105 protein-coding genes, 5 tRNA genes and 3 rRNA genes (2 of these 113 only partly in view) are annotated in these 115,343 nt (G+C 52.2%); 81 read left to right on the top strand and 32 right to left on the bottom strand.

Features of this window, described 5'->3' with window-relative positions:
- A protein-coding gene (gene nadE, locus HMF8227_RS11005; RefSeq protein WP_109340216.1) for an ammonia-dependent NAD(+) synthetase crosses the window boundary here: on the top strand, positions 1–644 show its 3' portion. It extends 193 nt beyond the left edge of the window; only the last 644 of its 837 coding nucleotides appear in the window; the start codon falls outside the window, past its left edge; the stop codon is at positions 642–644.
- A gap of 12 nt (positions 645–656) precedes the next feature.
- Positions 657–995 carry a P-II family nitrogen regulator gene (locus HMF8227_RS11000; RefSeq protein WP_109340215.1) on the top strand — a complete coding sequence of 113 codons (339 nt, stop codon included), beginning with the start codon at positions 657–659 and terminating at the stop codon, positions 993–995.
- A gap of 50 nt (positions 996–1,045) precedes the next feature.
- On the opposite strand, the gene HMF8227_RS10995 is transcribed toward HMF8227_RS11000, so the two are convergent.
- Genes HMF8227_RS10995 through HMF8227_RS10960 form a run of 8 tightly spaced genes read right to left on the bottom strand, consistent with a single transcriptional unit; the run spans position 1,046 to position 6,976 of the window.
- Entirely contained in the window at positions 1,046–1,588 is a 543-nt protein-coding gene (locus HMF8227_RS10995; RefSeq protein ID WP_204101050.1) for a DUF3833 domain-containing protein, read from the bottom strand.
- Positions 1,585–2,097 (bottom strand): chalcone isomerase family protein, encoded by a 513-nt coding sequence (locus tag HMF8227_RS10990; RefSeq protein ID WP_239421287.1) that lies wholly within the window; start codon positions 2,095–2,097, stop codon positions 1,585–1,587. The genes HMF8227_RS10995 and HMF8227_RS10990 overlap by 4 nt, the downstream gene beginning before the upstream one ends.
- Positions 2,078–2,620 (bottom strand): DUF2878 domain-containing protein, encoded by a 543-nt coding sequence (locus HMF8227_RS10985; protein WP_109340214.1) that lies wholly within the window; start codon positions 2,618–2,620, stop codon positions 2,078–2,080. The genes HMF8227_RS10990 and HMF8227_RS10985 overlap by 20 nt, the downstream gene beginning before the upstream one ends.
- A complete protein-coding gene (locus HMF8227_RS10980) occupies positions 2,601–3,857 on the bottom strand; it encodes an SAM-dependent methyltransferase (RefSeq protein ID WP_109340213.1) in 1,257 nt (418 codons plus the stop codon). The genes HMF8227_RS10985 and HMF8227_RS10980 overlap by 20 nt, the downstream gene beginning before the upstream one ends.
- A gap of 2 nt (positions 3,858–3,859) precedes the next feature.
- On the bottom strand, positions 3,860–4,582 hold the full coding sequence (locus HMF8227_RS10975) for a DUF1365 domain-containing protein (protein ID WP_109340212.1): 723 nt from the start codon (positions 4,580–4,582) through the stop codon (positions 3,860–3,862).
- Positions 4,579–5,844 carry an NAD(P)/FAD-dependent oxidoreductase gene (locus HMF8227_RS10970; protein WP_109340211.1) on the bottom strand — a complete coding sequence of 422 codons (1,266 nt, stop codon included), beginning with the start codon at positions 5,842–5,844 and terminating at the stop codon, positions 4,579–4,581. Before HMF8227_RS10970 ends, HMF8227_RS10975 begins: the two co-directional genes overlap by 4 nt.
- Positions 5,844–6,557 carry an SDR family NAD(P)-dependent oxidoreductase gene (locus HMF8227_RS10965; protein WP_109340210.1) on the bottom strand — a complete coding sequence of 238 codons (714 nt, stop codon included), beginning with the start codon at positions 6,555–6,557 and terminating at the stop codon, positions 5,844–5,846. Before HMF8227_RS10965 ends, HMF8227_RS10970 begins: the two co-directional genes overlap by 1 nt.
- Positions 6,554–6,976: a nuclear transport factor 2 family protein gene (locus HMF8227_RS10960; RefSeq protein WP_109340209.1), complete on the bottom strand. Its 423-nt coding sequence runs from the start codon at positions 6,974–6,976 to the stop codon at positions 6,554–6,556. The genes HMF8227_RS10965 and HMF8227_RS10960 overlap by 4 nt, the downstream gene beginning before the upstream one ends.
- Before the next feature lie 142 nt (positions 6,977–7,118).
- Between HMF8227_RS10960 and HMF8227_RS10955 the strand changes: the two genes are divergently transcribed.
- The 3 genes from HMF8227_RS10955 to HMF8227_RS10945 are packed head-to-tail and all read left to right on the top strand — an operon-like array spanning position 7,119 to position 9,050.
- Entirely contained in the window at positions 7,119–7,700 is a 582-nt protein-coding gene (locus tag HMF8227_RS10955) for an LON peptidase substrate-binding domain-containing protein (RefSeq protein ID WP_109340208.1), read from the top strand.
- A 59-nt stretch (positions 7,701–7,759) separates the two neighbouring features.
- Positions 7,760–8,374 (top strand): sigma-70 family RNA polymerase sigma factor, encoded by a 615-nt coding sequence (locus tag HMF8227_RS10950; RefSeq protein ID WP_109340207.1) that lies wholly within the window; start codon positions 7,760–7,762, stop codon positions 8,372–8,374.
- Complete coding sequence (locus tag HMF8227_RS10945; RefSeq protein ID WP_109340206.1) at positions 8,367–9,050, top strand: ChrR family anti-sigma-E factor; 684 nt, start codon at positions 8,367–8,369, stop codon at positions 9,048–9,050. The genes HMF8227_RS10950 and HMF8227_RS10945 overlap by 8 nt, the downstream gene beginning before the upstream one ends.
- A 96-nt stretch (positions 9,051–9,146) precedes the next feature.
- Here HMF8227_RS10945 and HMF8227_RS10940 read toward each other — a convergent pair whose 3' ends face one another.
- Positions 9,147–9,911, bottom strand: coding sequence for an outer membrane protein assembly factor BamD (locus HMF8227_RS10940; RefSeq protein WP_109340205.1), 765 nt, complete (start codon positions 9,909–9,911; stop codon positions 9,147–9,149).
- Positions 9,912–10,057: 146 nt separating this feature from the next.
- On the opposite strand from HMF8227_RS10940, the gene rluD reads away from it, so the two are divergent.
- The 14 genes from rluD to rplI all read left to right on the top strand — a co-directional run bounded on the left by rluD (position 10,058) and on the right by rplI (position 24,515).
- Positions 10,058–11,029 (top strand): 23S rRNA pseudouridine(1911/1915/1917) synthase RluD, encoded by a 972-nt coding sequence (gene rluD, locus HMF8227_RS10935; protein ID WP_109340204.1) that lies wholly within the window; start codon positions 10,058–10,060, stop codon positions 11,027–11,029.
- Positions 11,029–11,733, top strand: a complete 705-nt coding sequence (pgeF, locus tag HMF8227_RS10930; protein ID WP_109340203.1) for a peptidoglycan editing factor PgeF — start codon at positions 11,029–11,031, stop codon at positions 11,731–11,733. The genes rluD and pgeF overlap by 1 nt, the downstream gene beginning before the upstream one ends.
- Before the next feature lie 102 nt (positions 11,734–11,835).
- Positions 11,836–14,406 (top strand): ATP-dependent chaperone ClpB, encoded by a 2,571-nt coding sequence (clpB, locus tag HMF8227_RS10925; RefSeq protein WP_109340202.1) that lies wholly within the window; start codon positions 11,836–11,838, stop codon positions 14,404–14,406.
- Positions 14,407–14,531: 125 nt separating this feature from the next.
- Entirely contained in the window at positions 14,532–15,329 is a 798-nt protein-coding gene (gene pssA, locus HMF8227_RS10920; protein ID WP_109340201.1) for a CDP-diacylglycerol--serine O-phosphatidyltransferase, read from the top strand.
- Between the two features lie 461 nt (positions 15,330–15,790).
- Positions 15,791–17,323: ribosomal RNA gene (locus HMF8227_RS10915) — 16S ribosomal RNA — on the top strand.
- A gap of 70 nt (positions 17,324–17,393) precedes the next feature.
- A tRNA-Ala gene (locus HMF8227_RS10910) sits at positions 17,394–17,469 on the top strand.
- 1 nt (position 17,470) lies between these two features.
- Positions 17,471–17,547: transfer RNA gene (locus tag HMF8227_RS10905), tRNA-Ile, on the top strand.
- A 287-nt stretch (positions 17,548–17,834) separates the two neighbouring features.
- Positions 17,835–20,716, top strand: a 23S ribosomal RNA gene (locus HMF8227_RS10900).
- A gap of 108 nt (positions 20,717–20,824) precedes the next feature.
- A 5S ribosomal RNA gene (gene rrf, locus HMF8227_RS10895) occupies positions 20,825–20,940 on the top strand.
- Together the 16S, 23S and 5S rRNA genes with 2 tRNA genes alongside form the textbook arrangement of a ribosomal RNA operon.
- Positions 20,941–21,768: 828 nt before the next feature.
- On the top strand, positions 21,769–22,347 hold the full coding sequence (locus HMF8227_RS10890) for an NADPH-dependent FMN reductase (protein WP_109340200.1): 579 nt from the start codon (positions 21,769–21,771) through the stop codon (positions 22,345–22,347).
- Positions 22,348–22,403: 56 nt separating this feature from the next.
- A complete protein-coding gene (locus tag HMF8227_RS10885) occupies positions 22,404–23,285 on the top strand; it encodes a DMT family transporter (RefSeq protein WP_338056569.1) in 882 nt (293 codons plus the stop codon).
- A 145-nt stretch (positions 23,286–23,430) separates the two neighbouring features.
- Positions 23,431–23,790, top strand: coding sequence for a 30S ribosomal protein S6 (gene rpsF, locus HMF8227_RS10880; RefSeq protein ID WP_109340199.1), 360 nt, complete (start codon positions 23,431–23,433; stop codon positions 23,788–23,790).
- A 17-nt stretch (positions 23,791–23,807) separates the two neighbouring features.
- Positions 23,808–24,035: a 30S ribosomal protein S18 gene (rpsR, locus tag HMF8227_RS10875; protein WP_109340198.1), complete on the top strand. Its 228-nt coding sequence runs from the start codon at positions 23,808–23,810 to the stop codon at positions 24,033–24,035.
- A gap of 27 nt (positions 24,036–24,062) precedes the next feature.
- Entirely contained in the window at positions 24,063–24,515 is a 453-nt protein-coding gene (rplI, locus tag HMF8227_RS10870) for a 50S ribosomal protein L9 (protein WP_109340197.1), read from the top strand.
- Between the two features lie 70 nt (positions 24,516–24,585).
- Here the strand turns inward: rplI and HMF8227_RS10865 are convergent, their stop codons facing one another.
- A complete protein-coding gene (locus HMF8227_RS10865) occupies positions 24,586–25,113 on the bottom strand; it encodes a DUF2244 domain-containing protein (RefSeq protein ID WP_109340196.1) in 528 nt (175 codons plus the stop codon).
- A gap of 78 nt (positions 25,114–25,191) precedes the next feature.
- Between HMF8227_RS10865 and HMF8227_RS10860 the strand changes: the two genes are divergently transcribed.
- Positions 25,192–25,605, top strand: coding sequence for an ACT domain-containing protein (locus tag HMF8227_RS10860; protein WP_109340195.1), 414 nt, complete (start codon positions 25,192–25,194; stop codon positions 25,603–25,605).
- A 139-nt stretch (positions 25,606–25,744) separates the two neighbouring features.
- Positions 25,745–26,506: a substrate-binding periplasmic protein gene (locus HMF8227_RS10855; protein ID WP_109340194.1), complete on the top strand. Its 762-nt coding sequence runs from the start codon at positions 25,745–25,747 to the stop codon at positions 26,504–26,506.
- A 27-nt stretch (positions 26,507–26,533) separates the two neighbouring features.
- On the opposite strand, the gene HMF8227_RS10850 is transcribed toward HMF8227_RS10855, so the two are convergent.
- Positions 26,534–28,228, bottom strand: coding sequence for an NAD-dependent malic enzyme (locus HMF8227_RS10850; RefSeq protein WP_109340193.1), 1,695 nt, complete (start codon positions 28,226–28,228; stop codon positions 26,534–26,536).
- Between the two features lie 182 nt (positions 28,229–28,410).
- Here HMF8227_RS10850 and HMF8227_RS10845 point away from each other — a divergent pair, with 182 nt between their 5' ends.
- From HMF8227_RS10845 to HMF8227_RS10825, 5 genes are all read left to right on the top strand, one after another.
- Positions 28,411–28,977, top strand: a complete 567-nt coding sequence (locus HMF8227_RS10845; RefSeq protein ID WP_239421286.1) for an RNA polymerase sigma factor — start codon at positions 28,411–28,413, stop codon at positions 28,975–28,977.
- A complete protein-coding gene (locus HMF8227_RS10840; protein WP_109340192.1) occupies positions 28,970–29,449 on the top strand; it encodes a hypothetical protein in 480 nt (159 codons plus the stop codon). The genes HMF8227_RS10845 and HMF8227_RS10840 overlap by 8 nt, the downstream gene beginning before the upstream one ends.
- An 8-nt stretch (positions 29,450–29,457) precedes the next feature.
- The gene (locus tag HMF8227_RS10835; RefSeq protein ID WP_162558577.1) at positions 29,458–30,417 is read left to right on the top strand and encodes a DUF4097 family beta strand repeat-containing protein; all 960 of its coding nucleotides are present in this window, start codon (positions 29,458–29,460) and stop codon (positions 30,415–30,417) included.
- A gap of 94 nt (positions 30,418–30,511) precedes the next feature.
- Entirely contained in the window at positions 30,512–31,903 is a 1,392-nt protein-coding gene (gene dnaB, locus HMF8227_RS10830) for a replicative DNA helicase (protein WP_109340190.1), read from the top strand.
- 1,072 nt (positions 31,904–32,975) lie between these two features.
- On the top strand, positions 32,976–34,187 hold the full coding sequence (locus HMF8227_RS10825; protein WP_109340189.1) for a DUF429 domain-containing protein: 1,212 nt from the start codon (positions 32,976–32,978) through the stop codon (positions 34,185–34,187).
- 77 nt (positions 34,188–34,264) lie between these two features.
- Here the strand turns inward: HMF8227_RS10825 and HMF8227_RS10820 are convergent, their stop codons facing one another.
- The 6 genes from HMF8227_RS10820 to queF form a co-directional block, all read right to left on the bottom strand.
- Positions 34,265–35,269 carry an isocitrate dehydrogenase gene (locus HMF8227_RS10820; RefSeq protein WP_109340188.1) on the bottom strand — a complete coding sequence of 335 codons (1,005 nt, stop codon included), beginning with the start codon at positions 35,267–35,269 and terminating at the stop codon, positions 34,265–34,267.
- Between the two features lie 126 nt (positions 35,270–35,395).
- Positions 35,396–37,045, bottom strand: a complete 1,650-nt coding sequence (locus tag HMF8227_RS10815) for an HDOD domain-containing protein (protein WP_109340187.1) — start codon at positions 37,043–37,045, stop codon at positions 35,396–35,398.
- Entirely contained in the window at positions 37,042–37,416 is a 375-nt protein-coding gene (locus HMF8227_RS10810) for a DUF3192 domain-containing protein (protein WP_109340186.1), read from the bottom strand. The genes HMF8227_RS10815 and HMF8227_RS10810 overlap by 4 nt, the downstream gene beginning before the upstream one ends.
- Positions 37,417–37,478: 62 nt before the next feature.
- A complete protein-coding gene (ppnN, locus tag HMF8227_RS10805; RefSeq protein ID WP_109340185.1) occupies positions 37,479–38,840 on the bottom strand; it encodes a nucleotide 5'-monophosphate nucleosidase PpnN in 1,362 nt (453 codons plus the stop codon).
- Positions 38,837–40,363, bottom strand: coding sequence for a GGDEF domain-containing protein (locus HMF8227_RS10800; protein ID WP_109340184.1), 1,527 nt, complete (start codon positions 40,361–40,363; stop codon positions 38,837–38,839). Before HMF8227_RS10800 ends, ppnN begins: the two co-directional genes overlap by 4 nt.
- Positions 40,364–40,702: 339 nt before the next feature.
- Entirely contained in the window at positions 40,703–41,536 is an 834-nt protein-coding gene (gene queF / locus HMF8227_RS10795; protein ID WP_109340183.1) for an NADPH-dependent 7-cyano-7-deazaguanine reductase QueF, read from the bottom strand.
- 53 nt (positions 41,537–41,589) lie between these two features.
- Between queF and syd the strand changes: the two genes are divergently transcribed.
- The gene (syd, locus tag HMF8227_RS10790) at positions 41,590–42,144 is read left to right on the top strand and encodes a SecY-interacting protein (RefSeq protein WP_109340182.1); all 555 of its coding nucleotides are present in this window, start codon (positions 41,590–41,592) and stop codon (positions 42,142–42,144) included.
- On the opposite strand, the gene HMF8227_RS10785 is transcribed toward syd, so the two are convergent.
- Positions 42,095–42,427 (bottom strand): hypothetical protein, encoded by a 333-nt coding sequence (locus HMF8227_RS10785; protein ID WP_109340181.1) that lies wholly within the window; start codon positions 42,425–42,427, stop codon positions 42,095–42,097. The two genes, syd and HMF8227_RS10785, sit on opposite strands and share 50 nt — an antisense overlap.
- Before the next feature lie 161 nt (positions 42,428–42,588).
- Here HMF8227_RS10785 and HMF8227_RS10780 point away from each other — a divergent pair, with 161 nt between their 5' ends.
- The 3 genes from HMF8227_RS10780 to HMF8227_RS10770 all read left to right on the top strand — a co-directional run bounded on the left by HMF8227_RS10780 (position 42,589) and on the right by HMF8227_RS10770 (position 44,056).
- Positions 42,589–42,963 carry a DUF3192 domain-containing protein gene (locus tag HMF8227_RS10780; protein WP_109340180.1) on the top strand — a complete coding sequence of 125 codons (375 nt, stop codon included), beginning with the start codon at positions 42,589–42,591 and terminating at the stop codon, positions 42,961–42,963.
- 77 nt (positions 42,964–43,040) lie between these two features.
- Complete coding sequence (locus HMF8227_RS10775) at positions 43,041–43,697, top strand: GNAT family N-acetyltransferase (protein WP_109340179.1); 657 nt, start codon at positions 43,041–43,043, stop codon at positions 43,695–43,697.
- Positions 43,694–44,056, top strand: a complete 363-nt coding sequence (locus HMF8227_RS10770; protein WP_109340178.1) for an Mpo1-like protein — start codon at positions 43,694–43,696, stop codon at positions 44,054–44,056. Before HMF8227_RS10775 ends, HMF8227_RS10770 begins: the two co-directional genes overlap by 4 nt.
- Positions 44,057–44,851: 795 nt before the next feature.
- On the opposite strand, the gene HMF8227_RS10765 is transcribed toward HMF8227_RS10770, so the two are convergent.
- Together HMF8227_RS10765 and HMF8227_RS10760 are read right to left on the bottom strand one after the other, a co-directional pair.
- Positions 44,852–45,166, bottom strand: coding sequence for a DUF3301 domain-containing protein (locus tag HMF8227_RS10765; protein ID WP_109340177.1), 315 nt, complete (start codon positions 45,164–45,166; stop codon positions 44,852–44,854).
- The gene (locus HMF8227_RS10760) at positions 45,163–46,176 is read right to left on the bottom strand and encodes a DUF3549 family protein (protein ID WP_109340176.1); all 1,014 of its coding nucleotides are present in this window, start codon (positions 46,174–46,176) and stop codon (positions 45,163–45,165) included. The genes HMF8227_RS10765 and HMF8227_RS10760 overlap by 4 nt, the downstream gene beginning before the upstream one ends.
- Before the next feature lie 197 nt (positions 46,177–46,373).
- Between HMF8227_RS10760 and HMF8227_RS10755 the strand changes: the two genes are divergently transcribed.
- The 3 genes from HMF8227_RS10755 to HMF8227_RS10745 are packed head-to-tail and all read left to right on the top strand — an operon-like array spanning position 46,374 to position 47,885.
- Positions 46,374–46,700 carry a YqcC family protein gene (locus HMF8227_RS10755; RefSeq protein WP_109340175.1) on the top strand — a complete coding sequence of 109 codons (327 nt, stop codon included), beginning with the start codon at positions 46,374–46,376 and terminating at the stop codon, positions 46,698–46,700.
- Positions 46,697–47,437, top strand: a complete 741-nt coding sequence (gene truC, locus HMF8227_RS10750) for a tRNA pseudouridine(65) synthase TruC (protein WP_204101095.1) — start codon at positions 46,697–46,699, stop codon at positions 47,435–47,437. Before HMF8227_RS10755 ends, truC begins: the two co-directional genes overlap by 4 nt.
- Before the next feature lie 10 nt (positions 47,438–47,447).
- Entirely contained in the window at positions 47,448–47,885 is a 438-nt protein-coding gene (locus HMF8227_RS10745) for a flavodoxin domain-containing protein (protein WP_109340173.1), read from the top strand.
- Here the strand turns inward: HMF8227_RS10745 and HMF8227_RS10740 are convergent.
- The 4 genes from HMF8227_RS10740 to map all read right to left on the bottom strand — a co-directional run bounded on the left by HMF8227_RS10740 (position 47,879) and on the right by map (position 53,014).
- Positions 47,879–48,667 carry a substrate-binding periplasmic protein gene (locus HMF8227_RS10740; RefSeq protein ID WP_109340172.1) on the bottom strand — a complete coding sequence of 263 codons (789 nt, stop codon included), beginning with the start codon at positions 48,665–48,667 and terminating at the stop codon, positions 47,879–47,881. The two genes, HMF8227_RS10745 and HMF8227_RS10740, sit on opposite strands and share 7 nt — an antisense overlap.
- Before the next feature lie 93 nt (positions 48,668–48,760).
- On the bottom strand, positions 48,761–49,585 hold the full coding sequence (gene dapD, locus HMF8227_RS10735; protein ID WP_109340171.1) for a 2,3,4,5-tetrahydropyridine-2,6-dicarboxylate N-succinyltransferase: 825 nt from the start codon (positions 49,583–49,585) through the stop codon (positions 48,761–48,763).
- Positions 49,573–52,215: a [protein-PII] uridylyltransferase gene (gene glnD / locus HMF8227_RS10730; protein WP_109340170.1), complete on the bottom strand. Its 2,643-nt coding sequence runs from the start codon at positions 52,213–52,215 to the stop codon at positions 49,573–49,575. The genes dapD and glnD overlap by 13 nt, the downstream gene beginning before the upstream one ends.
- A 10-nt stretch (positions 52,216–52,225) precedes the next feature.
- Positions 52,226–53,014 (bottom strand): type I methionyl aminopeptidase, encoded by a 789-nt coding sequence (gene map / locus HMF8227_RS10725; protein WP_109340169.1) that lies wholly within the window; start codon positions 53,012–53,014, stop codon positions 52,226–52,228.
- Positions 53,015–53,303: 289 nt separating this feature from the next.
- On the opposite strand from map, the gene rpsB reads away from it, so the two are divergent.
- The 18 genes from rpsB (at position 53,304) to tilS (ending at position 73,769) form a co-directional block, all read left to right on the top strand.
- On the top strand, positions 53,304–54,035 hold the full coding sequence (rpsB, locus tag HMF8227_RS10720) for a 30S ribosomal protein S2 (RefSeq protein WP_109340168.1): 732 nt from the start codon (positions 53,304–53,306) through the stop codon (positions 54,033–54,035).
- 109 nt (positions 54,036–54,144) lie between these two features.
- Positions 54,145–55,017, top strand: coding sequence for a translation elongation factor Ts (tsf, locus tag HMF8227_RS10715; RefSeq protein WP_109340167.1), 873 nt, complete (start codon positions 54,145–54,147; stop codon positions 55,015–55,017).
- Between the two features lie 262 nt (positions 55,018–55,279).
- Positions 55,280–56,020 (top strand): UMP kinase, encoded by a 741-nt coding sequence (gene pyrH / locus HMF8227_RS10710; protein ID WP_109340166.1) that lies wholly within the window; start codon positions 55,280–55,282, stop codon positions 56,018–56,020.
- Between the two features lie 27 nt (positions 56,021–56,047).
- Positions 56,048–56,605 carry a ribosome recycling factor gene (frr, locus tag HMF8227_RS10705; protein WP_109340165.1) on the top strand — a complete coding sequence of 186 codons (558 nt, stop codon included), beginning with the start codon at positions 56,048–56,050 and terminating at the stop codon, positions 56,603–56,605.
- Between the two features lie 19 nt (positions 56,606–56,624).
- Complete coding sequence (gene uppS / locus HMF8227_RS10700; protein WP_109340164.1) at positions 56,625–57,356, top strand: polyprenyl diphosphate synthase; 732 nt, start codon at positions 56,625–56,627, stop codon at positions 57,354–57,356.
- 15 nt (positions 57,357–57,371) lie between these two features.
- Positions 57,372–58,235, top strand: a complete 864-nt coding sequence (locus HMF8227_RS10695) for a phosphatidate cytidylyltransferase (protein ID WP_109340163.1) — start codon at positions 57,372–57,374, stop codon at positions 58,233–58,235.
- A complete protein-coding gene (gene ispC, locus HMF8227_RS10690) occupies positions 58,235–59,422 on the top strand; it encodes a 1-deoxy-D-xylulose-5-phosphate reductoisomerase (protein WP_109340162.1) in 1,188 nt (395 codons plus the stop codon). The genes HMF8227_RS10695 and ispC overlap by 1 nt, the downstream gene beginning before the upstream one ends.
- Before the next feature lies 1 nt (position 59,423).
- A complete protein-coding gene (gene rseP, locus HMF8227_RS10685) occupies positions 59,424–60,770 on the top strand; it encodes a sigma E protease regulator RseP (protein ID WP_109340161.1) in 1,347 nt (448 codons plus the stop codon).
- 60 nt (positions 60,771–60,830) lie between these two features.
- On the top strand, positions 60,831–63,305 hold the full coding sequence (bamA, locus tag HMF8227_RS10680) for an outer membrane protein assembly factor BamA (protein WP_109341086.1): 2,475 nt from the start codon (positions 60,831–60,833) through the stop codon (positions 63,303–63,305).
- 28 nt (positions 63,306–63,333) lie between these two features.
- Entirely contained in the window at positions 63,334–63,852 is a 519-nt protein-coding gene (locus tag HMF8227_RS10675) for an OmpH/Skp family outer membrane protein (RefSeq protein WP_420820528.1), read from the top strand.
- Between the two features lie 9 nt (positions 63,853–63,861).
- Positions 63,862–64,887 carry a UDP-3-O-(3-hydroxymyristoyl)glucosamine N-acyltransferase gene (lpxD, locus tag HMF8227_RS10670; protein WP_109340159.1) on the top strand — a complete coding sequence of 342 codons (1,026 nt, stop codon included), beginning with the start codon at positions 63,862–63,864 and terminating at the stop codon, positions 64,885–64,887.
- 20 nt (positions 64,888–64,907) lie between these two features.
- A complete protein-coding gene (fabZ, locus tag HMF8227_RS10665) occupies positions 64,908–65,354 on the top strand; it encodes a 3-hydroxyacyl-ACP dehydratase FabZ (RefSeq protein ID WP_109340158.1) in 447 nt (148 codons plus the stop codon).
- Positions 65,355–65,357: 3 nt separating this feature from the next.
- Complete coding sequence (lpxA, locus tag HMF8227_RS10660) at positions 65,358–66,128, top strand: acyl-ACP--UDP-N-acetylglucosamine O-acyltransferase (RefSeq protein ID WP_109340157.1); 771 nt, start codon at positions 65,358–65,360, stop codon at positions 66,126–66,128.
- A gap of 2 nt (positions 66,129–66,130) precedes the next feature.
- Positions 66,131–67,276, top strand: a complete 1,146-nt coding sequence (gene lpxB, locus HMF8227_RS10655) for a lipid-A-disaccharide synthase (RefSeq protein WP_109340156.1) — start codon at positions 66,131–66,133, stop codon at positions 67,274–67,276.
- Positions 67,273–67,875 carry a ribonuclease HII gene (gene rnhB / locus HMF8227_RS10650; RefSeq protein ID WP_109340155.1) on the top strand — a complete coding sequence of 201 codons (603 nt, stop codon included), beginning with the start codon at positions 67,273–67,275 and terminating at the stop codon, positions 67,873–67,875. Before lpxB ends, rnhB begins: the two co-directional genes overlap by 4 nt.
- Positions 67,868–71,332, top strand: a complete 3,465-nt coding sequence (gene dnaE, locus HMF8227_RS10645; RefSeq protein ID WP_109340154.1) for a DNA polymerase III subunit alpha — start codon at positions 67,868–67,870, stop codon at positions 71,330–71,332. The genes rnhB and dnaE overlap by 8 nt, the downstream gene beginning before the upstream one ends.
- A gap of 46 nt (positions 71,333–71,378) precedes the next feature.
- Positions 71,379–72,335 (top strand): acetyl-CoA carboxylase carboxyl transferase subunit alpha, encoded by a 957-nt coding sequence (gene accA / locus HMF8227_RS10640; RefSeq protein WP_109340153.1) that lies wholly within the window; start codon positions 71,379–71,381, stop codon positions 72,333–72,335.
- Between the two features lie 90 nt (positions 72,336–72,425).
- Positions 72,426–73,769 carry a tRNA lysidine(34) synthetase TilS gene (tilS, locus tag HMF8227_RS10635; RefSeq protein WP_109340152.1) on the top strand — a complete coding sequence of 448 codons (1,344 nt, stop codon included), beginning with the start codon at positions 72,426–72,428 and terminating at the stop codon, positions 73,767–73,769.
- Between the two features lie 27 nt (positions 73,770–73,796).
- Here tilS and HMF8227_RS10630 read toward each other — a convergent pair whose 3' ends face one another.
- Positions 73,797–74,663 (bottom strand): GGDEF domain-containing protein, encoded by an 867-nt coding sequence (locus HMF8227_RS10630; RefSeq protein WP_109340151.1) that lies wholly within the window; start codon positions 74,661–74,663, stop codon positions 73,797–73,799.
- A gap of 107 nt (positions 74,664–74,770) precedes the next feature.
- On the opposite strand from HMF8227_RS10630, the gene HMF8227_RS10625 reads away from it, so the two are divergent.
- Entirely contained in the window at positions 74,771–76,735 is a 1,965-nt protein-coding gene (locus HMF8227_RS10625) for a monovalent cation:proton antiporter family protein (protein WP_109340150.1), read from the top strand.
- Positions 76,736–76,756: 21 nt separating this feature from the next.
- Here HMF8227_RS10625 and HMF8227_RS10620 read toward each other — a convergent pair whose 3' ends face one another.
- The 4 genes from HMF8227_RS10620 to tsaA form a co-directional block, all read right to left on the bottom strand.
- Positions 76,757–77,881 (bottom strand): patatin-like phospholipase family protein, encoded by a 1,125-nt coding sequence (locus HMF8227_RS10620; protein ID WP_109340149.1) that lies wholly within the window; start codon positions 77,879–77,881, stop codon positions 76,757–76,759.
- Positions 77,878–78,732 carry an MBL fold metallo-hydrolase gene (locus HMF8227_RS10615; protein ID WP_109340148.1) on the bottom strand — a complete coding sequence of 285 codons (855 nt, stop codon included), beginning with the start codon at positions 78,730–78,732 and terminating at the stop codon, positions 77,878–77,880. Before HMF8227_RS10615 ends, HMF8227_RS10620 begins: the two co-directional genes overlap by 4 nt.
- Positions 78,733–78,937: 205 nt before the next feature.
- On the bottom strand, positions 78,938–80,647 hold the full coding sequence (locus HMF8227_RS10610) for a proline--tRNA ligase (protein ID WP_109341085.1): 1,710 nt from the start codon (positions 80,645–80,647) through the stop codon (positions 78,938–78,940).
- 144 nt (positions 80,648–80,791) lie between these two features.
- Positions 80,792–81,517 carry a tRNA (N6-threonylcarbamoyladenosine(37)-N6)-methyltransferase TrmO gene (tsaA, locus tag HMF8227_RS10605; RefSeq protein ID WP_239421285.1) on the bottom strand — a complete coding sequence of 242 codons (726 nt, stop codon included), beginning with the start codon at positions 81,515–81,517 and terminating at the stop codon, positions 80,792–80,794.
- 199 nt (positions 81,518–81,716) lie between these two features.
- Between tsaA and HMF8227_RS10600 the strand changes: the two genes are divergently transcribed.
- Genes HMF8227_RS10600 through HMF8227_RS10585 form a run of 4 tightly spaced genes read left to right on the top strand, consistent with a single transcriptional unit; the run spans position 81,717 to position 86,231 of the window.
- Complete coding sequence (locus HMF8227_RS10600; protein WP_109340147.1) at positions 81,717–82,640, top strand: ABC transporter ATP-binding protein; 924 nt, start codon at positions 81,717–81,719, stop codon at positions 82,638–82,640.
- Entirely contained in the window at positions 82,640–83,374 is a 735-nt protein-coding gene (locus tag HMF8227_RS10595; RefSeq protein WP_109340146.1) for an ABC transporter permease subunit, read from the top strand. Before HMF8227_RS10600 ends, HMF8227_RS10595 begins: the two co-directional genes overlap by 1 nt.
- Positions 83,375–83,379: 5 nt before the next feature.
- Positions 83,380–85,212 (top strand): GldG family protein, encoded by a 1,833-nt coding sequence (locus HMF8227_RS10590; protein ID WP_109340145.1) that lies wholly within the window; start codon positions 83,380–83,382, stop codon positions 85,210–85,212.
- Positions 85,209–86,231 (top strand): DUF4340 domain-containing protein, encoded by a 1,023-nt coding sequence (locus tag HMF8227_RS10585; protein ID WP_162558575.1) that lies wholly within the window; start codon positions 85,209–85,211, stop codon positions 86,229–86,231. The genes HMF8227_RS10590 and HMF8227_RS10585 overlap by 4 nt, the downstream gene beginning before the upstream one ends.
- 4 nt (positions 86,232–86,235) lie before the next feature.
- Here the strand turns inward: HMF8227_RS10585 and HMF8227_RS10580 are convergent, their stop codons facing one another.
- Positions 86,236–86,790: a DUF1415 domain-containing protein gene (locus HMF8227_RS10580; protein WP_109340143.1), complete on the bottom strand. Its 555-nt coding sequence runs from the start codon at positions 86,788–86,790 to the stop codon at positions 86,236–86,238.
- Positions 86,787–87,653 (bottom strand): bifunctional methylenetetrahydrofolate dehydrogenase/methenyltetrahydrofolate cyclohydrolase FolD, encoded by an 867-nt coding sequence (gene folD / locus HMF8227_RS10575; protein WP_109340142.1) that lies wholly within the window; start codon positions 87,651–87,653, stop codon positions 86,787–86,789. Before folD ends, HMF8227_RS10580 begins: the two co-directional genes overlap by 4 nt.
- Before the next feature lie 281 nt (positions 87,654–87,934).
- On the opposite strand from folD, the gene HMF8227_RS10570 reads away from it, so the two are divergent.
- The 17 genes from HMF8227_RS10570 to HMF8227_RS10490 all read left to right on the top strand — a co-directional run bounded on the left by HMF8227_RS10570 (position 87,935) and on the right by HMF8227_RS10490 (position 105,693).
- Positions 87,935–88,011: transfer RNA gene (locus HMF8227_RS10570), tRNA-Pro, on the top strand.
- Positions 88,012–88,045: 34 nt separating this feature from the next.
- Positions 88,046–88,122, top strand: a tRNA-Arg gene (locus tag HMF8227_RS10565).
- A 31-nt stretch (positions 88,123–88,153) separates the two neighbouring features.
- Positions 88,154–88,229, top strand: a tRNA-His gene (locus HMF8227_RS10560).
- Positions 88,230–88,443: 214 nt separating this feature from the next.
- The gene (gene tig / locus HMF8227_RS10555; protein ID WP_109340141.1) at positions 88,444–89,742 is read left to right on the top strand and encodes a trigger factor; all 1,299 of its coding nucleotides are present in this window, start codon (positions 88,444–88,446) and stop codon (positions 89,740–89,742) included.
- A gap of 90 nt (positions 89,743–89,832) precedes the next feature.
- Positions 89,833–90,462: an ATP-dependent Clp endopeptidase proteolytic subunit ClpP gene (gene clpP / locus HMF8227_RS10550; protein WP_109340140.1), complete on the top strand. Its 630-nt coding sequence runs from the start codon at positions 89,833–89,835 to the stop codon at positions 90,460–90,462.
- Between the two features lie 64 nt (positions 90,463–90,526).
- A complete protein-coding gene (gene clpX / locus HMF8227_RS10545; protein WP_109340139.1) occupies positions 90,527–91,804 on the top strand; it encodes an ATP-dependent protease ATP-binding subunit ClpX in 1,278 nt (425 codons plus the stop codon).
- A 121-nt stretch (positions 91,805–91,925) separates the two neighbouring features.
- Entirely contained in the window at positions 91,926–94,304 is a 2,379-nt protein-coding gene (lon, locus tag HMF8227_RS10540; RefSeq protein WP_109340138.1) for an endopeptidase La, read from the top strand.
- A 232-nt stretch (positions 94,305–94,536) separates the two neighbouring features.
- Positions 94,537–94,809 (top strand): nucleoid-associated protein HU-beta, encoded by a 273-nt coding sequence (hupB, locus tag HMF8227_RS10535; protein WP_109341083.1) that lies wholly within the window; start codon positions 94,537–94,539, stop codon positions 94,807–94,809.
- 164 nt (positions 94,810–94,973) lie between these two features.
- Complete coding sequence (locus HMF8227_RS10530) at positions 94,974–96,863, top strand: SurA N-terminal domain-containing protein (protein ID WP_109340137.1); 1,890 nt, start codon at positions 94,974–94,976, stop codon at positions 96,861–96,863.
- 152 nt (positions 96,864–97,015) lie between these two features.
- Complete coding sequence (gene flgF, locus HMF8227_RS10525; RefSeq protein ID WP_109340136.1) at positions 97,016–97,759, top strand: flagellar basal-body rod protein FlgF; 744 nt, start codon at positions 97,016–97,018, stop codon at positions 97,757–97,759.
- Positions 97,760–97,788: 29 nt separating this feature from the next.
- Positions 97,789–98,577, top strand: coding sequence for a flagellar basal-body rod protein FlgG (gene flgG, locus HMF8227_RS10520; protein ID WP_109340135.1), 789 nt, complete (start codon positions 97,789–97,791; stop codon positions 98,575–98,577).
- Between the two features lie 17 nt (positions 98,578–98,594).
- A complete protein-coding gene (gene flgH, locus HMF8227_RS10515) occupies positions 98,595–99,272 on the top strand; it encodes a flagellar basal body L-ring protein FlgH (RefSeq protein WP_109341082.1) in 678 nt (225 codons plus the stop codon).
- Positions 99,273–99,281: 9 nt separating this feature from the next.
- Positions 99,282–100,397 carry a flagellar basal body P-ring protein FlgI gene (locus tag HMF8227_RS10510; RefSeq protein WP_109340134.1) on the top strand — a complete coding sequence of 372 codons (1,116 nt, stop codon included), beginning with the start codon at positions 99,282–99,284 and terminating at the stop codon, positions 100,395–100,397.
- A 10-nt stretch (positions 100,398–100,407) separates the two neighbouring features.
- Positions 100,408–101,397 (top strand): flagellar assembly peptidoglycan hydrolase FlgJ, encoded by a 990-nt coding sequence (gene flgJ, locus HMF8227_RS10505; protein ID WP_109340133.1) that lies wholly within the window; start codon positions 100,408–100,410, stop codon positions 101,395–101,397.
- Positions 101,398–101,415: 18 nt separating this feature from the next.
- Positions 101,416–103,551, top strand: a complete 2,136-nt coding sequence (gene flgK, locus HMF8227_RS10500) for a flagellar hook-associated protein FlgK (protein WP_109340132.1) — start codon at positions 101,416–101,418, stop codon at positions 103,549–103,551.
- Between the two features lie 12 nt (positions 103,552–103,563).
- Entirely contained in the window at positions 103,564–104,778 is a 1,215-nt protein-coding gene (gene flgL, locus HMF8227_RS10495) for a flagellar hook-associated protein FlgL (RefSeq protein WP_109340131.1), read from the top strand.
- A gap of 114 nt (positions 104,779–104,892) precedes the next feature.
- A complete protein-coding gene (locus HMF8227_RS10490; protein ID WP_109340130.1) occupies positions 104,893–105,693 on the top strand; it encodes a flagellin N-terminal helical domain-containing protein in 801 nt (266 codons plus the stop codon).
- Positions 105,694–105,741: 48 nt separating this feature from the next.
- Here HMF8227_RS10490 and HMF8227_RS10485 read toward each other — a convergent pair whose 3' ends face one another.
- A complete protein-coding gene (locus HMF8227_RS10485; RefSeq protein WP_239421284.1) occupies positions 105,742–106,671 on the bottom strand; it encodes a KpsF/GutQ family sugar-phosphate isomerase in 930 nt (309 codons plus the stop codon).
- Positions 106,672–106,874: 203 nt separating this feature from the next.
- Between HMF8227_RS10485 and HMF8227_RS10480 the strand changes: the two genes are divergently transcribed.
- The 8 genes from HMF8227_RS10480 to fliI form a co-directional block, all read left to right on the top strand.
- A complete protein-coding gene (locus tag HMF8227_RS10480; RefSeq protein ID WP_109340129.1) occupies positions 106,875–108,326 on the top strand; it encodes a sigma-54 dependent transcriptional regulator in 1,452 nt (483 codons plus the stop codon).
- A gap of 96 nt (positions 108,327–108,422) precedes the next feature.
- Entirely contained in the window at positions 108,423–109,538 is a 1,116-nt protein-coding gene (locus tag HMF8227_RS10475) for a sensor histidine kinase (RefSeq protein WP_109340128.1), read from the top strand.
- Positions 109,539–109,548: 10 nt separating this feature from the next.
- Positions 109,549–110,907, top strand: a complete 1,359-nt coding sequence (locus tag HMF8227_RS10470) for a sigma-54-dependent transcriptional regulator (protein WP_109340127.1) — start codon at positions 109,549–109,551, stop codon at positions 110,905–110,907.
- 181 nt (positions 110,908–111,088) lie between these two features.
- The gene (fliE, locus tag HMF8227_RS10465) at positions 111,089–111,418 is read left to right on the top strand and encodes a flagellar hook-basal body complex protein FliE (RefSeq protein WP_109340126.1); all 330 of its coding nucleotides are present in this window, start codon (positions 111,089–111,091) and stop codon (positions 111,416–111,418) included.
- Between the two features lie 18 nt (positions 111,419–111,436).
- Entirely contained in the window at positions 111,437–113,140 is a 1,704-nt protein-coding gene (gene fliF, locus HMF8227_RS10460) for a flagellar basal-body MS-ring/collar protein FliF (protein WP_109340125.1), read from the top strand.
- Positions 113,141–113,142: 2 nt separating this feature from the next.
- Complete coding sequence (fliG, locus tag HMF8227_RS10455; RefSeq protein WP_109340124.1) at positions 113,143–114,186, top strand: flagellar motor switch protein FliG; 1,044 nt, start codon at positions 113,143–113,145, stop codon at positions 114,184–114,186.
- Positions 114,187–114,195: 9 nt separating this feature from the next.
- Positions 114,196–114,993 carry a flagellar assembly protein FliH gene (gene fliH / locus HMF8227_RS10450; protein ID WP_109340123.1) on the top strand — a complete coding sequence of 266 codons (798 nt, stop codon included), beginning with the start codon at positions 114,196–114,198 and terminating at the stop codon, positions 114,991–114,993.
- Positions 114,993–115,343 carry the start of a flagellar protein export ATPase FliI gene (fliI, locus tag HMF8227_RS10445; RefSeq protein ID WP_109340122.1) on the top strand. The gene runs 987 nt beyond the window's last position, so the window shows 351 of its 1,338 coding nt (coding positions 1–351); it begins with the start codon at positions 114,993–114,995; its stop codon lies off the right edge, out of view. The genes fliH and fliI overlap by 1 nt, the downstream gene beginning before the upstream one ends.

Raw genomic sequence — 115,343 nt, 5'->3', positions numbered from 1 at the left:
TGAATGCCGAGCACCATGAAGAGCATCGCTTTATCGCCGTGCGTTTGCCTTATTCATCCCAGGCCGATGAAGACGATGCCCAGGCCGCCATTGATTTTATTCAGCCCTCTAAGAGCGTTACCGTCAATGTGCAGTCGGGGGCCGATGCGGTTCACGACGAAACCGCCACAGCGTTAGCTAAGCAGAGCCTCTTGCCTGATGACGAGGACAAGCAGGATTTTGTCAAAGGCAATGTAAAGGCACGGACGCGTATGGTCATTCAGTATGAAATCGCCGGCATGGTCGACGGTTTGGTTCTGGGGACCGATCACTCGGCAGAAAATATTACCGGTTTTTACACCAAATTTGGTGACGGAGCCTGCGATTTGGCGCCTCTGTTTGGCCTGAATAAACGTCAGGTGCGCCAACTGGCCGATGAGTTGGGCGCACCACGTCATATAATTGATAAGGCTCCCACCGCCGATCTGGAGAGCAATAATCCGCAGAAAACCGATGAGGCTGCGCTGGGCTTAAGTTATGACCAGATTGATGACTTTTTGGAAGGGAAAGCGGTTGCTCCCGAGGTGTCGGAGAAGCTAGTCTATATTTATCAGCGCACGCAACATAAGCGCCGTCCGATACCGACGATATACGACGACGAATAACGAGGTCAGCACATGAAAAAGATCGAGGCCATCATTAAGCCTTTTAAAATGGATGATGTCAGAGAAGCGCTGGCGGAGATTGGCATTACCGGTATGACGATCACCGAAGTTAAGGGGTTTGGCCGCCAGAAAGGCCATACCGAGCTGTATCGCGGGGCAGAATATCAGGTGGACTTTCTGCCTAAGATTAAAATCGATCTGGTATTGGGTGACGAGCAGGCCGAACGAGCCATTGAAGCCATTATGAATACGGCTCAAACCGGCAAGATCGGTGACGGTAAAATCTTTGTTTATGATGTGGAACGTGTCGTTCGCATCCGCACTGGAGAAGAAAACGAAGACGCGGTTTAATCTGTGTTTTTAGTGGGTCAGGAAGCCAGCGTTGCGCTGGCTTTTTTATTTTAGCCGGACTGGCAAGGCGCTAGTGTCTTATCAAAATAAATGGAGATTTCAGCAACTGTTACGCCAAATTTTTTCATGTAAGAGCGGTTCATAATGCGTTGTTTGTCCAACTGATACATCCAGTCGTCGATAGCAAATTCGTAGCGGGTATCATCCATGGGGACCTCAAGAGTATAGTGCCAGTTAAATGCCTGGCCTTGTGAACGCCCTGAGGCGGTGCCCACCACATCACCGGCAGTACCGGTGACCACGCCATTATCGGCGATGTTCAACTTCCAAATGCGTTTTTGTATCTCTCCGTCGTTGAAGTAAAAAGTTTCGTCCAGCTCGCCCCGATTGCCGTCCCAGGAACCGATAATATCCACGCAGAAATGTCGCACCAGCTTGCCGCTGTAATCCTCGATCATGCCGCGAGCGGTGACCCGACCGTCGAAATAGCTCTTTAATTCGAAGTTGGGCTGGGTTTGCCGGTAGTCCTCCAGTGAGGCTGAACAGCCACTGAGGAAGGCGGCAAACATAAGCATTAGAGTAGTCAGTTTCATGGCTGAGCTCCGATCAGTTTATTGCGAACTTTGGGGTAGCTGGCATTTTCCGATAGCCAAATGGCGGCAAAGTGATGACCAAACTCGGCCTCCGCAATACGACCGATAAATTGGCCGTTGTAATAGAAGTGACTGACTTGGTCGGCATCCAGATGCAGAATGAGCTGATCCCCCTCTTTTAAATCTGGCCAAATCCGGCCGACCTGTTGCAGCCAGGTCTCCTGAAGAGGATGAGAAAGCCCGAGCTTCTGCCATTGCTCTTGGGTGGACTCCACCAGTTCCTGACTATCGATGTCACGCAGATAATCAATTTTTAGTGCTAAAGGGCCTCTAATATCCGTGAAGGTGCCGCTTGGGGTATAGAGACTCGACCAGTATACGTCCCAGAACAATACTTCCAGTTTGGCTTTGCCGACTTGCTGCATGTTCTCAATGGGACTGGCAAGGCTTAAGGAAGCCAGACCCATCCAGACAACAGCAATGACAATTTTAATTAGTTGCCAGTTCATAATCGCTCCTTTGTGCCATATAACGCATGACGGCAATTAAAGCGGGCATCAAGGCCGCCCAGACCACGGCCAAAATGAAAAAGGTGACCGTGAGGCCGTAGGGAAATTCCACAGCTTGAAAGCGCCACCCGGTGATATAACTCAGTGGTGCCGATATGGCTGCACAGCCAGCGGCTATAAGGGGGCGCCGATAAAAATAATTGAGGCTGTGAGGCAAGGTGGCGGTGAACACCACCCATAAACCTATCAGCCACAGTGGAATGGGTAGTAGAGCTTGCTCAAAGACAAATACGCCGCAGAGGGTTAAGGCGATATCTACCGCAATCCCGAGCAAGGCTGCGGCGCCCACGCATACCAGTTCCCGCAACGGCTGGCGTAGCAAGACAAAATGAAGGACTAATAATGTCAACAGGCCAGGCAGCCAGGGGGTCTGACCCAACACGGCTACCAACCAGGCGACCTGAAACCACACCAGGTTACCCCAGAAGGCATAATGGGGCAGTCTAAATACGCTGGATGTCATCGCGATAGCCTGGTTTACTCATCAACATCTGTACGGTACTGATGGTTCTCTCCCAGAAGCCGCCTTCACAGTAGCTGAAGTAAAAACGCCACAGGCGGGCAAAATGCGGGTCATAGCCGAGGCCCGCCAGTTCATCCTGTTTGGCCACAAAACGACGCTGCCAGTCTTTGAGAGTGCGGGCATAGTCATAGCCAATATCATGACAGTCCCGGACTACCAGAGCCGTATTGTCTTTCAGGCATTGTTGAATGACGCTCTGGCAGGGCAGAAAACCACCGGGGAAAATGTATTTCTGAATAAAGTCCATCCCTTTGCTGTAACTGTCGTAGCGCTGCTCGTTGATAGTGATGGACTGCAGCAGCATGAGACCGTCCTCGGTGAGTAAGGTATTACATTTAGCAAAAAACTCTCTTAGAAAGTCTTTTCCCACCGCTTCGATCATCTCAATGGACACCAGTTTGTTATAGCGACCTTCAAGCCGTCGATAGTCTTGTTTCAACAAGGTGATCTGGTCGGTCAACCCTTCTGCTTCAACCCGTTCACCGGCGAGCTTATATTGCTCCTCGGAAATGGTTGTGGTGGTGACCTGACAGCCATAATGCTTAGCCGCATGAATGGCCAGTGCGCCCCAGCCAGTGCCGATTTCCATAAGATGGTCATGCGGCTTCAGGTCCAGCTTGCGACAAATAATATCCAGCTTATTTTGCTGGGCCTGGGCTAAGTCCGCCTCTGGAGACGGGTAGATGGCCGCCGAGTACATCATACTGTCATCCAGAAAGCGGCGGTACAGGGTATTACCCAGATCATAGTGCGCGGCAATGTTTTTCTTGGCCTGCACGGTCGAATTGCGGCGGCGCCATTGAGTGCACCAGTTTACTGGGGCCATTAACCAGCTTAACTGGCTTTCCAGATGGTCTAGCAGGGTCATATTGCGTGCGAACAGACGAATAACGGCCGTCAGATCCGGTGTATCCCAGAGTTCGTCGGCAAAGGTCTCGCCAGCGCCGATACTTCCTCCCAGCAACAGTCTTGGATAAAACTCGGCGCTCAGCACATTGATTTCGGCTCGAAGGGTATCTGCCGAAGAGCCAAAGCGCTCTACCTCAGTGCCTTCCTCGGCCAGCACCAGATAGCCTTGCGGCAGCCGTTGCAGAACCTTCAGTAATGTGGCGCGACACAGTTTTTGCCAGGCCGTCATGGATTGTGGTCGACTCAGCGTCCTGTCACTGCTTTGCATACTTACTCCTTACCACTAACTGGGTGGGAATACACCGGGGCGCCCTTGCCAAAAAGTTTCAGGGCCTGCCAGTAGATTCCGGTTATCGTTTTTAAACTCATCGTGCTTAACATTACGCGCCAGAGTTGTTTTGGGTTCATTGGCAGCCTCGACAGGTCAATGCCGGCGCTGAAGTGTGACGTTTCCCGGCGCAAGTCGATGCTCAGGCGCAGCTTTTCGTCAGGTTCAGGTACCTGCCAGTGATAGGTCATGTCCATGGGGTTAAATGGCGATACATGGAACGCCTTGCTGGTAGGTTGAGGGTTGGTTAGATCCACCACATATCGATGACGTTCATTCCAGGGGGTGTTGCTGACCTCGGCCAGCATATGGGTGAACTGGCCCTGCTCATTTTGCCGGTAGTAAAAGTTGACCGGGCTGAACAGCACGCCAAAAAACCGTAACTGACCCAGCAGGAACACTTTACCGCTAAGTTGTTCACCATCGCAGGTCGTCATGGCCTCCAGCGCCACCTCCTTGAGGGAGCGTTCTGGCTGGTCAAGGTAGTCGCTACGGCGAAAACGCACCGGGGCCCAGCGCCGGTAGCCCAGATATTTGTGCTGATCCAGTGACTCGAGTTGATCCAAGTCCAGCCAAAACAGATGAATCTTATACTCAAAGCTGTGTTGTACCGGCCGGTGACGACGATGCCAGGTGAGTCCCGAGTAGATGGCATGGTTGGTCATAGGCTCGCTCCAAAACGAGCACACACATCCAGACCACTTCTCACGCCATCTTCATGAAAACCGTTGTACCAGTATGCGCCACAAAAATGCAGGCCGTCGATGCCGCAAATTTGCTGGCGTTGCTGTTGGGCCTGAATGCCGGCATCGGAGAATTGCGGGTGGCTGTAATGAAAGCGGCGTAGAACTTTATCAGGATCGATGTCGTCGCTGTTGTTCAAGGTGACGCAAAACGTCGTTTTGGTGTTGAGTCGCTGTAGAATGTTCATATTGTAAGTGACTGACGCCGGGCGCTCTCGTTCACCAGACTCGCCTTTAATCAAATAATTCCAGCTGGCCCAGGCCAAAGGCCGTTTGGGGAGCAGGCGAGTATCTGTGTGCAAAACGACTTCATTATCGGAGTAAGGCAGTGCACCTAAAATACGTTGTTGCTCTTCTGTGGGTCTTTCCAGCAATGATAGCGCCTGATCGCTATGGCAGGCCAAGATTACATGATCGAACTGCTCGGTTGGACGGTCTGAAAAGCTCAGTTCCCACCCTTGGTCGGTTTGACGACAGCCCCTTACCGGGCAACTCAGATGAATACGGTCTTTAAAATGTTTACATAGGGGCTCAATGTACGATCGTGAGCCCCCAACAAGGGTGTACCATTGAGGCCGGTTTTGAACGTTCAGCAGGCCATGGTTGTTAAAAAAACGCAGAAAAAATGGCAGTGGGAAGGCCTTAACATCCTCTAAGGATGCGGACCAGATAGCGGCACACATGGGCAAAATGTAATTACCGGCAAAGTAGTCGCTAAATTCCTGGCGCTCTAGCAGCTGTCCCAGGGTGTCGTGTTCGGTGAAACTCTGCCGTTCCAACTCCTCTTTACAGAGTCTGTTGAAGCGCAATATTTCGCCGATGAAGCGATAAAACCCAGGTCTCAGCAGATTGCGTCTTTGGGCAAACAGGGTGTTGAGCGTATGGCCGTTGTATTCAAGATTCTGGGCGCTGTTTTTCACGCTGAAACTCATTTCGGTGGGCTGACGCTTTACCCCCAACTTATCCATCAACTGGATAAAGTTCGGATAGGTCCAATCGTTGAAAACAATAAAGCCGGTATCAATGGCATGAGCTTCACCATTTACTGTCACATCTACCGTATGAGTATGACCTCCGATGTAGTCATTAGCCTCAAACACCTGAACATCATGTTCTTTACTCAGCAGGTGAGCGCAAACTAATCCGGAAATGCCCGTGCCAACGATAGCGATACGTTGAGTCATTACTTCATTCCTTTACTCAATGCCACCTGCAAGGCGGTGGGAAGTTTAGCAAATAGTCGCATTAGCCAGGCGAACAGAGTCGGGAAGTAAATACTGCTCGAGCGACGCTCTATACCGGTTAAGAATTGTTTTGCCGCGCGTTCAGCGGAAATTCGCATCGGCATGTCGAAGTCGTTCTGCTCCGTCAGCGGGGTCTTCACAAATCCGGGCGAAACACTTTGTACGATGATCCCCCGACCCGCTAAGTCCACCGCCAGGCTCTTAGTAAGGTAATGGGCCGCAGCCTTACTGGCTCCATAGGCCTGACTGCGGGTAAATGGCAAGCACCGGGCCAGGCTGTCTACTATGACCAGTTGATTGCCAGATTTCAGCTTGGGTAGTATGGGATCCAGGGTGTTTACAAGGCCGAAAAAGTTCGGCTCAAATACTCGTCGAAACAAATCGGTGTCCCAGTTATCTACATCCACATACTCGCAAGTCCCCGCATTCAGAACATAAACATCCGCATTCACGTTCTCTAGTGCTTGTTTACATTGTTGGTTATCCGAGACATCGAAGCTCAGGGGGGTAATGTTAGGCTCTTGCCCGGTTAGTGCTTCAAGGCGCTCCTCGTTACGACCGCATGCGATAACCTGCCAGCCCTGGGACGCTGCTCGCACCGCCAAGGCTTTGCCGATGCCTGAACTTGCGCCTGTTATGAGTATGGTTTTCATTGCGTCATCCTGCGTTTCACCCAGCGGATTGCGGTGCCCAGTATTGGAAGATGCTCGTACAACATCGCACCGAGATCATAGTAGTCGGTTTGCTTAGCTATACGACCTTCGCGGATAAGCAGTTCACTGAGCCCGTCGAGCTGGATCGGTCTGTTGCCGTTTATTCTTGGGTGGCGATACTGCATGGTCCAGCGCACATAGGCGTGCTCCGGATCATCGGAAATGTGATGAATGGTAAAGTCGCATTGAGTGCAGTTTTTCACCAACTCCGCGAAGTAACGTTTTACCGCCACGATGCCCCTGTGCCGGCCTACTGGATCGATGAACAATACGTCGTCGGCATAAATGCGTTCCAGTTGTCCGATAGCGTCGAGGTTAAGGTGTTGATACAGATGGCGGAATTGTTCCATCAGAGTCATGGATAATGTCCTTACGAGTGGTCCATAAAAGCACGTTTACTATAAACGGGCGAGGTCGTTTTGGATCATTTTGTGGTGCCAACGATCCAATCCTTTAATCGTTTAGTAATAGGAGTATAGGTAAAACCGAGCTAAGTCAGCTATGAGCGAGAAATCTATCAGCATTCCACTGTTTCCCCTTTCCTCGCACGTGTTGCCCGGAGGCCGTTTGTCTTTGCGGATCTTCGAGCCCCGCTACCTGAGGATGGTAAAAGAGGCCTGCCGTCAGAACTCAGGCTTTGGCATATGTATGCTGAAGCAGGGGCTGACCGGTAGCGAGCGCTGTCCGATTCTACCTATTGGCACCTACGTTAACGTGGTGGACTTTGACATGCTTAGAGACGGGATGTTGGGGATTACCGTGGAGGGTCAGCGGTTATTTCATATGGAGCAGTTCACGACTCAGTCAGACGGGCTGCGCATCGGCCAATGCCATTGGTTGGATATGTGGCAAGCGAACTTGCCAGAAGAGTCTATTAATCCCCTGGTGAAAAAGCTTAAACAGACATTCTCTCGCTACCGGGAGTTAGCTGAACTCTACGAGCAGCCCAGGTTTGACGACCCTCAATGGGTCGTATCTCGCTGGCTGGAGCTGTTGCCTGTCGACGCAGAGCAAAAACAGTGGTTATTAGGGCAACAAGATAGCGGAAAAGTCGTCGATTTTCTGACACAATTAACCCACTGATCCATTTTCTGTTTACTTGGGTATAAGTTGCATCTTAATAATTACACAGGTGACAGAGCATGCTCGTTGGGATTCAATTGCAAAGCACCAAGTCACAACCACAGGACAGTGGTGATTTAAAAGCGGATATGGCGGCAATGTTGCAGAAAGTGGCAGATGAGCGTTGTAAGGCATCATTTGCCCGGCTGTTTAATCATTTCGCACCACGCATTCGCTCCTACGCCTTAAAGCAGTTTGGAAACGAGGCGCAGGCCATGGAATTAGTTCAGGACACTCTGTCTAACGTGTGGCAGAAAGCGCACTTGTTCAACGCCAGCAAAGGAGCGCCTTCGACCTGGATATTTACCATTGCGCGTAACATTCGCTTCGATATGCTGCGCAAGCAGCAGAACCGCAAAGAGGATATTTGTTCTGATGATTTGTGGCCGGTGCTGTGTGAGCAAACCGCAGAACCCAACGAAGTCGACATGGATGAACAAATGACTTTGCATCAGGTGGGCGAGATGTTTTCGTCGCTGCCCGAAAAGCAGCGACTGGTCATAGAAGCAATTTATGTTGAGGGTAAGTCCCAGCAAGAGGTTGCCGACCAGTTATCCATTCCATTGGGGACCGTTAAATCACGGACCCGTCTGGCGCTACAACGTTTAAAAGAGATGTTAGATCACGATGAGTAACTTTCACCCCACATACCAACAGCTAATACAGTATGTCGCTGGAGAGGCATCTCCACAGTTGGCTTTGATGGTGGCAGCGCATGTGGATATGTGTCCGCTGTGCCAGATGAAAGTCGCCTGTGAAGAAGAAGCGCTTGCAGAGCAGCAGATAGATCAGGCTCAGGTTCAGGCTGAGTCAGCCGACTCGCAGATGCAGCGAATGCTCAGCGACATTATTCAGCAACCACAATCTGAAGGCATTGCCCTGCCGCACCAAAAACATCGTTCCAAGGCCCTGGAACTGGATGGAAGGGAGTTTGAGGTGCCTCGTTGTCTACAGCGCTATGCGGAAAAAGTAACCGGTTGGAACCGCATGGTGGGCAAGCTTTGGCAGGCCAGAGTGGATCTGGGCGGCGAGGGTCGGGCCGACTTTATATTTATGGAAAAAGGCGGTTCGGTGCCAGAACATACACACAATGGTCAGGAAATGACGCTGGTATTAGATGGCGAGTTCGTCGATGAATATGGTCATTATCAGGATGGCGACTTTCTGTTGATGGACGGTCAGCGGCGTCATAGTCCCAGAGCCGAAGTGGACGAAGGCTGTTTGGTGTTCTCCATTGTGGATAAGCCGTTGCATTTTACTTCAGGCTTGTCTCGGTTGCTGAACCCTTTTAGTCACTTATTCTTCAAGTGATGCTCTGCCTGACTTAACAGGCATAAAAAAGCCATCTTTACAGACTCATTATCGACGTCTGTTTAGATGGCTTTCTGCATAGGGTAACTGGATGTATTAACCGACCAGATCAGACTCCGGGTAGTTGAGCTTTAACACCTTAAGGGTATTTTGCTTTAATTCTTCCAGTCCCAGCTGTTCATAACACTCTATCATCAACTCTAATGCGCTTTGCACATGAGGTGTGTCGGGGAAATACTCCAGTACGTATTTGCCACGATTGGCGGCGGCAACATAAGCCTGACGTTTCATATAATAGCTGGCGATAGCGAGCTCATAACGAGCCAGACGGTCTTTGATATGCAGCATACGCTGCTTGGCATCGGCCACATACTTGCTGTCCGGGTGCTTTTCCAGCAAAGTGCGAAAGTCTTTAAATGCCTGGCGTGATTTACTGGGATCGCGGTCAGCCCTGTCAATGCCCACCAGATCCTGGAATAAATTCGCCTCGGCGTCCATATTGACTAAGCCCCGCATATAATGGACGTAATCGGCGTTGGCATGGTTGGGGTTTAATCGCAGAAAACGGTCAATGGTAGCCAGGGCTTTATCCACGTCCTTTGTTTTGTAATAGGCGTAGATGAGATCCAGTTGTACCTGATCGGAGAAAGGACCAAAAGGGTACTTGGAATCCAGGGCACTCAGTGTTTGAGTGGCACCATTAAAATTACCATTTTCAAGGTTTTCCTTGGCCTTGGCATACAAAGCCTGCGGGCCTTGGTTGGCCAGTTCGATATCTTCTTCTTCCGGAGATGTGGAGCAAGCTGACAGACCTAAAACGGCGGTCAGCAGGAATACGTGAGTCAGGCGTGGTTGCTGCATAAAAATCTTATCTGCCTCTGCAATTCGTCATGGTGCAAAAATCCGTTAGAATGGGCACCGTTTTTATATTCATCGATGGATGTCGCTGCATTCTACCGCAGTGATCGAGGCGATGCACACGATAATCAAAGGGCTCGTTACCACTAATGCAAGAATCCATTTCCCTAACCGGCAATATTCCCGAACAGGATGCCGGAAAACGTTTAGATCAGTCATTGGCCAGTTTGTTCCCGGACTACTCCCGTTCCCGGATTAAAGAATGGATTTTAGAGGGGGGCGTAACCATCGATGGTACCGTAGTGGATAAGCCCAGAGACAAGGTGCTGGGCGGTGAACAGGTGACCATTGAGGCACAAATCGAAGTTCAGGGCCAACATCAACCTGAGGCCATCGCGTTGGATATCGTCTATGAAGATGACGATATTCTGGTGATAAATAAGCCAGCCGGATTGGTGGTGCACCCAGGAGCGGGCAACCAGTCCGGCACCCTATTGAATGCGTTGCTGAACCACTGCCCGGAGATTGAGTCGGTGCCCAGAGCCGGAATCATTCATCGGCTGGATAAAGATACAACCGGCTTAATGGTGGTGGCCAAGACCATACCGGCTCAAACGCATTTAGTTGCACAGCTGCAGGCACGGGAAATTAGCCGTGAGTATGAAGCCCTGGTCAACGGCATTATTGTAGCTGGGGGAACAGTGGATGAGCCCATTGGCCGTCATGATACCAAGCGCACCAGCATGGCGGTCCGCGCCATGGGCAAACCAGCGGTGACTCATTACCGGGTGATGGAAAAATTCCGCGCCCATACTCACCTGCGCCTGAAGCTGGAAACGGGGCGCACTCATCAGATACGGGTGCACATGGCCCATTTACAACATCCTATCGTGGGGGACCCGCTATACGGTGGACGTCCCAAGCCGCCCAAAGACGCCAGTGAGACCTTCCGACAAGGACTCAGGGAGTTTAAACGTCAGGCCTTACATGCGGCTCAGCTGGAACTGGCTCACCCTGTCAGTGGTGAGTGGATGAGCTGGCAGGCACCGCTGCCGCAGGATATGGTAGCGATGCTGGAACTGATGCAGCAGGATAAACGAGATAATCCGGAAGATTGGTGATGATCACCCCAAACTGGCCGGCGCCAACGAATGTTCAAACATTTTGTACCGTCCGTCAGGGCGGTTACAGTGCGCCACCTTATGACAGCTTAAACATTGCGGGTCATGTGGGCGATGATCCGACTCGGGTGGCTAAGAATCGCCACCTGCTGCCCAACTACCAGAATCTGGTTTGGTTAGAGCAGGTACATGGCAACCATGCAGTGGAACTTAAAGCCGGACAGACGGTGGATGAGCCGGCTGATGCCAGTATCTCCCGTACTCCCGGTGTCGGCTGTGTGGTGATGACCGCCGATTGTCTGCCGATGCTGGTCTGCGACGAGAGAGGCTCGGTAGTGGCGGCCGTACACGGTGGTTGGCGTGGCTTAGCGGCTGGCGTTATCGCCAATACCATTAAAAAAATGGCGGTGCCCGGTGAGCAATTGATGGTTTGGCTCGGGCCGGCCATCGGGCCGGACGCCTTCGAAGTCGGTGAAGAAGTGCTCGATCACTTTATTGACTGTAAAACGGCTTTCAGAAAAACCGCGAAGCCGGGCAAATATCTGGCGGATATTTATCAGATCGCCCGCCATCAGTTACAGGCTTTGGGCGTGCAGCGCTGTTACGGCGGTAATGACTGCACCTTTTCAGACGCCAGTCGTTTCTTTTCCTATCGTCGTGATGGGCAGACCGGTCGTATGGCGTCGGCCATTTGGCTCACCTGATTGATCCAGCGCAAGCCGACACTTGCTCAAAGACTTGATTCATTATTCATCAGTACCCATAAATAACCACAAGTAAGATTTTTACCAGAAGGTACTGACATCATGAGACTGGATAAAATGACCAGTAAGTTTCAAATGGCGATCTCCGATGCCCAATCCTTGGCGTTGGGACGGGATCATCAATACATTGAACCCGCTCACCTGATGCTGGCATTAATGAATCAGGAAGGCGGCTCCATCAAGCCACTGATGGATACCGCGGGAGTGAATACTAACTCGCTGCGTTCCTCTTTATCTCAGATTATCGAGCAGCTACCGCGCGTGGAGGGCGTGGGTGGTGATGTGCAACTGAGTAAGGAGTTGGCGGTACTGCTGAACCTGTGTGACAAAATTGCCCAGCAGCGTAAAGACGATTACATCACCTCGGAAATCTATGTGCTGGCAGCCCTGGAAGACAAGGGCAAGTTGGGTCAAACCCTGAAGAGCCTGGGGGCGGATAAAGCCAAGATCGAGCAAGCTATTGAAAAGCTCCGTGGCGGTCAGAAAGTGACCGACCCTAACGCCGAAGACGTACGTCAGGCTCTCGAAAAATACACTACCGATCTCACCGAGCGGGCCGAGCAGGGTAAGCTGGATCCGGTTATCGGCCGGGATGAAGAGATCCGCCGCACGGTGCAGGTACTGCAGCGCCGTACCAAGAATAACCCGGTGCTTATCGGTGAACCTGGTGTAGGTAAGACCGCTATCGTGGAGGGGCTGGCCCAGCGAATCGTGAACGGAGAGGTGCCAGAAGGCCTGAAAAGTAAGCGCGTACTGTCGCTGGATATGGGGGCTCTGGTGGCCGGAGCCAAGTACCGGGGCGAATTCGAGGAGCGCTTAAAAGCGGTACTTAATGAGCTGGCCAAGGAAGAAGGCAATGTCATTTTGTTTATCGACGAGCTGCATATCATGGTGGGCGCGGGTAAGACCGATGGCGCCATGGACGCCAGCAATATGTTAAAGCCAGCCCTGGCGCGTGGTGAGTTACACTGTGTGGGTGCCACAACGCTGGATGAGTACCGCCAGTATATTGAAAAAGATGCCGCCCTGGAGCGTCGCTTCCAGAAGGTGCTGGTGGATGAGCCGAGTGTGGAAGATACCATCGCGATTTTGCGGGGATTGAAAGAGCGCTACGAGTTGCACCACTCGGTAAATATTACCGACCCGGCGATTGTGGCGGCAGCATCACTATCCCATCGGTATATCAGCGATCGGCAGCTGCCCGATAAGGCCATTGACCTTATTGACGAAGCCGCGTCCAGCATCCGCATGCAGATCGACTCCAAACCAGAAGAGATGGATCGTCTCGAGCGTCGGGTGATCCAGTTGAAACTGGAAGAACAGGCCTTGGCTAAGGAAACGGATGAAGCCAGCCATAAACGCCTTGAAGCCATTGAACTGGAGCGCGAGCAGTTGGAGAGTAAATACAAGGAACTCGAGACGGTCTGGTTATCTGAGAAACAGGCCATGCAAGGTGCCCAGCATATCAAAGCAGAGCTGGAACAGGCGAAGCTGGATCTGGAGATTGCTCGTCGGGCGGGGGATCTGAACCGGATGTCCGAACTGCAATACGGCCGTATTCCTGAGCTGGAACAGCAACTGGAAAAAGCCGAAGCCTCAGAAGGGCAAGACACCAAGCTGGTGAAAAACAAGGTTTCCGATGTGGAGATCGCCGACGTGCTGTCCCGGTGGACGGGTATTCCGGTGAGTAAGATGCTGGAAGGCGAGCGTGAAAAACTGCTGCGCATGGAAGACTCTCTGCACAATCGGGTCATTGGGCAGGACGAAGCGGTCAATGCGGTGGCGAATGCCATTCGTCGTTCCCGTTCGGGCCTGGCCGACCCCAATCGGCCCATAGGTTCATTCCTGTTCCTGGGGCCAACGGGGGTGGGTAAGACCGAGCTGTGTAAGTCGCTGGCCGAATACCTGTTCGACACGCAGGAGGCCATGGTGCGAATCGATATGTCCGAGTTCATGGAAAAACACTCAGTGGCTCGGTTAGTAGGCGCGCCTCCCGGTTATGTGGGCTATGAAGAAGGGGGCTATCTCACCGAAGCCGTGCGCCGTAAACCCTATTCGGTGATATTGCTGGATGAGGTAGAGAAGGCCCACCCGGATGTGTTTAATATTCTGCTGCAGGTACTGGATGATGGTCGCCTGACCGATGGCCAGGGCCGTACCGTGGACTTTAAAAATGCCGTTGTCATTATGACTTCGAATCTGGGCTCGGACATTATCCAAGACCTACACAACGACAGTCAGTATCAGGAGATGAAAGATCGGGTGATGACCGTGGTGGCGCAGAACTTCCGCCCGGAGTTTATTAACCGTATCGACGACACAGTGGTGTTCCATCCGTTGGCTCATGAGCAGATCAAGGCCATTGCCGAGATCCAGCTGGCGTCCCTCAGAAAACGTCTCGCCGAGCAGGATTACGATCTTGAGTTAACCCAAGCTGCTCTGGATAAGTTGGCCGATGCTGGGTTTGATCCCGTGTTTGGCGCTCGTCCTTTGAAGCGGGCCATCCAGCAGCAGATTGAGAACCCTCTGGCACAGAAGTTGTTAGCAGGCGAATTGCTCCCCGGCAGCAAGCTGCATATTGACGCTGACGAGCAGGGCTTTGTGTTTCACTAAATCTGCCACTCGGTAAGAACCAGAAAGCCGCCTGCGGGCGGCTTTTTTATTTTCGGTGAATGCCCCCAGACTATAAGGAGTCGGCATAAATGTGTTATCTTAGCCCTCGTTTTAAGGAGGGATGAATGCCAGACAGTAAACATAAGGGGATATATCTCCTGCCTAACCTGCTGACCACTGCAGGACTTTTTTCCGGATTCTACGCCGTGGTATCTGCCATGAACGGGCACTTCGAAGCGGCAGCCATAGCGATTTTTGTGGCGATGATATTTGATGGTCTGGATGGCCGTGTGGCCAGAATGACCAATACCCAGAGTGACTTCGGTGCCGAGTATGACTCAATGGCTGATATGATCTCCTTTGGCATCGCCCCGGCACTGGTGGCCTACTCATGGGGATTAACGGATATGGGTAAGCTGGGCTGGTTAGCTTCCTTTGTCTATGTCGCCGGTGCCGCTCTGCGTCTGGCTCGTTTTAATACTCAACTGTCCGTTGCCGACAAGCGCTTCTTCCAGGGGCTAGCCAGTCCAGCGTCGGCGGCTTTGGTAGCAGGCCTGGTTTGGGTCGGTGTCGAGTATGACATCAAGGGTACCGACTATGGGCCGATCGTTGCGTTTATAACCGCGGCGGCGGGCTTACTGATGGTCAGCAACTTCAAATATAACTCTTTTAAAGAAGTGAACTGGCATGGCAAAGTGCCTTTTGTGGCCTTGTTAGTGGTCATGCTGGTGTTTGTGATCGTCGCGACCCAGCCATCTCTCGTCCTCTTTATTGTATTTGCGCTTTACGCCATCGCCGGGCCTATCAATACCTTCCGCAGTGTGGATAAAGTCGAGCTTAAGCACGTGGTGGGGGATGCGGATGACGATGACGAAGACTTCCGCGCTGACGCTGAGCAAGAGCACAAAGACAAAGCAGACTGAACCCGTAGTGGTTTGGATACAATCAAAGGGCAGCGATAAGCTGCCCTTTTTCGTATCAAGACGGAAAATCAGTACTTAACTGGCGTTAAGGCCATGTTAGCATTTGTGATTGCTTCGTAACTTATTGAAAATTAAATACTAGTTATCCAGTTGTCGTAATTCTGAGCGAATGGATATGTTTTTTCAAAAAGCCCTTGCGAGGGCAATAACTTTGCGTATAATGCGCCTCTCTTTCGCGGCAACAGTACGTGAGCCGGGAAAGAGAAAGTTTTAATGTCAGGTTTTATAAATTAATTTGAAATTAATTGTTGACATTAAAAAGGGAAAGCGTAGAATGCGCATCCCGCTTCAGGGCAAGCCAAGCTTGGATTTGAAGCGAAATGTTCTTTAACAATTTGCAACGAGACAATCTGTGTGGGCACTCGTTAAAAGAGTGTCAGCCAAAGATATTCATGATTATTTAATTGAAGAGTTTGATCATGGCTCAGATTGAACGCTGGCGGCAGGCCTAACACATGCAAGTCGAGCGGTAACAGAGAGAAGCTTGCTTCTCTGCTGACGAGCGGCGGACGGGTGAGTAATGCTTGGGGATCTGCCCGGTAGAGGGGGACAACCACTGGAAACGGTGGCTAATACCGCATAACGTCTACGGACCAAAGAGGGCTTAGGCTCTCGCTACCGGATGAACCCAAGTGAGATTAGCTAGATGGTGAGGTAAGAGCTCACCATGGCGACGATCTCTAGCTGTTTTGAGAGGAAGGACAGCCACACTGGGACTGAGACACGGCCCAGACTCCTACGGGAGGCAGCAGTGGGGAATATTGGACAATGGGGGCAACCCTGATCCAGCCATGCCGCGTGTGTGAAGAAGGCCTTCGGGTTGTAAAGCACTTTCAGTGATGAGGAAGGATGTGTAGTTAATACCTGCACATATTGACGTTAGTCACAGAAGAAGCACCGGCTAACTCCGTGCCAGCAGCCGCGGTAATACGGAGGGTGCGAGCGTTAATCGGAATTACTGGGCGTAAAGCGCACGCAGGCGGTTTGTTAAGCTAGATGTGAAAGCCCCGGGCTCAACCTGGGAGGGTCATTTAGAACTGGCAGACTAGAGTCTTGGAGAGGGGAGTGGAATTCCAGGTGTAGCGGTGAAATGCGTAGAGATCTGGAGGAACATCAGTGGCGAAGGCGACTCCCTGGCCAAAGACTGACGCTCAGGTGCGAAAGCGTGGGTAGCGAACAGGATTAGATACCCTGGTAGTCCACGCCGTAAACGCTGTCTACTAGCTGTTTGCGACTATAGGTTGTGAGTAGCGAAGCTAACGCGCTAAGTAGACCGCCTGGGGAGTACGGCCGCAAGGTTAAAACTCAAATGAATTGACGGGGGCCCGCACAAGCGGTGGAGCATGTGGTTTAATTCGATGCAACGCGAAGAACCTTACCTACACTTGACATGCAGAGAACTTTCCAGAGATGGATTGGTGCCTTCGGGAACTCTGACACAGGTGCTGCATGGCTGTCGTCAGCTCGTGTCGTGAGATGTTGGGTTAAGTCCCGCAACGAGCGCAACCCTTGTCCTTAGTTGCCAGCATTAAGTTGGGCACTCTAAGGAGACTGCCGGTGACAAACCGGAGGAAGGTGGGGACGACGTCAAGTCATCATGGCCCTTACGTGTAGGGCTACACACGTGCTACAATGGTTGGTACAGAGGGAAGCGAGAGCGCGAGCTGGAGCGGATCCCTTAAAGCCAATCGTAGTCCGGATTGGAGTCTGCAACTCGACTCCATGAAGTCGGAATCGCTAGTAATCGCAGGTCAGAATACTGCGGTGAATACGTTCCCGGGCCTTGTACACACCGCCCGTCACACCATGGGAGTGGGATGCAAAAGAAGTGGTTAGCCTAACTTCGGAGGGCGATCACCACTTTGTGTTCCATGACTGGGGTGAAGTCGTAACAAGGTAACCGTAGGGGAACCTGCGGTTGGATCACCTCCTTACGAAATGCTGACATCTTTTGATGCAGTGCCTACACAGATTGTTTTGTTGCAAAGAGAAAGAGTATAGCGAGGGGCTATAGCTCAGCTGGGAGAGCGCCTGCCTTGCACGCAGGAGGTCAGCAGTTCGATCCTGCTTAGCTCCACCATAGGCTTGTAGCTCAGCTGGTTAGAGCGCACCCCTGATAAGGGTGAGGTCGGCAGTTCAAGTCTGCCCAAGCCTACCACATATTCGCTATTCTGCGTTGTCGCACAGCTCACGTACTGATTGTACGCTACGCTGCACGACGCCTTGACTAGCAAATATGTCCGCGAATCGCTATACAGAAATACTTATGAATACTGACTGACAGTCATTATTGATAAGTGTTTCGACACTTAATGTTCTTTAACAATTTGGCAAGCTGATATTTAAATCAATCAAGCGAAGTAATCTAGACGTCGTCTGGTATTGCTTTATCTGATGATTAGCGCGTTACTGACTGTACGATTCTGACGTTATTTGGGGTTGTATGGTTAAGTGACAAAGCGTATACGGTGGATGCCTAGGCAGTTAGAGGCGATGAAGGACGTGTAAGTCTGCGAAAAGCTGTGGTGAGCTGACAAAATGCATTATTAGCCACAGATGTCCGAATGGGGAAACCCACCTCTTTAGAGGTATCTCATGTTGAATCTATAGGCATGAGAGGCGAACCGGGAGAACTGAAACATCTAAGTACCCCGAGGAAAAGAAATCAACCGAGATTCCCTTAGTAGCGGCGAGCGAACGGGGATTAGCCCTTAAGTTATCAGTGCGTTAGTGGAAGGCTCTGGAAAGTGCCGCGATACAGGGTGACAGCCCCGTACACTAAAACAATCTGATAGTGAAATCGAGTAGGTCGGGACACGTGTTATCTTGACTGAATATGGGGGGACCATCCTCCAAGGCTAAATACTCCTAACTGACCGATAGTGAACCAGTACCGTGAGGGAAAGGCGAAAAGAACCCCAGTGAGGGGAGTGAAATAGAACCTGAAACCGTATACGTACAATCAGTGGGAGCCTACTTGTTAGGTGACTGCGTACCTTTTGTATAATGGGTCAGCGACTTATATTTGGTAGCAAGGTTAACCGTTTAGGGGAGCCGTAGCGAAAGCGAGTGTTAACTGCGCGTCTAGTTGCCAGGTATAGACCCGAAACCCGGTGATCTAGCCATGAGCAGGTTGAAGGTTGAGTAACATCAACTGGAGGACCGAACCCACATCTGTTGAAAAAGATGGGGATGACTTGTGGCTGGGGGTGAAAGGCCAATCAAACCGGGAGATAGCTGGTTCTCCCCGAAAGCTATTTAGGTAGCGCCTCGGATGAATACCTACGGGGGTAGAGCACTGTTTGGGCTAGGGGGTCATCCCGACTTACCAACCCCATGCAAACTCCGAATACCGTAGAGTACTATCCGGGAGACACACGGCGGGTGCTAACGTCCGTCGTGGAGAGGGAAACAACCCAGACCGCCAGCTAAGGTCCCCAAGTACTAGTTAAGTGGGAAACGATGTGGGAAGGCACAGACAGCTAGGAGGTTGGCTTAGAAGCAGCCACCCTTTAAAGAAAGCGTAATAGCTCACTAGTCGAGTCGGCCTGCGCGGAAGATGTAACGGGGCTAAAACTAGTCACCGAAGCTGCGGCAGCATGTTTACATGCTGGGTAGGGGAGCGTTGTGTAAGTGGCTGAAGGTGCATCGAGAGGTGTGCTGGACATATCACAAGTGCGAATGCTGACATGAGTAACGATAATGGGGGTGAAAAACCCCCACGCCGGAAGACCAAGGTTTCCTGTCCCATGCTAATCAGGGCAGGGTAAGTCGGCCCCTAAGGCGAGGCAGAAATGCGTAGTCGATGGGAAACGGGTTAATATTCCCGTACTTGTATTATCAGCGAAGGGGGGACGGAGAAGGCTATGTGAGCATGGCGTTGGTTGTCCATGTGAAAGTGCGTAGGCTGGAATCTTAGGCAAATCCGGGATTCTAAGGCCGAGACACGAGACGAGACTCCAAGGAGTTGAAGTCACAGATGCCCCGCTTCCAGGAAAAGCCTCTAAGCATATGATAATACGAACCGTACCCCAAACCGACACAGGTGGTCAGGTAGAGAATACTAAGGCGCTTGAGAGAACTCGGGTGAAGGAACTCGGCAAAATAGTACCGTAACTTCGGGAGAAGGTACGCCGCTGTTTGTGATGGGACTTGCTCCCTAAGCAGATGGCGGTCGCAGTGACCAGGTGGCTGGGACTGTTTATTAAAAACACAGTACTGTGCTAACGCGTAAGCGGACGTATACGGTATGACACCTGCCCGGTGCCGGAAGGTTAATTGATGGGGTTAGCGTATGCGAAGCTCTTGATCGAAGCCCCGGTAAACGGCGGCCGTAACTATAACGGTCCTAAGGTAGCGAAATTCCTTGTCGGGTAAGTTCCGACCTGCACGAATGGTGTAACCATGGCCACGCTGTCTCCACCCGAGACTCAGTGAAATTGAAATCGCCGTGAAGATGCGGTGTACCCGCGGCTAGACGGAAAGACCCCGTGAACCTTTACTACAGCTTGGCACTGAACATTGAACCTACATGTGTAGGATAGGTGGGAGGCTTTGAAGCATTGTCGCCAGATGATGTGGAGCCAACCTTGAAATACCACCCTTGTATGTTTGATGTTCTAACGTTGGTCCCTTATCGGGATTGCGGACAGTGTCTGGTGGGTAGTTTGACTGGGGCGGTCTCCTCCCAAAGAGTAACGGAGGAGCACGAAGGTTGGCTAATCCTGGTCGGACATCAGGAGGTTAGTGTAATGGCATAAGCCAGCTTAACTGCGAGACAGACACGTCGAGCAGGTACGAAAGTAGGTCATAGTGATCCGGTGGTTCTGTATGGAAGGGCCATCGCTCAACGGATAAAAGGTACTCCGGGGATAACAGGCTGATACCGCCCAAGAGTTCATATCGACGGCGGTGTTTGGCACCTCGATGTCGGCTCATCACATCCTGGGGCTGAAGTCGGTCCCAAGGGTATGGCTGTTCGCCATTTAAAGTGGTACGCGAGCTGGGTTTAGAACGTCGTGAGACAGTTCGGTCCCTATCTGCCGTGGGCGCTGGATGATTGAGAGGGGCTGCTCCTAGTACGAGAGGACCGGAGTGGACGAACCGCTGGTGTTCGGGTTGTCATGCCAATGGCACTGCCCGGTAGCTACGTTCGGAATCGATAACCGCTGAAAGCATCTAAGCGGGAAGCGAGCCTCGAGATGAGTCATCCCTAGAGCTTAAGCTCTCTAAAGGGTCGTTCAAGACCAGGACGTTGATAGGCGGGATGTGTAAGCGTTGTAAGGCGTTGAGCTAACCCGTACTAATTGCCCGTGAGGCTTAACCATACAACGCCCAAGTGACGTTAAAACAGTAAGTAACGCGCATCAGAGCAATACCAAGACAGACAGATTACCGATTTAAAGACAGCTTGCTCAAATTGTTCACAGTTTATGCCTGGCGGCAATAGCAATACGGAACCACCTGATTCCATTCCGAACTCAGAAGTGAAACGTATTAGCGGCGATGGTAGTGTGGGGTCTCCCCATGTGAGAGTAGCACACCGCCAGGCTTCTAATTCAAATAGAAAAGCCCTTCTCGAAAGAGAGGGGCTTTTTTATTTGCATCAATAGTATTCGGGTGTGCACTCGAACATGGAATGTGACAAATTCGTCGGGAACGAATTTGAACGTCGGAGCTACGCGACGACGGCCCGAAGGGCGTAGCGCAGGATTGCGCGGAGTAAAGTAGCACACCGCCAGGCTTCTAATTAAAGCAAAACCCCGAGTCGAAAGGCTCGGGGTTTTGTGCTTTAAGCAGCACTGACGTGCTGCCTTATGGAAGACCCAACCCATCGCACTGGCAAGGGTATCGTATTCCAACGGCCAGCAGTCATCTGTCATTCGTCCATGAAGCAGCCTCGCATCACGACAACTGCTCCTGCGTTGTTCTAATGACCTACATCCATGTAGGCCTCCATGCTCGTCGCTCCACAAGCTGCGTTATGCCACCGGCATAACGGTCTTGCTCCGCCCCCATGTGAGAGGTGAATACCTCTGCAGTAGAACACTCGTCATGCTGACGAAGGCCACATCTCTATCGGGTGAGTCAAAGGCTAGAGGGGGGCTGGCCTGGATAAAGTAACCAATGACATCCCTGTAGCTGGGTTCCAGCCGAATCATCCATGATTCGTCGTTCATCGCTCTCGGGGTTTTGAAGTTGGGCTGAATTCTTCTCGGCTTCACTGAAGAATCATCTGCATTATTACCAGTGATCGTATTGCGTGGTTCGTTTGTAGAGAATAGTGCTGTTAAATTTATTACGCTATTCCTGCAATATTGTTGTGTGCTCTTTCAACACCTATGCTTGAGCTTCGACATCGTTATTTAAGAGGGAAAACATGATCAAGATACTTGCGTTCTCAGGCAGTGCCCGAAAAGAGTCGTTTAATCATAAGCTGGTAAAAATTGCGGCGGCTGCCGCAGAGCGAGCCGGAGCCGACGTTCAGGTTATTAATTTAGGGTCTTATCCGATGCCGCTGATGAACCAGGATCTGGAGCAGGAGAGCGGTGTGCCGGAGGCGGCCAAAGAGCTTAAGGCACTGATTACCGAGGCCGATGGGCTGTTGATCGCGTCACCAGAGTACAACAGCGCCTTCTCGCCGTTGTTAAAGAACTGCATCGACTGGGTGTCGCGCCCGACCTATGACAATGAGCCTATGCTGTCGGCCTATCGCGGCAAGTATGCCGGGATTATGTCGGCTTCCCCTGGCGGGTTAGGGGGTATGCGTGGCTTAGTGTTCTTACGTATGTTGCTGCAAAATATTGGGGTGACTGTTTTACCTCAACAACACGCGGTAAGTGGCGCTGGCTCAGCGTTTACTGACAATGGACAGTTATCCGATAGTCAGCAACAGCAGACCATCGAAGATATCGGTAAAGCCCTGGTCACAACACTGCAAAAACTAAAAGCAGACTAACGCTGGTTTTTTGTCTCGATTCTCATTAGTCTACGCGCCTCATTAAGGAGGCGCTTGTGATTGGTGAATTAACCGCGTTATTCACCGCCTGTTGTTGGGCGGTAGCTGCACGTCTGTTCAGACAATTAGGAGCCAGTTTTTCCCCGCTTGCACTGAACCTGTGGAAAGGCTTGGTAGCCATTGTGGTGTTGGTTCCCATCTGTCTATGGGTGTATCCGAACAGCCCACTACAAACCTCCCATATTATCTGGCTGCTAATCAGTGGTGTGATCGGTATTGGCCTTGGTGATACTTTTTTCTTCCAGGCGCTGAATCGTATTGGTGACAGCCAAACCATCTTGTTTGCCGAGAGTCTGGCGCCCATATTTACCGCGTTACTGGCCATGGCCTGGATTGCTGAGTGGCTTACGTGGCAACAGTGGTGTGGCATTGCGGTGGTAATTCTGGCCGTGGATATGGTGATTAAGCTGAATAAGCGTGACACCAGTCAGGTGTTTGAATTGTCAGGCTTTGTGTATGCGGCCTTGGCTGCACTTTGTCAGGCGCTTGGTGCGGTGGTTAGCCGCGATGTGCTGACCAGCACTGGTGTGGACGCGGCTAACGCCAGCTTGATGCGTCTGTTGGGCGGCTTGGCGATCATCATCCTGTTATTGATTGTTAAGCGCCAGCGTTGGCTGCCGAAATCCGATAATCCGAAACGAACCTGGCTGATGTTTGCGGCGGCGACTTTAGTGGGAACATTTGCTGCGCTTTACTTGCAGATGGTGGCTTTTACCTATGCCAAGGCCGCCGTGGTACAAACGCTATTTGCCACCAGTGTCATATTGTCGCTATTGGTCGCGAAGATTATGGGAGACCGAGTGAACCGACAGTCTCTGGTTTGGTCTTTGGTGGCCCTGGCGGGCGTGGGGCTATTGGTGACGGGAGAACATTGGTGATAGTTGGGGATAACGTCGGTTATTGCTTGTGCTGCCGGGGTTGATCGGGTAGAATCCGCGCTCTTAAATCAGCCCAATTTCTGTTTCGTTCCTTGTCTCTGCAGTTTGGCTGTGCTGAAAGAGGCTACAACCGTAAGGAGCAACCATGCGTCATTACGAAATCGTGTTTATGGTTCACCCTGACCAGAGTGAACAAGTACCGGGTATGATCGAGCGTTATACCGGTATTCTGACTCAGAACGGCGGTCAAATCCATCGTCTGGAAGACTGGGGCCGCCGCCAACTGGCTTACCCCATCGAGAAGCTGCACAAAGCGCACTATGTGCTGGTCAACGCCGAAACTTCTGCTGAAGCCATCGAAGAGCTGGAAAACGCTTTCCGCTTCAACGATCTGGTTCTGCGTAACATGATCATGCGCACTAAGCATGCGGACACTGAGCCATCACCAATGGCGAAAGAAGACCGTAAGCGTGAAGAAAAGCCAGCTGAACAAGCTGCCAGCTAACCGATAGGAGAGATATTATGGCTCGTTTTTTCAGACGTCGTAAGTTCTGCCGTTTTACCGCAGAAGGCATTGAGCAGATCGATTATAAAGATGTGAATCTGCTGAAAAACTACATCACTGAAAGTGGCAAAATCGTACCTAGCCGTATTACAGGTACCAGCGCCAAATATCAGCGTCAGTTGTCAACAGCTATCAAGCGTGCGCGCTTCCTGGCTCTGTTGCCGTACACTGACGGTCATAAATAATTGGTTGGCGAATAAGAGGTAGCAAAGATGGAAATCATTCTACTAGATAAGATCGCCAACTTAGGCGGTTTGGGTGATCAGGTTAGTGTTAAATCTGGTTTTGCTCGTAACTTCCTGTTCCCTCAGGGCAAGGCTGTGCCTGCGACTAAGGGTAACATTGAGAAATTTGAACAGCGTCGTGCCGAGTACGAAGCGAAGATCGCTGAAGAGCTTGCAGCCGCGGAAGCGCGTGCCGAGAAGATTACTGAGTTGGGCTCTGTGACTATCGAAGCCCCAGCTGGCGACGAAGGCAAGCTGTTCGGTTCTGTGGGTACTCGTGACATTGCTGATGCACTGACCGCCGCAGGCGTTGAAGTGGCTAAAGCCGAAGTGAAGATGCCCCACGGCACGTTGCGTGAAGTGGGTGAGTTCGACATCGACTTGCAGTTGCACTCCGATGTGGCGACCACGGTTAAAGTCAATATCGTTGCTGAAGCCTAATTCGGTAGCCGATGTAAAAAACCGCCTTCGGGCGGTTTTTTTGTGTCTGGTGCTTTTACCTCGCTGAACCCTAAGGCTCTGGAGGGAAGGGGTTTAAGGCGACCCGCTGCACCTTGTTTTGCAATACGCAGGGCAAGGCATGCTCCTTTAACGTGGCGGCCAGGGTAGCAATATCATCCCGATTCAGCCACTCACCAATGGGTAAGGAAAACCCATCCTGAAATAAAACCAGTTTGTCGCTGCTGAGAGAATGGCGTGGTTTAAAGATTAATACACTGGTTTGGGGGCGAGAGAGAATGTAGCGTCGCTGGCGTTTACCCAGTCGATAGGTAAAATCCAGAGAATAGTTGGTGATGGTGAGTTGTTGTCGGCCATAAGTGAAATGGCAGGTGCGATAGCCCAGGTAAAGCAGCAAGAGTATCTCCAGGCCGGCAAAAGGCAGTATTATCCAAAATCCCAGCGCTGCCCAGGCAATAGCAATCGTCAGGCTGACCATAGCAATAGCAACCAGTAAGTATTGGGTCTGTCGCCAACTAGCAGAGCGGTTAGGCTGCATATCAATGGTGGTGATAGCACCACGGCGATACACTCGTATCATCGCTATTTATTTGTTATGACCAGAGATAAGTTTCATTGTAGCTACTCGTTACCATAACGCTTAATTTTTAGGAGTTCTATGACATCCTCTAAAGGAGAAACGTGCTTAGCCCGGTTGCTAGAACAGATGCAGCCAGTGTTGCAGGAGCCGGTGTATGTATTTGTGACCTTACCGGAGCCTGCGAACGTCGCCGCCGGAATCGAACCATTAATGCTGTTCAGGGAGGCGGAAGGGGTGACGCTGATCATACCTAAAGAACAAGCTGAGCAGCAAGGCTGGGACTATGAGTTCGTCAGTAGGATGATTACGCTCAATATTCATTCGTCGTTAGAGGCCGTCGGCTTTTTAGCGGCCGTTACCAATAGGCTGGCGGAAGCGGGAATGGGAGTGAATCCTGTGTCTGCATTTTACCATGACCATCTCTTTGTACCAGAAGACAGAGCGCTTGAGGCAATGAAAATACTGCAAAACGTTGGGAACATCAGGTTATAATTAGGGGACTATGAAGCCTCCGGGGCGAACGAGTCTTAGATCAAGGAATGGCTTACTACTGACCGATAGAAGCTGGATTTATATTTTTCATGATGATTTCAGGTCGATAAACTGTCGTTAAGTAGTAAGAGAAGTGTTTATGAAATTCATCCCCTTATCTTTGATTGCCTGCTCGCTCTGTTTAGGTTGGCTCTTTGGTGAAAAAGCGCAGGCCAGCGTTACAGTGTCAGCGCCCATCCTCCCCGGGGTGTTGGACAGAGCTCACGGTGAGCCCGGCCCCTATAATATTTTACTCAATCGAATTATTTCCACTTCTGAGCAGCGAGTGGAGGTGCTCTTTTCGCCTTCCAGCCGAGCCAGCAAGTATTTTCTTGAAGGGCAGGCTCAATGCTTACTGCCTGCCAGTCATCAGCATCTGCCCGATGCCGACGCCAGCGTCGTTAGTGAGCCTTTCAATAAAGCGAATATCTATATTTTTAGTGCAGAGGGTGCGCAGGGCTACAAGACGCTATCGGAGCTTGCAGGATTGCGTGTTTCTATGCGCAGAGGATACCTGCTGAATAAGGCGGGAGTGGCAATACCTGATTCTGTCTACTTTGTGAGGGTCAATAGCATTGAGCAAAGCATCGGGCTGATGGACCACCGACGCATCGATGCTTTTATTGCCTATACGCCAGATGCATTTGCGGTTTTCAAGCAGTCAGGAAGGACCGAATTTGTCTACCATCCCGGCACTCCTTTGACGCAACAGTCTGAACACGTCGTTTGCCATGACACCCCTGCCAATCGTAAGTTTATTGAAGACGTGAATCAGGTCATACAGCAAGTGCTTGCCGAGAAACAGTTCGCAAAGGCTCTGGCCGAGTTGGAGCAAGGTGCGGCTGTGAGCCGGTCCGAATAATACAGACCCCTCACAGCGCTCCGGTTTTTACAGGCTGACGCGCCGATACTGGCGGTACTCTGGTTTCCAGAAGTTTTTATCTATCTTCTCTCTTAGCATTTGGTCGGTCATTTCCAGGCATAACTCCTGCTGCTGAGCAACCTTGCCCACGTTGAAGGCGATTTGCTTGGAGAGCTCTGACAGGTCGGTCAATGGTGGCAATAGGGCGCCTTTGCCGGTATTCGCCAGCGGAGAGGCTTTAGCAAGAGTTTCACTGGCGGCCATTAGCATTTCGTCGGTGATTAGGCGCGCCTTGGTCGCAATCACGCCCAGGCCGACGCCGGGGAAGATATAGCTGTTATTACACTGTGCAATGTCATACTCTTTGCCACTGTACTCCACCGACTTAAAGGGGCTGCCTGTGGCAACGACGGCCTTACCGTCTGTCCACTCAATCACTTGTTGAGGGTGAGCTTCTACCTGACGAGAAGGGTTACTCAGAGGGAAAATGATGGGAGTGTCGGTATGCTGCACCATGGCGCGGATTACCTGCTCGGTAAACAGACCGGCCTGACCGGATACGCCGATTAGGATATTCGGCTTGGCGCAGTTGATCACATCCAGCAGTGAGGCATAGTCACCGCTGTACTGCCAGTCTTCAAGGTTCGCCTTACCCTGGCAAAGCGCCTGCTGGAAGTCACGTAGCCCTTCCATTCCGTCGGTGAGCAGACCAAAGCGGTCCACCATGTAGATCTGGCTGCGCGCCTGTTGCTCGGAAATACCCTCGGCGGTCATTTGTTGGATTACCTGCTCGGCAATACCACAACCTGCGGAACCTGCACCCACAAAGGCCACTCGCTGCTCTGACAGTTTCACGCCCTGAGTCCGGCACGCTGCCAGTAACGTGCCGACGGTTACAGCTGCAGTGCCCTGGATATCATCGTTAAAACAGCACACCTCGTCGCGATAGCGATTTAACAGTGGCATGGCATTGGGCTGGGCGAAATCCTCGAACTGGATCATGGCATCGGGCCAGCGGCGCTGTACCGCCTGCATGAAGGTATCCACAAAGTCGTAGTATTCATCGCCCTCGATGCGTTTGTGACGCGCACCCATGTACATAGGGTCGTTCAGTAGCTTTTCGTTGTTGGTGCCTACGTCCAGCATTACCGGCAGCGTATAGGCCGGGCTGATGCCACCGCAAGCAGTGTACAGGGACAGCTTACCGATGGGGATGCCCATGCCGCCGATGCCCTGATCGCCCAGGCCCAGAATGCGCTCGCCGTCGGTGACGACGATCACCTTCACCTTTTGCTTGGTGGCATTGTGCAGAATGTCGTCGATGTGCTCCCGTTCGCTGTAAGACACAAACAAGCCTCGGGAACTGCGATAGATGTCAGAAAATTGCTCACAGGCATCACCCACCGTTGGCGTGTAGATAATGGGCATCATCTCTTCCAGATGCTCTTGTACCAGCCGGTAGAACAGCGTCTCGTTGTTATCCTGAATGGCCCGAAGATAGATGTGCTTATTAATCGGCTCATCAAAACTGGAATACTGCATATAGGCCCGACTGACCTGCTCTTCGATGCTCTCATAGCGAGGTGGTAGCAGGCCTGTCAGGTTAAAGGAGTTACGCTCTTCGGCGGAAAACGCACTGCCTTTGTTTAGTAGCGGCGTTTCCAGTAGCGAAGGACCCGCATAGGGGATATACAAAGGACGTTTATTGCTCTTTTGGGGCATGTGTTGGTTCCATCGCAGGGTTGTTCTCTGTGTTGATCCCGGATCATCCTTGAAAGCGCGTTAAATTTCCACCGTGACAGGATTTTTTGTCAGTGAAAAAACAAATTTTGCTACCGATTTAAACCTGGCTTGGCTAGGCTGCGACTTAACCTACACATCACAACCAAAATGGATATCGAACATTGCAGCAGGGGGCAGAGGTTATTCAGGCTCAAAACAGCTTTGTCGACAAAACCGAGCAGGCTCTGATTAAGGCCTGTATCGATGGGGATATGTCGGCTTACCAGCAACTGTACGAGCGTCATGTTGGGAAGGTTCACGCCTTATGTTGGCGGCTGACCGGCGATAAAGGTATGGCGGAAGACGCCACTCAGGAAGTGTTTATTCAGATATGGCGCAAGCTGGGCAATTTTCAGGGGCAGAGCCGTTTTAGCACCTGGCTGCATTCGGTGACGTCCAATGTGTGCATCTCCTATATGCGCAAGCAGAAGGGCTGGCTGGGGCGGATTTTCAACATTGAGGATACCGATGCGGCTAATGAACCGGCACCGGCACAGACTCATGAGATTGATCTGGATGCCCTGGTGAGTCGCCTACCGGAGCGGGCGCGGGTGGTATTTGTACTGCATGCCATCGAAGGATACCGGCATGAAGAAGTGGCAAAAATGACCGGAATGGCCGTGGGGTCCAGTAAGGCCCAGTTCCACCGGGCGAAACAAATGTTAAAGGAGTGGGTGAACGATGAGTAACTCCGATTTTGAGCAAAAATTACAGCGTCAGATTGACGAACTGCCTAGAGAGAAACACCCGGAACGGGACCTCTGGACGGGCATCGAGCGCGGTATCCAGCATAAGGCCGAGCAACGGATTGTCTCGCCACTGTGGCGGAATGCAGCAGCTGTGGCCTTTGTGGGCGTACTGGGTTTTGGCGCTATGGAGTTTTCGGGTCTGCGTGTCACCACCGACAGTCCAATGCAGCAGCTCACCCAGCAGCATCAGTCACAAAAGCGGTTTCTGCTGGCCAGTCTGGATAACCAACCAGCCCTGACGGACAACTGGCAGCAGCAACTGGCGGAACTGGAAGCAGCGGCAGAGGCTATCAAGCAGGCGCTGGAAGAAGATCCCAATAATGTGGCGCTGCTGAAGATGCTTCAGCAAGTTTACCAACAGCAAATTGATTTAATTGAAAAAGTCCACGCGCCGAAATGGCGTCAGGTGTAAGAGAGGTCATGATGAGAACATTAATTGGTTTAACCGCCCTAGCGGTATTGTGTAGCCCTTTGGCCCTAGCCGGAGAAAAAGTTGATAAAAGCCTGTCTGTGGCCAACCCCGGCGGTGTCAGAGTGATCGTGGAACACATGAATGGTGAAGCGGACATTCGCGGCTGGGACAAGGCTGAGGTGAAAGTCACCGGTGAGCTGAGTGACAGGGCCGAGGAGTTTATCTTCGAACAGCGCGGTAACGAGGTGCTGATCAAGGTGGAGATGCCAAGAAAAAGCTATTCGGATTGGGACAAAGACGAGGGCGACGATCTGGAAATCTGGCTGCCTCGTCAGGGACAGCTGGATTATGAATCCATTAACGCCGATGTACTGATTGAAAAAGTCAGTGGGGATGTGGATGTCACCACGGTGAACGGTGATATTCGGCTGTTGCACCTGCCCGGGCGCCTGCGGGTGGACTCAGTGAATGGCGAGGTAGAAGCTCGCGGCCTGAGTGGCGATATTCGCATCGAGACGGTGAATGGGGATATCGAAGAGTCAGGCAACACCGCTGAGGAAATTCGTTATACCGTAGTCAATGGTGATATGGAGCTGGAAACCACCGCTCGCCGGGTTCATGTTTCATCGGTCAATGGTGACATGGAGCTGAACCTGCAACAGGTAGACAGCCTGACTATCGACACCGTGGGAGGGGATGTGGATGCGACCCTGGCGCTGAGTGAACGCGCTCGGGTGGAAGGCTCCACCGTCAGCGGCGACATTCGCCTGACACTGCCGAAAGACACCCAGGCCAGCTTCTCTCTGGAAGGGCATGCCGGCGGGGACCTGCGCAATAACCTCAGTGCTGACAAGGTGAAACGGGATAAATACGGTCCCGGCCGCCGGCTGGAATTTACCACCGGCTCGGGCGCCGCTCGGGTGGAAATGTCCACCATCAGCGGGCGACTGGGACTGGAAAAGCAGTAACGTAAAGGGGCGGCCAAAGGGCCGCCTTTTTGGTTTAATCTTGGCGGTGAATAACGCATAATATCGCTCTTGTTTTTCCAGCAGTGGTGGGTGTGTGAAAGTCGTTTCCAACCAAGATCGCGACAGCAAAATCGAAAAGCTGAAAGTGCCCCCGCACTCCATGGAGGCCGAACAGTCGGTGCTTGGCAGCATGCTGATTGCCCCGGACTGCTGGGATAAGGTGGCCGAGATCCTGATCGAGCAGGATTTTTATAATCGCGCCCACCAGACCATTTATCGCGCCATCAGTCGGCTGTTGTCGGCCAACCAACCCATCGACCTGATTACCGTTTCCGACGAACTGGAGCGCATCGAAGAGCTGGAAGTGGCCGGTGGTTTCGCTTACTTAGGTGAGCTTGCCAAGAATACTCCCAGCGCCGCCAATGTGGTGGCCTACGCCGAGATCATCAAAGAGCGCGCCGTGATGCGTGAGTTGATTGGTGTGGCCCATGAGATCGCCGATACCGGCTATAACCCCGAGGGACGCAACTCCAGCGAAGTGCTGGATATGGCCGAAAGCCGGGTGTTTGAAATTGCCGAGAAGCGCACCGGCAACAACGAAGGTCCGCAGGGCATGGACTCGGTGCTGACCAAGACGGTGGAACGTCTGGATGCACTGGTCAAAGACGGCCGGGAAGTCACCGGGGTGTCCAGCGGCTTTAAGGACCTGGATAAGATGACCAGTGGTCTGCAGCCTTCTGACCTGGTGATTGTCGCCGCTCGTCCTTCCATGGGGAAAACCACCTTCGCCATGAACCTGGCCGAAAACGCCATGATGCTGGAAGACAAGCCGGTACTGGTGTTCAGCCTGGAGATGCCCGCCGAACAGATTATGATGCGGATGCTGGCATCCCTTAGTCGGGTGGATCAGACCCGTATTCGTACCGCGCAACTGGAAGATGAAGACTGGGCGCGCATCTCCAACACCATGGCGATGCTCAAGGATAAGAATAACCTGTTTATCGACGACTCCTCCGGCCTGACGCCGATGGAAGTGCGTACCCGTGCCCGTAAGCTGGCGAGGGAGCATAACGGCCTGTCGATGATCATGGTGGATTACCTGCAGCTGATGCAGGTGCCGGGGCTAAGCGAGAACCGGACGTTGGAGATCGCCGAGATCTCCCGCTCTCTTAAGGCGCTGGCCAAAGAGCTGAATATTCCGGTGGTGGCGCTGTCGCAGCTTAACCGGAGTCTGGAACAACGCTCCGACAAACGCCCCGTCAACTCGGATCTGCGGGAATCCGGCTCCATCGAGCAGGACGCGGATTTGATCATGTTTATCTACCGCGACGAGGTTTACCACGAAAACAGCGAAGAAAAGGGCGTGGCTGAAATCATAATCGGTAAGCAGCGGAACGGTCCCATCGGCACCGCCCGGCTGACTTTCCAGGGCCACTTCTCCCGCTTCGACAACTACGCTGGCCCAGCCGTCGCCGACGAATACTAGGCGGCAGGCCTGCCGCCAACAACTGTCACCCCGGGCTTGACCCGGAGTCCATTGTGAATATTGGCTTCCCTGCCGGATCTGCAGTCATAGTCTCGCTTAGGCCTCCCTGCCAGATATGACGCCTCATCCATGAGGCGCCAGCCCCTTTTAGAAAGACCTAAAAGGGGCGAAAAGGTCTTTGGTCGCTGCTGACTTTCCGGGAACCTTGCCGAACCAAGGCTCTGACAGCATCGAACCGGCTCAAGGTAGCGTCCTGCAAGGCTATCGCCTCGCGAAATCGTCCAGGATTTCGCGTTCGATTGAGCCTTGCTTCGCCAAGGGAAAGTCAAAGCGACAGGAAGTAAAACCAACCCTCTCAGTCACCCCGCATCTTGATGCGGGGTCCACTGTTAATAGTGGCCTCCCTGCTGGATATGGCACGCCATCCATGGCGCACCAGCCCCTTTTAGAAAGACCTAAAAGGGGCGAAAAGGTCTTTAGTCGCTGCTGACTTTCCGGGAACCTTGCCGAACCAAGGCTCTGACAGCATCGAAGCGGCTCAAGGTAGCGTCCTGCAAGGCTATCACCTCGCGAAATCGTCCAGGATTTCGCGTTCGATTGAGCCTTGTTTCGCCAAGGGAAAGTCAAAGCGACAGGAAGTAAAACCAACCCTCTCAGTCACCCTGAGCTAGTCTCAGGGTCTCCAGCATGAAGCACAAACGCCTGAATCCCGCACCCATGGCCCGTTAAAACACCCTGTGGCGGGCAGGCGCCGGAAAAAGTGGGGCGATTTTCAGGGACGAAAATCGAGCGAAGACGAACAGGGAGTGAGTGTGAGCGACCGACTTTTTGCAAGGCTGACCGGCACGTTTAGGGTGTCCACGGGCCACTAGGTCTTTTTCGCCGGTTTTGTGAGCCGACAAAACCGGCTGGCTCGCCACGGATGGCGAGTTATATCCAGCAGGGAAAGCCCTACTCACGTATTTACAGTTAGTGTAAAGGGACAATTGGCTGAAAAGTTGATAACTTGATGAAAGTTATGCGGGGGAGTTAATGTTTTGGAAAAGCTTTTTACTACTTGGACCAGACTATAATGATTCTTGCGGGCTTAGATTTAGCGTGGACTGACCATAAGCCAACAGGTATAGCTTATGGAAAGTTAGAAGGTGATACTCTTACTGTGACTGATATGGCGCATGATATTATGCGGCCGTCTAAAATTTGCTCTGGTTTAATCAATAATGGTGTGGTCGGAGTCGCCATTGATGCGCCACTTATCGTTAATAATCTAAGTGGAATGCGGGAGTGTGAGAAGTTAATAGGTATTGAGTTCGGTTCTCGTAAAGCATCCTGCATGCCAAGCAATTTAAACAAATATCCAGAACATCCGGCTGTTGAGCTTGCAAGTCGGTTAGAAGCTAAAGGTTTCTGTCATTCTAATCTCGGGAATAAATGGCAAGTGGAATGTTATCCTCACCCCGCAATTATCAATATCTTTGGGTTACCTGAGCGACTTAAGTATAAAAGGAAGAGGGGAATGATGGTTGCTGATCAGCAGTATGGACAGCACCGACTGGGAGTTCTTTTAAGAAGCTTGATATCATCTAAGGTTCTTAAGTTGGAAATACCCAATGATGTTCAAATTAATCATTTAAAGTTTGACCAAGAGCACTACTTGTCCGGTTACAATCTGAAAGCTAATGAGGACAAGCTTGATGCAATAATTTGTTTATATGTAGCTGCTTTACATGCATTAAAGAAGACTGATTTTTATGGTTCGATAGATGATGGATATATTGTTGTTCCAATGGAGAAGCAATACTCATTCTCTGAGCCTCGGATTGATGATTGGGTAATGGCGGCTTGGGCTGTGGAAACCGCTTATAATTACTACATGGCGGCAGAAGCAACATGGCAAGTTAGCAGTATAGTCAGCATGACAAATGCGGCTTTATCAATTGAAATTTTGCTTAAGAGCTACAGGTTAAAGCCAACTCACAATATTGGGGCGATAAACGAGCGATATTCGTGGCAGGGGAATAAAAGTGATGGACATGATTTATCCAAACTTTTTGATGAGTTGCCAGTTTCGGTTCAACGCAAACTGTGTACATCATTTGACCGAGAAATGCTCTATAAGTATCGGAATTTTTTTAGAGACTCAAAGTATGGTTATGAGAGAAACGCAACTAATAGGTGTAGCCAAACATTACAAAAAATTGCTGGTGAGATGATTCGTAAGACGGTGGAGATTTATCGGGACCACGGCAGCAAGGATCCTTTTATTCAAAGCTACCCCAATTGACGTAAAGTCTTAAGGTAACAAAAAAGCCGGTTCAAAAACCGGCTTTTTGCTATTCAAAGCTTTGTAAGCGCTAGCGCTTACAAACGCTCCAGTACCGCTTGGGTAAAGTCGGTCGTCCCGTGCTCACCGCCCAGGTCGCGGGTAGTGCGATCACCGCTTTCGATCACATCGCGCAGGGCGGTCAGGATCTTCTCGGCCTTGTCGCTCATATTCAGGTATTCCAGCATCTGTACTGAGGCCAGAATTACCGAGGTGGGGTTGGCCAGGTTCTTACCAGCGATGTCCGGCGCTGAGCCGTGTACCGCTTCGAAGATGGCGCAGTTTTCACCAATGTTGGCACCCGGTGCCATACCCAGACCGCCTACCAGACCGGCACACAGATCGGAGATGATGTCGCCGAACAGGTTGGTGGTGACGATGACGTCGAACTGATGCGGGTTCATCACCAGCTGCATACAGGTGTTATCCACGATCATCTCGGTAGACTCGATTTCGGGGTAGCGCTCACCCACTTCGCGGGCCACCTTCAAAAACAGGCCAGAGGTGGATTTGAGGATGTTGGCCTTGTGTACCGCGGTGACTTTCTTGCGGCCTTCGCGTTTCGCCAGTTCGTAGGCAAAGGTGACGATGCGCTCGGCGCCTTCGCGGGTGATCTTACTCATGGCTTCGGCTTCGCTGCCATCCTCGGAGACTTTCTGTCCCAGGCCGGAATACATGCCTTCGGTGTTTTCACGGATGGTTACGATGTCGATGTCTTCGTAGCGGGCCTTGGTGCCTTTGAAGGATTTTACCGGACGCAGGTTGGCGTAAAGCTTAAACTGCTTACGCAGGCTGACGTTGATGGAGGTAAAGCCTTCGCCCACGGGGGTCGTCAGAGGGCCTTTGAGGGTTACGCCGTTTTTCTCGATCAGATCCAGCGTTTGCTTGGGCAGCAGTTCACCGTGCTGTTCCAGAGCCGTCAGGCCCGCATCGGCATAGTCGTATTCAAAATCGCAACCGACTTTGTCTAAGATTTGAATGGCAGAGTCGATAATGTCCGGGCCGATACCGTCGCCACGGAGCACCGTAATACGCTGAGTCATGAGTTATTCCTATGTCTGTCGTTAGGCTGGTTGAAGCCGTTGCCGACTCCAAGTTTCACGGGCGCGATTTATAGCATCAAAGCGGGGCTTTTTCCAGCAAAAGGCCGTTGTAAAGCGACCTGAAAGCTAACAGGGGCAATAACACCCGGCCTGGGCTAACGCCTGTTGTTGCAGTGTTGCCAGGCGCGATGGAGTGAGCTCGAGTTGGTTGCAGGCCTGGTCGATGTACTGCTGAGTGAGCGAGGCCGGGGCCCGGTCAAAGTAGGCACCGTGGCTTAGGGCCAGTGCCAGGCCTAACAGGGAGGCGTGCTGGCTGGTGGCGTTATTCGAGCGGGACTCGGGTAGCTCTGCATGTTGTTCGATGGCACCGACAAAGCTTTTCTCCAGCCCCCAGCTGCGGGCGAGCCTGATGCTATGCTGGACAAATTCATTGCCCGGCAGCGCAATCAGCTGATCCAGCCTGTGCCCTTGCTCACCGGATGGCGGCAATCGGGTCAGCCGTTTAAAGCGACTGCAGGTGAATAAGCCGCCACAGGCGAAGTAGCCGAGGCTGGTCGCCTCTTCGGGAAGCAGGCGGCCCGTTTGCTGCGCTAACAGACTCAGCATTTCGGCTACCAGGATCGTCAGTTGCAGCAGGTTATCCTGAAGTGGATAAAAATGCTGGTTTAAGCGGCTGATCAGCGCCTGTTGGAGCAACAGTTGACGGGTGCGCTCGAAACCTTCAAACAACAAGGCGTGTTTAACTTCCCTCACTTCAAGGCGCATTCGGGAGTTGCGACTGGCCCGGTATCTGAGCTGATGGGCTAAAAAGCCCTCGCTGGCAATATGCTCGGCCACAGTAGCGACATCGACCTGCGGGCGATCCAAAAGCTTCTGGATGGCCATCAGCTTGGCCGGAGGACGGCTGACCGGGTAACTGCTTTGCTGTGGCGGATGGCAAAGGGACTTTCCCTCACAGTCCTCTTGCCATTGCTGTTGCCAAAGGGCCTGATACGCCTGTGGCTCAATATTCGGAGCCTGCACCACAGACTGTAGCCGATGTTGCTCAAGCCAACGGCCCTTGTCTTCAGCGACGCTCTGGCCACCGGCTTTTAACGGGATCAGCAGGCGTTCGCTCAGAGTGAGAGAAAGTACCAGGTAAGGTTGGTCTTCGTTATCGTGGACCCATTGCCCGGGGGGCATGTTTGAGGGATAAGTCAGCCACTGCGCTAATAATGGATAGAAGGCAGTCGGTAGGCGCCGGGCCAGATTATTCAGTCCGTGCTCGAGGGGCTGCTTAGGGTTGAGTTGCGCCAGGGTAATTAGGCTGGCCAACATGAGTAATGCGCCTGGTGATGTAAGCTTGTTCAGAGCAGGCCAGAAGCCTTGCTTCTGACGGTGAGGTAACAATCGGCTCACCGCTTTCAGGCTGGTAAACCAGAGCGGCTGAGAAAGCTGTTGTAATAATGCAAACAGACCCTTGGGGCTGCCCTTGGGCGTCAGACAAAAGGCGGCACACACCAGCTGGTTGGCGGCCACCTTGTTCCAGCGTTGATGCTGACAAAGCAGAGCGCAGTTTAATGCACTGAGTAAGGAAAAGGCCTGAGCTGGGGGCCAGTGGTAGGCGGTCAGTCTGAGCGTGCCCTGAGTATAATCAGGATGGTCTTCGAGCTGTTCCAGTAGCAGCCCGGCCATATCCTGGAGCCGCTGCAAATCATGGGCGTTGGGCTGCTGTGGCAACTGACTCAGCAGAGACTGCCATTGCTTAAGCGTATGGGGAGATAATCCCTGGCTCACGGACTCAGAAACTGTTGGTAGCTGCCTTCACCCCAGGCCACCAGTTTGTCGTCAACGAACAGTAGGGGCGTGCATTCGTTCATGGTGGTGATGCCATCGGATTCCATGTGCTGGGTGCGATAGAACATTATTTGGTAGGTTTGTCCGGCCAGCTTCTTGGCTTCACTGATATCCGGCGAGCCCATCAGATCCAAAATAGCCTGACGAGTCTGGCCAAGAGTCAGCTTACCGATCTGTACTTTGTTGTATTGCTCTCTGTCTTCCCAGTCCATGTCTTCCGGGCTGTCCGGGTAATAGAGTACAACTGCGGCCATGGCCAGCCCGTAGATCAGCAGCCCGAGGACGATACGGGTAAAAATCTTAGTGTTCATGTCGATTAGCTTGTGTCGGTTAATAGCCTGTTTGGCCGTGCCTCAGGCACGGCCAGCCTGGATTAACGCACCACCTCATAGCAGGGGTGATACTCGGAGCCGGGCAGCTTCATGCGTTGCTGAACCACAAACGAACGCAGCAGCTCATCCAGCATCTCCATCAGTTCAGGAGCGCCATGAATTTGGAACGGCCCCTTCTGTTTGATTTGCTCAATGCCCTGAGCCTTAACGTTACCGGCCACGATACCCGAAAATGCGCGACGCAGTGCAGCGGCAAGCTCGGCTTTGGGTTGATCCAGATGCAGGTTCAATCCTGCCATGGAGTCGTGGGTCGGGATGAAGGGTGTTTGGAACTCCGGTTCGATTTTCAGTGACCAGTTAAAGTGGTAAGAGTCGCCTGTCTGACGGCGATACTCACGGACATCGGGCTGGTGGGAGGTCATGTAACGGGCCACTTCAGGGGCGTCGTCGACAATGATTTCATACAGGCTCTGCGCCTGAGGGCCCAAAGTGGCACCGATAAAACGATCCAGGCTAAAGAAGTATTCTTCGCACTCTTTGGGGCCGGTCAGCACAATGGGAATATGCTGCTTCTGATTGTCTTCATGTAACATGATGCCAAGCAGATACAGCAGCTCTTCGGCAGTACCGACGCCTCCGGGGAAGATGACGATACCGTGGGCGGTGCGCACAAAGGCTTCCAGACGCTTTTCGATGTCGGGCATGATCACCAGTTCATTGACGATCGGGTTTGGCGGCTCAGCGGCGATGATGCTCGGTTCTGAGATGCCCAGGTAACGGCCGCTCAGGTAACGCTGTTTTGCGTGGCCGATGGTGGCACCTTTCATGGGACCTTTCATGGCTCCAGGACCACAGCCCGTACACACATTCATATTACGCAGGCCCAGTTGGTAGCCCACCTCTTTGGTGTATTTGTATTCCACTTCACCGATGGAGTGTCCCCCCCAGCACACGACCATATTCGGGTCGCCGGTGGGGTCGATAACCTCGGCGTTACGCAGCATATCGAACACCATATTGGTGATATTGGCCGAGTCATCCTGGCTGCTGACATCGGTGCTCTGATAACGGGCCCCCATGTGTAACAAATCGCGCAATACGGCAAATAGATGCTCGTGCACCCCCTGGATCAACTGGTCATCGACAAACGCCAGCTCGGGCGGATTAATCAGCTCGATCTTGACGCCTCGTTCGCGTCTGAGCAGGTTGATTTCAAAATCCTGATAGGGGTCAAATAAACTATGGTAATCGTCTTCTTCGGCGCCGCTGTTCAATACGGCCAGGCTGCAATTGCGGAAAAGTTGGTAAAGTTCAGAAGAGGTGGACTTTTTTAGCTGATCCACTTCCAGCTGAGACAGCAGGCTCATGGGCCCAATAGGGTTGAGTTGTACGGTTCGTTTCATTGTGGTCCTTCTATAACAACGTTCTGGTTGCGCCCATCACGCTTGGCCTGATACAGAGCCTGGTCGGCGCGTTCGAAGGCCGACTCAATACTATCGCCCTGAACAAACTGGGTCGCGCCGATAGATACGGTAATGGTGACCTGCTGATTTTTGAACTTAAATGGAATCCGTTCAACCCTTTGGCGGATTTTTTCTAGTGGTGTCTGTAATTGTTCGAGATCAGTATCCGGCAACAGCACAACAAACTCCTCTCCCCCCCAGCGGGCCATAAAGTCTTCGTGGCGCAGGCATTTGGTGATTTGCTGGGCCAGTACCTGCAGGGTTTTATCGCCTGCGGTGTGACCATAGTTATCATTAATGCTCTTGAAATGATCCACATCTACCAGTGCTAAACTCAAGGGCTTGCCTTCTTTTTGCCAATGAGCCAGCTCTTTTCTGACTTTAGTGTCATAGGCGTTACGGTTTGGGAGGCGGGTCAGGGCATCGCATTGGTTCTGGTTGCGGATGCTTTCCAGACGCTGGCGGTATTGACTGGTTTCCTTTTCTAACTGAATCAATTGCTGGCGCATCTCGCCTAGCAACTTGACCAGAATAGCCTGATCCTGCTGGTCGTATTGCTCCCGAGCATTCATTGACTGAGCCATCTTGTCCAGACATACCTGCGACTTGGCTTTCAATTGCTCCAGGTCGTTGGACTGGGCGAGCATGCCTTCCATGTCTTCCATACAGGCACGCATGTCGGCATTGTTCTTGAGTTTTTGTTGGTACTGTTGTTCGTTGTCTTTCAGCGACTGCTCAAGATTGGTGCTAACCGTGGTCAGACTCTGATGCAGGGTGTCGACAAACTCTTCGGCGTGGGCGCGTTCCTGATAAATATTCTGAAACAAATGCTTGAGCAACATCAGACAACATTCGACCAGTTGTCGCTCGCTCATGGGCTCGGCCAACTGACGTTCTATATCCTGGAGTTGCTGTTGCTTATCGCTGTGCTGGGTCACTTGGGCGACGAGGTGTTTCAGCTCATTTAACAAACGGCTTTTGAGTCGGCTGTCTTCTCCCGGGTCGTTGCTGACTGAAACGCTGCCCGGTTGTGCCTCTAATGCACGCTGCTGCATGTTAAGCAGACGCTGAAACAATGGCAGACTGTCGGTAAAATGAATTGCGGTGCCCGCTAACTCTCGGCGCAGCTGCTCGGCTTCGTCGCTCAGGTCAGCGGGCAGTGTGGGCTGTGATTGTAAATGGCGAAGTACTTCCCGTATCAGGTGTTCGGCCTGTTGGTCCATTTGCCGGAACAGATCGGTTTGCTCCAGCATCAGTCCCGTAATGGCTCGCATAGAGGCTTCCGCCTCATTAAACGCCAGTTTGCCGCCCATATGACGTCGCAGCATCTGAAGTTCTTCATCTAAGGCTGGCCGGGCCCCCTGGAAAAAGGCGCTCAGTCGAACAATAAATTGTGCCAGAGTGTCGATCTGGTATTTAAAACTACGAAGCGCCCTCCGTTGCGCGGTTACGCTGCTGTCCATCCAATACTCCTTCAAACTCGGTAAGGCTGGGCGTGGAGCTCAAGCTCGAACAGACCATTATACGAGCATCACTACCCTGATAATAGGCCAACTCCGCATAAAAGAGGGCTTTTGGTCAGATCATTGATCGGGATCTAAAAAGGCGACCGAAGTCGCCTTTGATGTTGTCTTAATCCTCGCTCAGCGGTTGCCTGACGAGGTAGTAGGGTAAGTAATTATCATTATTTGCTAGAGGCATGATGTTTCCAAGGTTGTTCTGTTAAATCACTGCACTAGGCGGGCGCATCATACCTTAGCTAATGTTTTTTTGAAAGTTGCTCTGTAAGTTTTCTTTGTTTGTTACTGTCTTGTCAGGCGCTGGTTATCCGGTTCTGACTCGAAGTTGCTCCGGAACGGATTGATGTCAAGCCCGCCACGACGGGTATATCTCGCATAAACGGTCAGTTTTTCAGGTTTACAGTGGCGCATGATATCGCAGTATATACGCTCCACACATTGTTCGTGGAATTCGTTGTGTTGTCTGAAAGTGATCAGGTAGGTCAACAGATTTTCTCGTTTGATCCTGGAGCCCTGATACCGAATCATTACGCTGCCCCAGTCGGGCTGGTTAGTGATCAGACAGTTGGATTTTAACAGGTGACTGATAAGGGTTTCCGATACCTTGTCATCCGAACAGGTCAGCAGACTGGGATCGTATTGATAGTCATCCATGCTGATATCCAGATCGTCCAGACAGTCGCCCTGCCAGGAACTGACCTGATATTGCGGGGCGTTCAATGGATGAATGCGGGCAGTCACCGGGGCCTGTGCGCAGGCCGAAAGATCACGCTCCAGATGTTGCTGCAATGCTTCTGTCGAGGGAAGACGGTACTGGTTCAGGCTGTTCAGGTATAGCTTAAAGGACTTGGACTCGATCAAGTTGGGGCTGTTAAAGGGAACCCTGGCTTCCAGAATACCAACGCAAGGCTTGCCCTTGGTGTTGAGCCAGGAGAGCTCATAGCCATTCCAGATATCCACGCCTTTGAATGGCATAACGCCTGTCAGGCCGATATCCTCGCGGTTGAGACGGCGGGGAACGGCCTGCAGCAGCTCGGGATCATAGCCGCTGTTATAATTGGTCTCTTGGCCCAAAGACAAGTGTTTGAGCGCGTCCGGGTGTTGGTCTTGTGTCATCGTGTCTGATTGCCGGTTACAATGGCGCCATTATATCAGCTTTGAGGCCCGCTATGAGTGAAACCAATCTGGAAATGGCGCTGGATGATTTTATACGTCGTTATCGGGAATACGCCGATGCCCACGAAGGCTTGGTGACTGACTACGATCCGCAATGGACGTCGCCCTGCCTGCAGGGGGAGCCAGACGCCAATGGCAGAGTTTGTTGGCAGCCGGTAAGGCAATCGCCGCCTTTGGGCTTTAGCGATTGTGAGGCGGCGTTAGAACTGAGCTTTCACCCCGATATCAAGACCTTCTACGGACGGTATTGGTCACAAGGTCTCAATGCCGTGACCGATCGTGGACCGCTGCAGCTGTTACAGCTTTGGAATGAAGACGATGGCACGCACTTGCAGCAAAACCTGATCGGTCACGTACTGATGAAGCGGCGTCTGCGCCAGCCGGAAACGCTGTTTATTGCCGTTACCGACGATGACGATATGATGATCAGCATCGATAACCAATCCGGCGCCGTGATGTTAGAGCCGGTCGGGATTGAGCCTCGAGAGCAGCTGGCGCCTAGTCTGGCTGAGTTTTTGTATCAGTTGCAGCCGGGGCCGGCGTTTTAATTCGTGCCAGCTCGCTTTGCAGGGCAAGGACCTGTGCTTCCAATTGCTCTACACGCTGCTCCAGTGTCAGGTCGGGTTGATCAGACGAGGCCGTTGGCTGCGGCTCTGAAGGCCCTTTTTGGCGCTCGCCAGGAGGCAGACTACGCCACTGCTTAAGACCCGCGATGGCTTCTTGCAGGCTGATTGGTTGGTGGGCGTGAGCCCGGACCAGGGCGACCGATGGGGTTTTGCCCTGTTGAGTTAAGCGCTGACAGCATTCGAATACGGTAGAAAACGTCGTCATGGGTCAGTGAATTCCGCTAAATAGTAGCAGTTTATCTCACTTTTTGGTTTTTCGCCATTCACGCTTTGTTTATAAAATCATTTAATATCAGCATGTTATAGCTTTGGTCCGATTGTTGCCTTGTGAGTCATTCCTAAGAACACTCATAACAAGGAAACATCATGAAAATGAAAACCTCGGCAGCTGCCCTGACCATTCTGAGCGCGTCTTTACTGCTATCCGGTTGCATCATCTCGGTAGATGGAGAGGGTATAGAGCGTCAGTACAGCTCCTGGCAGAAACAGGAAAAAGAGAACCGCCAACAAATAGCAAAGCTTGAGCCAGGAATGACTCTGGATAAGGTGGTCGCGCGCATGGGCGAGCCGGACTTCAGCGAGGCGGTAGAAAGGGATGGAAAGACCCTTCGCGTGCTCTATTACCGCACTCACAGGCAGCACGAAGATGGCATGACGACCAAGGAAGAGTGTACGCCGTTGATATTCAGTGGCGAGGTGTTGTCAGGCTGGGGGGACGCCGCATACCGAAGTACCTTCTGAATCAATTTTAACAGGGTGTTAACAAATGGGGTAGGGTGCGCTAGTCTGTGAACACAGACAGCCGTTTTGGAACTCGAATGACCAGTGCCACCAGTACTCTCGCTTCACCCGACGTTCAAACCGTAAAGCCGGTATTTTTGGCCGCCGACGATTTGAAATCGGCGGCCTCGATTCTGTATAAAGCCTACCATGACGATCCTCTGTTTATGGATATTTTCCGGGCCGACGATGAGGGCTATGGCTCTCGACTGAGAGCGGCTATTCGGGAAGAAATCAGTGCGTTCTGGGAGGCGAAACAACCCATGATTGGCCTGTTTGATGAGGGGCGTCTACTGGCGGTGGCCTGCATTATACAGCCGGATGCCAGTATCGGTCCGAATCGCTTTTGGCACTGGCGGCTGAAGATGCTGCTGACCGCTGGCTATATCGGTACTCGACAGATGGTGGAAAAGGAACAACGCGTGCGGGCTCACATTCCTTATCAGCGCTATCACATGTTGTCGTTCATCGGTGTGCATCCGGATCATCAGCACCATGGTCTGGGCCACTTATTGATGGGAGCCATTGATTCAGTAGTGGAGGAGGATCAGAGTAGCGAAGGCGTGGCTGTCTATGTGACTTTGCCTAAGTGTCTGTCATTTTTTGAACATGACCGCTACCAGATGTTAACCGAGCTGACAGTGAGTCGTATTCAGGGACACATTATGTTTCGCAGCAGACAGGACAGCGCATGAGCTTTAAGTCATTCGCTGATTTCTATCCCTACTACCTTCAGGAGCACAGCGACAAACGCTGCCGGGCCCTGCATTATATTGGCAGTACACTGGTGCTGGGGATTCTGGTCTACAGCCTCTGGAATCGCTGGTGGTGGGGATTATTACTGATGCCTGTGGTCGGCTATGGATTTGCCTGGATTGGTCACTTTCTCTTTGAACACAATCGGCCTGCAACCTTCCGACATCCGTGGTACAGCTTATTAGGCGATTGGGTCATGTATAAGGATGCCGGGTTGGGCCTGTTGGGTGTGGATTCCCAATTACAGCGCATGAAACAGCAACAGTCCTCTTCTGAAAATTCTGCGACGGGTGATTAACCTTGTAAGACATCTCTTACAAGGAATGTAAGACAATTCGGAAAGTGAAACCATATCGTCGAAGTGAGTTTTTCTATCTTTTTGTTTTATAAGGTTTATTTTATTATTGTTGGATTGGGAACAGAAATGGTGTCTTAATCACCACCGGAAAGGTTCGAATCCCGCTATAGTTCATTTGTCACATGGAAACACCAACACGGTGTCAGGGATGAATCAGGACCCTTTCAGGAAGGAAGTTATATTCAGGAGAATATAAACAGGGAAGCATAAGGATAGCAGGAAGCGGTAACAGGGAATTTAAGGCAGGATGCAGGCAAGGAAGCCGAAAAGGACAGACTAAAAGGAGTTATCCATCTGAAAAAGGCGCAACTGACGGTTGCGCTTTTTTTTTGCGACAACTGCTTTGTAAGAGATCGCTGACAAGGCCTGTAAGAGAACTCGGAAAAATCTGTCGGTCTTTATCTGTAGCTGTAGATTAGCTATTGATTTTAAAGGAATTTATTTTTAGATGGGGAATGAGTCAAAAATAATTCAGGGTGTGCGCCACCGGCTGAAGCCAGTATTGCTATAGTTTTAGTCAGCCACACGGAAATGGATGCCAAGGAGTATAGGATGCCGGCGAGCGTGGCAATGTAACGGAATGCGATGGGAGTCAGGGTCAGGGATAATGGATTGACGGAATGGCTCAGGAGCGAGCGTAATAGGGACACCTCAAGGACAGAGTGCATGGATGGCATTCAAAGGACTGAGGTTTTTGAAGGCACAGCTTCGGCTGTGCCTTCGATCATTCTGAAGTCACTCGTTGTGATGGTAGCGGTGCACGGGCAATTCGGTGGCAACCACATACTTGCCTTTCATCTTTACCCACCCCTGGTAAACATCTTCCCCATTGGTAGAAAAATCAAACTGGAACTCGCACTGCCAGTCGGGCTTGCCCTTAACACTGGTTAAACGCGTTCGTTTGCGGGCAAAAGAGACCAGCTGCAACCCCTGTTGCTGACAATAACTCCGCAAATAGTCCCCCGCGGCTTCACTAATCGCCCGGATCCGCCAAAATTGCAAAGCAATGGCGACCACCAGAGCCAGCAGCAATATATTTAGCAGCATCATGAAGGCATGGCCCGAAACAGGTGCTCGATGGCCTGGCTCAATTGGGGACTGCGGTCGGGCCTGCGCAGCTGAGCCAGGGCTTTATCCCTGATACTGGGCAGGCGCACGATATCGGCAAATACGGCCACAAAAATATTACTTTCAAGCTTTGCCAGACGCTCCATAAAGTCATACAGGCGCTCTTCGTCCTCCAGGTAATCCCAGTGCCGACCCGAAATCACGATCAAACAATCGGACTTAGCGCCCATAGGGGAGTCAAGCAGGCGGGCGATATGTTGATGTACCAACCCCCGAGCCTGAGACTGGGTCAGCGCCCTTAATAGTGCCACATGCACCGCGGTATTGTCCGGCTGACGCTGAATCCAGTCCAGCAACGTCTCGGTCAGAGACACGCCCAGTGGTTGGTTTTCCATGGAGTTAAGCAGGCTGTGCTGTACGGTGTCATTTAAGCTTTCAAACTGCTCGCACAAAAGCTCACTGGTCTCCTCAAGACGGGCGATGACATCGGCCAGTCCCTGCAATGGTAACTGCTGCCAGTCGTGCGCTTGTGGGTCTCGAATGTAATCACAGGCTTGCTCATAGAATGAGGAGGGCGGCATGGACAAAGCCTTACGTACCATGCTGTTAAAGTCCGCCATCTGCTGCTGGCCGGGAGTAAAGGTATAAGGGTTCTCGGGGATAGAATCGGCCTTGGTGACTTCCATCTGTGCACCAAGCGCCTCGACGACAATATTTAAAAACTGGTTGCGTGCAGCGCTGGACAGCAGTCCTTGTTCATCCAGCGGCAACTTGAGAAACCAGATGTATTGTTGGTCGGACAGCTGCTTATTCCAGAATACAATACCAAACCAAGCCAGTCCCAAACGGGGGTATGGGTGCGGTACCTTGTTGGCTTCAATGTCCATGAACTCTTGCGCCTTGAGCTTGCGAATGCCCCGGCCCAAATCAAACACGCGGTATTGGCAGCCTGACTGAAGCAGAAATTCACTAATGGTACTGATCTCTGACATGGTATCCTTAAGCGGTTAACGGCCTCTTTTTACAGGCCCGGAACAGAAAAGCGTTAAATTATACTAGGGCCGGTTTATCTTGCATAGACGAGCTCTGCCAGAGGTGATTTTTGCTCAGCAGGACCGGGCTGGTTTAGCCCGGAGGGTAAGCAATATCCGGTCGTTTGATTCAAATACTATGTTCGTAGAGTTAACTTATGTCTAACCCCATCGCCGCAGAAGGTTTGCATTTGCTGCAAGAGCTGGAGGCCGCCATGCGCTCACGTGGGCTCTGGAGCCAGACGCCGCCGGGCGCCGAAGCACTCTCCAGCCAGGCTCCTTTTGCCTGTGACACCCTGACCTTTGAACAGTGGTTACAGTTTATTTTTGTGCCCAAACTGACCGCGTTAATTGAAGCCAATGAGCCTTTGCCCGGGGCGATGAAAATATTGCCGATGGCGCAACAAAGCTGGCGGGATACCCCTGATACACAGAGGGTAGAACGAGTTCTGGCTAGGTTCGACGCGCTTTATGAGGAAGCCTGATGTTACCGCTACTGTATCAGGATGAGTATATGGTGGCGGTGCACAAGCCCGCCGGATTACTGGTGCACCGCAGCCTGATCGATCGCCACGAAACTGAGTTTGCGATGCAGCAGGTCCGCGACCAAATAGGCCAACGGGTATTTACCGTGCACCGGCTGGATAAACCCACCTCCGGGGTATTATTAATGGGACTCAGTTCCGAGGCCGCACGACGTTTAACCGAACTCTTTACCTCCGGTCAGGTGGATAAGACCTACCGCGCAATGGTGCGCGGTTTTGCCCCGGCTGAGGGGCTGATTGACCGGCCATTAAAGGAAAAGCTGGATAAGCTGGCCGATAAAAAGGCCAGACAGGACAAGCCGCCTCAGGAGGCTCGTACGCGTTATCGTACTCTGTACCAGTTTGAATTGCCGTTTGCCGTCGATCGCTATGCAACTGCCCGCTATTCGTATTTGGAACTTTACCCCGAAACCGGGCGTAAACATCAGTTACGTCGTCATCTGTCCCATATCAACCATCCCATTGTGGGGGATGTGAATCATGGTGATAATAAGCAAAATCGCTTTTTACGGGAGCAATTTGGATTTCAGGGGTTGGCACTGACCGCCACTCGGTTAAGTCTGCCGCACCCTTTTACCGGCGACAAACTGACACTGGAGTCCGACTACGACGGGCGTATCGACAAATTGCTGGCACAATGGCACTCTTACCGCCATTCACAAGACCCATCGGCATAGAGGAGTTTAGATGGCGCAACAAATCAGTGTGTTTTACGGCAGTGTTTATGGCAATGCTCAACAAGTGGCCGAAGAAGCGGCCGATACTCTGACTGCACTGGGCTATCGGGTCGACTTGCTGGATGACCCTCAGGTCAGTGACTTCCAGGAAGCGCAAGAGGTGCTGTTTATCAGCTCCACTACCGGTCAGGGAGACATCCCGCCCAACCTGGAGCCCTTTATTCTGGATCTTGAGTCCCGCTTTCCGCTATTGGACGGGCGAAAGTTTGCTGTGGTGGCCTTAGGCGATAGCAGCTATGGAGAGACCTATTGCGGCGCCGGGCGACGTATTTACGAGTTAATGGAGGAGCTGATGGGCACCCCTCGTACTCAGCTACTGGAAGTGGATGCCATAGAAACATTAGAGCCTACCGAAGAGGTTCTGCCCTGGATAAAGCAATATTATTGAGTCTGACGGCCGGCTTCTATCGGTTGAGAATAAAAGCCGGTCACCAATTGCTCCTCCAGTTCACTCATCCTGCCATTTTCGATCAACTCGTTAAGCCCTTTGTTAAAGCTATTAAGCAGTGAACGGCTGACGGCTTTGGCCTTAGGGAATAACACGTGACCTTCCACTACGTTGAGCGGTCGGGGAAGGGTCTCCAGACGGCGAGCCTGCTCCGGAGCCAGATATGATTCTGCCAGGTGCCACCCGGTAATTTCGTCCACCGGAAAGAGATCGATGCGTCCCAACGCCAGCATTGTCAGGTTCTGCCTGTCTGTATTAACCACTGAAAACCGCTCTGGCGAGCGCTCCGCCAAGGCCCATAGCTCTTTGGTATAGGTATATCCTCGGGTCAGGCCGATACGCAGGTCCTTAAAGTCATCTAGGTTTTGCCATAGCTGCGGGCCATCGGACTGACGGCGGAAAAACACCAGCCGCTCGGAAATGACCGGCTGGCTATAGTGAAAATCTTTCTCGCGCCATTGGCTGTTGTACCAGTAAGACGTAGCATCGAACCGGCCTGACAGCGCTTCTTCATAGGCCCGCGCCCACGGCAGGTAAACAAAACTTACGGTATAGCCCTGGCTGGCGAAGGCCTCGCGGACGACATGATTGACATAGCCTTGTTCCGGCAGTTTGGGGGAAGTGTAGGGTGCCGTAATACCAGAGGCGATGGTAATCGTGCGAGCTTGAACGGTATGGCAGGCTAAAAGCAGAAGACTAAGGCTTATAAGCATTAAACGCATGAGACGGTGGCCTTCCCTGATTATACACAGAGTTAATCCTAGCTCAGCTTTTAGTGCCCGGCCAGTCAGTTACTGGCCGGGATTAGAGGCCAATTACTCGGCGTTTCTTAACAGGGCATTGATGCCTACCTTGGCGCGGGTTTTAGCGTCGACCTTCTTGACAATAATGGCGGCATACAGACTGCATTTGCCATCTTTAGAGGGCAGAGTGCCTGGCACAACGACAGAACCGGCAGGAACCCGACCATAGTGAACTTCACCTGTTTCGCGATCAAAAATGCGCGTGCTTTGACCGATATAAACGCCCATGGAAATCACTGCGCCTTCCTCAACGATGACGCCCTCGACGATTTCTGAGCGAGCGCCAATAAAGCAGTTGTCTTCGATAATGGTGGGGTTGGCCTGCAGTGGCTCAAGTACCCCACCAATGCCTACGCCACCGGACAGGTGCACGTTATTGCCGATCTGGGCGCATGAGCCGACAGTCGCCCAGGTATCGACCATAGCGCCTTCGCCCACATAGGCGCCGATATTGACGTAGGAGGGCATCACCACCACGTTCTTACCGATGTAAGAGCCTGTTCGCACGGCCGCTGGCGGCACAATGCGAACGCCTTCTTCTCGAAAGCGCTGGTCGCTGTAGCCATTGTATTTGAGGGGGACCTTATCAAAGTACTGGCTCTCGGCACCCTCAATAAGTTCGTTATCATGCAGTTTGAAAAACAGCAGAACGGCTTTTTTCAGCCATTGATGGACAACCCATTCTCCGGCTACTTTCTCTGCCACGCGGGCGGTCCCCTGATTCAGCATGGCGATGGCTTCAGTGACGGCATCTTTAACTGCTGGGTCGGCGGTCTCGGCCGTCCACTGGTCGCGGGTTTCAAAGGCCTTTTCAATTGTGGTTTTTAGTTGTGACATGTCTCACCGTTGTTATGTTGATCTAAAAGAGAAGTTAAGGCGTTTTTCAGGCTGAGTTGCTGGTGCTGTGACAGTGCCTGATCCAGGTGGTTGGTTAACAGAAACACGTCTTCGGCACGCTCACCGATGGTACTGATTTTGGCCATGTGCAGATGGATGTCCTGACAGATGAACTCCTGGCTAATGGTCGCCAACAGTCCCGGTGCGTCCAGCGCCTCCAATTCCAGAATGGTCATATCATTCTTGTTGGTAAAAAAGCGCATTTTGGTGGGCACATTCAATTGTTTCATGCGCCGTGACATCTTGCGGTTGTTGGTGTGCTGGTCACTGGTTTTCAGTAATTGAGTACGAATGGCCTCAATCAGGCTACGTTGACGAGAGGGCGAGGCAATACGCTCACCGTCGTCATCCAGAATGATAAAACTGTCGAACACATAGCCATCATCGATGGTCATGATCTGGGCGTCATGTATCGAGCAATTTCGGCTGTCCAGTACCGAGGCGACCTGAGCAAACAGGCTCGGGCGATTACGGGTGTAAAGAATCAGCTCGGTACCGGCTTTTGAGGTATTGTCATTAAAGGCCACTACCATTTCCCGGCCTTCCAGTTGCTGGTGCTCGGCAATCATCTGGGCGTGCCACACCAGTTGGCGGGGCTTAAACCGGATAAAGTAATGCTCATCCAGGCGATGCCAGAACTGATGCACCAAATCATCGTCGATGTGACTGTCCTGCAGGCGCAGCAGCGCATCCTGTTGATGCTTCTGGGACTGGGCCTGCATATCAATATGGTATTCTTCGCCGGTTTCGATGGCCTTCTTGGTCATCATATACAGCTCACGCAACAGCGAGGCCTTCCAGTCGTTCCAGAGATTGTCATTGGTGGCACGGATATCGGCCAGTGTTAATACATAAAGATGGTCCAGGTAATCCACACTGCGAACCTTGGCGGCAAACTCGCGGATCACGTCCGGATCATAAATATCGCGACGTTGAGCGGTTACCGACATCAACAGGTGGTTTTCCACCAACCATACGGCTAAGGCGGTTTCCTTCTGACCAATGCCATGCTGTTGGCAGAAGCGCGCCAGATCGGCAGCCCCCAGCTTGGAATGATCGCCACCGCGCCCCTTGCCGATATCATGAAAAATGGCCGCGATGTAAAGGATCTGAGGGTCGTCCATTTCCTGCATAATGCGATGACAGCGCGGAAAAGTTTTAACTGCGTCTGGCAGGGTATAACGATAGATGTGTTTCACAAGGCGATGGGTATGCTCGTCTACCGTATAGGCGTGGAACAGGTCAAACTGCATCATACCGACGATCTGGTTCCATTCTGGCAGGTAGGCGTGCATGATGCCGTGCTTATGGGCCATGTCCCAGGCCAGGCCGAAAAAGTCCGGATGAGCCATTAAGGCCATAAACCGCTCCCGGCACGAGGGATGTTCGGTCAGGGGAATGCGGCGAAAACGACGGCGAGCCTGACGCAACAGACGCAAGGTGTTGGAATGAAGACCGATAACCTGAGGCGTATCGGCGATGACGCGCAAAAAATCCAGCAGGCTTTCCGGATCCGGAAACACCTCGTCATGACGGGCGTGCAAAAGACCATCGGTGAGCTCGAAGTCGTCATCGATAACCTCGGTGCGCTTTATCTTGGTGTTCAGGGTATCGTGACTAAAGCGTTGCAACAGCATCTCACTGAGTTCGGTGATACGTGTCAGTTGGCGGAAAAAAGCCTTCATCATCTTTTCCACCGAGGCCTTGCCCTGATCGCCATAGCCGAGTCGCTCGGCCACCTCCGGTTGATAATCAAACAATAAACGATTTTCGCTACGACCGGCTACCAGGTGCAAAGTAAAGCGCATACGCCACAGATGATTGCGACAGTCTTTAAGTTCGGTAAATTCTCGCTCGGTGAAGTAGCCGTGTTCGACCAGCTCCTGCCCCTTGAGAACGCTAAAGTGCTTCTTGGCCACCCAGCCGATGGTCTGAATATCTCTTAGGCAGCCGGGATTTTCTTTAATATTGGGCTCGAGGTTGTACGCGGTGCCGTTAAAGCGTGCATGGCGTCTTTGCTGCTCTTCGAGCTTGGCCAGAAAAAAGGCCTTGCTGGACCAGACTTTGTCACCCTGCATTTTAATTTGCAGGGCGTTAAAGGTTTCTTCACAGCCGATCAGGCGTCGCGCCTCAATCAAATTGGTGGCGATGGTGACATCGTCCTTGGCCAGCTTGAGGGTTTGATTGACGGTACGCACTGACTGGCCGATATCCAGGCCGATATCCCATAAGAAGGTCACGAATTCAGTTAACGCTTCTTGCAGGGCTTTATCAGGCGTGCGCCGGGTCAGGATCAGCAGATCGACATCCGAGTAGGGTTGCAACTGGCCACGGCCATATCCGCCCACGGCGATCAACGCCAGCTCTTTACGCTCATGCAAACCTCGCAGCTTCCAGGCCTGTCGTAACAGCGTATCGACAAAGGTGGCCCGGCCGGTCACCAGAGATTCGATCTCCATCATGCCGGCGTTTTCTTCCAGCCATTGATAGCTGTTTTCTACACAGGCCTTAAAGGCCGCGGTATTGTCGGCCACATTGATCTGTTTGATTTGGCTGAGCAGACTGTGCATGAGAAGTCAGTTAGTCGTTGACCAGTACGCGATCGATGTCTTCGTCGCTACGCAGGGTCAGGATTTCACAGCCGTTGTCTGTGACCAGTAGAGTGTGTTCCCATTGGGCGCTCAGGCTGCGATCCTTGGTGACTACGGTCCAGTCGTCTTTCAGTAACTTGGAGTGGCGTTTGCCCGCATTGACCATAGGCTCGATGGTAAAACACATGCCCGCTTCCAGTTCCATGCCTGTGCCGGGGCGGCCATAGTGAACCACCTGAGGGTCTTCATGGAATTCCTTGCCGATACCGTGCCCGCAATATTCACGCACAATGGAGTAGTCATGAGATTCGGCGTGTTGCTGAATGACATGGCCGATGTCGCCAAGCCGGGTGCCTGGCCTGACCAGCTTGATGCCCTTATACAAGCATTCCTGAGTTACCCGAATCAGTCGTTCGGCCATAATGGAAGGCTTGCCTACCACGAACATCTTGGAGGTGTCACCGTGATAACCATCTTTGATCACAGTGACATCGATATTGATGATATCGCCATCTTTAAGTTTCTTATCGGACGGAATGCCATGACAGATTACATGGTTTACCGACGTACAGATGGACTTGGGAAAGCCATGGTAGTTTAAGGGGGCGGGAATGGCCTGCTGTTCATTGACAATATAATCGTGGCAGATCTTGTCCAGTTCGCCCGTGGTGACGCCCTTTTTCACATAAGGTCCGATCATATCGAGCACTTCTGACGCCAGCTTCCCGGCGACGCGCATTTTTTCAATTTCTTCCGGCGTTTTAATAGTCGCAGTCAAACCCTAAATTCCTACTTCTTTAATATTAATTAGCTGAATGCGGCATTTTAGCGACAGGACCCTTAGCTGTATAGGACAATTCGGCATATTCTATATGCCTAGCGTTGTATTGGTGGGGAGTTTTGTGGTATAAAGCGCCCCGCTTCTGTGCTTGAGGATTTTCTTGGGACAGTAGCGACATAACATTGAATCAATAACACACATACATCGACACATGATTCGGGGTGTTCGCGAGGGCGGATCGAGTCATGGGATGTATGGAGGCCTAACCCCGATTGAGGACAATATAATGGCAAATGTATCTATGCGTGACATGCTGCAAGCCGGCGTGCATTTCGGTCACCAAACCCGCTACTGGAATCCGAAGATGAAGCCTTTCATTTTCGGTGCTCGTAACAAGGTTCATATCATCAACCTGGAAAAAACCGTGCCTATGTTCAACGATGCGTTGAACTATCTGTCAGGCGTTGCGGCGAAGAAAGGTAAAATTCTGTTTGTGGGCACTAAGCGTGCTGCAGGCGATGCGGTGAAAGAAGCAGCTCAGCGTTGCGACCAATACTATGTGAACAAGCGTTGGTTGGGCGGCATGCTGACCAACTGGAAAACCGTTCGTCAGTCCATCAAGCGTCTGAAGGATCTGGAGCAACAGTCTCAGGACGGTACCTTTGACAAGTTGACCAAGAAAGAAGCCCTGATGCTGACTCGTGAAATGGAAAAGCTGGAGTCCAGCCTGGGTGGTATCAAGAACATGGGCGGTCTGCCTGATGTATTGTTCGTGATCGACGCCGAGCACGAGCACAATGCCATCAAAGAAGCGCGTAACCTGGGTATCCCGGTTGTGTCTGTGGTTGATACTAACTCTGACCCAGACGGCGTGGACTACGTGATTCCGGGCAACGACGACGCCATCCGTGCCGTTCAGCTGTACCTGGATGCCGCCGCTACCGCAGTTAGCGAAGGCAGCGAGCAAAACCTGGAAGCTCAGGCTGAACACGACGACTTCGTTGAAGCCGCTGACTGATAACGTCATTCATCTGTAACAGCAGTGTGGTATTGCTGCTGTGATAAGACTCTATCAGGGGCGTACTACGCCCCTGTATTCAAAGAATTTATCGATTGAGGAATTGAAAATGGCAGTGACTGCAGCCCTAGTTAAAGAACTGCGTGAGCGCACTGGCGCTGGCATGCTGGATTGTAAAAAAGCCTTGGTAGAAACCAATGGTGACATCGATCAGGCCATTGAGAACATGCGTAAGTCTGGCCAAGCCAAAGCCGCTAAAAAGTCTGGTCGTATCACCGCCGAAGGCGTGATTCTGACCAAGGTTGAAGGTGGTCAGGCGGTAATGGTTGAGCTGAACTGTGAAACTGACTTCGTGGCACGTGATGACAGTTTCCTGAAGTTTGGTGATCAAATTGTAGAACTGGTGATGAGCCAGAAGCCTGCCGATGTTGAGGCTCTGAACGCGTTGGAACTGAACGGTAGCACCGTTGAGAAAACCCGCGAAGAGTTGATCGCCAAGATCGGTGAGAACATTTCTGTGCGTCGCTTCACCATTGTCGAAGGTGACAACCTGGGTGCCTACACTCACGGTTCTCGCATCGGTGTATTGACGGTACTGAAAGGTGGTGACGACGAGCTGGCAAAAGATGTTGCCATGCACGTAGCCGCGTCGCAGCCTCAGTTTGTTAAGCCCGAGCAGGTACCGGCTGAAGTGGTTGAGAAAGAGAAGGCCATCCAGATCGACATCGCCATGCAAAGCGGCAAGCCGGCGGAGATCGCTGAGAAAATGGTAGCCGGCCGCATGAAGAAATTCACCGGTGAAATCAGCCTGACGGGTCAGCCTTTCGTTAAGGACCCTTCCATGAGTGTAGGCGAGCTGCTGAAGTCGAAAGACGCAGACGTTGAAAACTTTATCCGCTATGAAGTGGGTGAAGGCATGGAGAAGAAAGACGAAGACTTTGCCGCCGAAGTTCAGGCGCAAATGGAAGCCGCCAAGAAATAAATCGGTTGGCTGACTTTTGCCATAAGGCAATGTCATATAAACTACCAAGCACCTCATAAGAGGTGCTTTTTTTTAATAAGTGAAGCGGTACGATCAATAAGCTAGAGCTTGTGAGCGGCTACGGCCGGTATCGTTAAGGTAATCGCTTATTACCTGCCTGGGATAACAGCCAAGGCGTTAACCAGGGGCCTGCTTCGGATGGGACTAAGACCCCAATGCGCAACACCAGCCACCGTTAACGTGTTATAGGAAGAATCAATCTATGAGCATGACTCCGAAATCCGCCTACCGACGCATTCTGTTGAAACTTAGTGGTGAGGCCCTGATGGGCGATGAGGGCTTTGGTATCGACCCCAAAGTTCTGGACCGTATGGCTCAGGAAATTAAAGAAATTGTCGAGTCCGGTGTTCAGGTGGGGCTGGTGATTGGGGGAGGTAACCTGTTCCGTGGCCAGGGCCTGGCTGAAGCTGGCATGAACCGTGTCGTAGGCGATCATATGGGAATGCTGGCCACGGTAATGAATGGCCTGGCGTTTCGCGATGCCTTGCATCGTGCTTTTGTGAATGCGCGGCTGATGTCGGCGATTCCTTTAAACGGAGTGTGTGATGCCTATAACTGGGCCGAGGCAATCAGCTTGCTAAAGTCCGGCCGTGTGGTGATCTTCTCAGCGGGTACCGGCAACCCTTTCTTTACAACAGACTCCGCGGCCTGCCTCAGAGGCATTGAAATTGAAGCCGATGCGGTTTTGAAAGGCACCAAAGTCGATGGGGTTTATGACAGTGACCCGAATCAAAACGACAATGCCACAATGTACAAGACTTTGAGCTATCAGGAAGTACTGGAAAAAGAATTAAAAGTGATGGATCTGGCGGCCTTTACCCTGGCCCGGGATCATCACTTGCCCGTTCGGGTCTTTAACATGAACAAGCCTGGTGCACTGAAAGCGGTAGTGATGGGTGAAGACGAAGGCACCCTGATCGATCACCCTGAGAACTTAAACTAATTTTAGAATTACAACAGGAAGACAACCATGATTGACGAGATTAAAGCCGACGCCAAAGAACGTATGCAGAAGTCTATCTCGGCTCTGAAAAGCCAGATGAGTAAAGTGCGTACGGGCCGGGCTCACCCTAGCTTACTGGACAGCATTACGGTGGAATATTACGGTGCGGAGACGCCGCTCAATCAGTTGGCGAACATTGTTGCCGAAGATTCCCGCACTCTGGCGCTGACCGTGTTCGATAAAAGTACCACTCAGGCCGTGGAAAAGGCCATCATGCAATCGGATTTGGGCCTCAACCCCATGAGTGCCGGCACCGTTATTCGTATCCCCATGCCAGCCCTGACCGAAGAGCGTCGTAAAGACCTTATCAAAGTGGTTCGTGCTGAGGCAGAGCAAGCTCGTGTGGCCGTGCGTAACGTGCGTCGCGATGCCAACAGCGACATCAAAGAACTGATGAAAGACAAAGAGATCAGTGAAGATGATGCCCATCGCGCTGAAGAGGATATCCAGAAAATTACCGATGCCACCATTAAATCCATTGATGAGCATCTGTCGGATAAAGAAGCCGAGTTAATGGAAGTCTGAGCCTGACAAAAGGATCATAATGACTTCCCCCAACGAACAAATGCCTCGCCATGTGGCTATTATCATGGATGGTAATGGCCGCTGGGCCAGACAGCGCGGTAAAATTCGCAGTTTTGGTCATAAAGCCGGTGTTGAATCTGTGCGTGCCGCCGTGCGGGTGGCTCGGCAGTCCGGCATTGAAGCGCTCACTTTATTTGCGTTTAGCAGCGAGAATTGGCAACGGCCCGACGAAGAAGTGGGCGGCTTGATGCAGCTGTTTAAAATGGTGCTCAAAAGTGAGGTCAAAAAGCTGCATAAGAATGATGTCCGTCTTCGGGTTATCGGTGACTTAAGTCGCTTCGATGACGATTTGGTCGGGCGTATCCGTGATTCGGAGGCGCTGACCGCTGACAATCGTGCGCTGACCTTAAATATCGCGGCAAATTATGGTGGTCGCTGGGAGATTACGCGGGCGGCCAGACAGTTGGCTCTGGCCGTTGCCGCCGGGAAACTGAAGCCAGAGCAGATTGATGAAGCGCGGTTTCAGCAAGAAACCTGTCTGGCTCAGTTGCCAGAACTGGATTTATTGATCCGCACAGGTGGTGAGAGCCGGGTTAGCAACTTTCTGTTGTGGCAACTGGCGTATGCCGAGCTCTACTTCACCCCTGCGCTATGGCCGGACTTCAACGAACAGGAGTTTGAACTGGCCTTGGCTGACTACGCGGCCCGTCAGCGACGCTTCGGTTTGACCTCAGAACAATTAGAAGATTAGGCCAAGGACCGAATTGTGTTAAAGCAACGAATTATTACTGCCCTGATTCTGGCGCCCTTGGCATTAGTTGCCATCTTGTTTTTACCTCAGATGGGGTTCCAGCTAACCATAGGCGCCATCGTAGGCTTAGGTGCCTGGGAGTGGGCGAACTTAATGGGGCTGCAGTCCCGTATTCAAAAAGCCTTCTATACCTTGCTAACGCTGGGCATTTGCGGCGTTTTGGCCTACCTGGTTCCCATTGCTCTGATATGGAAACAGGGGGCTATCGCACCCTTGTATTTCTGGGTATTGGCGGTGGCGACCCTGTGGTGGGCTATCTCCCTGTTAATGATCCTCGCGTATCCCAAATATACCGCTTTCTGGCGCAACGGCCGATTGATGCGGGGACTGTTTGGTCTTCTGACTCTGGTGCCAACGTGGGTGGCGATTGTGGTTCTGCGGGGGCGCTTGTATGACATCGATGATCTCTATGGCGCTTCACTGATCTTTTATGTGTTAGGTATCGTCTGGGCCGCGGATATCGGTGCGTTCTTTGTTGGCATCAAGTTCGGCCGCCATAAGCTAAGACCGAATGTATCACCGGGTAAGACACTGGAGGGGTTGTTCGGCGGCATAGCAGCATCATCGGCCATCATCGGTTTTGCAGCGCTGCATTATCAGGTCAATGAAACCATGATCTGGCATCACCTGCTTATTGGCGGTATTACTGTCGGCGTTTCTGCCTTGGGCGACCTTAACGAAAGCATGTTTAAACGTTGTGTGGGCTGTAAAGACAGCGGTACCTTGCTGCCGGGCCATGGTGGCATCCTGGATCGTATCGACAGCCTAACCGCAGCCTTCCCGGTATTCACCTTCTGCTATGTGCTCTGGATGACCTGATGCAAACCATTACTCTGCTGGGGGCGACTGGCTCCATTGGCCTCAGCACACTGGATGTGATCGCACGGCACCCTGACCGCTTTCGCGTTTTTGCGCTGACGGCCCACAAGAATATCGATGCGCTGGTGGAACTGGCGCGTCAACATCGGCCGGAATATCTGGTGGTGGCTGATAAATCCAATTACGCCGAGGTCCAGGAAAAGGCGAGAGCGCTAGGGGTGACGGCCGAAATTCTGGCCGGAGAGCAGGCCCTGATGGAGGTCAGCTCTGACAGCCGGGTAACTACGGTGATGGCCGCCATAGTGGGCGCAGCAGGCTTGAGGCCGACTCTCTCGGCAGTGCAGGCCGGCAAGCGGGTACTGTTGGCGAATAAGGAAGCCCTGGTGATGTCGGGGCAGTTATTTATCGACGCCGTTAATCAATCCGGTGCTGAGTTGCTGCCCGTGGACAGTGAGCACAATGCCATCTTTCAATGCCTGCCTGAGCAGTTTCAGTATGGTCAACCCGAGACAAGCGGCATCGAGCGTATTCTTCTGACCGGCTCAGGGGGACCGTTTTTAACCACACCTGTAGAAGCTCTTGAAGCCGTGACGCCAGAGCAGGCCTGTGCCCATCCGAACTGGAGCATGGGCCGAAAGATATCGGTGGACTCGGCCACCATGATGAACAAGGGGCTGGAGTTTATCGAAGCCTGTTGGTTGTTTGGGCTGGAGCCTGAACAGATTCAGGTGGTGCTTCACCCGCAAAGCGTGATTCATTCCATGGTGCAATACCGGGACGGCTCGGTGATTGCTCAGATGGGGCAGCCAGATATGCGTACGCCTATTGCTCACTGCCTGGCCTATCCGGAGCGAATTCAGGCCGGAGTCGAGCCACTGAATTTCGCCGCATTGACGGATTTCAGTTTTACCACCCCGGATACGCAACGTTACCCTAATCTGATGTTGGCTATTGATGCCTGTTGCGCCGGACAGAGTGCGACCACGGCGTTAAACGCAGCCAATGAAGTAGCTGTAGAAGGTTTCTTGCAGCGACGTATCGGCTTTACCACTATTGCACTGTTAAATCGGCGGGTGTTGGAATCCATCCAGCCACAGGAACTTTACGCTATCGACGACATCATAGCCTGGGACCGCGAGTGCCGGCAGTTGGCACAGCAGTATTTAGAATCTTTGGAGCAGGCCTGATATGTTTGGTTTTCTATGGAGCCTGGTGTTTTTCATTCTGGCCCTCGGTATTTTGGTGGCGGTGCATGAATGGGGACACTTCGTGGTGGCCCGGTTGTGCGGCGTCAAGGTTCAGCGTTTCTCCATTGGCTTTGGTAAGCCACTTTGGCGCACCTTCGACAACAAGGGTACGGAATACGTGGTGGCCGCCATTCCTCTGGGCGGTTACGTTAAAATGCTGGATGAGCGGGTCGAAGACGTCCCTCCGTCTGACTCCCCCTATGCTTTTAATCGTAAGCCGGTCTGGCAGCGCATTGCTATCGTCGGCGCAGGACCTGCAGTCAATTTTGTGTTTGCGGTGGCGGCCCTGTGGCTGATGTTTTTAATTGGCGTCGACACTGTTAAGCCCGTTATTGGGCAGGTGCAGCCACAGTCTATCGCCGCCGAAGCTCAGTTAGAACCAGGCATGGAGATCGTCCAGATAGGCGGTGAGAGGACTTTAGACTGGCAGGACGTTAATCTCGAGCTGGTGGCGCATATCGGTGACGCGGAACTGCCTTTGCGGGTGCGCCTTCCCGAGACCACCGCTGAGCGGAATCTGACATTGGATATTCAGCAATGGCAGTTTAACCCTGATGCCGAATCGGCCTTATCGAGTTTGGGGCTGACACCGTACCGGCCTGCACCAACCACCGAGATCGCCTGGGTGGCCGATGATTCACCCGCCAAGTCCGGCGGGCTGCAAAAAGGCGATAAAATCTTAGGCTTAGATGGAACTCAGGCCGAGGATTGGGGACAAATAGTGAGTTTTATCGCCGAGCATCCGGGGGAGACCATAACGATAGACGTTTTGCGTGATGGCCAACGTCGGGCGCTCACACTGGAGATTGGTTTGCGGGGCGAGACAAGCCAAGGATATCTTGGTATTGTGCCCGTTTCCGAGCCGTGGCCAGAGGCCTATCGCTTTACCAAGGAATACGGCTTGCTGACAGCATTAGGGCAGGGAGCAGACAAAACTTGGCGATTAATGGCTCTGAGTGTAGAGATGATCGGCAAGCTGATTACCGGTGATGTATCGGTAAATAATCTCAGCGGGCCGATTTCCATCGCTCAGGGGGCCGGAGCCAGTGCTGGTTACGGGCTGGTTTACTTTTTAAGTTTTTTGGCGCTGATCAGCGTCAATCTGGGGGTCATCAATCTATTGCCATTACCGGTACTTGATGGTGGACACCTCCTTTATTATTTTATTGAGCTTTTAACGGGACGTCCTGTGCCCGAATCGGTGCAGGAAGTAGGTTTTCGAATTGGTGCAGCGCTGTTGATGATTTTGATGACAGTGGCCATCGTGAACGATATCGCGCGTTTATAAAGCGGTTAATACATGGTGACGCTACTGAGCGCACCCCGTAGTTTGGAAGATAAGAATTACATGAAGTTGAAACAGGTTATTGCCGCCGGGATCTTATTTTCCGGCGCCGTGTTGGCATCTGATAACTCCAGTGAATTTGTCGTCGAAGATATTCGTGTCCAGGGCTTGCAGCGTGTCGCCCTAGGGGCTGCATTGACCCATCTACCGGTTCAGGTGGGGGATCGTTTAAACGACTTTCGAATCTCTCAAATGATACGCTCGCTATATGACTCAAGTCATTTCGAGCGCATCCGGGTGTTAAGGGATGGCAATACTCTGATTGTGGAAGTTCGGGAGCGACCCACCATCAGTAATATCACCTTCGATGGCAATGATGACATCAAGGACGAACAGCTGAATCAGAGTCTTGATGATAGTGATGTGCGGGTCGGGGAGCCTCTTGATAAGACGGTACTGACGTCCATCGAAACCGGTCTGCAAGATTTTTACTACAGTATCGGTAAATACAACGCCGATGTGACTGCTATGGTCACACCTCTTCCTCGCAACCGAGTAGACTTAAAGCTGGTTTTTGAAGAAGGCGATGCCGCCGAAATTAAGCAGATCAACATCGTTGGCAACAAGACCTTCAGTGATGAGGAGCTCCTCGGTCAGATAGAGCTGCAATTTGATACGCCCTGGTGGGATTTCATGTCCGAAACCCGTTATCAGAAACAGAAACTGACCGGCGATATGGAAACCCTGAAAAGCTACTACATGGATCGTGGCTATCTGAAGTACAACCTGGACTCAACCCAGGTTTCGATGACGCCCGATAAGTCCGGGGTCTACATTGCGCTTAATGTGACTGAAGGCGACCAGTATAGAGTTTCAGAAGTAGAGCTGGTGGGTGATTTGCTCGGACATGAAGACACCATAGAGAGAATCCTGCCATTGCGGGCAGACACGATGTATAACCTGGCTGAGGTTACCTATACCGAGGAATTTATCAGCAAGTACCTGGGCCGGTATGGTTATGCCTATCCCGAAGTGACCACCATTCCCGAAGTTAACGATGAAGATAAAACCGTTAAGTTGACCATGTCCGTGGACCCGGGTAAACGCATCTATGTGCGCCGAATCAATTTCACCGGCAATGAGGTTACCGCCGATGAAGTGCTGCGTCGTGAGGTACGCCAGATGGAAGGCGCGGCCCTGTCGAATCAAGCCCTGGAAGCCTCAAAGTCTCGATTGTCGCGACTCACTTATATGGAAGAAGTGGAATTTGAAACTGTGCGTTTGGCTGGTGAAGACGATCAGGTTGATGTGGAGTTTTCAGTTAAGGAACAACCATCGGGCTCCTTCAATGCCGGTATCGGCTATGGTGACCGCACCAAGTTAAGCTTGCAGGCGGGTATTCAGCAAAACAACTTCCTGGGTACTGGCAAACAGGTGGGAATCAATCTCAACAGTGTGTCTTATCAAAAGAGTGCCAGTCTGTCTTACACTGACCCCTACTTTACGATCGACGGTATCAGTTTGGGCGGCAATGTCTTTTTCTCCGAATTCGATGCCGGTAGCGCTAACCTGGTTCAATATAAGAATAAACGGTGGGGGGTTGGACTCAATCTTGGCTATCCGGTCAACGAGTATAACCGCCTGAACTATGGCATTACCTATATCTCCAACGAGATCTCTCAGCTACAGACTTACGAACAAATTCGGGCGTTCTACGATACCTTTGCCGATCCCAACAACCCGGATGCGGGCATTCAATTTGATGCGTTCGAATTGTCTCTGGGCTGGCGTCGCAGCACGCTAAACCGCGGTGTTTTCCCAACGGCGGGCTCGTCACAGAGTCTGTCCACAAAGGTGTCGACGCCGAACTCCGATGCTAACTATTATAAGTTCATGTTGGATACCAAGTTCTACTTCCCGCTCGACCGTGCGCAAAAGTGGTCCATATTGACTCGCTTGGAAGCTGGCTATGGTAATGGCTATGACGAAGTTAACGGTAACGACCAGACCTTGCCGTTCTGGGAGAACTTCCGTTCGGGGGGCAATGATACCCTGCGCGGTTTTGAGAACAATACCGTGGGGCCAAGACCCATCTACCGCCAACCAACAACGGTGACGGGACCCGACGGCAGCCAGATTGCCTTGGGGCCCGACTCTGACACCATTGCGGATCCTATCGCCAGGAGATTGCGTTCGGTGGGCGGGAATGCGATGGTCACCGGCGGTGTCGAGCTGATTTTCCCCACGCCATTCCTGGATGAAGAATACTCCAACTCAGTGCGGACCAGTTTGTTTGTGGACGTAGGTAATGTGTGGGACACTGAATTCGATCTTGACCGATACTCAGAGCTGGCGCAGAGCGAGCAGGATAAGCTGGTGGATTATTCCGACCCGGGTCGGATCCGTTCCTCCTACGGACTTTCGGTTCAGTGGATTTCTCCCATGGGACCCATGACCTTTAGTTTTGCCCGGACGATGAGCGAGGAGCCGGGTGATGAGACTAAGTTCTTCTCGTTTAATATTGGTAAGACTTTCTAAGAATTAAAAATTACACAGGAGACAGACAGTGAACACAATGAAGAAAACAGCTATTGCGGCGATGATGTTAGGTACTGGCATGATGAGTACGGCGGCCAGTGCAGCCGATAAAATCGGCATTATCAATGTGCAAGGCGTATTCCAGTCTTTACCACAGGCAGCTGCTATTCAGGAAAACATTCGCGCCGAGTTTAAAGATCAGATTGAAGAGATCTCTCGTCTTGAGAAAGACATTAAGTATTACCTGGAAAAACAACAGCGTGACGCCGCCACCATGAGCGAAGCGGAAAAAACCGAGCTGCAGGAGAAGCTGGTTGGGTTGCGCGATGATTACCAGTCTAAGACGAAACCACTGCAACAGAATATCCAGCGTCGTCAGATGGAAGAGCGCGATAAGCTACTGGGCCTGATTCAGCAGGCCATTAATAACATCGCCGAAGAAGAAAACTATGATTTGGTCATCAATGCCAATGCCGTCGCTTACATGGGCGATGAGGGTAACGACCTGTCTAAGCAAGTGATCGACAAAGTCAGCAAGGCCAATTAACGGAACCGCTTGATGGAATCCTATACTCTGGCCCGGTTGGCCGAGCATATTGGCGCGCAGGTGCACGGGGATGGAAGTGTAACCGTCGAGTCTCTGGCAACCTTACAGGATGCCGTGAAAGGTCAGATTTCCTTTCTGGCGAATAGTAAGTATGCTAGCCAGCTTTGTGACACGCAGGCAAGCGCCGTCATAGTGCAGGCTGAGCATCTTTCGGAGTGTCCCTGTAGCGCCTTGGTGATGGATAACCCTTATGTGGGCTTTGCGTTAGCGGCCCAGTTGATGGACACCACGCCAGTGGCTGCAAAGGATATCTCTTCGAAGGCCGTGGTCGCCGATGATGTGGTATTGGGCGAAGGGGTGAGCATTGGCCCTGGCGCTGTTGTTGAGTCCGGTGCTCAGTTAGCCGCCGGAGTGCAGATCGGCCCGAATTGTTTTGTGGGCAAAGATGTTCACATCGGCGAGGGCACCAAGCTGTGGGCTAATGTGACGCTTTATCACGGCTGTCGGATTGGGGCGGATTGTCTGTTCCAGTCGGGAGCCGTGATTGGCTCGGATGGCTTTGGTTACGCGAACGATCGCGGCAACTGGATTAAGATCCCGCAGTTAGGACGGGTCATCATCGGTGACCGTGTCGAAATTGGGGCAAATAGCTGCATTGACCGGGGAGCGCTCGGCGATACCATCATTCACGATGGGGTGATCATCGATAATCTATGTCAGATCGCTCATAACGTCGAATTAGGTGCCAATGTAGCCATAGCCGGTTGTTCGGTGATTGCCGGGAGTACCACCATAGGCGCAAACTGTACTATGGGTGGGCAGACCGGTATCGCAGGCCATCTGGAAATTGGTGACAATGTGCACTTTACCGGCAAGAGTATGGTCACTAAGAGCATCAGCGAACCTGGCCTTTATTCATCCGGATTGCCCGTGCAGCCTAATCGTGAGTGGCGGAAGTCGATCGCTAACCTGCGCAATCTTGGCAAGCTAAGCCAGCGTGTTAAAACCTTAGAGAAACAAGCCAAGGGTGAATAAGCCCGGCAAGGAGAAATTCGTTGGCGAATCAACTAAACACCATTGATATTGAAGAAATCATGGCGCTGCTGCCGCACCGCTACCCCTTTTTGCTGGTGGACCGAGTGACTGACTATACTCTGGGTGAGTCCATCAGTGCCTATAAGAACATCAGCTTTAATGAGCCTTGCTTTACCGGTCACTTCCCGGATAAGCCAATTTTTCCTGGTGTCTTAATCCTGGAAGCCTTGGCACAGGCGGCGGGTGTTCTCGGATTCAAGACCGTCGGTAATTCCGATGATCTTTACCTGTACGCTGGTGTCGATAATGCTCGCTTTAAGCGCCCGGTGGTCCCCGGGGATCGCATGGATCTGGATGTATCTCTGATTAAGGAACGTCGCAATATCTGGAAGTTTAAAGGTATTGCCAGTGTCGATGGCGAAGAGGCCTGCAGCGCTGAATTTATGTGTGCAATGAGGAAACGATAGACGGTGATTCACCAAACAGCCATTATTGACCCTAAGGCCAGCATTGGTCAAAACGTCAGCATCGGTCCCTATTCAGTGATCGGTCCCGATGTCGTGATCGGAGATAACACCGTTATTGAGTCTCATGTTGTCGTTAAAGGTCCTACAGTGATGGGCCGCGGCAACCATATTTACCAGTTTGCCTCTGTGGGCGAAGACTGCCAGGACAAAAAATACGCTGGTGAGCCTACCCGTCTGGAAATCGGTGACAATAATGTAATTCGCGAATGTGTCACCGTTCATCGGGGCACCATTCAGGACAATAGCCTGACGAAGATAGGCTCCGATAATCTGTTAATGGCCTACGCCCATATCGCCCACGATGTGGTCATGGGGGATAACAACATTATCGCCAATAATGGTTCCATTGCCGGCCATGTGCATATTGGCGACTGGGTGATCATCGGGGGCATGAGCGGCGTGCATCAGTTCTGTCATATTGGTTCCCACAGTTTTTGTGGGGCTGGATCTATTCTGGTTAAGGACCTACCGCCCTATGTGATGGCCGGTGGTGAGAAAGTGGCTCCCCATGGGATTAATTCTGAGGGGTTGCGTCGGCGTGGCTTTAATAAAGATACCATTATGGCCATCAGACGGGCTTACAAGGTCTTATACCGCCAAGGCCTGAGTCAGGACGAGGCGGTACAGCAGCTCAATGACATGGCGAAGAAAACGCCTGAAGTGGCGCTGTTAGCCGAGTTCGTGGCCGCGTCCCAACGCGGCATCATCCGCTGATCATGGCCGCTGCCCCTCTGCGTATCGGTATTGTTGCCGGCGAAGCCTCAGGTGACATCCTTGGAGCGGGCCTGCTTAAGAACCTAAAACAGCGCTATCCTGACGCGATTATTGAAGGCATTGGAGGCCCGCAGATGCAGGCCCAAGGCTGTCGCTCCCTGTTCGATATGGAAAAGCTGTCGGTAATGGGATTGTTTGAGGTGGCTAAGCACCTCAAAGAACTCCTGGCGATTCGAAAATCATTGGTGACTCATTTCACCGCTAATCCGCCAGATGTCTTTATTGGCGTGGATGCACCTGATTTTAACCTGGGGTTGGAGTTAAAACTCAAGCAGGCAGGTATTAAGACCGTGCAGTATGTCAGTCCCTCGGTATGGGCCTGGCGCCAGAAACGCATTGTTAAAATCGCCAAGGCGACAGACCTGGTTCTCAGTCTGCTGCCGTTTGAAAAGACGTTCTATGATAAGCATGAGGTGCCTTGTCGCTTTGTGGGCCATACTCTGGCCGACGCGATTCCGCTGGAGCCAGATACATTAGCCGCGAGGGAGCAGCTAGGCTTAGGGCCAAAGGATAAGGTGCTGGCGATCTTGCCCGGTAGCCGTGGCGGCGAAGTCAGTCGCATGTTACCACCCTTTCTGGATGCCATCGCTGAACTTAATCAGGATTACCCCGCATTGAAGGTGGTGATGCCGGCGGCTAATGACGCTCGTCGGGAACAGATTCAGAGCTTGCTAGATGACTTTCCTACGGTGACGAACATCCACGTCGTGGATGGACGCTCCCGTGAGGTAATGACCGCCGCCGATGCGATTTTACTGGCTTCCGGTACGGCGACTCTGGAGGCCATGTTATGCAAGAAACCCATGGTGGTCTGCTACAAGTTTAACTGGCTAACGTACCAAATCGGTAAGCATTTGGTGAAGCTGCCGTATTTCTCACTGCCCAACTTGCTGGCCCGTGAATCACTGGTGCCTGAGTTGCTGCAATCTGACGTGACCGGACCCATGATAGCCAAAAACCTGCGCCCCTTACTCAAAGGTGGGTCGCCAAAGCTGGTCAAACGCTTTACCGATTTACATCAATCGATTCGTCTGGGCGCCGATGAGAGCGCTGCCCAGGCTGTGCTGGAGCTGATTCAAAACCCATGAGCCAAGCAGTATCTGCCTTAATTGCCGGTGTGGATGAGGTGGGTCGCGGTCCACTGGTGGGAGACGTGGTCACCGCGGCAGTGATCCTGCAGCCGGACAGACCTATCGAGGGCCTGACAGACTCCAAGGCCTTGTCAGAAAAAAGACGAGAAGCATTGTTCGACATCATTCAGACTCAGGCATTGTGTTGGAATGTAGGCCGGGCGACTCCCGCCGAAATCGACCAGATGAATATCCTGAGTGCTACCATGCTGGCCATGGAGCGGGCTGTTGAGGGCTTAAGTCACCAGCCGCAACACGTGTTAGTGGATGGCAACCGCTGCCCAAACTGGTCGTACTCCAGTGAGGCGGTGGTCAAAGGTGACAGCCGGGTAGCGGCCATCTCTGCCGCCTCGATTCTGGCTAAGGTAACGCGGGACAGAGAAATGCAGCAACTCGAGCAGGACTATCCCGGCTATGGCTTTGCACAGCACAAGGGGTACCCCACCAAGCAACATCTTCAGAGCCTGTCGGAGTTGGGACCAACGCCTTTTCATCGTCTGAGTTTTAAACCGGTTCAAAAAGCGCTCGAAGCTCATCGCGGAGTATCTAATGGCTGATAGCAACTTTGTGCATTTGCGCGTTCACAGCGACTTTTCCATGGTCGATGGTCTGAACAAGATTAAGCCGATTCTGGCAAGGGTGAAAGACGAACAGATGCCGGCAGTGGCCATCACCGATCAGGTTAATCTGTGCGGACTGGTGCGTTTTTACTCAGACGCCCATGCGCTGGGAATTAAGCCGATCATCGGAGCCGACTTCTGGGTTCAGAGTGAGCCTATGGAGGAGCAGCTTTATCGCCTGACCTTGCTCGCCATGGATAATACCGGCTATCAGAATCTGACTTTGTTGATTTCCCGAGCTTACCAACGTGGTTATATTCAGGGCCATCCGGTGATTGACCGTGAGTGGCTGGCAGAATTGAACGCCGGGCTTATCGTGCTGTCCGGTGGTCGTGAAGGAGATTTGGGCGCGGTGCTTGCAAAGGGCAACCAACGCCTGATTGATGAGTTTACTGCGTTTTATCAGCAATACTTTCCCGAACGCTTTTATTTGGAGCTGATTCGTACCGGTCGACCCGGTGAGGAAGACTATTTGCATGCTGCGGTGGCACTCGCCCAACAAGCTGGCCTGCCGGTAGTGGCCACCAATGAGGTATGTTTTATCGATCGTGAGGGGTTCTATGCCCACGAGGTGCGGGTCTCCATTCACGATGGTTATGCTTTGGATGATAAGCGCCGACCGAAAAATTACTCAGAGCAGCAATATTTGCGCACACCTGAGGAAATGGTGGAGCTTTTCAGCGATATTCCTGAGGCCATCGACAATACGGTGGAGATTGCCAAACGTTGTAATGTCACCGTGACCTTAGGGAAGTACTTCCTGCCCCAGTTTCCAACGGGCGATCTGACTACCGAAGACTTTTTGGTGAAAAAGTCTGAAGAGGGATTGCAAGAGCGGTTAGAGTTTCTATTCCCAGACTCCGAAGAGCGAGCCAAGCAGCGTCCTGCATACGACGAACGCTTAAAGGTGGAACTGGATGTTATCAATCAGATGGGCTTTCCCGGCTACTTCCTGATCGTTATGGAGTTTATCCAGTGGAGTAAGGATAACGGTATTCCGGTAGGGCCTGGGCGGGGCTCGGGCGCCGGTTCCCTGGTGGCTTATGCCCTTAAGATCACCGACCTGGATCCGCTGGAGTTCGACCTGCTGTTCGAGCGCTTCTTAAACCCCGAGCGGGTCTCCATGCCGGACTTCGACGTGGACTTTTGTATGGATCGCCGCGATGAAGTCATCGACCACGTGGCCGAGATGTACGGACGGGACGCGGTGTCCCAGATCATCACCTTCGGCACTATGGCGGCGAAGGCAGCCATCCGCGATGTGGGCCGGGTGATGGGTCACCCGTATGGGTTCGTGGATAAGATCTCCAAATTAATCCCGGGCGATCCGGGAATGACTCTCGAAAAAGCCTTCAACGAGGAGCCACGTCTGCCCGAAGTCTATGAGCAGGATGAAGATGTGAAAGAGCTCATTGACATGGCGCGTATTCTCGAAGGGGTCACTCGGAACGCCGGTAAACACGCCGGAGGCGTGGTGATCTCGCCCACCAAGATTACCGATTTCTCACCACTGTATTGTGATGATGAAGGAAAAAATCCGGTTACCCAGTTCGACAAGAACGATGTGGAAACCGCGGGGCTGGTCAAATTTGACTTCCTCGGCCTGCGTACCCTGACGATTATTCAGTGGGCCATCGATATGATCCAGGGGCGTAGCGGTGAAACCATTGATATAACAGCCATTCCGCTGGCCGACCGAGCCAGCTTTAAGTTGCTGCAAAACGCCGAGACTACCGCCGTGTTCCAGCTGGAATCCCGCGGAATGAAGGAACTCATCAAGCGACTTCGGCCGGATAACTTCGAAGATATTATCGCCCTAGTGGCTCTGTTCCGGCCGGGTCCCTTACAGTCGGGCATGGTGGATAATTTTATCGATCGTAAGCACGGTCGTGAGGAAATTTCCTATCCGGATCCTAACTATCAACACGAGTGTTTAGAGGAGATTCTCAAGCCCACCTACGGCGTCATCCTGTATCAGGAGCAGGTGATGCAAATCGCCCAGGTGATGGCCGGGTATAGCCTGGGGAGCGCCGACTTGTTACGTCGGGCCATGGGTAAGAAAAAGCCTGAGGAAATGGCCAAGCAGCGCGCCTTCTTTGAGGAGGGGGCCAAGAATAACAACATCGATCCAGATCTGGCGATGAAGATCTTCGATCTGGTGGAAAAATTTGCCGGTTATGGGTTCAACAAGTCCCACTCCGCCGCCTATGCCTTGGTGTCGTATCAGACCCTGTGGCTTAAGACACACTACCCTGCTGAGTTTATGGCCGCGGTCATGTCGGCGGATATGGACAATACCGATAAGATTGTAACTCTGGTAGACGAATGCCACCGGATGGGGCTGACGGTGTTGCCACCGGATGTGAACACCGGTCAGTATAAGTTCTCGGTTAATGATGACGGTCAGATCGTCTACGGCATCGGTGCGGTGAAAGGCGTGGGAGAGGGCCCTATTGAGGCCATCATCAGTGCTCGTCAGGCCGATGGTCCTTTTGCCGACTTGTTCGACTTTTGCGCCCGTATCGATCTTAAACGCATCAACAAGCGCGTGATGGAGAAGTTGGTACTGGCCGGGGCCATGGATAATTTAGGCCCTCACCGGGCCGCGATTCATGCCACCTTGCCTGAGGCGATTAAGGCGGCGGATCAACACGCCAAGGCAGAGTCTCATGGTCAGACCGATATGTTTGGTCTGCTGGTCAGTGAACCCGAAGAGGTCAAGCAGGCCTTTGCCGATGTCCCGCCCTGGGCTGAGAAGGTCTGGCTGGACGGTGAACGAGATACCCTGGGCCTTTATCTGACCGGTCATCCTATCAATCAATACCGCAAGGAAATCAGCCAGTTCTGTCAGGGGCGTCTGGTGGATGTGAAGCCCACTCCCAAAGACGGTAAAGCCATGGCCGTGGGGCTGGTCATCGATGTACGGGTGATGATCAACAAGAAGGGGCGTCGTTGGGGGATAGTGACTCTGGATGATAAGAGTGCCCGTCTGGATGTACGCTTTTTCCCCGATGCCTTCGAAGAGTTTGAGGAACTGCTGCAAAAAGACAGAATTTTGGTAGTATCTGGACAGGTCCGCTTTGATGACTATTCTGATAGCAATACAATGACGGCCCGCGACGTACAGGACATCGTGCAAGCGCGGGAAAAGAACGCCAGAGCAATCATCCTGAGCCTGGAACACGAGAAAATGGACAATCAGGTGACGGCACTGCAGCAGATTCTGACGCCCTACAAAGGGGGCAGTTGTCCGGTGCATTTTCATTTCCGTCATCCGGACGCCGAGGCAACACTGGCAGCCGGAACGGAATGGTTTGTCACCCCTCAGGATGAATTATTGCACGACCTGAAGCTATCCATAGGTGAACATCGGGTGACGTTAAGCTACGACTGACGCCACCGCCGGTATTGGGCCGGCCCAACATTATTAAGGCATGGGAATGAGTTTAAATTATCTGACCTTCGAGCAGCCAATTGCTGAGCTGGACGCAAAAATTGAAGAGTTAAGGTTGGTCAATCAGGGCGGCGAATTTGATGTCGGTCTGGAAGAGGAAATTACTCGTCTGAAAGAGAAAAGCGCAGAGCTGACCAAGAAGATCTTCAGTGATCTGGGCGCCTGGCAGGTATCACAATTGGCTCGTCACCCCCTGCGTCCCTATACGCTGGACTATATCCCCCGTTTATTCAGTGAGTTTGATGAGTTGGCAGGCGACCGCGCCTTTGCCGATGACAAAGCTATTGTCGGCGGTTTGGCGAAGCTGGATGAGCAGCCGGTGATGGTGATTGGTCATCAAAAAGGACGGGATACCCAGGAAAAGGTGAAGCGCAACTTCGGTATGCCGAAGCCTGAGGGGTATCGTAAAGCCTTGCGTCTGATGCAGATGGCCGAGCGTTTTAACCTGCCTATTGTGACCTTTATCGACACGCCGGGCGCTTATCCGGGCGTGGGTGCCGAGGAACGTGGTCAGAGTGAAGCCATCGCCCGTAATCTTAAAGAAATGGCCGAGCTGGACGTACCGGTGATCTGCACCGTCATCGGCGAGGGGGGGTCCGGTGGTGCCCTGGCCATTGGTGTGGGTGACAGGGTGAACATGTTGCAGTACTCCACCTACTCGGTAATTTCGCCGGAAGGCTGCGCTTCTATCTTGTGGAAAAGCGCCGATAAGGCGCCGCTGGCTGCAGAAGCCATGGGTGTCAGCGCCGGGCAAATCAAAGAGCTGGGCCTTATCAATGCTATCGTCGACGAGCCTTTAGGTGGGGCCCATCGCGATTATGAAACCATGGCTGGCAACCTCAAGGCTGTGTTGAAACAACAGTTAGCGCAGTTGCAGAAGCTGGACAAGAGCGAGCTTAAATCCCAACGCTATGACCGGCTGATGTCCTTCGGCTACTGCTAATTAAGAGCCTGATTATTTTTTATCTTCGTCTCTGTTGAGAGCGAAAATGATTCAATCAAGGTGCGAGGGCCGCGTTGCGGCCTTTCTATTATGAGTCTCTATCACGAACTTATCGCCGGAATGACAGAGGTGCTTGAGTGCAATGAACCTCAGGTCCTTGCTGTGGGTTATAGTGGTGGGGTGGACTCCCAGGTGCTGTTGCACCTGCTGGCTCAGACTCGTAAGCACTATCCTCAACATCGTTATCTGGCCGTGCATATTCATCATGGTTTAAGCCCTAATGCCGATAGCTGGTTGGCTCATTGTCAGTATTGGGCAGAGCAGTGGCAGTTTGAATTTTATTATCGTTGCGTTGAGTTATCCAATCAATCCCGCTCTAGCCTTGAAGCCGAAGCACGAACGGCTCGCTACCAGGCTTTTGATGCACTTCTGCCTGCAAAAACCCATGTGTTACTGGCCCAGCATCAGGATGACCAATTGGAAACGGTGCTGCTGCAGCTCAAGCGTGGCGCTGGCCCTAAAGGGCTGGCCGGTATGCCTGAACACGGCAGACGCGGTGAATTGTTTTTACACCGGCCATTATTAGGCTCCAGCCAGGCGGCAATTCTCGCCTACGCCCATGAACACGGACTGACCTGGGTGGAAGATGAATCCAATAGTGACCCAGCCTACGAACGCAATTTCTTGCGTCAGGAAATTCTGCCACTGATGACGGAGCGTTGGCCGCAGTTGGCTGCCACAGTTGCGCGCAGTGCCGAGCTCTGCGGCGAACAGCAAGCCTTGCTGGATGATCTTGCCGATGAGCTGCTCAAGTCGCTACAACTTGCGACGGAGCAGCTTGATGCCCAGGCACTCAGAACATTACCAGAGGCCAAGCGCAATCTGGTTATCCGTCGCTGGTTGGAGAAGCTCAGTGTGCCTATGCCGCCCCGACATCTTTTACAACGTCTGGAACGTGAATTACTTGGCGCTGCCGACGATGGGATGCCTTGCCTGGCGTGGCAGGATTATCAGTTACGGCGTTTTCAGCAGCGCCTGTATTGTTGTCCGCGTACTGAGCCACCCCGACCATGGGCTCATTCCTGGAACGGAGCGGAGGCTTTTCGGTTACCCGATGGACGGCTTATTCAGGTCACGACCGACACGGACGAGCCGGGTGTGGCTCAGGTGGTACTGGACCGATACGCGGAAGTTGGACAAGGTACCTTAAATCAGTCTTTTAAGCCTCAAGGCAGCCCCCGTAGCAAGCCGCTAAAGCAATGGTTTAAGTTGTGGCAGCTGCCGCCGTGGGAGCGCTCTCAGTGTGTATGGCTACGCAAAAATGGCCGTATCCTGGCGCTCTGGGGACGGGGATGGGTGAAGCAGGCTGATATTGAGCCGGGCCAGGCCACCTTGCCGGTTGTTGTCCGTCAAGGCGGCAAGGAACTGTCTTAAGCGGCAGAGGCTTGCCGCCAAAGTCGTTTAACGGTGTTTCTCTCGGTACAGAGCCTTGTCGGCCCGGTGCAGTAGCCTCCTGGCATCGTCATCGTCGCTTAACAGGCTAAAGCCGATGCTACAGGTAAGCTTGTGCTTGCTGAGGATTGGCTGAGACTGCATATTGTGGCGAATCCGCTCTGCCACCGATTCCAGAGTTGCGGCCTTATCATCGTCCACCAGGCAACAGAATTCATCGCCGCCGAGGCGGAAAGCCTGATCTGTGCCCCGTAAGCTGACGCGAATCGCGCTGGCAAGTGCAACCAGTACCGTATCCCCCTCGCAGTGCCCATGGGTATCATTGATTTGTTTAAATTTATCCAGGTCTAGTACTAATAAGCCAAACGCCTTCCCATCGCGTTCAGCCCTGTGCATAAAGGTGTTAATGCTGTCATCGAAATGAGCCCGGTTGCCTAAGCCGGTGAGGTGGTCACGCCTGGCCAAATGCTTAAGCCGCTCCTGTTGCAGCATATGCTGCAAAGGCAATCTCACCGTCTCATGCAGCACACCCAGCAAGCTGCGTTGCCAGACTGACAGAGGTTCAAGAACGCCGTAACGAAGGCTGCACTCACTTTGAGTCGACTCCTCACATGGGAAGTCCAGATAGCGCAGTGACGGACGTGGCCGCCCAGAGCGAACGGAGCTCTCGGCACTGATAAGTTCGACGGACTCGATGGCCAGCCAACATTGAAGCTCTTGAAAAAAATCGTTGATCAGGCTCTGAGTATCGGTGGCCGCAAGCAGTGTTTGCAGCAGAGCTAGACGGTGGCTGTCTGTAAGGACTTCCCGATTAGTACTGAAAGTAAAAAAGCCCTGTGCAACTGTGTTATCGTTAGCTGGGATGAGTTGTTCCAAGTGATCCCCCCGTCAGAAAACTGACTTTTTGACTGACTACTTATGATTTACTTGGAATAAAGCAATAAGCGTGCCTAAATTGGTCTCACTCGGATAACAGGGGTAACATGGAACAAAATGTTGTCAATATCCTACTGTTAATGACGGTGGCGGTGTTAGCGGTCTGGTCTTTTCGTCGGGTTCAGCTCCCGCCCATTCTGGCTTACCTGGTCACCGGTATAATTGCGGGCCCTGAAGTACTCAGTTTGTTTGAGGATGTGGAGCGCATCCATCTTATCGCCGAGCTTGGTATTGTGTTTCTGCTGTTCACCTTGGGGCTGGAATTTTCTTTGCCGAAGATGTTGGCCATGCGCAACCTGGTGTTTGGGGTTGGTGCCGGTCAGATGCTGCTGACAACCGCCTTTTTTACCGGTATTGCGTTGTTATTTGGGTTGCCGCTGACTCAGTCTATTCTAGTAGGGTCGGTCGTGGCTCTTTCCTCGACGGCCATCGTCATCAAGCAATTGAGTGAAGGGGGAGACCTCAATACCCACCGGGCACAAATGTCGGTCAGTGTTCTGTTGTTCCAGGATTTGGCCGTGGTGCCGCTGTTAATTGTCATCCCTCTACTGGCCGGCTCCGGCGGAGACAGTTTAACCATCGCTATCTCCATGGCGGTTGTTAAGGGAATTTTGGTGATCGCTATTCTGTTTGCTGTCGGTAAGTGGTTACTACCGAGAGTGTTCAGTGAAGTTGCGAGAACTCGTACCGACGAGCTGTTTGTGTTAACCGCGATATTAGTGACCCTACTGGCTGCGGGGATGACCTATTCATTCGGTTTATCCATGGCGCTGGGGGCCTTTCTGGCGGGCATGATGCTCAGTGAAAGCCAATACCGCTATCAGTTGGAAGCCGACATCCGACCGTTTCGCGACATCCTGATGGGACTCTTTTTTATTACTATTGGCATGGCATTGCCGCTGGCACCTCTGGCAGACAATGGTCACTGGGTGTTGCTAACGGTGGCGGGTGTCATGGTAGCCAAAGTGGTGTTAATTCGTATTGCAGCCTGGATCTTTAAGGCACCTAAGGCCGATGCCTGGGCGGCGGGCATTAAGCTCTGTCAGTTAGGTGAATTCAGTTTTGTGCTTTCATCGCTGGCCACCACTCAGGGTTTATTCTCTCAGGAACTGAACGCTTTTATTGTTTCGGTAGGAGTGATCAGCATGTTGATGACACCTTATTTGATAAAAAATAGTCGCCGGTTTGCACTCAACCTGACGCAGAGTGGTCCAGTGGACGATGACCTGTTGCCGGACGCCGAAGGCAAATATCAGGACCACGTACTGATCCTCGGCTTTGGCCGGGTAGGACAGTCGGTTAGCCGGATGCTCAGTGTGGAAGAGGTTCCGTATGTGGTTATCGACGTGGATCCCATGCGGGTACAAGAGAGCCGCAACGCCGGGGAGCCGGTATACTATGGCGACTGTTGCAGCAAGGATGTACTCGCGGCAGTGGGCTTCGATAAGGCCAAGATGGCAATTGTTACGTTCGACGAGCATGCCAGAGCCCTTCGGGTACTGAATACCTTCCAACAACTCAATCCTCAGCTGCCCGTGGTGGTGAGAACCCGTAAAGACTATCGCATGGAGGAGCTCTACCAAGCCGGGGCATCGCAGGTGGTCCCGGAAATTCTGGAAGGCAGCTTGATGTTAGTGTCTCAGGTGTTGCACTTATCCGGTATTCCCATGCGCCGGATCCTTAAGCGGGTGCGCGAAGAGCGTAAGGGACGCTATAACCACCTGCATGGCTTTTACCCCGGGGAAACGACTGAGGTCAACTACGAGAGTCAGAGTAAGCTGGAGTTTTTGCATGCGGTGATTTTAAGCGCCGATGCCTGGGCAGTGGGTAAAACGTTGGGTGAAGTCAATTTACCGGGGTTGCGGGTGAAGCTGAAAGGCTTAAGGCGTGACAATCAGACTCTACCAGAACCCGGCCCGGATACGCGACTGCTGGCTAATGATGTGTTGGTGATCTCGGGCAAGCCACGTCGAGTCGAGCGGGCCGAGCGGCATATGCTGGAAGGTCATTAGCATTACGCAGCTGGCCACAGCCTACAACTCCAGAAACTGGCGAATCTCATCGCGCCGGTTTACCCCGTCCCGATAGCCAATGTTAATGAGCTGCTGGCAGAAAGCCCCTTCAAACAATAAGTAGCTGAGCAAGCTGGACTCTTTATCCGGCTTGATGCCCAGCAGTTTCATCAGTGCGCGTATGCCCATCGGCAGACTTTGATAGTAGTCACTGGCAATGGCGTTAAGGTTTACCGTTGGGTTAATCACCAGGCATTCCACTCGCTTTAGCTGAGTCTGCTGACGTTCCTTGTGACTAAGCAGCGACAGGGTATGGTTAATGCGGTACAACCGTTCCAAATCCGAGTGTAGCGTATCGGCGAAAATGGTATCCAGCAGGTGGCCCGCTATCATGGCGCTACTGGGGTGACCAGATTTGATATTAGGGGCCGACTGGGGTTGCTCAACACCGACTACCAGAATGCGCTCTGCGCCCAGGTGAATAGGAGCACTGAGAGGCGAGAGCTGATGGATAGAGCCATCCCCAAAGTAGTCTTCGTGCAGTCGGATGGTGGGAAATACCAAGGGAATGGCTGCCGAAGCCATCAGATGTTCGGTGTACAAAGTGGCCTTTACTCCACGCCGTTGAGCGCGATGCCAGGGCTCCAAATCAGACGCTCCCTGAAAAAAGCTGAAGGACTCTTTGTGGGCATAGCTGGATGCGGTGACACAGATAGCCCTGAGTTGGCGGCGCAGGATGTTGCGATCGATACGTGAAAAGTCCAGAGTCTGGTGCAGTAATTCCCGTAATGGCTGGTTATTAAGCAGGCTGGAAGGGTGCCTGGGAACCTGATCCGAGCGCCAGTTTTGTAACTGGTTGCCGAGGAGGTGACCGAATACGGGCAGCAAATGGCTCTGGTAGACCTGCTCGGTGTGAAAGTTTTTCCAGACCCATTCCAGTTTCCGCACACCCAAATGGTAGCAGGAGGCAAAACAGGCCATGGCCGTCGCATTAATGGCACCGGCTGAGGTGCCGCAGATAACCGGGAAAGGAATAGGGTGGTTGCGGGGCAACAACTCGGTGATAGCTTTTAACACCCCCACCTGATAGGCGGCCCTTGCACCACCGCCGCTGAGCAACAGAGCAAACTGGTTACGCTGGATCATTGAGGCCTGTTGAGGTCGATGGTCATGCCTTCTGCGGCTGCAAACACGGTTAATTCGGCTCCTCCAAGCTTAACCACGTCGTGGCAATGTTGCTCAATGGCGCGAATATCCTGGTCGGTGCGATCGTGATCATGGCTGTATAACGCTAACCGTTTCGCATTGCAGGCCATCGCGAGCTTGACGGTTTCTTCGGCGACCGAATGTCCCCAGCCCGATTTTGTGGGCATGTCGGTTTGCAGGTATTGGGCATCGTGAATGATGATGTCCGCGTCTTTGGCAAATTCGACCCATTGTAAAAAGTCGGTGTGTTTGTTGTGGGGCGGATAAAGTTCATTGTCGGTAATGTAAGCCAAGCGCTTCCCATCAGCCTCAATAAGATAAGAGCTGCCACTGCCAGGGTGATTCATGGCTTGAGTAGAAACCGTTGCTGAACCTATCTGTCTGTTCTCGCCACGGTTAATCCGGGGCAGAATCTGAATCACGGACGGCAGGCTGTGGTGGTCCACCGGAAAGGTGCTGCCATTCATCTGTCTTAGCACGGCATCGTCTTGTTGTTGGAACGCGGTACAGCCAGGGGTAATAAAAATTTTCCGGTCGGACTGAAAAATAGGGGCAAAAAACGGAAAGCCCTGGATATGATCCCAGTGGTTGTGGCTGAGTAGCAGGTGAATATCACTGTCCTTACTGACCAGATGGGTGCCCAGGCGCTTTATGCCCGTGCCGGCGTCCAGCACGATGTCAGTGCCGTCGTTCAGTTCAATATGAACACAGGCGGTATTACCGCCGTATTCGATAAAGTCTTTGCCGGGGGCCGGGATGGAGCCGCGCACACCGTAAAAGGTTAGTTTCATAATCGCTCAACCGCTTCCGCTACGGTTAGTGTAGCTGAATACCATGAATTTATGGCTCTGGGATATGCCCTATCTCAAGTCAGTGTATCTTGCTTGAGGTAGGACTCACAAGCTTATTGAACAAGCGGGCACGTGAGATGTGTCTGGAGGACTTGCCTGGAAAGACTAAGTGATTCGGCCGCCAGGTTTGGCGGCCGCTGAAAAGTCAGAGTTTGTGAATAAAGTCTAGCACCTGCTCCAATGGCAGAGACTGCTTCTCACCACTTTGACGGTTTTTGTACTCCACCTGATTTTGATCCAGGTTGCGCTCACCGATAACGATCTGATGGGGAATCCCCAATAGCTCCATATCGGCAAACATCACTCCGGGGCGTTCCTTGCGATCATCGAAAAATACATCCACGCCGGCATCCCGTAACTGACGATACAGGCTTTCGGCGGCATCTTTGATGCGATGAGACTTATGCATATTCATGGGGATCAATGCCACACGGAAGGGGGCAATAGCGTCGGGCCAGATAATGCCGAACTTGTCATGATTTTGTTCAATGGTGGCGGCAACGATGCGGGAAATACCGATGCCGTAACAGCCCATATTCAGGGTCTGATGTTTACCCGATTCGGTCAGTACGCCACAGTTCATGGCCTTGGAATATTTATCCCCCAGTTGGAAGATATGGCCCACTTCAATGCCGCGCTTGATTTCCAGTTCACCCTTGCCATCCGGCGATGCATCACCGGCAACCACATTGCGAAGGTCAGCGCTCTTTGGCAGCGGCAGGTCCCGCTCCCAGTTGATATTAAAGTAATGTTGACCGTCCTGATTGGCTCCGGCGCCAAAGTCGGCCAGCACTGCGACACTGTGGTCAATGATCACCGGCAGGTTCAGATTAACCGGCCCCAAGGAGCCTGGTCCTGCGCCTATTTCAGCGCGAATCTGCTCCTCAGTGGCAAATTCTAAGGGACTGGCTACCTCAGGCAGTTTCTCGGCTTTAATTTCGTTGAGCTGATGGTCGCCGCGGACTATTAGGGCTACATAGCCGGCGTCGATGTCCTCAGATGCTTTGACTATCAAGGTCTTAATGGTTTGTTCTATGGGTAACCCGAACTGCTCGACTAACTGCTCAATGGTCTTAGCATCTGGTGTGTCCACCAGTTTCATTTCGGCGCTCGGTGCCGGGCGTTCGGCGCTTGGAGCCAGCGCTTCGGCCAACTCCACGTTGGCCGCGTAGTCAGACTGGTTGCTAAAGGCAATGGCGTCTTCACCAGACTGGGCCAGCACATGGAATTCATGTGACACGCTACCGCCAATGCTGCCGGTATCGGCGATTACCGGACGGAAATCCAGGCCGATACGCTCAAAGATATTACAGTAGGCCTGGAACATACGCTCATAGGTCTTGTTCAGGCACTCGTCGCTGAGGTGGAAAGAGTAGGCGTCTTTCATCAGGAATTCCCGGCCACGCATCACGCCAAAGCGCGGGCGCACCTCGTCGCGAAACTTGGTTTGCACCTGGAACAGGTTAATGGGCAACTGCTTATAGCTACTGATTTCCCGGCTGACCAGGTTAGTAATGACTTCTTCGTGAGTCGGGCCAAGCAGGAAATCGCGTTGATGGCGATCTTTGATTCGTAACAGCTCCGGGCCGTATTCTTCCCAGCGGCCGGACTCCTGCCACAAGTCGGCAGACTGCACCATTGGCATCAGCACTTCTATGGCGCCAGCTCGTTCCATCTCATCACGTACGATGGCGGAGACTTTATTCAGCACCTTAAGGCCCGTCGGAAGCCAGGTATACAAGCCTGAAGCCAGCTTCCGGATCATACCGGCTCTGAGCATCAGCTGGTGGCTGATGACCTCGGCATCGGCCGGGGTTTCTTTTTTGGTAGCTAGTAAATAGTGACTACTGCGCATAGATAGTATGAACTCATAAGCTATGGAGGCCATTAAGGACCGTTATCGATATGTAGGCCCTGGGCATCACCTGACTGAAAATTGGCGCCATTCTATCAGCACCTTGTGGGGGGCTAAAGTTCTGTAACTGCTATTTTTGCCCTTTTATGACGAAATCTCCCGTCTGTCGTTTAAATCTAGTACTAAAACCTGTCCATCCACCACTTGCCAGCGCACATTCATCCCTTGCAGAGACACTCCGTAGATGCGTGCAGAAGACGCCTGTTTTTGATAAGCCGGCCTGGGGTCCTGAGCCAATACCTGATGGACTAAGCGTCTGAATTCTTCGGAGTGTTGCGACAGCTGTTGTTGCGCCTCTGGAGTATAGTTCACCGCTAATTCGGTTGCCGGTGGGGTGTGGGCAAAACCACCATGGGCGTTGTCTATGGCATCCGCGTAGGGGATATAGGGCTTGATATCAATGATCGGCGTACCATTGACCAGATCAGTGCCGCATACCTTCAACATTGGCTTACCGTCGACCGACTCCAGAGCCTGTAATGCGACCACTGACATTCCCAGTCCATTTGGGCGATGGCTGCTGCGTGTCGCAAAAACACCCAGTTTGTCGTTACCACCCAGACGAGGAGGGCGCACCAAAGGCTTCCAACCCCGTTCCACGGCTTGGTGAAACTGAAAAATCAGCCACAGGTGACTGAACTGCTCAATGCCCCGGAAACAGTCCATTTGATTATAGTCACCGGAAAAACGAATGGTGGCAGGAGTGTCTGCAAGGCCTGGCTGCCGCGGCACGGCAAACTTTTCGTCGTAGGGTGTTTGAATGGTGCCGATAGGCTCGATCTGCATGATAGCGTCGGTATTGGTTGTCATCTTTTGCAACATTTTGACTGGCTTTTGTCATTATTACTACACACTTGAGTGTTAACTTAGTGACTCTTGTCGTTCCCAACTGCAAGATGATTCCCTGTTTGCCCGCCTTCGTGCGGGCTTTTTATTTTATAAACTGCTTGATTTTACTGCGGATGTTCCTATATCACTGGAGCATCTAATTGATCATCAAAGGAAGCTTATGATCTCGGTAACCAATCTTTGTAAGCAGTTTGGTGAGGTTAATGCCGTCAATAACCTCTCCTTTACCATCCAGCCCGGAGATGTGGTGGGCTTTCTGGGACCCAATGGGGCGGGCAAGTCCACCACCATGAAAATGCTCACTGGCTTCTTGGCACCAACGTCCGGTGAAGTGCGGATTTTGGAACATGATCTGGCTGAGTCCCGGCAGCAAATTCTCAAACATATCGGCTATCTGCCAGAAGGGGCGCCTGCCTACGGGGATATGACCGTGATTCAGTTTCTGGATTTTGTTGCCAATGTGCGCGGTTTAAGTGGTGAGCACAAAAAGGCGCGACTCAAAGCCGTGGTACAAAAAGTGGAACTGAACGAGGTTCTCACTCAGACTATCGAGACTCTGTCTAAGGGCTTTAAGCGTCGCGTCGGTTTGGCACAGGCGCTGCTGCATGAGCCCGATATCCTGATTCTGGATGAGCCTACCGATGGACTGGACCCAAACCAGAAGCACCAGGTCCGGCAGTTAATTCAGGACCTGTCTAAAGACAAGATTGTCATCATCTCTACCCATATTCTCGAAGAGGTGAGCGCGGTGTGTAACCGAGCCATGATCATTGCTGACGGCAAGCTGTTGTTCGATGCCACCCCAGCCGAGTTACAGCAGCGGTCGCGTTATCATAAGGCCGTCACCCTGCATTTGGCCGATACCAATAACATTGAGCCCTTAACATCTATAGATGGAGTTGCAGATGCCGAGGTCGATGAGCACACCGGTCGCGTCACGTTGTTTGCCGAGTCGGGTATTGAACTCATGCCCAGAGTCACCGAGGCCATCAAGGCCCATCAGTTGAAGGTGGATTTGCTCTATCAGGAGCAGGGTCGGTTGGATGATGTATTTAGGCAGATGACTGCCGGGGAGGCCGCCTGATGAATAATTTACAAGCGATTGTAAAACGAGAGTTAACCAGCTTTTTTGCCACGCCTGTGGCCTATGTCTTTATCTTGATTTTTTTGATGCTCAGTGGTGTGTTTACGTTCTATATCGGCAATTTCTACGAGCGGGGGCAGGCGGATCTGATGCCGTTTTTTAATTTTCACCCCTGGCTGTACCTGTTTCTCGTGCCCGCCATTGCTATGCGCTCCTGGGCTGAAGAACGTAAGTCCGGCACCATTGAGCTGCTGATGACCCTGCCTATCACCACCTGGCAGGCCGTCCTGGCCAAATTTATTGCTGCCTGGCTGGTGCTGGGACTGGCATTGGTGCTGACATTCCCCTTGTGGCTGACAGTCAACTATCTGGGAAATCCGGATAATGGTGTGATCCTGGCTGCCTATCTGGGCAGTTGGCTGATGAGCGGTGCCTTTCTGGCCATTGGTCTGTGCATGTCGGCACTCAGTCGTAATCAGGTCGTGGCCTTTATCCTCGCGATTGTTGTGTGCTTCTTATTCGTGCTAAGTGGCAGCAATATTGTACTGGATGCCTTTACTGGCTGGTTACCCACCATTTTGCTGGATACCCTGGCGTCTTTCAGCTTTCTGACCCACTTCGAGGCGATGGCAAAGGGAGTCATTGCGTTAAATGATGTGGGTTACTTCGTTATCGTGACCTTGGTATGGCTCTACGGCAGCTTTATTGCCATTGAGCAGAATAAAGCGGGGTAATAGGGATGATAAAGAATCTAAAAGCCTACGCGGTTGGACTGTTGTTGCTACTGGTGCTGATTACACTGGTGATGGTTAACAATCAGATATTGGATGAGACCCGTTTGGATCTGACCGAAAATCAGGTGTACTCCTTATCTCAGGGCAGTGTAGAGATACTGGAACAGCTGGAAGAACCGGTGCATCTATACTATTTCTTTTCCGATTCGGCCTCTGAGGGGATGACCGGACTGCGCAATTATGCCAACCGAGTGGAAAGTCTCTTGAAGGAATATGTGTCGGCTTCAGAAGGTAAGCTTATCCTTCATAAAATCGATCCTGAGCCGTTTTCTGAAGCCGAAGATCGAGCCAGCCGTTTCGGCCTGACCGCGGCCTCCATCGGTCCTGCGGGCGAGGCGGTGTACTTCGGTTTAGGCGCTCGCAATACGCTGGATGATGAGGCTCAGATCCCATTTTTTGATCCCCAGCAGGAAGAGCTATTGGAGTATCAGCTGACTAAGCTGATCTATCAGCTGAGCGACCCTGAGCCGGTGCAGGTGACCCTGCTAACCGATGTGGCTATTAATGGCGGACAAAACCCCATGACAGGGCAGCGCCAGCCAGCCTGGACCGCGTTCGAGCAACTACAACAGTTGTATAATTTGACGGTGATCGGCGCTGACGCCAAGAGCATCCCCGAGCAAACCGATGTACTGGTGGTGTTGCACCCACAGGGATTCAGCGACAGTTTGATGTTTAGCATCGACCAATATGCGTTGGCCGGAGGTCGGGTGCTGGCATTTGTGGATCCTCACCATGAATCCGACCCCATGGCTGCCATGGGTGGCGCTAATCCATCGGAGTTTGGCCCCTTACTGCAAAGCTGGGGTGTCAGCCTGAGCGATGAGGTGGTGTTGGACGGTACCGCAGGACTGGAAATCCGCACTGCGACAGGCTCACAACGTCATTTAGGGTATCTGGGGCTGGGTGAGGCCGAGATCAGTGATGAGGATGTAATTACCCAGAGCCTGGAGCTGGTCAATGGTGCCTCTTTTGGCGCACTGACACAATTGGAGCAGGCCCAATCCCAATGGGAGCCTTTGTTATTGAGTACCGACAATGCGTCGCTGCTGGCCGCCTCTGAGTACGCTACCACCCGTGATGTGGTGAAGCTTGGACGCGCTTTTAGTCCTGACTCCGAGGTGAAAACCCTGGCTGCGCGTATTTCGGGCAAGGCGCACAGTGCGTTCGACAAGGCGCCCGAAGGGATGGACGTTGACAGGCCGCTGGATGAAACCGACTCGCTGAATGTGATTCTGGTTGCCGACAGTGATCTGCTAAACGACCGCTTTTGGGTCAGCAAGAGTCAGTTTTTCGGCCAGAGCATAGTCACGCCCTTTGCCAATAATGGTGATCTGCTGGTCAACGCCGTTGAAAATCTCGGCGGCAGCGATGCATTGATCAGTATTCGCAGCCGCGGCACCTATTCGCGACCTTTTACGGTAGTCGAAGAATTAACGGCCCGAGCGGAGCAGACTTTCAGGCAGCAGGAGCAGCGTCTGCAACAGCAACTGCAGGAGACCGAGCAGAAGCTGGCTCAACTTCAGGGACAGCAGAGCGAGACAGGGGCTTTGGTGCTTAACCCAGAGCAACAGCAGACACTGGATGAGTTTACCGAGCAGCGCATTGAGATACGTCAGCAACTCAGGGAAGTTCGCCACAAGCTGGACAAAGACATTGAGCAGCTGGGCAGTTGGCTTAAGTTTATCAATATTGCACTGGCGCCCTTATGCTTGGTGTTGATACTGGCAGGTGTTGCGCGCCTGACACGAAGAAACGCCAAGGAGGTGTTGTCATGAATCGCCATATTGTGATTCTGGCCCTGATCGCGGCTTTTGCGGCGGTGATTGGCCTGTCTCTGGATAGTGGTTCATCAACGCAGTCTCAGTCCGGAGAATTATTGCTACCTGGCTTGAAGCAGCATGCCGATAAGGTGCAGTCGATTACGTTGGAGCGGGCTCAGGGAGACAGTATTCGGGTAAAGCGTCAGGGACAACAGTGGCTGATGACCAGCCACGGTGACTATCCGGCAAATGCCGGCAAGCTTTCTGAATTACTGACACAACTGATACAGGCCACTCAGGTGCAAGCCAAGACACGCCGCGAGTCGGCTTATCACCGGCTGGGGCTGAAGTCTATTGAGCAACAGGACAGCATGGCAAGGCGCCTGACCTTAAGCGCAGGCGAGCAACAGTGGCAATTGCTGGTGGGCAATCAGCCTGCCTCGGGGTATGGGCAATATGTGCGCCTGGTCGGGCAGTCCCAAAGTTGGCTTGTTGATCGGGCCATTGAGCTACCAGCGATGGCCCAGGAGTGGCTGCAACAACCGATTCTGTCTCTGAACGTACAGCAGGTCCGTGCCGTTGAGCGGCCCGGCGATAGTGGTTGGAAGATCTATAAGGCCAATCCTGAGCAAGGGGAATTCTTGCTAACAGAATTGCCAGAGGGACGGGAGTTGAAATATGCCTCGGTATTAAACAGTCTGCCTCAGAACCTGACCCAGCTTAATTTCGAGCAGCAGTGGACGCAGGCCTCTTTTGACAGAACTCTCGGGGAACTGCAGACAACTCTCAATGTGAGCTTGTTTGACGACACCAGCCTGACGCTGAAGTTATTTCAGAGCCAGGAGCAGTATTTTTTGCAGCTTGAGTCTGAACAGCTAGACGGTGTCTGGCAGGACCGGGTTTATGCCATATCCGGCTTTACTGCGCGGCAACTGAACAAGCTGAAAGAGGACTTCTTAAAGCCGCTACCTAAGCAAGACGCCCCCGAGGATGAGCCATCAACGCCAATGGAGGAGGGCGAGGCTCCGGGCTAAAGGCTTAACATTTAGCCTGACGATGACAGTCGGCCAGGCACTTTTCGAAGAAGCTCGCCTGTAACTGGCGGGCTTTTTTTATGTTGCGCTTGGGAATGTTGTCGGGCTGGTTGTAATTCGCCAGCGCTTCACTGAGCTGAGCTTCTCTGAGTATATGTAACACCGGATAAGGCGCACGGTTGGTGTAGTTTGCCGCATCCTGTTCTTCCAGACCATCGAAGCAGTATTGGGGGTGGAAATGGGCCAACTGATAGGTGCCCTCATATCCAGCCCTGATAAGTGCTTGTTCGCCTTCATTAATCAAATGCAGAAAATCATCGAAATCCGCAAAGCCGACATCAAAGATAAGTAAGGTAGTGCTGGTGTCAGCGTGGCTATCCAGACGTTCACATTCGTCTAATAAACTATCGATGGCAGAGGTTGTGCTGCAGGTGCTGGAGAGCGTATAGCAAATCCGTTGCTTTTGGACCTCTGGGCGGGCAAAGGGGCAGAAGTTCTGCCCCACGACCACTTGTTCGACCCAGTGCTTAACGGCACCGATCGCGTCGTTATCGGTCACTGATTAGAGCCTGAATGGAATTTTACGTAGGACTCCAGGGTATTTTCGATCAGGCTGGCGACCGTCATAGGGCCGACACCACCGGGGACAGGGGTAATCCAGCCCGCTCGTTCGGCTGCTGGTTCAAACTCAACGTCCCCGGCCAGAGAACCGTCATCCAGGCGGTTAATGCCCACATCAACCACTATGGCGTTGGGCTTGATCCATTCACCGGGTATAAAGCCCGGTTTGCCAACAGCGACTACCAGCAGGTCAGCCCGCTGAACATGGGATTTCAGGTCCTGGGTAAACTTGTGACAGACCGTGGTGGTGCAGCCTGCGAGCAATAACTCTAACGACATTGGGCGTCCGACGATGTTGGACGCGCCCACGACCACTGCATCCATGCCCTTAATTGGGCGCTTAGTGGACTCGATCAGTGTCATGATGCCTTTAGGGGTGCAAGGTCTGAGCGCCGGAATACGCTGGGCCAACCGGCCAATATTGTAAGGATGAAAGCCATCCACATCCTTGGTAGGGTGAATGCGCTCCAATACTCGCTCGGCATTCAGTCCTGCGGGTAAGGGTAATTGCACGAGTATGCCATCGATGCTGTTGTCTTGATTCAGTTTATCCACTAACGCCTCTAATTCCTGCTGAGAGGTGGTGGCTGGCAAATCATAGGCCTTGGAGGTAAAGCCGACTTCTTCACAAGCCTTGCGTTTACTGCCGACGTACACCTGAGACGCGGGGTCGGCCCCTACCAGTATTACTGCCAGGCCTGGCGCGCGGCGACCAGACTGAGTAATTGAAGAGACATGGGTGGCCACATTCTGGCGCAATTGTTTGGCAATCTGTTTTCCGTCAATAATCTGTGCAGGCATGAGAATGGATATCCGTTAGGCATCAATTAACAAAGGGGTATTGTCACATGAAGCTGTGATGACGGGCAATTGACATTCACGTTATTAAACTCGGCAAGATCATTTTAAACCGCAAAGACGAGTGAATTGTGCCGTTTTGTGTTGGGTTGGCTGGATTTTTAGACGTCTTGAGTTAAATTTGACCACTCGAGCGGCTAAAGTAAAAAAGTGTTTGACGCTCTATACCCAAGTCAGTAATATTCGCACCCCGTAACGGCGAGGGTCGTTACCGAAAAATATGTCGGTGAGTAGCGCAGCTTGGTAGCGCACTTGTTTTGGGTACAAGGGGTCGCAGGTTCAAATCCTGTCTCACCGACCATTTTTTCAATGCCTGTTTACACTGATTCGACCGGGCGCCCGTAGCTCAGCTGGATAGAGCAACGGCCTTCTAAGCCGTGGGTCGCAGGTTCGAATCCTGCCGGGCGCGCCAGCGAATCGGCAGTGCAACAGCATCACCTATGGTGGGCGTAGCTCAGTTGGTAGAGCCCCGGATTGTGATTCCGGTTGTCGTGGGTTCAAGTCCCATCGTCCACCCCATTCCTTCGATTCCGTTTTTATTCCTTCTACTGCGCTTGTTTCACTCGTTAATTTTACATTTTTATCCTGCCTTCTCTGGAATTGAGTTTCCGCTGCCGCTATAATGCTGCGTCTTTTTTTAAGCAGGCCACATCCGCCCGTGACACGCGCTTACGGCAATGGGATTAAAGGTGGCAGTAAATCAATGCGTTATGCGCAAAGTTGAGGTATGAGAATGCAAGTTTCTGTAGAGACTGAGGGTTTAGAACGCCGTCTTACCATCACTGTTCCGGCTGAGTCTGTGGACGCCGCAGTGAAATCCCGTTTACAACAATTGGCGAAAACTCAGCGTATCAATGGCTTCCGCCCCGGCAAGGTTCCGGTTAGCGTGATTAAAAAGCGCTTTGGTCAGGCGGTTCGTCAGGAAGTGGCTGGCGATGTGATGCAGCGTAATTTCTACGAAGCCATCATGCAGGAGAAACTGAGTCCTGCCGGCATGCCAAAGTTCGAAGCGACTAAAGACGAAGATGGCCAGGACCTGGAGTTCGTAGCGTCTTTTGAGGTTTATCCGGAAGTGGAGCTGAAAGACTTAGATAAGATCGAAGTCGAGAAGCCTCAGGTTGATATCAAAGACGAAGACCTGGATAACATGATGGATACCCTTCGCAAGCAGCACGCCAGCTGGAAGGAAGTAAAGCGCAAGTCTAAGAAAGACGACCGCGTGACCATCGACTTTGTTGGCACCATTGACGGTGAAGAGTTTGAAGGCGGTAAAGCCGAAGATTTCCAGTTGGAGATGGGTCAGGGCCGTATGATTCCCGGTTTCGAAGATGCCATCGTTGGTGCCAAAGCAGGGGAAGAAGTGGAAGCCAATGTGACTTTCCCTGAGGACTACCATGCCGAAGCGCTGAAAGGGAAGAATGCCAAGTTCGCGGTTACCGTGAAAAAGGTGGAGCAGCAGGAACTGCCAGAAGTGAACGATGAGTTTGCCAAGCTGTTCGGCGTAGAAGATGGCGGTGTTGACGCATTGCGTGACGAAGTTCGCAAAAACATGCAGCGTGAGCTGGACCAGGCTCTGAAGAATCAAGTGAAAGAGCAAGCTATCAACGGCTTGGTTGAAAATAACGAGATTGACCTGCCTGAGGCCCTGGTAGACCAAGAGATCGACGCACTGCGTAAACAAGCGATGCAGCGTTTCGGCGGTCAGCAAGGCGCGAATATGCCTGAGCTGCCCAAAGAGCTGTTCGAAGAAAACGCCCGCAAGCGTGTTTCTGTTGGTCTGCTGTTAGGCGAAGTGATCAAGCAGAACGAGCTTAAGGTGGACGAAGCCAAAGTGGATGAGTTGATAGAGACCACGGCGTCGGCTTACGAAGATCCTCAGGAAGTGATCGAGTATTACAAGAACAACCAGGAAATGATGCAACAGATGCAGAATGTGGCTCTGGAAGAGCAGGCCGTTGAATGGTTGCTAGATAATGCCAAAGTAAAAGACGTCGAGAAGTCTTTTGACGAAATCATGAACAAGCAGGGTTAATTTCCCAGCCTTGGATTGACTTCAATACTTGCCTACTGATTAAATGCTCGGTAATTACCGGGCATTTTTTTATTTGATAGAAGAGAATCTATGCATAACGAGTCTTTTGACCCTATGAATGCGCTGGTCCCCATGGTGGTGGAGCAGACCTCAAAAGGTGAGCGTTCTTACGATATCTATTCACGCCTGCTGAAAGAGCGGGTTATCTTTATGGTGGGACAGGTTGAAGACCATATGGCCAACCTGATCGTAGCTCAGATGTTGTATCTGGAGTCGGAGAACCCCGATAAAGACATCTTCTTATACATCAACTCGCCGGGGGGCTCGGTGACTGCCGGTATGTCGATTTACGACACCATGAACTTTATCAAGCCGGATGTGAGTACCGTATGTGTGGGACAAGCCGCCAGTATGGGAGCTTTCCTGCTGTCGGCCGGGACTAAGGGGAAGCGCTATTGCCTGCCCAACTCCCGGGTGATGATCCATCAGCCGCTGGGCGGGTATCAGGGACAGGCGTCGGATATTGAAATTCACGCCAAAGAAATCCTGTCTATCAAAGAAAAACTGAATCGATTGTTGTCTGAACATACGGGTCAAGATTATGACACCGTAGCCGAAGATACAGATAGGGATCGTTTTATGAGTGCCGATGACGCCAAAAACTATGGATTGGTGGATCAGGTACTGGCGAACCGGGAACAAGCCTTAAAGGGCGAGTAATAACTAACAAACCCGTATCAATGGGCTAAATTGTTAGTATTAGCAGATCATTTAGAGGTAAGCGATGAGTGACAAGCAAGGCGGAGAAGGCGACAACAAGCTGCTGTATTGCTCTTTCTGCGGCAAGAGTCAGCATGAAGTACGTAAATTGATAGCCGGCCCCTCCGTATTCATCTGTGATGAATGTGTGGATCTGTGCAACGACATCATTCGTGAAGAGATCAAAGAAATCGCGCCCAAGCAGGCTAAAGAGGCCTTGCCGAAGCCAAGCGAAATTCATGCTCACCTGGATGGCTATGTCATCGGTCAGGAGCATGCCAAGAAAGTTCTGTCAGTGGCCGTCTACAACCACTACAAGCGTTTGCGTAACGGCGATGTGCATGAAGGTGTGGAACTGGGTAAGAGTAATATCTTGCTGATAGGCCCCACCGGTAGTGGTAAGACACTATTGGCCGAGACGTTGGCGCGTTTCTTGGATGTGCCATTCACCATGGCAGATGCAACCACACTAACCGAAGCCGGTTATGTGGGGGAAGACGTGGAAAACATCATCCAGAAGCTACTGCAAAAGTGCGATTACGATGTGGAAAAAGCCGAGCGCGGCATTGTCTACATTGATGAGATCGACAAAGTATCTCGTAAGTCTGAGAATCCGTCGATCACTCGCGACGTTTCCGGCGAAGGTGTGCAGCAAGCGCTGTTGAAACTTATCGAAGGTACAGTGGCCTCGGTTCCGCCGCAAGGCGGGCGCAAGCATCCACAGCAGGAATTCCTGCAAGTGGATACCTCGAAAATTCTGTTTATCTGCGGCGGCGCGTTCGCTGGGTTGGATAAAGTGATCGAGCAGCGAGCACTTACCGGCACCAGTATCGGATTTGGCGCCGAGGTACGCAGCACTGATAACCGCGAGACCGCCAGCGAGTTATTCCGTAAGGTAGAGCCTGAGGATTTGATCAAATATGGTCTGATCCCTGAGTTTATTGGTCGCTTGCCGGTGGTTACCTCATTAGAAGAGCTGGACGAGGAAGCGCTGGTTCAGATTTTGCGGGAACCTAAAAACGCACTGACCAAACAGTATGGTGCCCTTTTCGCCATTGAAGACGTAGAGCTGGAGTTCCGCGACGATGCCTTGCACGCGATTGCTCGTAAAGCAATGGAGCGTAAGACAGGCGCACGGGGCTTGCGCTCCATTGTGGAGGGGATCTTGTTAGAAACCATGTATGACCTGCCCTCAGAAGAGGAAGTCAGTAAGGTGGTCATCGACGAGTCCGTGGTCAAAGGCGAGTCCAAGCCCATCCGGATTTATGATAATGCCGGCGATAAGAAAGCCGCTTCTGAATAATGCTAAGGCCCGCTTGTCGGGCCTTTTTTGTACGGGTGGACAACGAGAGGCCGGCACCCGATTGAACTTACGGCCTCCCATCCCCATATAACTCTCAATTTGCACAATCAGAGAACGAATTATGACAACAGAGCGAGTCGATCCCGTTGAATTGCCCGTTTTAGCCTTGCGGGATGTGGTGGTTTATCCCCATATGGTGATCCCTTTGTTTGTTGGCCGTGAAAAGTCGATTCAGAGCCTGGAGGCGGCCATGAACGACGATAAACAGATCTTTCTGGCGGCCCAGAAAGACGCCAACACGGACGACCCACAGAGCGATGATATATACACCGTTGGTACCATCGCCAGTATTTTGCAGATGCTGAAGCTGCCGGACGGCACCGTTAAGGTCTTGGTCGAGGGCAGTGTGCGCGGTGAAGTACAGACCTACCTGCAGTCTGAGGATTATTTTGTTGCCGAAGTGAACCAGAAGGCTGATGAGCCTTTGTCTGAGGCAGAACAGGAAGTGTTGATTCGCTCCGCAGTGTCGCAGTTCGAGGGCTATGTCAAACTTAACAAGAAGATTCCCCCAGAAGTGCTCACATCCTTAAACGGTATCGAGGATGCCGCTCGCCTTGCTGACACTATGGCGGCGCATATGCCACTGAAGCTGGAAGAGAAGCAAAAAGTTCTGGAAATGGACAGGATTAATGAGCGTCTCGAGTATCTGATGGCGCTGATGGAAAGCGAAATTGATTTGCTGCAGGTGGAAAAGAAGATCCGCAGCCGGGTCAAAAAGCAGATGGAAAAGAGCCAGCGTGAGTATTATCTCAACGAACAGATGAAGGCGATCCAGAAAGAACTGGGTGAAATGGATGATGCGCCGGACGAATTTGAAGCTCTTGCCAATAAGATCGACGAAGCCAAGATGCCTGAAGAGGCGAAGGAAAAAGCCACGGCCGAACTGCAAAAGCTTAAGATGATGTCACCCATGTCTGCCGAAGCGACGGTGGTACGTAGTTATATCGACTGGTTGGTGTCGGTGCCCTGGAATAAACGCAGCAAGGTGAAGAAAGATCTGGCCCGCGCTGAGCAGGTACTGGACGCCGACCACTATGGTCTGGAGCGCGTCAAAGAACGCATTATTGAGTACCTGGCGGTGCAGCAGCGGGTACGTAAGCTGAAAGGCCCTATCCTATGCCTGGTAGGACCGCCGGGGGTGGGTAAAACCTCGTTGGGTCAGTCTATTGCCAAGGCCACCGGGCGTAAATACATTCGTATGGCCTTAGGTGGCGTGCGTGATGAAGCGGAGATTCGTGGCCACAGGCGTACTTATATCGGGTCACTGCCTGGTAAGTTGATTCAGAAGATGGCCAAGGTGGGAGTGAAGAACCCGCTGTTCTTGCTGGATGAAATCGACAAGATGTCGGCGGATATGCGCGGCGATCCGGCTTCGGCATTGCTGGAAGTGTTAGACCCAGAGCAAAACAGTACCTTCAGTGATCACTATCTGGAAGTGGATTATGACCTGTCCGATGTCATGTTTGTGGCCACTTCTAACAGCATGGAGATCCCGGGTCCGTTATTGGATCGGATGGAGGTGATCCGCCTTTCCGGTTATACCGAGGACGAAAAGCTCAATATTGCCCAGCGTCATCTGATTGAGAAGCAGATGAAGCGTAATGGCCTGAAGAAAGGTGAGCTGGTGATCGACGAATCCGCCATCATCGGCATTATTCGTTACTACACCCGAGAGGCCGGAGTGCGCAACCTGGAGCGGGAGATTTCCAAGGTTTGTCGTAAGGCGGTGAAAAATATCCTGCTGGATAAGACGCTGAAGAAGGTGGAGGTGACTCAGGATAACCTCAATGATTATCTGGGCGTGCGCCGTTATGACTACGGTAAGGCAGATAAGGACAATCGTATCGGTCAGGTGACCGGTCTGGCGTGGACTCAGGTCGGTGGTGACTTACTGACAATCGAAACCGCTTCCGTGCCAGGTAAGGGCAAAACCACCTTTACCGGCTCTTTGGGCGATGTGATGCAGGAGTCCATTCACACTGCCATGACGGTAGTGCGTAACCGGGCCAAGATGCTGGGGATTAACAACGACTTCTATGAGAAGCGTGATATCCACGTGCATGTGCCTGAAGGCGCCACCCCGAAAGACGGCCCTAGTGCTGGTATTGCTATGTGCACGGCGCTGGTATCGACTCTGACCGGCAACCCGGTGCGAGCCGATGTGGCGATGACCGGTGAGATTACCCTGCGCGGTGAGGTGCTTACCATCGGCGGTTTAAAAGAAAAGTTGCTGGCGGCACACCGGGGCGGCATCAAGACCGTCGTCATACCTAAGGATAATGAACGGGATCTGGAGGAGATCCCGGATAACGTCAAACAGGATTTGGATATTCATCCGGTGCAATGGATAGACGAGGTATTGGAGTTGGCTCTTGAGCATAATCCGGCCGGTTTTGAGCCTGTAGATACTGATGGCAAGGCTCTTGAGGCAAAAAAATAGCCCTCAGAGAGTATTTTTGCGGGATTTTTTGTTTTTGGGGCTTTTCACATGCCCCAAATGTGGTAGGCTTGGTTCAACTCCTCGCTATCCCTTGCCATATAAGGGGTGAGCACTTTGGAGTCGGTCTAAAAATTTACCGTAACTGGCTTGCACTCACAAAACAGGCCTGTTATAACAATTTCGCAACATTTTGCGGGATAAAGAAAAAATAAAAACCGAAGGGGATGATATTGTGAATAAATCTCAACTGATCGACAAGATTGCAGCTGGTGCCGATATTTCTAAAGCGGCTGCAGGTCGCGCGCTGGACGCTTTTACCGACGCAGTTACTGAAGCTCTGAAAGACGGTGACCAGGTTGCCCTGGTTGGCTTTGGTACTTTCCAGGTTCGTGAGCGCGCTGCTCGCACTGGTCGTAACCCTCAAACGGGTGCAACGATTCAGATCGCTGCGGCTAAAGTACCTTCTTTCAAAGCCGGTAAAGCACTGAAAGACGCCTGCAACTAAGAAAACGTTCAGTCTGAATTTTAAAAAGCGATGCATTGCCATCGCTTTTTTTATGTCTGAAGCCAGTGGATCTTTTCCCTAGAAAACGGGTTTAGGTTATAATCCGCGCTCGTTTAAGGGGAGCCACCGGCTCTTGGCATCGAATCCGGAGTAAAGAAGTCACAATGTTAGAAAGAATCAGAGAAGGATCACAGGGTTTCTGGGCCAGAGCGATCCTGGTATTAGTGATCTTAACCTTTGCCCTGGCTGGCATCGGCAGCTATCTGACCACAAACACCGATCAACCTGTTGCGGCGGTAAATGGTACAGAGATCACCCAATCTCGCTTAGAGCAAGCTTACCAAAATGAGCGTGCTCGGATGGAGCAGCAATACGGCGATGCTTTCAGTCAGTTAATGAGTGATAGCGATTACATGAAAAACTTTCGTCGTAACCTGCTAGACAGACTGGTGGCCGAGACCCTAATGGAGCAGACCGCCCGGGACATGGGGCTGAGAGTGAGCGACGAAGAGATTAAGCAGTCCATTCTTGCCATGCCGGAGTTTCAGGTGGGCGGTAGCTTTAACAACGACCGCTATCTTGCCGTACTGCGTCAATCTGGCCTGCAACCCAGCGGCTTTCGCGATCTGATGCGTAAGGACATGACCCGCCGGCAGTTGGTCGAGGCGGTCATGGGTACCGAGTTTGTGCTCGAAGGGGAAGCCCGGCGCTTATTACAATTGCAGCAGCAGACGCGTGACCTGGCTTATGTGACAGTGCCAGCGGAGCAATTCAAGGATGCGGTCTCGGTGTCTGAGCAGGAAGTGGCTAACCATTATCAAACCAACCTGAGCCAATATGACACACCGGAAAAAGTGGCTCTGCGTTACGTGACTCTCTCCATGGAGCAGCTGGCGGGGGATATTGATGTGACTGAGGAAGAGCTTAGTAGCTATTATGAGCAGAACCAGTCTCAGTATCGCAGCGAGAAACAGGTGCGTGCCGCCCATATTCTTATTGAGTTTGGTGATGATAAGTCCGATGCTCAGCAACAGGCTGAGTCTTTGCTGAAAGAGTTGGAGCAAGGCGCTAGCTTTGCTGATTTGGCTAAGCAGCACTCTGCCGATACCTTTAGTGCTGAGAATGGCGGTGATCTGGATTGGTTTGGTCGTGATGTAATGGCGCCTGAGTTTGAACAGGCAGCTTTTGCCCTAGAGAAGGGACAGGTCAGTGACGTGGTGGAAACCGAGTTTGGCTTCCATTTGATCAAGGTCACCGACATTAAACCCGAGCAGGTTCAGGAACTGGCTGAGGTGAAAGACGAGGTTAAACAGGCGGTGCAGGAGCAAAAAGCCGAACAACGTTTCTATGACCTTCAGCAAGAAATGGCTCAGGTGGCCTTCGAAATGCCGGATAACCTTGACGAAGTTGCTGCCATTGCCGGACAGCCCATTGAAACGACCAAGTTGTTCAGTCGTGCCGACGCTCCGGAGCCAATCAGTCAGGCTTCCGTTCTAGAGCGAGCCTTTTCAGCGGAGTTAGTTGAAGAACGGGTCAACAGCGATATTATCGAACTGGACGATGGTCAGATTCTGGTATTGCGGGTGGATGACTATCTGCCAGAGCGTACCAAGGCTCTGGAAGAAGTTAGTGATGAGATTCGCGAGAACCTACTGGCCGAAAAGGCTCAGCAGGCAGCACTGGATTGGACTGAGTCCCTGATTTCGATGGAAGCTGAAGCGCGTCAGCAGCAATTGGCTGAAAAGGGACTGGAGTGGCAACAACATCAAAACGTTGCTCGCCAAAACGGCGAGGTGGCCCCTTCGATCGTCAATACGGCATTTAGCCTGTCTCCTGAAGCAGACCAGAACCTGGATGTTGCGACTGTCCAGGAAGGCGCTGCTCTGGTGAAGTTGAATCAGGTGCATCAGTCACAGGCCTCTGATGAGCAGATGCTGTCGATGATTCGTGAGCGTCTGGCAGGCCAGAAAGGGCAAACCACTTACTCGGCGATGATTGAAGCCTTAAAGGCGAAGGCAGACATCGAGTACTATCAACTGTCAGAGGACAGCTAAACTGACCTTCTGGGACTGAGCCTCCTGGCTCAGTCCTGCTTTACCTTCCCCAGGTAGTAACGCCTTTCTATTCTATACCGCAAGAAAATTTCTAATTTGGCATAAGCCTTGCATTTTATTTGACATCGTTCTCCAACAGTCAAGAATTTGTCATGGATAAAATGCTTTATATTGCCGCCAGCGGAGCCAAGCAAGACTTGCATGCGACCCAGCTGCGAGCCAATAACCTGGCTAATGCACAGACTACGGGCTTTAAGGCCCAGTTGGAGCAAGCCCGTGCCATGCCCGCCTTTGGCGAGGGGCTCCCCACTCGTGTGTTTGCCATGACCGAGAGTCCGGGGTCCGATATGGAAGGCGGCGCCATGATCAAAACCGACCGTGATTTAGACATTGCCATCCAGGGTAAAGGTTGGTTCAGCGTTCAGGACCAAAACGGTGAAGAAGCCTATACCAGAGCCGGCAATCTGAAGTTGTCTGCTCAGGGTGTGCTGGAAGATGGTCACGGTAATATGGTGATTGGTGATGCTGGCCCGGTTGTCGTGCCTTTGCCTCTGGACAAGTTTCAGATAGCCAATGACGGAACCATATCTATACGGCCCAGAGGCGCACCTGAAGATGTGTTGGTTCAGGTCGGTCAGATTAAGATGGTGAACCCTGGCGATGATGTCATGGAGCGAGGGAAAGATGGTTTATTCCGCTTGAAGAGTGGAGATGTGGCCGATGTTGATCCTAATGTGTCTTTACGCTCGGGCATGCTAGAGGGCAGCAATGTCAACACGGTCGAAGAAATGGTGAGTATGATCAACCTGCAGCGTCATTATGAGATGCAGGTGAAATTAATGAAGCAGGCCGAAGACTTGGATCAGCAGGGCAATATGCTGATGCGGATCCTTTAACGGGCTGACTGAATAACTGGAGGTAGCTTATGCATCCGGCATTGTGGGTAGGTAAAACGGGATTAGATGCGGCACAAACAGATGTGTCGGTCATTTCAAACAACCTGGCGAACGCCAGTACAGTAGGCTTTAAGAAGGGTCGGGCGATCTTTGAAGACTTACTGTATCAAAATATCAATCAGCCGGGCGGACGTTCCTCGGCCGATACCGAGCGTCCGTCTGGTCTGATGCTGGGGGCAGGCAGTAAAGTGGTCGCCACTCAAAAGGCCTTTACTCAGGGTAATTTACAGAGCACGGAAAACGCGCTGGATATGTCTATTCAGGGACGGGGTTTTTTCGAGATCCTGCAGCCTGACGGCACCATTGCATACTCGCGCAACGGCCAGTTTACCTTGAATGATCAAGGTCAGATCGTGACACCGGGGGCCGGATTTCTGCTGCAGCCTGCCATTCAGGTGCCAGAGGATGCAACGCAAATTTCCATTTCTCAGGATGGTGAGGTGTCTGCTGCGGTGCAAGGTCAGGCCGAGCCTGTGGTGTTGGGTCAGATTAACATTTCTGATTTTGTGAACCCCACCGGTCTGCAGCCCATTGGTCAAAACTTGTATGTTGAAACCGCGTCCAGTGGTGCGCCTCAGCAAGGCATTCCTGGCCTAGAAGGGCTTGGAAGTATCCATCAGGGCAGCCTGGAAACCTCCAACGTCAACGTGACCGAAGAACTGGTTAATCTGATCGAGAGTCAGCGTCTGTATGAGATGAACTCCAAAGTGATTTCATCGGTGGATCAGATGCTTGGCCAGATCGTACAACAGCTTTAATGCTGGGGAGTAAGGCGATGCGTATCTCGGTTATTGCACTGGCACTCTTTTTGGGAGGTTGTATGTCCACCGCCCAGCGTACTCCGGTTCCGGACGATCCCAGCTATGCCCCTGTCACACCGGATATGCCCAGAGAGCGGCTGGCTAAAGATGGTTCCATCTTCTCCCAGGCCACGGCCAACAGCCTGTATTCCGATGTTAAAGCGCGCCGTGTCGGCGATATCATAACCGTGGTGTTGCAGGAGAATACCACTGCCAGCAAGTCGGCTCAGACCAGCACGAGTAAAGAAAGCGGCGTGGACTTGGATCCTATCACCGGACTTAACGGCAACAACGTGACCATTGGTGGCAACTCTTTGCAGCTTGGTGTGGACTCGTCGAATGATTTCAGTGGTAATGCCAGCACCAGTCAGAATAACAATTTATTCGGTAACATCTCAGTGACAGTGATGAAGGTCTTGCCCAATCAAAATCTGGTGGTGCGAGGGGAAAAATGGATGACCATCAACAATGGGGATGAGTTTATCCGACTTACTGGGATAGTGCGTTCGGCTGATATTAGTCCGGACAATGAAGTGGTGTCTTCCAAAGTGGCCAACGCACGAATTCAGTACAGTGGCACTGGCAGTTTCGCCCGGGCACAGGAAAAGGGCTGGCTGACCCGGTTCTTTGATTCAAGCTGGTGGCCATTTTAGGAGTCGATAATGAAATACGCTCAAGTCATACTCTTGTCTGTGCTACTGCTCGTAAGTTTTGGGCAGGAAGCGGCGCAACGAATTAAAGATGTTGCTTCTGTCCAAGGGGTTCGTAGCAACCAATTGGTGGGCTATGGCCTGGTGGTGGGTCTGCCGGGTACCGGCGAGCAGAGCCCGTTTACCGAACAGAGCTTTCGCACCATGCTGGCAAACTTTGGCATAACTATGCCTTCAACCCTGAAGCCCAAGATAAAAAATGTCGCCGCAGTTGCAGTACACGCCGAGTTACCGCCTTTCATCAAGCCGGGTCAGAAAATTGACGTGACCGTTTCTTCAATCGGAGAGGCTGACAGCTTGCGGGGCGGAACCTTGTTGCAGACGCTCTTAAAAGGCGTGGATGGGAAAATCTATGCCATGGCTCAGGGCAGCCTGGTGGTGAGTGGCTTTGGTGCCGAAGGCGCCGATGGATCTCGAATTGTTGCGAATACTCCCACGGTGGGTCGTATCCCCAATGGCGCCACCGTGGAGCGAGAAGTGGCCAGCGGTTTTATGCAGAACGACTACCTGACCCTAAACCTTAACTATCCGGACTTTACTACCGCCAAGCGCCTGGCCGATGCCATTAACAGAAAACTGGGGGCCGATCCGAAAAAAGGGCACACCATCGCAAAACCTATTGATGCAGCCTCGGTGAGAGTGTCGGCGCCCAGAGATGTGGGGCAGCGCGTGGGCTTTATGTCGGCCTTGGAAAACTTCACTTTCGAACCCGCCGATGCGCCGGCACGCGTGGTGATCAACAGTCGCACAGGGACCATTGTTATTGGTAAAGATGTACGTTTATCTCCTGCGGCGGTCACCCATGGTGGACTGACAGTCACGATCTCCGAGACCCAGCAGGTAGCTCAGCCTAACGCGCTGGCGGAGGGAGAAACGGTAGTGACTAACCAGTCGGTGGTGGATGTAGCATTGGATGATAGCCGTATGTTTAAGTTCGATCCGGGTGTGAGTCTGGACGAATTAGTGCGGGCGGTGAATGAAGTAGGTGCTGCCCCGGGTGACTTGATGGCCATTCTTGAAGCTTTGCGCCAGGCAGGCGCATTGCAAGGCCAACTCATCGTTATTTAGAGGGCGAGGTATGGAAAGTCGTATCACCAGTGACCAACTGAACCAGGCGCAAAACGTCTATGACCTTAAGTCATTGAACAACTTGCGTCAGGCGGCATTGGAGGGTAACGATAAGGCCCTGGACCAGGCAGCCAAGCAGTTTGAGTCTATATTTTTAGGGATGATGCTCAAGTCCATGCGCGATGCCAACGCCGTTCTTGAAGATGACGACAGCCCTCTCAATTCAAGGCAGGTTAAGTACTATCAGGACATGTACGATAAACAGCTCGCCTCGGACCTGTCCTCCAAAGGCAGCGTTGGATTGGCGGACCTGATTGTTCAGCAACTGGGCAACCCTGAAGGTTACACGCCAGCCAGTTTTGTCCGGGACGATGGCAACTTGTCGTCCATGAACCGAAATCGACTTGAGGCCACCGAACAGGCCCAGGCCCGTGTGTTGGGGCCGCGCTCACAGCCGGCTCATAAAGATTCGGCCTTTGCATCGCCGGATGAGTTCGTGGCAGCCCTGTTGCCTCAGGCAGAAAAGGTGGCCGATAAATTAGGGCTCGATCCCAAGGCTTTGGTGGCACAGGCGGCGCTGGAAACAGGTTGGGGTCAGCACATGATCCACATGGGGCCAGGAAAAAATAGTCATAATTTGTTTGGCATCAAGGCCGATAACGGATGGAAAGGGGACAAGGCTGTCGTCAATACGCTCGAGTTCGACAACGGCGTTGCGAGTACACAAAAAGCGCCATTTCGCGCTTATGGCTCCTTTGCCGAGTCATTTGAAGACTACGCTCAGTTTGTGGAGCAGAATCCGAGATATGCTAAGGCCGTGAGGATGAGTGATAATCCGGAGGCCTACTTTCACGAGTTGCAGAAAGCCGGTTATGCGACCGATCCAGATTATGCGAACAAGGTATTGAAAGTGCTTAACAGTGACATTCTCAATGGCGGCAATAACCAACACAGTGGTGGTGCAGACTCTGCGCACCATCCAACGCAGCTGCTTCCATAACGGAGCGGGAGAGACAAGGTGACCATCAGAACGGCTGATCTATATTCCATCGCAAGCAGTGGCATCCGGGCTAACACTAAGTTGCTCGAGACCACCGGTCATAATATTTCCAATGTTAATACCGAGGGCTACGTGCGTGAAACCACCGAGTTTCGTTCTCAGCTTACCGGTGGAGTGGGACGCGGAGAAACCTCCCGGGTTCTGGATATTTTCACCCAGAACCAACTGCGCAGAGACACCAGTAGCTTTGCCGAGGCGGAAACCTTTTTTAATCGCCTGAGTCGGCTCGACGATGTGCTGGGCAGCGAGGCCAATAGCCTTTCTTCCAGCATGAGCCGGGTGTTCGATGCCATTCAAACCGCTGTCGATGAACCCTCTAATGTCGCATCCCGCAATCTGGTATTGGGCGAAATGGAAACCTTCTTGTCTCAGGCGAACCGCTTAGACAGTTTTATGTCGCAGACCGAAAAAGAGCTGAACCTTGAAATGGACTCGGTGGTGCGAGAAGCCAACGACCTGATTAAGAACATTGCCGATCTAAACCAGCAAATCCGCGATACGCGTGCCGCAAACCGCTATGAGGAACCAGGGACGCTGCTCAATGAACGGGATAAGGCGGTGGATAAACTGGCCGAAATCATGAGTATCGAGACTCGTCGGCTGGCTGACGATACCACCGCTATCAACTTGTCCACCGGTGAGTCACTGGTACTGGAAGATGGGTCTTTTAACATCCTGCAAATGGCGGGTGATCCTGATGTCAGTAGACGGACCCTGCAGCTTAATGTGGCGGATAAGGGCACCAGCTTAAACGTGGCTGAAACCCAGTTGGGTGGAAAAATGGGAGCCTTATATCGCTTTCGGGATGACGTATTGGCCGTGACGCAACGAGAGCTGGGGCAAATGACGCTCGGCTTTGCCGATGCGATGAATGAACAGAATAACCTGGGCATGGACCTGGATGGTCAGCTGGGCAGTGATATCTTTACTCTGCCGGTCGTGCAAGGGTTATCATTTCGGGATAATAACGACCCTACTGCCAGTATAAACGCCCGGATTATCGATGGTGAAGCCACCAATCTTACCGACCGGGATTATCAGGTAACACTGGATGTTGATAATGGTGCCAGCTTCGATGTCACAATAGAGGTGCTTAACCCCGATGGCAGCGCTGTGTTGGATACTGCGGGAAACCCCATCACGTTTACTGATACCATCACCAAGGGGCCGGGCAACTTTTCCGGGAGCGTGGACGGCTTGGAGTTTGAATTACCGAATACGGGTAATTACGCCGTTGACGACCAGTTCTTGGTCCGGCCCACAAAGAACATCGTTGAAGATGTGGGGATGGCAATTATCCGCGGTGAGGATCTGGCTTTCGCTTCTCCCATCAAGGTGGAAAGTGGTGCCGACAATCTGGGTTCAGCGGTGGTTAAATCCACCGATGTGACCAACACCTCTCTTGATACAGCGGGGACGGAACAGTCAGGTTTCAATGAGACGGCGAACGTATTCAGTATCGACGCGCCTGGGCAGGCTCCGGGCACAGCGGTCGGTGCGCCTGCTGAAATTCGTTTTACGGCGGCCGACTCCTATGAAGTCTACGATAGTGCTGGCACCTTGGTAACGACTGTCACAGGGGCATCGAATCTTAACAATCTTATCGATCAGGCCCGTACCACCGGAGCGGGTCCGGCCTGGCCCTATGATGCTACTCAAACTGACTATCCGGGCTATGATCTCAGTATGGAGGGCGTGCCTAAAGCAGGAGATACCTTTACCATCGGTTACAATGCCGAGGGTGTTAAAGATAACCGTAATGGTCTGGAACTGGCCGATATTCAAAATACCAGTATTATTCGTCAGGATGCGTCACGCCCCTTCGATCAGGATCTCAATGGCACATCTTTTCATGGAGACTATGCGGATATGGTATCCACCGTTGGAGAAAAGACATCTTCGGCCGATATAAAGAGAAAGGCGACTGAGGCATTGTTCAGACAGTCGGAAGATAACTTCCAGGCGGTGTCCGGGGTGAACCTGGATGAAGAGGCGGCCAATTTGGTACGATTCCAACAGGCCTATGCCGCTTCGGCACGAATTCTGTCTGCGGCTCAGTCAACCTTTGATGCTATACTAAACTCAGTAAGATAGTGGATTTAGACGATGCGAGTTTCTACCAGCCAGTTATTTGATCGCAGTGTACAAAATATCCTGCGTAACCAGAGCGAGTTGTCCGATCTGCAACAGCAACTGGCGTCTGGCAAAAAGATTCTGCGTCCGTCTGATGATCCTGTCGGCTCGGCCAAAGTTATCCGGTTGACCGAACAAATTGAGCAGATTGAACAATACCAGCGTAATAACGACATCGTTTCCACAGAGCTTGAACAGCAAGAAGCCGTAATGCGCAATGTGGTGGAAGTGGTGCAGCGTGCTCAAACATTAACCTTGCAGGCCGGTAGCGGTGCGAACGGCCAGCAGGATAGAGATGCTATCGCGATAGAGGTGGGGCAGCTTCGTGATCAGGTGTTTGATCTGATGAACACCAAAAACGCAGCCGGTGAATATATTTTCGCCGGGTATGAAACCTCCAAACCCGCGTTCGAGTTTGATCCTAATGCCACCGGGAACAAATATAGTTTCCAGGGCGATGAAGGCGTGAATGAGTTTCAACTCTCGCCAACCGTCAGAGTGGAAGGTGGAGAGTCCGGCTACAGCGTATTTGAGAATGTTCTGGCAAGACTGACAGCGACAGATACCGGCGGCGGTTCAGTCACAGGCCAGGTCAGGATCACCGACCAGGGCAGCTTCGATGCCTTCCATAATAACCAGTATGACCCGGTAACCCCTGCCAATAACGTCTTGACGGTAACAATAGATAATCCCAATCAGGTGACGATTACCAGTCCATCGGGTATTAACGATACGTTGAATGTGACAGTAGGCAATGCGTTTGAATACAAAGGCATGGAAATTACCGTGAATGGTGTCGCGGGCGATACCATGGAACTTCAGCTGGACAAGCCGGAGAAGAAAAACCTGGCCGAGACTCTGAACGACCTGGCTAATGCGCTTACTGACGACACGCTGACTGACGCTGAATACCGGGACCGATTGGCGGACGCATCTGTTGGCCTGAAGAATGGCTTTGAGGCGGTTGGCGCAGCGAACTCTGCAGTCGGTGGTCGTATGCGTATCTCTGACTCGGTACGCGGAGCTAATGAAGATTTGCTGATTTCTTCCAAAGAAGCACGCTCCACCGTGGAAGATGTGGATTATGCCGAGGCCGTATCTCAGCTCAGTCGTGAAGAAACGGCGCTTCAGGCTGCACAGGCGACCTTCTCTCGAATTACCCAGTTGTCGCTGTTTGACTTTATTTAAAGTTATACTTGGGTATAAACATGGGGATTCAATACATCCTTAAACGCTTGTCGTTTGCTTAAAATCTGCACAAGAGGCTGCTATACTTACTGATAGTCATCAGGAGGTGCCGCTATGCAAATCAATTCCACATCCAGCAATAACAGCCTTCAGCAAACCCAGAATAAGCAGGATTCGGTGTTTGAAAAACTCGCTTCCGGCAAGAAGGTCAACAGCGCTGCAGACAACGCTGCCGCTCTGCAGATTATCGACCGTCTGACCGCTCAGGTGAATGGCAATCAGCAGGCTGTGGCCAATATCTATGACGGTATCTCGTTGGCACAAACCGCCGATGGCGGGCTTTCCGGGGTTACTGACAGCGTATCCAGAATACGGGAGTTGTCTATCCAGGCGGGCAATGGTGCCCTTAGTGACAGTGATCGTCAGGCCCTTCAGGAAGAAGTGACTCAGCTACAGGACGGTATCCGTGACACGTTGGAAAACACTAATTTTGCCGGTAAGCCGTTGTTTGACGGCAGTGGCGATATCAGCTTTCAGGCTGGTGCCGATGCTGTACAGACTCTGGATGTGGCGAATCAGGATATTGCCGCTGGTATCACAGATATTCTCAATGCTGACATCAGCTCACAACTGGGCGCATCCGATGCGATTACCGCTGCCGATGATGCTCTGCAGTTTGTGGATCAGCGTCGCGCAGAGTTTGGCGCGGCCCAGAATCAGTTGGAGAGTGCGGCCCGTAACCGTACCAATACGGAAGTTAATGTGGCAGAAGGTCGTAGCCGACTGCAGGATACCGATTTTGCTCGGGCTGTATCTGAGCAAACGGCCAATGACATTCTCAGCCAGTCCTCCATCGCCATCCAGTCTCAGGCGAATATTCAACGAGGGCAGGTACTCTCATTGCTAGAGTCTTAAGTCGATTAGCCATATAAAAATACCGCCAACCGGCGGTATTTTTTTGTCTTATTTCTTCACTATCCCGACAAGTTGATGCTGTTGGTCCACCACTAACAGTGAGGTTATCTGGTTTTGTTCCATTAAAGCAAAGGCTTCAGACATCTTCGCATCTACGCTGATGTATTTGGGGTGAGGGCTGAACAAGTCCTGAGCCTTGAGTTCGAATACCTCTTTCCCATAGCGATTAAAGGCCCGACGGATATCGCCGTCGGTGATGATACCGTAGCCTTGAGCCAAAGTGACGATGGCGAGGCCCAGCTTACCGGTAGTAATGGTATCCACCACGGTGGCAAAAGGGGCTTCTGGGACTATTACCGGGAGGTTATCGGTCAGCATTTCGTCCTCAACTTGCGCCAGCAGACGTCGACCCAGACTGCCGCCGGGATGAAAGCGGGCGAACTGTTCGGGCTGAAAATTCCGGGCTCGCATCAGGGTTACTGCCAGTGCATCGCCCATGGCCAGAGTGGCCGTAGTGGAGGCGGTGGGTGCGAGTTGCAACGGGCAAGCTTCCTGACTGACTCTGATATTTAAGGTGACATCACTGGCTCTGGCCAGTGATGATTCCAGTCCGCCAGTCATGGCGATCAGAAAGTTACCATTTTCCTTCAGGAAGGGTAGGAGTTTGACCACTTCCTCGGTTTCCCCCGAATTGGAAATAGCCACAAAAACATCCTGATGACCAATCATGCCTAAATCGCCGTGATAAGCCTCACCTGGATGCATAAAAAAGCTTGGCGTACCAGTACTGGAGAGTGTGGCGGCGATCTTCTGTCCAATCAGGCCCGACTTACCCATACCGCAAATCACTACCCGGCCTTGAGTGCGCAAAATGGTATCGACCGCGGTAACAAACTCATCGCCGAGCTGCTCAGACAAGGCCTTTACGGCATCGCTTTCGATGCTGAATACGTCTTTGGCCACGGCCAGATAGTTCATGATGGCAATCCTGTAATCGAAATCGAACACTATTGTAATTATCCCCTATCGCCAAGTCCAAGGTTTGCTGGATGAACAGGTGGTTAAAAATCACCCGAATGACAACATTTTGACGCTAATGCGGTGGTCGGTGGTTGCTTAACCAGGGGGAATGGTTAAAAATCGTAATCGAATCAATTGTTATTGGGGAAGTGCCAAAGCCTATGGGGGAGATCATACTGGTCAGTGGTTGTGAAGCTCGTCGTCGAAGCTTCGAGACCATACTCAGCTTTATAGGCGAACGTTTTTCCCTGTTGGATGCGGGAGCGGTGGCCGAGCACCTGAATGAAAATTCTGGGCCGGATGCTGTATTAGTGGATTTACCCACCCTATCTGAGACGCCTCAGCTTCCTGAAGCACATCCTCATCTTCCTTTTGTGGTTGTGAAGCCGGATGCTGAGGCGAGTGTACCTGAGACAAATGGCAATATTGTCGGCGAATTGGTGGAGCCGGTGACCTATCCGGGGCTGATCCAGATGTTGCACCGTTGCCAGGCTTATCGTCATAACCTGCCCAAACGCAACGCAAAGTCTCTGTCTCGGAAGGCCAAAGGCAGCCTGATTCAGAGTCTGGTGGGGAAGAGTGCGGCGCTTCAGGAAGTGCGACAGATGATCGCTCAGGTCGCACCGACAGAAGCCACAGTGCTGGTGCTGGGAGAGTCGGGCACCGGTAAGGAAGTTGTCGCTCAGAACATCCATGCATTATCTGAGCGCAAGGAAGGGCCCTTTATCCCTTTAAACTGTGGTGCCATACCCGGGGAACTTCTGGAGAGTGAGCTGTTTGGCCATGAAAAAGGCGCATTTACCGGTGCCGTTGGCACACGCAAGGGGCGGTTCGAACTGGCGGAAGGCGGCACTCTTTTTCTGGATGAAATTGGTGATATGCCGCTACAGATGCAGGTAAAACTACTCAGAGTTTTACAGGAGCGCACCTACGAACGAGTGGGGGGCAACAAGCCCATTCGGTGTAATGTGCGCATTATCGCCGCGACGCACCGAAACCTCGAAGACATGGTCACTCAGGGGGATTTTCGTGAAGACCTGTATTACCGCCTGAACGTGTTCCCCATCGATAACCCGGCGCTACGTGAACGTGCCGAAGACATTCCACTGTTGTTGCAGGAGCTGATAAAGCGCCAGCAGCATCAACGCCAGGAGACCATCACTTTCACGGAAAAGGCTGTGGAGTCACTGCAACAACACCAATGGCCGGGCAATGTTCGAGAACTGGCCAATCTGGTGGAACGAATGATGATCCTCTGCCCGGGACAGGTGGTGGACATGGTCGATTTGCCGGCTAAGTATCAGCATCTGGATGACGCCCCCTATGAGCCTGACTATCCTGAGGAAGTACTGGAGCGTCAGGCTATCAATGAGCTCTTTGCCAGCAGTGACGACGACACAGAAGACAGTCAGGACGGTGATATGAATAGCGCCACGGTGTTGCCGCCGCAAGGACTGGATCTTAAAGAGCACCTGGCACAGGTAGAAGTGACTCTGATCCAGCAGGCATTGGACACCCATGAAGGCGTAGTGGCACGGGCTGCCGAGCTTCTGAATATGCGCCGAACCACCCTTGTTGAGAAGATGCGTAAATACAATCTCAATAAAGATTGATATAACCCTCTGATAAAGAAGAGATATTTTTTTGGCATAATCCCTGCATTGCTCTGTTAAAGAACCATGACGTCTGAGTTTTGACGCGAGGTAATTATGACAGAACAAGCATCGCTATTGAGCCAAGTCTCACATCAGGCCAATCCGTCCGGCTTACAATCGGTCCATCAGGCAGAACTGAGTGAGCTGCGTGCCCAGTCCTCTCGATTGAGCCACTTGCTGGAAGTGATGCCGGCAGGCGTGGTCGTGGTCGATGGTGAAGGCATCGTACAGCAAGCCAATCGAGTCGCGGCCGAGCTTCTGCGGGAGCCATTGGAAGGCCAGGCATGGCGCAATATCATCGAGCGAGCCTTCCGTCCTCAGGAAGATGATGGACATGAGGTATCCCTGAGCGACGGCCGAAAGGTGAAGCTTTCCATCTCGCCATTGCACAATGAGCCAGGCTTGTTGATTGTACTTACCGATCTGACAGAGACGCGATTATTACAGCAACGTCTCAGTCACATGCAGAAGTTGTCCTCCCTTGGACGCATGGTCGCATCTCTAGCCCACCAAATCAGAACGCCACTGTCGGCGGCTATGTTGTATGGTGCCAACTTACAAAACCCCACGCTCAAGCAGGATTCACGCGGGCAGTTTGCCGATAAGCTGATGTCGCGCTTAAAAGACTTGGAGCAGCAGGTTAACGATATGCTGCTGTTTGCCAAAAGCGGCGGTGAGCAAGTTGTGACTGAGCTGTCGCTGCAAAGCTTAATGCTGGAAGTGGAAGCCGGCGCTGAAGCCATGTTATCGGCCAAGCAAGGCAGTATGCAGGTTCAAGTGCCTGAGCCGGATATTCTGGTGTTGGGCAATAAAACGGCTTTGGCCAGTGCCTTACAGAATCTCATTCACAACAGCCTGCAGGCCTGTGGGCAAGGCGCCAAGTTGGTTTTGTCGGCGCGTCGCGAATCGAAACAACCCGATAAGGTGACTATCAGCTTGTCGGATAATGGTCCGGGCTTTCCCGAGCAACATGCCAAGCAAGCTTTTGAGCCGTTTTTCACCACCAAGTCCCAGGGCACTGGCCTTGGACTGGCAGTGGTCAAAGCTGTTGCTCAGTCTCACCAGGGGCAGGTCAGCGCCAGCAATGAACCCAGCGGCGGCGCCTGCGTGTCGATTCAATTACCGATTCAGCGAGAGTTACCGTCTTCCTCGGTAGCGACCGCAAAATAAGGAGGCAACCATGAGCCATACTCGTATCATGATCGTCGAAGATGACAGTGGCCTGCGTGAGGCCCTGGTGGATACGCTCACACTGGGCGGCTATGAAATTCTGGAAGCGGATAGCGCCGAGGCGGCCTTGTCGAGACTCAATCAGCAATCGGTGGATATGGTGGTCAGCGACATCCAAATGGGGGCAATGAACGGCTTATCGTTAATGCGCACCATTAAGCAAAAATGGCCCAATTTACCGGTACTCTTAATGACCGCCTATGCCACTATCGACGATGCGGTAGAGGCGATGCGTGAAGGGGCAACCGACTACATGGCCAAACCTTTTTCCCCCGAAGTGTTGTTGAACTTAGTCAGTCGCTACGCACCGGCTCAGAAGGTAGAATCTTGTACTCCTGTGGTAGGGGACCCAAGTTCTCGGCGTTTGCTGGAGCTGGCTCAGAAGGTGGCTCAGTCCGATGCAACAGTTATGGTGTTAGGTCCCAGTGGTTCGGGTAAAGAAGTGATGGCTCGCTATATCCACGATCGATCGGCGCGCGCCGATGAGCCGTTTATCGCGATTAATTGTGCTGCCATCCCTGAAAATATGCTGGAAGCCACCTTGTTTGGCTATGAAAAAGGCGCCTTTACGGGAGCTTTACAAGCCTGCCCGGGTAAGTTTGAACAAGCCCAGGGCGGTACCTTGCTGCTGGATGAAATTACTGAAATGGATCTGGCGCTGCAGGCCAAGTTATTGCGGGTGCTTCAGGAAAAAGAAGTCGAACGACTGGGTGGGCGCAAGACCATCAGCCTGGATGTACGAGTCATCGCGACCAGTAACCGTGACTTGCAACAGGCCGTCAGAGACGGGCAATTCCGTGAGGACCTCTATTATCGTCTGAATGTGTTTCCATTAAGCTGGCTCCCGCTGTCGCAGCGGACCGGGGATATCTTGCCCTTAGCCCGACATATGATCGAGCGCCACTGTCTCAAATCAGGCCGGGCCATTGTTCAATTGAGTCGTGCTGCCGAGCTAAAACTGAGTCAGTACTCCTGGCCCGGTAATGTGCGCGAACTGGAAAACGTGATCCAGCGTGCGCTTATTCTGGTGCAGGACGATCACATCGATGCCGGAGATCTGATGCTAGAGCAGGATCTGGCCCCGGCATCGGAGTCAAAGGGTCCGCTGGTCGAAGACAAACTGCCACCGGTAGAGAAAAAACGCCTGGGCGCAGAGTTGCAGCAGCAGGAACATCAGATTATTTTACAAACCCTCAAGGCCTGTAATGGTAGTCGCAAACAGGTGGCAGAGAAACTGGGGATCAGTCCCCGGACTCTCAGATACAAGCTGGCCCGGATGCGCGATAACGGGATTCATTTACCGGCCTGAACCGCCGATTGTCCTGCCTATGAATAAATACCAGAGTGACGGCTTTCCGTCACTCTGGTTTTTTATGCTCAAAAAGAACTCTCTATCTGTGCTTAAGTTATTGTAAATAAAGGTAAAATACGCCTTGGCACTAGTCTTGCTTTAGATGGGGTAACGTAATCTGATGCCGTCTGGAGTGAGTATGGACGTCAAAGCACAAGCCCTATACAGTCAAATGCAGGCACTCGCCGCGCAGGCGGGGACGGGTCTGGAAAGTACCCCTCAAGCCCAGCCGGCCAACCCCAGTAGCGCCAATTTTGGCGATATGCTGAAAGATGCGCTGGATGGCGTCAATGACATGCAGTTTGAGTCCCGCAATCTTCAGAAGCAATTTGAGATGGGTGACCCCAATGTCAGCCTGGCCGACGTGATGGTGGCCAAAGAGAAGTCCGGCATCGCCTTTGAAGCCACCATGCAGGTGCGCAACAAGGTGTTAGAAGCCTACAAAACCATAATGAATATGCCGGTATAACCGAGAGAGGAATGAGCCGTGGCTGAAGCAACAGGTACAGAACTGGCAGTTTCCGACGCTGCACAAACCGAGTCTAACGATAGCGCTCAGGAGCAAAAATCGGGCTTTATGGATGGTCTGGGGGGTATCGATCTGATGCGTCAGATTACCCTGATTGTGGCACTGGTAATTTGTGTGGCCATCGCCGTGTTTATCGTTATTTGGGCGCAGGAGCCTGAGTACCGGCCGCTGGCTAAGATGCCTACCGAAGAGTTGATTGAAACACTCGACTACCTGGACGCCAGTCAGATCGACTATCGCCTAGACGGCAATGTGGTGTATGTCAATGAGGAGCAGTATCAGGACATCAAGTTAGGCATGGCCCGTCAGGGACTGACCAAAGAATCGTCGGCCGGCACTGACATTATCATGCAGGACATGGGGTTTGGCGTCAGCCAGCGCGTGGAAAAGGAGCGACTCAAGCACGCTCGCGAACAAATGCTGGCCCGGACTATTGAAGAGATCAGCGCCGTCCGCAAGGCCAAAGTACTGTTGGCGATCCCCAAAGAGAGTGTGTTTGCCCGTGTCGCGAAAAAGCCCAGCGCCACCGTGGTGGTTACACCAAGTCGTGGTTCAGTGCTATCCGGTGAAGAGGTGGACTCCATTGTGGATATGGTGTCCTCAGCCGTTGAAGGTATGGAGCCGGCGAAGGTGACCGTGACCGACAGTAATGGCCGTTTGCTGAACTCAGGCTCCCAGGATTCGATGAGCGCCCGTTCACGTCGTGAATATGAAATCGAACAGCGGCGCGAAACCGAGTATCGCGAGAAGATCGATTCCATTTTGATCCCAGTGTTGGGTCTGGAAAATTATACCGCCCAGGTGGATGTGACCATGGACTTTACCTCGGTGGAACAGACGCAAAAACGCTATAATCCGGATCTGCCTGCGGTACGCAGTGAGATGACGGTAGAGAATAACAGCGTCGGCAGTGTCACCGCCGGTATTCCGGGGGCCTTGAGCAATCAGCCGCCGCTGGACGCGAATATTCCGGAACAAGCGACTGGCAATAACAGTCAAAGTACTGTTCCGGGACGTACTCATAAAGAAAGTACCCGCAACTATGAGCTGGATACGACCATCAGTCACACCAAGCAGCAGACCGGTGTGATCAAGCGTCTGAGTGTATCGGTGGCGGTAGATTATAAAACCGAAACCGCAGAAGACGGCAGTACCACCGAAGTCCCCCGGGCTCAGGAAGAGCTGTTGAATATCCGTCGGTTGTTACAGGGTGGCATTGGTTTTGATGTGACTCGCGGTGATTCCCTGGAAGTGGTGAGTATTCCCTTTAACCGCATGGAAGACGCGACGATCGCTGAAGTGCCTTTCTGGGAAGAAGACTGGTTCATGCGTGCTTTGCGTCTGTTGGTCGGTGGCCTGGTAATCATCACCCTGATCATGGCGATTGTGCGGCCCATGCTGAAGAAGCTGATTTACCCCGAAGATACCCGTGAGGACGACGGTTACGACGCCGATTCAGGGCTGGATCTGGGGGATGAAACCATTAGTATGCTGTCGCAGGACTTCGATGAAGGTCAGGTTGGCTTTGCCTCGGATGGCTCACTGATGCTGCCGGACCTGCATAAAGACGAAGATGTATTGAAAGCGGTGCGGGCGCTGGTGGCGAACGAACCCGAACTGTCTGCCCAGGTGGTCAAGGGCTGGCTGATGATGGATGAATAATTATGGCAACTGAAGAACTGGTAGAAAAAGAAGAGCCCACGTACGACGTTGGTAAGCTCGAAGGGGTCGAAAAGGCGGCTATCCTGTTGCTCAGTCTGCAGGAAGAAGATGCCGCGCAGATCCTAAAGCATTTGGAGCCTAAGCAGGTTCAGAAGCTGGGCTCTACCATGGCCACTCTGGATGATATGACCCAGAATAAGATCACCGCGGTGCATAAACACTTCATCGAAGAGATCCAGAACCACAGCACCATCGGTTTCCAGAGTCAGGAATTTGTTAAGAAAGCCCTGACGGCCGCGTTGGGTGAGGATAAGGCCGCCAACCTTATCGATCAAATCCTGATGGGCGGCGGTGCCAAAGGTCTGGATTCACTTAAATGGATGGACTCTAAACAGGTGGCCAGCATTATTCGCAACGAGCACCCTCAGATTCAGACTATTGTTTTATCTTACCTGGAAGCCGAGCAGTCGGCCGAAATCATGGCTCAGTTCCCGGAGAAAGTACGTCTGGATCTGATGATGCGTATCGCCAACCTGGAAGAGGTGCAACCGGCGGCCTTGCAGGAGTTGAACGAGATTATGGAGAAACAGTTTGCCGGTCAGGCCGGTACACAGGCAGCCAAAATGGGCGGCCTGAAATCGGCCGCCGAGATCATGAACTACCTGGATACCAATATCGAAGGTCAGTTGATGGATGCCATCCGCGAGCAAGACGAGGAAATGAGCCAGCAGATCCAGGATCTGATGTTTGTATTCGACAACCTGGCGGAAGTCGACGACCGGGCCATGCAGACCTTGCTGCGTGAGGTTGAACAAGATGCGTTGCTCAAAGCCCTTAAAGGTGCCGACGACGCGGTTAAAGATAAAGTGACCAAGAATATGTCCAAACGAGCCAGCGAAATGCTGCTCGATGATCTCGAAGCCATGGGGCCCGTGCGAGTCAGCGAAGTGGAAACCGCACAAAAAGAAATTCTTGGAGTGGCGCGTCGTCTGGCGGATGCCGGTGAAATCATGCTGGGCGGCGGTGGCGGTGATGAATTCTTATAAGGCTGACGCATGAGCAAACCCACTTTCTTAACCCCGGAGCAGGAAAAAGAGGCGAAAAGCTGGGAACTGCCCTATGTGGAAAATGAACACAAGGAACCGGAGGATAAGACCAATGCGTTGAATAAACGCAGCGACTGGAAGTACGAACCACCGGAGCCGGAAGAAGAGCTCACCCTGCCAACGGCCGAAGAAATCGAAGCCATACGTGAATCCGCCTACCAGGAAGGCCTCGAGCTGGGCAAACAGGAAGGCGTTGAAAAAGGTCACGCCGAAGGGCTGGAAAAAGGCCTGGAAGAAGGCCGTAAACAAGGTCATGAGGAAGGCTTTCAGCAAGGCTATGATACGGGTAAAGAGCAAATCGATACCCTGGTGGAGCGCTGGCAGGCATTAACCCATGAGCTTACCGAGCCTGTGGCTAAGGTTGACCAGGAACTGGAGCAGGAATTGGTGCAACTGGCCGTGGCCCTGGCTCGTTCGGTGATCCGCACCGAGTTAAAAGTCAATCACGACATTATTCGCCAGGCTCTGAGCGATGGCTTAAAAGCTCTGCCCATTGGCGAGAAACAATATCAGATCCGGCTGCACCCCGATGATGCGGTGTTAATTCAGCAGCATTTTGATTCGGAACAATTGAAAGAGAACCGCTGGCAACTGGTGGAAACCCCTGATATTTCCCCCGGCGGCTGCGATATTGTCACCGACACCAACGCGGTGGATGTCACCATAGAGCGGCGAGTCAGGCAGGTTCTGGATCGCTTCTTACTGGATAATGCCCTACCTGACGTGCCCGACGAGGACACTCTGTAATGGCGCTGGATGATCTTAAGCAACGACTCCGTCAAAAACGCGACAAGCTTCCACAGCCGCATACCACAGCTGCGGGGAAGTTGGTGCGTGGTATTGGTCTGACGTTAGAAGCGGTGGGTTGTCAGCTCCCCGTAGGCAGCCAGTGCGTAGTGCAGACTATCGACGGTGAAATCGAGGCTGAGGTGGTCGGCTTTGCCGATACCATCACTTATTTAATGCCTACTGAAACAGTGCGCGGCATTGTGCCCGGCTCACGGGTACAACCTTTATTGCGAGAGCAAGGCATTCCGGTGGGCATGGAGTTATTGGGGCGGGTTGTGGATGGTAACGGCCAGCCATTGGATGGACAG

The sequence above is a fragment of the Saliniradius amylolyticus genome (genome assembly GCF_003143555.1).
Taxonomy (GTDB): domain Bacteria; phylum Pseudomonadota; class Gammaproteobacteria; order Enterobacterales; family Alteromonadaceae; genus Saliniradius; species Saliniradius amylolyticus.
Note: the sequence above shows the minus strand (reverse complement) of the source record. Positions and strands in the feature narration are given on the sequence as shown.

Bases quoted from the DNA above. Each gene is read 5' to 3' on its own strand.
- HMF8227_RS10985 (WP_109340214.1), bottom strand. From the start codon at position 2,620: ATGACATCCAGCGTATTTAGACTGCCCCATTATGCCTTCTGGGGTAAC.
- HMF8227_RS10585 (WP_162558575.1), top strand. From the start codon at position 85,209: ATGAATCGCCATATTGTGATTCTGGCCCTGATCGCGGCTTTTGCGGCG.
- HMF8227_RS10955 (WP_109340208.1), top strand. From the start codon at position 7,119: ATGAGCGAGAAATCTATCAGCATTCCACTGTTTCCCCTTTCCTCGCAC.
- HMF8227_RS10475 (WP_109340128.1), top strand. From the start codon at position 108,423: ATGACAGAACAAGCATCGCTATTGAGCCAAGTCTCACATCAGGCCAAT.
- HMF8227_RS10800 (WP_109340184.1), bottom strand. From the start codon at position 40,363: ATGGACAGCAGCGTAACCGCGCAACGGAGGGCGCTTCGTAGTTTTAAA.
- pssA (WP_109340201.1), top strand. From the start codon at position 14,532: ATGCCAGACAGTAAACATAAGGGGATATATCTCCTGCCTAACCTGCTG.
- uppS (WP_109340164.1), top strand. From the start codon at position 56,625: ATGACTTCCCCCAACGAACAAATGCCTCGCCATGTGGCTATTATCATG.
- HMF8227_RS10510 (WP_109340134.1), top strand. From the start codon at position 99,282: ATGAAATACGCTCAAGTCATACTCTTGTCTGTGCTACTGCTCGTAAGT.
- HMF8227_RS10945 (WP_109340206.1), top strand. From the start codon at position 8,367: ATGAGTAACTTTCACCCCACATACCAACAGCTAATACAGTATGTCGCT.
- queF (WP_109340183.1), bottom strand. From the start codon at position 41,536: ATGACACAAGACCAACACCCGGACGCGCTCAAACACTTGTCTTTGGGC.
- folD (WP_109340142.1), bottom strand. From the start codon at position 87,653: ATGCCTGCACAGATTATTGACGGAAAACAGATTGCCAAACAATTGCGC.
- HMF8227_RS10745 (WP_109340173.1), top strand. From the start codon at position 47,448: ATGGCGCAACAAATCAGTGTGTTTTACGGCAGTGTTTATGGCAATGCT.
- HMF8227_RS10970 (WP_109340211.1), bottom strand. From the start codon at position 5,844: ATGACTCAACGTATCGCTATCGTTGGCACGGGCATTTCCGGATTAGTT.
- dnaE (WP_109340154.1), top strand. From the start codon at position 67,868: ATGGCTGATAGCAACTTTGTGCATTTGCGCGTTCACAGCGACTTTTCC.
- rpsF (WP_109340199.1), top strand. From the start codon at position 23,431: ATGCGTCATTACGAAATCGTGTTTATGGTTCACCCTGACCAGAGTGAA.
- frr (WP_109340165.1), top strand. From the start codon at position 56,048: ATGATTGACGAGATTAAAGCCGACGCCAAAGAACGTATGCAGAAGTCT.
- HMF8227_RS10620 (WP_109340149.1), bottom strand. From the start codon at position 77,881: ATGATCCAGCGTAACCAGTTTGCTCTGTTGCTCAGCGGCGGTGGTGCA.
- HMF8227_RS10860 (WP_109340195.1), top strand. From the start codon at position 25,192: ATGACATCCTCTAAAGGAGAAACGTGCTTAGCCCGGTTGCTAGAACAG.
- rpsB (WP_109340168.1), top strand. From the start codon at position 53,304: ATGGCAAATGTATCTATGCGTGACATGCTGCAAGCCGGCGTGCATTTC.
- HMF8227_RS10865 (WP_109340196.1), bottom strand. From the start codon at position 25,113: ATGATACGAGTGTATCGCCGTGGTGCTATCACCACCATTGATATGCAG.
- HMF8227_RS10780 (WP_109340180.1), top strand. From the start codon at position 42,589: ATGAAAATGAAAACCTCGGCAGCTGCCCTGACCATTCTGAGCGCGTCT.
- HMF8227_RS10600 (WP_109340147.1), top strand. From the start codon at position 81,717: ATGATCTCGGTAACCAATCTTTGTAAGCAGTTTGGTGAGGTTAATGCC.
- rpsR (WP_109340198.1), top strand. From the start codon at position 23,808: ATGGCTCGTTTTTTCAGACGTCGTAAGTTCTGCCGTTTTACCGCAGAA.
- fliG (WP_109340124.1), top strand. From the start codon at position 113,143: ATGGCAACTGAAGAACTGGTAGAAAAAGAAGAGCCCACGTACGACGTT.
- clpP (WP_109340140.1), top strand. From the start codon at position 89,833: ATGCATAACGAGTCTTTTGACCCTATGAATGCGCTGGTCCCCATGGTG.
- flgH (WP_109341082.1), top strand. From the start codon at position 98,595: ATGCGTATCTCGGTTATTGCACTGGCACTCTTTTTGGGAGGTTGTATG.
- HMF8227_RS10615 (WP_109340148.1), bottom strand. From the start codon at position 78,732: ATGAAACTAACCTTTTACGGTGTGCGCGGCTCCATCCCGGCCCCCGGC.
- HMF8227_RS10785 (WP_109340181.1), bottom strand. From the start codon at position 42,427: ATGACGACGTTTTCTACCGTATTCGAATGCTGTCAGCGCTTAACTCAA.
- HMF8227_RS10760 (WP_109340176.1), bottom strand. From the start codon at position 46,176: ATGTCAGAGATCAGTACCATTAGTGAATTTCTGCTTCAGTCAGGCTGC.
- HMF8227_RS11000 (WP_109340215.1), top strand. From the start codon at position 657: ATGAAAAAGATCGAGGCCATCATTAAGCCTTTTAAAATGGATGATGTC.
- clpB (WP_109340202.1), top strand. From the start codon at position 11,836: ATGAGACTGGATAAAATGACCAGTAAGTTTCAAATGGCGATCTCCGAT.
- flgJ (WP_109340133.1), top strand. From the start codon at position 100,408: ATGGAAAGTCGTATCACCAGTGACCAACTGAACCAGGCGCAAAACGTC.
- rseP (WP_109340161.1), top strand. From the start codon at position 59,424: ATGTTTGGTTTTCTATGGAGCCTGGTGTTTTTCATTCTGGCCCTCGGT.
- HMF8227_RS10825 (WP_109340189.1), top strand. From the start codon at position 32,976: ATGATTCTTGCGGGCTTAGATTTAGCGTGGACTGACCATAAGCCAACA.
- flgL (WP_109340131.1), top strand. From the start codon at position 103,564: ATGCGAGTTTCTACCAGCCAGTTATTTGATCGCAGTGTACAAAATATC.
- dapD (WP_109340171.1), bottom strand. From the start codon at position 49,585: ATGTCACAACTAAAAACCACAATTGAAAAGGCCTTTGAAACCCGCGAC.
- flgG (WP_109340135.1), top strand. From the start codon at position 97,789: ATGCATCCGGCATTGTGGGTAGGTAAAACGGGATTAGATGCGGCACAA.
- tilS (WP_109340152.1), top strand. From the start codon at position 72,426: ATGAGTCTCTATCACGAACTTATCGCCGGAATGACAGAGGTGCTTGAG.
- HMF8227_RS10755 (WP_109340175.1), top strand. From the start codon at position 46,374: ATGTCTAACCCCATCGCCGCAGAAGGTTTGCATTTGCTGCAAGAGCTG.
- HMF8227_RS10820 (WP_109340188.1), bottom strand. From the start codon at position 35,269: ATGACTCAGCGTATTACGGTGCTCCGTGGCGACGGTATCGGCCCGGAC.
- pyrH (WP_109340166.1), top strand. From the start codon at position 55,280: ATGAGCATGACTCCGAAATCCGCCTACCGACGCATTCTGTTGAAACTT.
- pgeF (WP_109340203.1), top strand. From the start codon at position 11,029: ATGATCACCCCAAACTGGCCGGCGCCAACGAATGTTCAAACATTTTGT.
- ppnN (WP_109340185.1), bottom strand. From the start codon at position 38,840: ATGAAACGAACCGTACAACTCAACCCTATTGGGCCCATGAGCCTGCTG.
- rnhB (WP_109340155.1), top strand. From the start codon at position 67,273: ATGAGCCAAGCAGTATCTGCCTTAATTGCCGGTGTGGATGAGGTGGGT.
- HMF8227_RS10965 (WP_109340210.1), bottom strand. From the start codon at position 6,557: ATGAAAACCATACTCATAACAGGCGCAAGTTCAGGCATCGGCAAAGCC.
- HMF8227_RS10960 (WP_109340209.1), bottom strand. From the start codon at position 6,976: ATGACTCTGATGGAACAATTCCGCCATCTGTATCAACACCTTAACCTC.
- HMF8227_RS10890 (WP_109340200.1), top strand. From the start codon at position 21,769: ATGATCAAGATACTTGCGTTCTCAGGCAGTGCCCGAAAAGAGTCGTTT.
- HMF8227_RS10770 (WP_109340178.1), top strand. From the start codon at position 43,694: ATGAGCTTTAAGTCATTCGCTGATTTCTATCCCTACTACCTTCAGGAG.
- tsf (WP_109340167.1), top strand. From the start codon at position 54,145: ATGGCAGTGACTGCAGCCCTAGTTAAAGAACTGCGTGAGCGCACTGGC.
- HMF8227_RS10850 (WP_109340193.1), bottom strand. From the start codon at position 28,228: ATGCCCCAAAAGAGCAATAAACGTCCTTTGTATATCCCCTATGCGGGT.
- HMF8227_RS10765 (WP_109340177.1), bottom strand. From the start codon at position 45,166: ATGATGCTGCTAAATATATTGCTGCTGGCTCTGGTGGTCGCCATTGCT.
- accA (WP_109340153.1), top strand. From the start codon at position 71,379: ATGAGTTTAAATTATCTGACCTTCGAGCAGCCAATTGCTGAGCTGGAC.
- HMF8227_RS10840 (WP_109340192.1), top strand. From the start codon at position 28,970: ATGAGTAACTCCGATTTTGAGCAAAAATTACAGCGTCAGATTGACGAA.
- lpxB (WP_109340156.1), top strand. From the start codon at position 66,131: ATGGCCGCTGCCCCTCTGCGTATCGGTATTGTTGCCGGCGAAGCCTCA.
- rluD (WP_109340204.1), top strand. From the start codon at position 10,058: ATGCAAGAATCCATTTCCCTAACCGGCAATATTCCCGAACAGGATGCC.
- rplI (WP_109340197.1), top strand. From the start codon at position 24,063: ATGGAAATCATTCTACTAGATAAGATCGCCAACTTAGGCGGTTTGGGT.
- HMF8227_RS10470 (WP_109340127.1), top strand. From the start codon at position 109,549: ATGAGCCATACTCGTATCATGATCGTCGAAGATGACAGTGGCCTGCGT.
- HMF8227_RS10940 (WP_109340205.1), bottom strand. From the start codon at position 9,911: ATGCAGCAACCACGCCTGACTCACGTATTCCTGCTGACCGCCGTTTTA.
- HMF8227_RS10855 (WP_109340194.1), top strand. From the start codon at position 25,745: ATGAAATTCATCCCCTTATCTTTGATTGCCTGCTCGCTCTGTTTAGGT.
- lon (WP_109340138.1), top strand. From the start codon at position 91,926: ATGACAACAGAGCGAGTCGATCCCGTTGAATTGCCCGTTTTAGCCTTG.
- HMF8227_RS10990 (WP_239421287.1), bottom strand. From the start codon at position 2,097: ATGAACTGGCAACTAATTAAAATTGTCATTGCTGTTGTCTGGATGGGT.
- tsaA (WP_239421285.1), bottom strand. From the start codon at position 81,517: ATGACAACCAATACCGACGCTATCATGCAGATCGAGCCTATCGGCACC.
- HMF8227_RS10480 (WP_109340129.1), top strand. From the start codon at position 106,875: ATGGGGGAGATCATACTGGTCAGTGGTTGTGAAGCTCGTCGTCGAAGC.
- HMF8227_RS10775 (WP_109340179.1), top strand. From the start codon at position 43,041: ATGACCAGTGCCACCAGTACTCTCGCTTCACCCGACGTTCAAACCGTA.
- HMF8227_RS10835 (WP_162558577.1), top strand. From the start codon at position 29,458: ATGATGAGAACATTAATTGGTTTAACCGCCCTAGCGGTATTGTGTAGC.
- fliH (WP_109340123.1), top strand. From the start codon at position 114,196: ATGAGCAAACCCACTTTCTTAACCCCGGAGCAGGAAAAAGAGGCGAAA.
- HMF8227_RS10610 (WP_109341085.1), bottom strand. From the start codon at position 80,647: ATGCGCAGTAGTCACTATTTACTAGCTACCAAAAAAGAAACCCCGGCC.
- HMF8227_RS10485 (WP_239421284.1), bottom strand. From the start codon at position 106,671: ATGAACTATCTGGCCGTGGCCAAAGACGTATTCAGCATCGAAAGCGAT.
- HMF8227_RS10595 (WP_109340146.1), top strand. From the start codon at position 82,640: ATGAATAATTTACAAGCGATTGTAAAACGAGAGTTAACCAGCTTTTTT.
- HMF8227_RS10530 (WP_109340137.1), top strand. From the start codon at position 94,974: ATGTTAGAAAGAATCAGAGAAGGATCACAGGGTTTCTGGGCCAGAGCG.
- syd (WP_109340182.1), top strand. From the start codon at position 41,590: ATGAGTGAAACCAATCTGGAAATGGCGCTGGATGATTTTATACGTCGT.
- glnD (WP_109340170.1), bottom strand. From the start codon at position 52,215: ATGCACAGTCTGCTCAGCCAAATCAAACAGATCAATGTGGCCGACAAT.
- bamA (WP_109341086.1), top strand. From the start codon at position 60,831: ATGAAGTTGAAACAGGTTATTGCCGCCGGGATCTTATTTTCCGGCGCC.
- HMF8227_RS10995 (WP_204101050.1), bottom strand. From the start codon at position 1,588: ATGAAACTGACTACTCTAATGCTTATGTTTGCCGCCTTCCTCAGTGGC.
- HMF8227_RS10490 (WP_109340130.1), top strand. From the start codon at position 104,893: ATGCAAATCAATTCCACATCCAGCAATAACAGCCTTCAGCAAACCCAG.
- HMF8227_RS10980 (WP_109340213.1), bottom strand. From the start codon at position 3,857: ATGCAAAGCAGTGACAGGACGCTGAGTCGACCACAATCCATGACGGCC.
- clpX (WP_109340139.1), top strand. From the start codon at position 90,527: ATGAGTGACAAGCAAGGCGGAGAAGGCGACAACAAGCTGCTGTATTGC.
- HMF8227_RS10740 (WP_109340172.1), bottom strand. From the start codon at position 48,667: ATGCGTTTAATGCTTATAAGCCTTAGTCTTCTGCTTTTAGCCTGCCAT.
- HMF8227_RS10975 (WP_109340212.1), bottom strand. From the start codon at position 4,582: ATGACCAACCATGCCATCTACTCGGGACTCACCTGGCATCGTCGTCAC.
- HMF8227_RS10810 (WP_109340186.1), bottom strand. From the start codon at position 37,416: ATGAACACTAAGATTTTTACCCGTATCGTCCTCGGGCTGCTGATCTAC.
- tig (WP_109340141.1), top strand. From the start codon at position 88,444: ATGCAAGTTTCTGTAGAGACTGAGGGTTTAGAACGCCGTCTTACCATC.
- fliE (WP_109340126.1), top strand. From the start codon at position 111,089: ATGGACGTCAAAGCACAAGCCCTATACAGTCAAATGCAGGCACTCGCC.
- HMF8227_RS10590 (WP_109340145.1), top strand. From the start codon at position 83,380: ATGATAAAGAATCTAAAAGCCTACGCGGTTGGACTGTTGTTGCTACTG.
- ispC (WP_109340162.1), top strand. From the start codon at position 58,235: ATGCAAACCATTACTCTGCTGGGGGCGACTGGCTCCATTGGCCTCAGC.
- HMF8227_RS10625 (WP_109340150.1), top strand. From the start codon at position 74,771: ATGGAACAAAATGTTGTCAATATCCTACTGTTAATGACGGTGGCGGTG.
- HMF8227_RS10950 (WP_109340207.1), top strand. From the start codon at position 7,760: ATGCTCGTTGGGATTCAATTGCAAAGCACCAAGTCACAACCACAGGAC.
- flgF (WP_109340136.1), top strand. From the start codon at position 97,016: ATGGATAAAATGCTTTATATTGCCGCCAGCGGAGCCAAGCAAGACTTG.